The following is a 115343-nucleotide window of genomic DNA, read 5'->3' on the forward strand; positions in this document are numbered from 1 at the left end:
GTGGACTTGCCGGAGCCGGAGGGGCCCATGATGGCGGTGAACTCGCCCTGCGGGAACGTCACGCTGACGTTGTCGAGCGCGACGACGCGGGTCTCTCCGTCCCCGTAGACCTTGTTGAGGCCGGTGGCGCGGGCGGCCGCCCGGCCGGTACGGACGGCGGTTGCGGTCGACGTGGTCACGGGGGGTGCTCCTTGGGGTCGGGCTGCGGACGGCGCCGGGGGTGCGGGACGGCTCCGGAGGGCCGGTCTGCGCAGGGGTTCGGCGGTATCTCCATGCTCGGCCACGTGGTCACGGCTTCTCGTCGCTCCGCCGGACGGTTGGCCTGACCACCGCTGGGCGTACGTCCGGAGAAAGCCCTCATCCTCGGGTATGACGTCAACCCTTACCTGATCCCGCTGGCCGGATAGCACGCTCGGATTGGCCAAATCACGAACTGTTCGTCAGATGGCAAGGAAACATGACAACTTCCCTGGCTGGGAACATGCGAAAGGGGGAGGCGGGCGACTAGGCTCGGGGATGGCCCGCACGGGGACGGAGCACCACCTCCGACTGTCGGCAGGGCAGGTCCTTGAAGGCCCGGATGGTGGAACGCAGACACGGGCAGCTTAAAACTGCTTGGCCGTGAGGCCGTGCCGGTTCGAGTCCGGCTCCGGGCACCGCTCGACCCGCGGGGACGCCACCGGGCGTCCCCGCCGGGCGCCGCTCCCCGGATCCTCCTTGCGGCGTATCCCTATTCTTTTGCCAACCCATTACCCTTGTGGTGCGGGCGGTGCAGTGCCGCCACGGAGGGAATGAGCAATGAGAAGCAGCAACCCGGTCTTCTCGCGGGAGGGGTCCTTCACCCGCGAGCCCGGCTACGCGGGTTTCGGTACCACGCAGGCCCCGCCGGCCGGGAGCCCGTACGCCGCAGGCCCCCCCGGCCAGAGCGGCCCGTACGGCGACAACCCGTACGGCAACAACCCCTACGCCCAGCAGCCGCAGGGCCAGGCTCCGCTGACCGACGAGCAGCTGGTCGAGATGTACGGCGCGCCGTCCGCCGGCCCGCTGGACACCGGGCGGATGACGCTCGACGACGTCGTCGCACGCACCGCCATGACGCTGCTCACCCTGGTCGCCTTCGGCGGGCTGGCCTGGTTCGCGCTGCCGGACCGGAACTTCGGCCTGGCCATCGGCGCCTCGCTGATCGCCTTCGTGGTCGGCCTGGTGATCTCGTTCAAGCGGAGTGTCAGCCCGCCGCTGATCCTGCTCTACGCGGGCCTGGAGGGCTTCGCGCTCGGTGCCGTCACCAAGGTGTTCAACACCATCTGGCCGGGCATCGCGATCCAGGCGGTACTGGGCACGGCGGCGGTCTTCGCGGCGATGCTGATCGCCTACAAGACCGGCCGGATCCGGGTCACCCCGCGGTACACGCGGATCGGCATCGCGATCGCCATGGGCTTCGTGCTCCTGCTGCTGGTCAACGCGGTCGCGTCGATGTTCGGTGCGGAGATGGGGCTGCGCTCCGGCCCGCTGGGCATCGTGGTGGGCCTGGTCGGCATCGGCCTCGGCGCGTTCTTCCTCTCGCTGGACTTCGCGGCCATCGAGCAGGCCATCGCCCAGGGCGCCCCGCAGAAGGAGTCCTGGCGGGCCGCCTTCGGGCTCACCCTGTCGCTGGTCTGGATCTACATCGAGATGCTGCGGCTGATCGCGATCCTGCGCGGCGACGACTGATCACCGCGTCCCCCGCGCACTGCCGCCGGGCCCCGGAGCCTTCCGCTCCGGCCCGGCGGCTTTCGTCTAGGCTCGCGCCATGCCTGAAGCAGCCTCCCTCGCCGAAGCCGTCGACGCCCTGGCGGACCGTTTCCGCTCGATGCCGCAGAGCCGGCTGCTGGGAGCCGTCCCCGGCCACCCCTCCCGGGCCGCCGCCGCGCTGGCGCTGGCCGGCCGGCTGGCGACGGCGGCGCAGGCCGCCGAGGGGGCGGCGGACGGCGCCGGCGGACCGGCCGCGCCGCCGCGCGAGTTCCCGGACGCCGGTGCCTTCGCGGCCGGCGACCAGCTGGCCGTCGCCGGGCACGACCTGGCGGCCGCCCTGACGGCCCTGCCGGCCCAGGCGCTGGTGCCGCTCCCGGAGCCGCTGGGCGGCCCCGCGGCGGCCCCGGCGGTGCTCGCCCGGGCCCTGGCCGAGGTGGCCGCCACAGCCGCGCTCTGCGGCTGAGCCCTGGCCCGGCGGCAGCGGCCCGGCGGGCGGCCGGAGCGGAACGGCCCGGTACGAGGGCCCGGTGGGCGGCCGGTGCGGGCCGCCGGCGGGAAACGGCGGACGGGAACGCCGAGGGCCGACCGGATCGGTAACCCCTTGATCCGGTCGGCCCTCGGGTCAACGTCGGCCGCGGCTGTCGCGTCCGCGTCCGCGCGCGTGGTGTCAGATGCTGGCGACCACCCGGTCGGCGAGCACGTAGACGGCGTCGTCGTCGGTGGAGAAGGTCAGCGAGTACGAGCCGGAGAACCGCGAGCCGCCGAGCAGCCGGACGTCCTCGCCGGCCCGGACGGCGTCGATCAGCCGGTACGCGGTCTCCCGGTCGCCGGGGGCGACGCAGAGCGTGGTGCCGTCGGCGAAGGCGTACACGTCCAGCGTGCCGAGCGGGCCCGGGCGGACGTCCGTCAGCGCCACGCCCTCCTCGGCGAGGGTGGCCAGCCGGGTGTCGGTCCACTCGCGGGACGGCGCCTGGCTGGGCACGAAGTCCGGGTGCGAGGGGTGGCGGCGCGGGTCGGGGGCGGGCGCGGGCGCGTCCTCGACCATCGGCTCGGCGTCCAGCAGTCCGGCCTCCAGGCCGGTGGCCAGCAGGTCGGCCTCGCGGCGGGCCCGGGCGTCGCCGCCGACCTCGGCGACCGGGACCCCCGCGGGGTGCCCCGGGCGCAGCGGGGCGCCGCCGTCGGTCCCGGGCGCGTCGGGCTCGGCGCCGCCCTCGTTGATCAGGTCCTCCAGCGCCGACCGCAGCGCCTCACCGAACTCCGGGTCCATGGTGCCCGCGTTGTCGGCGGCCTCCTGCGGACCGGTCGGCCGGGGGAAGAAGAGCGGCCACTCGTCGGTGGAGCCGAGCACGCCGGCGAAGGGGGAGTCGAACAGTGGCGCGTCCTCGGCCGCGCGGGCCTCCTGCTCGGCCCAGAAGGCGCGGGCCTCGGTGATCTCCCGCTCGCGGTCGGCGGCGAGGGCCTCGGCGACGGCGCGGCGGATCGCGGCCTCGTCGACCGGTGCGGGCGTGGCGGTGGCCGCGGCCCGGGCGTCCAGCCGGCGGGAGAGCCCGCGGAGGTGGACCAGCACGGCGGTCGTCACGGCGATCAGTATCAGCAGGAGGAGGGTGTAGACGGCGCTCACGGAACGTACTCCTAGGGAGGAGTGGAACGGGGTTACCTCTCCACATTGCCCCATACGAGGCTGTTACCGCAGTGGCGAATGTCTAATTTGCCCGGGACTTTCGCTCTTGTCCCCAAATTGTTAGGTAACACCGTTCTACGCAGCGGAGTTGATCCGCTCCGCACTGTCGATTTCCGGGCCCGATTCGAAAGAAAAGAGGGCCGGATCGACCTCGCGGTGTGATCCGGCCCTCAATTACTGTGCGTCACTCCAAATGGGTGGTCTGGACCCTTCGGGGTTGACGCCGGGAGGTTCAGCTGAGCCGCTCGACGACCATCGCCATGCCCTGGCCGCCACCGACGCACATGGTCTCCAGACCGAACTGCTTGTCGTGCCACTGGAGGGAGTTGATCAGGGTGGTGGTGATGCGGGCGCCGGTCATGCCGAAGGGGTGGCCGACGGCGATGGCGCCGCCGTTGACGTTCAGGCGGTCGAGGTCGACGCCCAGGTCCCGGTAGGAGGGGATGACCTGGGCGGCGAAGGCCTCGTTGATCTCGACGAGGTCGATGTCGCCGATGGTGAGGCCGGCCCGGCGCAGCGCCTGCTTGGAGGCCTCGACGGGGCCGTAGCCCATGATCTCGGGGGAGAGGGCGCTGACGCCGGTGGAGACGACCCGGGCGAGGGGGGTGATGCCGAGTTCGCGGGCCTTGGTGTCGGACATGATGACGAGGGCGGCGGCGCCGTCGTTGAGGGGGCAGCAGTTACCGGCGGTCACGGTGCCGTCGGGGCGGAAGACGGGCTTGAGGCCGGAGACGGCTTCGAGGGTGACGCCGGCGCGGGGGCCGTCGTCGGTGGAGACGACGGTGCCGTCGGGGAGGGTGACGGGGGTGATCTCGCGCTCCCAGAAGCCGGACTTGATGGCGGCCTCGGCGAGGTTCTGGGAGCGGACGCCGAAGGCGTCTTGGTCGGCGCGGGTGATGCCCTTGAGGGCGGCGAGGTTCTCGGCGGTCTGGCCCATCGCGATGTAGGCGTCGGGGACGAGGCCGTCCTCGCGGGGGTCGTGCCACTCCCCACCGCCCTGCTCGGCGCGCTGGGCGGTACGGGCCTGGGCGTCGTCGAAGAGCGGGTTCATGGTGCCGGGCATGCCGTCGGAGGTGCCGTTGACGCTGCGGGAGACGGTCTCGACGCCGGCGGAGATGAAGACGTCGCCCTCGCCGGCCTTGATGGCGTGCAGCGCCATCCGGGTGGTCTGCAGCGAGGAGGAGCAGTACCGGGTGACGGTGGTGCCGGGGAGGTAGTCCATGCCCATCTGGACGGCGACGATCCGGGCGAGGTTGTGGCCCTGCTCGCCGCCGGGCAGGCCGCAGCCGAGCATCAGGTCGTCGATGTCGCGGGGGTCGAGCTGGGGGACCTTGGCGAGGGCGGTGGCGATGATGTGGGCGGTCAGGTCGTCGGGGCGGACGTCCTTGAGGGAGCCCTTGAAAGCCCGGCCGATCGGCGAACGGGTGGCGCTGACGATGACGGCTTCGGGCATGACGGGCTCCTCGCTGAGTGACCTTCGGGCGGTGGGGTGTCCGGGTGGCGGTCCGACGGGAACGACCGGGTGCGCGGGGGACGCCCGGGAGGAAAGTTACCGTCTGGTAGATCAGGCGTCACCCGCCCCGGCGTGTGAGCTGGCCGACGTGTTCCCGCGGTCGGGCCCGGCGGCCGGGGCCGACCGCCCGGCGGACCCCTCGGCGGCCCAGGTGCCCGGCAGGCCGACGCGCAGCCGGTGGCGCAGCAGGGCCCAGCGCCGGCCCGCGCCCTCCGCGCCGACGGCGGCCACCTCGGTGCCGGAGCGGCCCGCCGCGGCGGCCGCGGCCACCGCCACCGGCAGCACCGTCTCGCCCGGCACGGCTCCGGCCGGCCGCTCGTCCTCGGGCCAGAGGCCCAGCACCGCGCAGAGCGAGGGCAGCACGGCCATCGCGGCCGTCGCGTACCCCTGGGCCGACGGGTGGTAGCGGTCGGCGGCGAACATCTCCGGCCGGGCCGCGAACTCCGGCCCGAGCAGTGAGCCCAGCGAGACCGTCCGGCCGCCGGCCTCCACCACGGCGATGGTCTGCGCCGCCGCCAGCTGCCGGCTGACCCGCCGGGCCACCCAGCGCAGCGGCGGCCGGACCGGCTTGATGGTGCCGAGGTCCGGGCAGGTGCCGACCACCACCTCGCAGCCGTTGGCGCGCAGCGCGGCGACCGCCTCGCCGAGGTGGCGCACCGCGAGCTGGGCCGGGCTGTGCCGGGTCACGTCGTTGGCGCCCACCATGATCACGGCGATGTCGGGGCGGTGCGGCAGGGCGAGCTCCAGCTGGCCGGAGAGGTCGGCGGAGCGTCCGCCGGAGCGGGCCACGTTGACCAGCCGGACCGGCCGCTCGGCCACCGACGCCAGGCCGGCGGCCAGCAGCGCGCCCGGGGTGTCGCGGGCGCGCAGCACCCCGAGGCCGGCGGCGGTGGAGTCGCCGAGGAAGGCGAGCACCAGGGGCGGCTGGCCGGTGCTGCCGGCGTCGGCGAAGGCCTCGCCGTAGACGCCGTCGGCCCGGGGCGGGTCGCCCTCCAGGATGCCGATGGCCTGCACGGCCAGCTTGCTCTCGGTCAGCAGCACGCCGACCAGGCCGACGCCCAGCAGGCCGAGCCCGCCGCCGCCGTACGCCGCCGCGGTGGCGATGCGGCGGGCCACCCGGGCCCGCGACTCCTGTGCCCCTGGCATCCGGTGCCCCCTTCGCGTCCTCGTGCCGCCCCCAGTCGGAGCCGCCACTCGCGTTGCCTGTACACCTCCTACCCGTCCTCGGCCGTGCGCTATCGACGGGACTGGGCCATCCGTGGGCGCACCGCGCGGGCGGCGGTCGGGCGGCGGTCGGGCGGCGGTCCGGAAGGGGGCCGCGTGGGGGCGGGGCGCAGGTGTGACGCAGGGGAGGGCCGGGGCCGGTGGCACGGCCTAGGCTTTGCAGTACCGAAAGCACTCGCATGCCCACAGACCGGGAGGACCCCCGTGCGGTACCACAACTCGATCATCGACCTGGTCGGCAATACGCCCTTGGTCAAGCTCAACAAGGTCACCGACGGCATCAGCGCGACAGTGCTGGCGAAGGTCGAGTACTTCAACCCCGGCGGTTCCGTGAAGGACCGGATCGCGATGCGCATGATCGAGGCCGCCGAGGCCTCGGGCGCGTTGAAGCCCGGCGGCACGATCGTGGAGCCGACCTCCGGCAACACCGGTGTCGGCCTGGCGATCGTGGCCCAGCAGAAGGGCTACAAGTGCATCTTCGTCTGTCCGGACAAGGTGTCCACCGACAAGATCAACACGCTGCGCGCGTACGGCGCCGAGGTGGTCGTCTGTCCGACCGCCGTCGCCCCGGAGCACCCGGACTCCTACTACAACGTCTCGGACCGGCTGGTCCGTGAGACGCCGAACGCCTGGAAGCCGGACCAGTACTCCAACCCGGACAACCCGGCCTCGCACTACCACTCCACCGGTCCGGAGCTGTGGGAGCAGACCGAGGGGCGGATCACCCACTTCGTGGCCGGCGTCGGTACCGGCGGCACCATCTCCGGCACCGGCAACTACCTGAAGGAGGTCTCCGGCGGCAAGGTCAAGGTCGTCGGCGCCGACCCGGAGGGTTCGGTCTACTCGGGCGGCACCGGCCGGCCGTACCTGGTCGAGGGGGTCGGTGAGGACTTCTGGCCGACCGCCTACGACCGTGGCGTCGCGGACGAGATCGTCGCCGTGTCCGACAAGGACTCGTTCCAGATGACCCGCCGGCTGGCCAAGGAGGAGGGCCTGCTGGTCGGCGGCTCCTGCGGGATGGCCGTGGTGGCCGCGCTGGAGGTGGCCGAGCGGCTGGGCCCGGACGACGTCGTGGTGGTGCTGCTGCCGGACGGCGGCCGCGGCTACCTGTCGAAGATCTTCAACGACGACTGGATGGCCGACTACGGCTTCCTGCCCTCGGCCACCGACGAGGCGCACATCGCCGAGGTGCTGGCCCGCAAGGACGCCATCGAGCACGAGGGCATCCCGCAGTTCGTCCACATGCACCCCAACGAGACCGTCGCCGAGGCGGTCCGGGTGCTGCGCGAGTACGGCGTCTCGCAGATGCCGGTGGTCTCCCCGGGGGCCGGCCACCCCGACATCATGGCCGGTGAGGTGATCGGCTCGGTCGCCGAGAAGCTGCTCCTGGAGGGCGTCTTCGCGAACGAGATCCAGCTGGACGACACACTGGACAAGGTGATGTCCAAGCCGCTGCCCGTGGTCGGTTCGGGCGAGACCGTCACCAACCTGATGACGGTGCTGGAGAAGGCCGACGCGGCCGTGGTGCTGGTGGAGGGCAAGCCGCAGGGCATCGTCACCCGCCAGGACCTGCTGGGCTTCCTGGCCGCCCGCAGCTCGCACTGACGGCGGCTCATCGAGGCCGCCCGCCCAAGCGGCTGAGGGCTCGTCCGGGGGCGAAGTGGTACACCGGCGTCACCTGCGCGCAGCACGCGCTTAACACGCGTCGGGCATCGTTGAGGTCAACGGCAAGACGCCGAACGAGGCGACGACAACCGTCCGGGAGCGGCTCCCCGGTGGTCGTGGTCGTCTCCGGACACGTCGGACGGCCCTGACCCGGCCGGCCGTGTCCTGCCCTTCGTGCCCGGTTGCGGGCGCGGAGGGGCCCACCGCGGGGGGCGTCGTCGTCCCGCCCCTGTCCGGCTCCGGCCGGTCATCAGGGTGCGACGGCTCCCGCGGTCGTCACCGCGCCGTCTCGGCGCGTCTCCGCGGCTCCCGGGTGGGGGAGCCCCGGCGGAGACGGCAGGGCCGGTCCCTCCTCGGAGGGGCCGGCCCTTCCCGTGCGTCCGCCCGCCCCGTGGGCCGCTCGCCGGCCGTGCCCGCGGGCGCCCCGGCCGGGAACCGCCGCCCTCCGCCCCTCGGACCCGGCGTGCCTTCGGGCCGGAGCGGTTTCCCGTACGCTCGCACGCATGACCAGCACTGACACGACCGGCCAGGACGAACCGCGCTACGTCCGGCTCAGCATCGAGCTCATCGCCGAGATCACCGACGAGGGGGCCCTCAAGGCGGCGGCCCTGCAGCAGGTGGCGGACGACGAGTACCTCGACGACGAGGAGCGCGCCCAGTCCGTCGAGGCCATCGAGGTGGACCCGTCGGGTTCGCTCGCGCACTTCATCGACCCGGTCGCCCTGCTCGGCGACGTCCCGGGCGTCGAGCTCGCCTCGGCGACCTGGGAGTCCGCGCAGACCGAGTTCGACGCCGAGGGGGAGGGCTGGGACGAGTACACGGTGGACGAGCCCGCCGAGTAGTCCTCACCGACTTTTCGTCACGGCCCGCGAGTGCCCGGTCTGCTTTCGCAGACCGGGCATTTTGTCCATATTTGGCAGGAAGTTGAGTAGTCTCATACGATCGCCACTCGTCGGTGATGGAACCGTGAAAGGGCGGATTGCGTTTCTCTATCCGTAATGCCCGGGATGATCAGCAGGGAGAAGGCGACGTGACGGCACGGGACGGGCAGGGTCGGGCGGCCGGCGGGAACTGGAGCCGGCGCGGTGTGCTGGCGGGTCTGATCGGCGCGCCGGTCCTGCTGCTGGCGGCGTGCAACGACAGCAAGGGCGACGGCGGGAGCGCCGCCGGCCCGGGCAGCGGATCCTCCGGCGGCGGCGCCACGGGCAGCGGCCCCGCGAGCGCGAGCAGCGCGCCGAAGACCTCGGTGGCCGTCATCACCGTCACCCCCGCCGACGGCTCCACCGCCGCCAGCTTCAGCGAGCCGGTCCGGGTCACCGTCACGGGCGGCACCCTCGGCTCGGTCAAGGTCACCGACTCGACCGGCAAGGCGCTGGCCGGGGAGCTCTCCTCGGACGGCACCGGCTGGACGTCCGCCGCCGCGCCCGCCAGCGGGACCAAGTACACCGTCACCGCCTCGGCCACCGACAAGGACAAGCTGGAGGCGGACGCCAACGCCGTCTTCACCACGGCGACCCCGGCCAACACCTTCGTCGGCTACTTCACCCCCGAGGACGGCTCGGTCGTCGGCGTCGGCATGCCGGTCTCGATCAACTTCAGCAAGCCGGTGACCGACCGCAAGGCCGTCCAGCAGGCGATCACCGTGACAGCCGAGCCCGGCGTCGAGATCGTCGGGCACTGGTTCTCCAGCACCCGCCTGGACTTCCGGCCGCAGGAGTACTGGGCCAAGGGCACCAAGGTCACCGTGCAGCTCCGGCTCAAGGACGTCCAGGCCGCCAAGGGCGTCTACGGCACCCAGTCCAAGGACGTCCGCTTCACCATCGGCCGCGCGCAGACCAGCGTCGCCGACCTCGCCGCCAAGAAGCTCACCGTCACCACCGACGGCCAGGTCAGCGCCGTCTACCCGATCTCCGGCGGCTCGCCGGAGTACCGCACCTGGGGCGGCAAGATGGTCATCTCGGAGCAGTACCAGCAGACCCGGATGAACTCGCAGACCGTCGGCCTCGGCAGCGAGTACGACATCGCCGACGTGCCGCACGCCCAGCGCCTGACCACCTCCGGCACCTTCATCCACGGCAACTACTGGTCCCCGGCGTCGATCTTCGGCAGCCAGAACACCAGCCACGGCTGCGTCGGCCTGAAGGACGCCAAGGGCGGCCAGGACCAGGGCCTGGACGGCTACAAGTTCTACAAGAGCTCGATGATCGGCGACGTCGTCGAGGTCGTGAACTCCGGCGACAAGACCGTCGAGCCCTCCAACGGCCTGAACGGCTGGAACCTGGGCTGGGCCGCCTGGAAGGCCGGCAGCGCGGTCTGAGGCCCCGGGCGGGCCGCCGCGGGCGCCGGCGGGGCGGTCCGGGGCCGTCGAACGCGACGGCCGAAACCCGCCGGACACCGGGCGGTCCGGGCGGCAGGCTGGGCGGCATGAGCGATCCCACCGCACCCGTCCCGGCCGTCCGCCCGATCGAGCCGGCCGTCCACCGCGCCCTGCTGGAACGCGACGACGCGGGGCGCCCGCCGGTCCGGTCGGTGGACCGGACCGGCGGGGCCCCGCTGCGCTGCTGCCTCACCCGGGCGCTGCCCGGCGACCGGATCGCGCTGGTCGGCTACGCGCCGCTGCGCCGCTGGGCCGCCGAGACCGGCGCCGACCCGGGCCCGTACGACGAGGTCGGCCCGGTCTTCCTGCACGACCACGCCTGCGCCGGAGCGGGCCCGGCCTGGCCGGCCGGGTACCACCTGGGCGCGCGGGTGCTGCGGGCCTACGACCGGCACGGCCACATCCTGGGCGGGGTGCCCGTCACCCCCGACACCGCCGAGGCGGCCGCCGCGGAGCTGCTCGCCGACCCGGAGGTGGCCGTGGTGCACGTCCGCGCCGTGGAGTTCGGCTGCTTCCAGCACGAAGTCCGCCGGGCCTGAGGCCCGGCGCCGGGCGGGTCAGTCGCCGGTGCGGGCCACGCCGATCGGGCAGCTGGCGCCGGTGCCGCCGAGGCCGCAGTAGCCGTTCGGGTTCTTGGCGTCGGACAGGTACTGCTGGTGGTACGGCTCGGCCGGGTAGAACGGGCCCGCCGGGGCGATCTCGGTGGTGATCGGCCCCAGGCCGATCGCCGTCAGCGCCGGCTGGAACGCCTCGCGGCTCGCGGCCACCGTCGCGGCCTGGGCCGGGGAGTGGGTGTAGACGGCGGACCGGTACTGGGTGCCGACGTCATTGCCCTGCCGGTTGCCCTGGGTCGGGTCGTGCGCCTCCCAGAAGGTCTTCAGCAGCCGCTCGTACGAGACGACCGCCGGGTCGAAGACCACCCGGACCGCCTCGGTGTGCCCCGTCCGGCCGCTGCACACCTCCTCGTACGTGGGGTTGGGGGTGTGCCCGCCCTGGTAGCCGACCAGGGTCGTCCAGACGCCGGGCAGCCGCCAGAACGTGCGCTCGGCGCCCCAGAAGCAGCCCAGCCCGAAGTCGGCCACCTCCAGCCCGGCCGGGTACGGGCCGGTGAGCGGGGTGCCGAGCACGGTGTGCGGCTCGCGCAGGGTGAAGCCCGGCGTCTCCCGGCCGGGCAGCGCCTGGTCGGCGGGGACGAGCGAGGTCTTGTCGCGGTTGAACAGCACGGCCTGCTCCAGCTGGGTCGGGAACCGTTGTGCAGCCTTCAACGCTCACGGCCGCCGCCGGATTCCGGGCAGCCCCGGCGCTTTCCGGACGGCGGCGACCCTTCCGGGAGGCGCACCGGCATTCGCCCACTACGCTCGTTGTCATGACCGAGCACCAGCTTCCCCAGGGCTTCGAGACCCTCGCCATCCACGCGGGTCAGGAAGCAGACCCCCAGACCGGGGCCGTCGTCACGCCGATCTACCAGGTGTCCACCTACAAGCAGGACGGGGTGGGCGGCCTCCGGGGCGGCTACGAGTACAGCCGTAGCGCCAACCCGACCCGGACCGCGCTGGAGGAGTGCCTCGCGGCGCTGGAGGGCGGCTCCCGCGGCCTGGCCTTCGCCTCCGGCCTGGCCGCCGAGGACACCCTGCTGCGCACCATCCTCAAGCCGGGCGACCACATCGTGATCCCCAACGACGCCTACGGCGGCACCTTCCGGCTCTTCGCCAAGGTCCTGACCCGCTGGGGCGTCGAGTTCTCCGTCGCGAACTTCCAGGACCTGACGACCGTCCGCGAGGCGCTGCGCCCCAACACCCGCGCGGTCTGGGTGGAGACCCCGTCCAACCCGCTGCTGGGCATCACCGACCTGACCGCGCTCGCCGAGGTCGCGCACGGCGCCGGCGCGCTGCTGGTGGTCGACAACACCTTCGCCAGCCCGTACCTGCAGCAGCCGATCGCGCTCGGCGCGGACGCCGTCGTGCACTCCACCACCAAGTACATGGGCGGCCACTCGGACGTCGTGGGCGGTGCGCTGGTGCTGGCCGAGGCGGGCCTCGGCGAGGAGGTCGCCTACCACCAGAACGCGATGGGCGCCGTCTCCGGCCCGTTCGACGCCTGGCTGGTGCTGCGCGGCATCAAGACGCTCGGCGTCCGGATGGACCGGCACAGCTCGAACGCGGAGAAGGTCGCCGAGCTGCTGGCGGGCCACCCCAAGGTGAGCCAGGTGCTCTACCCGGGCCTGCCCGAGCACCCCGGCCACGACATCGCCGCCAAGCAGATGAAGGCGTTCGGCGGCATGGTCTCGTTCCGCGTCAACGGCGGCGAGGAGGCGGCGGTCGAGGTCTGCAACCGCACGCAGCTCTTCACCCTCGGCGAGTCGCTGGGCGGCGTCGAGTCGCTGATCGAGCACCCGGGCCGGATGACCCACGCCTCGGTGGCCGGTTCGGCCCTGGAGGTGCCCGCCGACCTGGTGCGCGTCTCGGTCGGCATCGAGTCGATCGACGACCTGCTGGCCGACCTCCAGCAGGCCCTCGGCTGACGGTGCCTAGCCGCCCTGCCGGCCCGCCGTGTACGACTCCATGGAGTGGTTGAAGCGGGCCAGCAGGGCGCAGAACGCGCGCTGTTCCTCGGGCGGCCAGTCGGCCACCAGCCGGCGGGCCAACTCGGCCCGCCCGGCCCGGACTTCGGCCAGCCGGCGGGCACCGATGGGGGAGAGGGCGAGCCGTACGGCCCGGCGGTCGGCCGGGTCCTGGACCCGGCCGACCAGCCCGGCCGCGACCAGCGGGGCGACCTGCCGGGTGACGGTGGAGGAGTCGACGCCCAGGGCGTCGGCCAGGGCCTTGACGTTGGCGGGTCCGTGCCGCTCCAGCCGGTCGAGCAGCAGATAGGCGGCCCGGTCCAGGACGCCCACCCCGTCGGAGCTGCGGACCTGTTCCATGCGCCGGGCGAACACCGCCAGCTGGTACTGGAGTTGGGCGTGCAGGGGGTCGGTGCGGTCGGTGGCCTGGGGCGAGGTCGTCGTCATCGCGGCTCACGATCGTCGTGCGGTGAGGGAGGCTCAGGACCAGCAGCGTACGCGGGCCGGGCGGGCCCGGGAACAGTGCCGACATCCCGGGTTGGCACTCCCGCCCGCCGTAGGCTGGCGCCATGCACAGCTGGCCGATCACCATCGACGATGTCCGCGGCGCCCAGAAGATGCTCGCCGGGGTCGCCCGGGTGACACCGATGGAGGGCAGCCGGCACCTGTCCGCACTGATCGGCGCGCCGGTCCACCTGAAGTGCGAGAACCTCCAGCGCACCGGTTCGTTCAAGCTGCGCGGGGCGTACGTGCGGATCGCGGGGCTCTCGCCGGTGCAGCGGGCCGGCGGGGTGGTCGCGGCGAGCGCCGGGAACCACGCCCAGGGCGTGGCGCTGGCGGCCGCGCTGCTCGGGGTCCGCTCGACGGTCTTCATGCCGGTGGCCGCGCCGCTGCCCAAGGTCGCGGCGACCCGCGAGTACGGCGCCGAGGTCCGGCTCTCCGGTGCCACGGTGGACGAGGCGCTGCGGGCCGCGCAGCGCTACTCGGAGGCGACCGGCGCGGTCTTCATCCACCCCTTCGACCACTGGGACGTGGTCACCGGGCAGGCCACCGTCGGCCTGGAGATCCTGGAGCAGTGCCCGGAGGTGCGCACCATCCTGGTCGGGGTGGGCGGCGGCGGGCTGCTGGCCGGGATCGCGGCGGCGGTGAAGCCGATCCGCCCGGACGTGCGGGTGATCGGGGTGCAGGCGGCCGCCGCGGCCGCGTACCCGCCCTCGCTGGCGGCGGGCCGGCCCGTGACGCTGGAGCGCTACGCCACCATGGCGGACGGGATCATGGTCGGCCGGCCCGGGGACATCCCGTTCGAGGTGATCAACGCCCTGGCGGACGGTGTGCGGACGGTCTCCGAGGACTCCCTCTCGCGGGCCCTGCTGCTCGGCCTGGAGCGGCTGAAGCTGGTGGTGGAGCCGGCCGGGGCGAGCCCGGTGGCGGCCCTGCTGGAGCAGCCGGAGTCCTTCGAGGGCCCGGTGGTGGCGGTGCTCTCGGGCGGCAACATCGACCCGCAGCTGATGCAGCGGGTGCTGCGGCACGGTCTGGCGGCGGCCGGGCGCTACCTGTCGCTGCGGGTGCGGCTGGCGGACCGGCCGGGCGCGCTGGCGGACCTGCTCGGGGTGCTCACCCGGGTGGACGCGAACGTGCTGGACGTGGCGCACGTGCGGATCGACCCGCAGCTCGGGCTGGCCGAGGTCGAGGTGGACCTCCATCTGGAGACCAAGGGGCCCGAGCACTGCGCGGTGGTGGTCGGGGAACTGCGCGAAGCCGGGTACGTCGTCTCGCACTGAGCGCGCGCGCCCGGCGCCGGATGCCTCCGGCCCCTCGGAGCGGCGGCCGAGTCGCCCGCCCGGCGAGGACCGAGTCGCCCGCCTGCCCGCATTCGGGGCAGAGTGGGACAGACCACTGGAATTCGCCCAAGCGACAGCGCCCCTGTCGTCCGAGGAGATGAGGCAGGCCATGGCGCCAGCCATCCAAGCCGAGAACCTGGTGAAGACCTTCGGTGACGTACGAGCCCTGGACGGCGTCAGCCTCGACGTCCCCGAGGGCACGGTGCTGGGGCTGCTCGGCCCGAACGGAGCCGGCAAGACCACCACCGTGCGCGTCCTCACGACCCTGCTCCGGCCCGATTCCGGCCGTGCGGTGGTCGCCGGGGTCGACGTCCTCAAACACCCCAACCAGGTGCGCAGCCTGATCGGCCTCTCCGGCCAGTACGCCGCCGTCGACGAGTACCTCACCGGGTTCGAGAACCTGCAGATGGTCGGCGAGCTGTACCAGATGACCGGCCGGGCGGCGAAGGCCCGGGCGCTGGAGCTGCTGGAGTGGTTCAACCTCTCCGAGGCCAGGGACCGCACCGCCAAGACCTACTCCGGCGGCATGCGGCGCCGGCTCGACCTGGCCGCCGCGCTGGTGGTCCGGCCGCCGGTGATGTTCCTGGACGAGCCGACCACCGGACTCGACCCGCGCAACCGGCTGGCCCTCTGGGAGGTCATCGAGACCCTGGTGGAGCAGGGCACCACCCTGCTGCTCACCACCCAGTACCTGGAGGAGGCGGACCGCCTCGCCCACGACATCGCCGTGGTCGACCACGGCCGGGTGATCGCCCGCGGCACGGCCGACCAGCTCAAGGCGCAGATCGGCGGCGAGCGGATCGAGGTCGTGGTGCACCGCGCCGACCTCGTCGCCGAGGCCGTCGAGGCGCTGTCCGAGTACGCCAAGGGCGATCCGGCGGTGGAGAGGAACACCCGTCGGATCACCGTGCCGGTCAGCGGTGGCGCGCGAGTGCTCGCCGACGCCATCCGCGAGCTGGACGCCCGCTCCATCGAGATCGACGACATCGGCCTGCGCCGCCCGACCCTGGACGACGTCTTCCTCTCGCTCACCGGCCACGTCACGGCGGCCGAGGACGAGGAGGGCGGCGCCGCCGGCAGGGGCCGGGGCAAGGGGCACGGCGGGCACGGCGGGGGACGGGCCGGCGAGGACGGCCAGGACCCGGACCAGCAGGCCGTCCCCGCCGGAAAGGAACGGTGAGATGACCACTGCCACCGAGCACGCCATCGGCGGGGCGGTACCGAAGCAGCGCCGGGGCGCGGCGGCCACCCTGCACGACTCCTGGGTGGTCGCCCGGCGCAACCTGCGCCGGATGACCCGGATCCCCGAGATCGTGGTCTTCGGACTGATGCAGCCCGTGATGTTCGTGCTGCTGTTCTCCTACGTCATGGGCGGGGCGATCCAGATCCCCGGGACGCAGGCCAGCTCCGACTCGTACATCCAGTTCCTGATGGCCGGCATCTTCGCCCAGACGGTCACCTTCGCGACGGCCGGTGCCTCCGCCGGCATCGCGGAGGACATGACCAAGGGGCTGGTCGACCGCTTCCGCTCGCTGCCGATGGCCCGCTCGGCGGTGCTGGTCGGCCGCACCCTGGCCGACCTCTGCCAGACCGCCTTCACCCTGGTGGTGCTGGCGGTGGTGGCGCTGCTGGTCGGCTGGCGGATCCACGAGGGGGTGCCGAAGGCGCTCGCCGCGTTCGGGCTGCTGCTCCTGCTCGGCTACGCGTTCTCCTGGATCGGCGCGCTGATCGGCCTCTCGGTCCGCAGTCCCGAGGCGGCCACCTCGGCCGGGCTGATCTGGCTCTTCCCGCTGACCTTCATCTCCAACGCCTTCGTGCCGATCAGCTCGATGCCGGGCTGGTTGCAGGGGATCGCCTACTGGAACCCGTTCAGCGCCACCGTGCAGGCCTGCCGCAACCTGTTCGGCAACCAGGTCGGGCCGGTGGACAGCGCCTGGCCGATGCAGCACGCGGAGCTGATGTCGGTGCTCTGGTCGGTGCTGATCACCGCCGTCTTCTCCTGGCTGTCGGTGCGCAAGTACCGCTCGGCCTCGGGCTGAGCCCGGCCGCCGGGACGCCGCGAGGGCGGCCGTGGACCTCGTCCACGGCCGCCCTCGGCGTCAGGTGCGGGGGATCAGCCGTTGTGCGGCTTGGCGTCGGTGACGGTGACCGAGGCGGCCTTGCCGTTCGGCAGCTCGTACGTCGCCTCGTCGCCGACCTTCTTGCCGTCGATGGCGCGGCCCAGCGGCGACTGCGGGGAGTACACGTCGAGGTCGTCGCTGCCGGCCATCTCGCGCGAGCCGAGCAGGAAGGTCATGGTGTCGTCCTCGTCGCCGTCGAAGGCGACCGTGACGACCATGCCGGGGGCCACCACGCCGGAGTCCGCGGGGGCCTCGCCGACCTTGGCGCGCTCCAGGAGCTGGGTGAGCTGGCGGATCCGCAGCTCGTACTTGCCCTGCTCCTCCTTGGCCGCGTGGTAACCGGCGTTCTCCTTGAGGTCACCCTCCTCGCGCGCCGCCTCGATCTTCTGGGCGATCTCGATGCGCCAGGGGCCGCTCAGATGCTCCAGCTCGGCCTTGAGCTGGTCGTAGCCGGACTGAGTGAGCCAGGTCACGTTCTCGCTGGTCTGGGTCACGGGTGCTCCTCGTAGGTGCTGGGGCTGTGCTGAGGGTGTGAGTCGTCAGCAGGGTGGCGGTGGAGATATCGGTCGTAACTACAAAGCAACGCCCGCTCCCGTACCTCTCGGTGCGGAAGGGGCGAAACCACGAGCCTAACAACTCCGGCCGACAAGCGGGAGAGTCGTCGGCGCGTCATTGACGACAGCATTGCGCCGAGATGTACAGGACCGGTGTGCGGGACATCCTGACGGATTCCCGCTCTTGCGATCGAATATGCGCCCGGGCGGGTCGCGATCGACGGCCGCTACTTCGCCGGCGTGCATCCCAGCAGCTCGGCGGTGGTGCCGCGGGCGGTGGTCCGCAGGCTGACCACGGCGTCGTAGTCGCCGCCGGCGGCCGGTACGGGGAAGTCGGCCACCCCGACCACCGCGCCGTTCTCGCCCTGCGAGCGGACGGTGCAGCTGCCCGCCGTGCCGTCGCTCTTGCGCACCGCCAGGTGCAGCTGCACCTCGGTGTCCGAGACGGCCTGGAAGGAGGGGACGCTGCCGTTGATGGTGGTCTCGCGGATCAGGTACGAGCCGCCCAGCCAGGCCACCAGGCCCAGCCCCAGCACGCCGCAGACCGCACCCGCCACCTTGAGACGGCGGTCGGACTCGCGGTCGCCGCGCCGGCCGTAGCGCCCCTCGGGCAGCTGCGGGGTGGTGGTGCCTGCGCTCATCGGGCTCAGTCCTCTCCGGGAGGTACCCCCCGCGGTGGTGCCGGGGGAATGCGACGCTCCTCCAGTCCGTCACTATAGGAGGGGCACGCCCGCGGCCGGTCCGGCGGGGGCGCTGCTCGGCCGTGTCGGCGTCGTGCCGGCGGCGTGGTGAGGTCCTGCCGCGGCGCTCCCGGCGGCGGGCCCGCGGTGACGCGGCCCGAACCGAGCGGCTCGGACGGTGGGCAGACCGGACTTCGCGGAAGGCCCAGACATTGTGGAAGGAACGCACGCGTTGACTGAGCAGTTGCGACTGATGGCGGTGCACGCCCACCCGGACGACGAGTCCAGCAAGGGCGCTGCCACCATGGCCATGTACGTCGACCAGGGGGTGGACGTGCTGGTGGCCACCTGCACCGGGGGGGAACGCGGGTCGGTCCTCAATCCGAAGTTGCAGGGCAAGCCGGAGATCGAGGAGAACATCCACGAGGTCCGGCGCAAGGAGATGGACGAGGCGCGCCGGATCCTCGGGGTCCGGCAGGCCTGGCTGGGCTTCGTCGACTCGGGCCTGCCCGAGGGCGACCCGCTGCCGCCGCTGCCCGAGGGGTGCTTCGCCCTGAAGGACGTCGCGGAGGCGGCCGAGCCGCTGGTCCGGCTGATCCGCGAGTTCAAGCCGCAGGTCATCACGACCTACGACGAGAACGGCGGCTACCCGCACCCGGACCACATCATGACCCACAAGATCACCATGCTGGCCTTCGACGCCGCCGGTGACCCGGACGCCTACCCGGAGTCCGGTGAGCCCTGGCAGCCGCTGAAGGTCTACTACAACCACGGCTTCCCGATGGGCCGGATCCGCGAGCTGCACGCGTACCTCACCGAGCACGGCCACGAGTCGCCGTACGGCGAGTGGATCGAGGGCTGGGAGAAGAGCGGCCGCAAGGAGCGCGAGATCACCACCCGGGTCCGCTGCGACGACTGGTTCGAGACCAGGGACCGCGCGCTGATCGCGCACGCCACCCAGATCGACCCGGACGGGCCGTGGTTCCGCGTCCCGCTGGACGTCCAGCGCGAGGTCTGGCCGACCGAGGACTACGAGCTGGCCCGGACCCTGATCGACGTCGACCTGCCGGAGGACGACCTGTTCGCCGGCCTGCGCACCCCCACCCTGGCCGCCGAGGCCACCGACACGCGCGACTGAACCACCCCCCGATGGCCCGGCTCCCCGTGAGCCGGGCCACCATAGAGATATGAGTGCCCCCGTGAACCTCACCCACCTCGCCGCCGAGCTCGCCCTCGACGAGACCAAGGTGACCCCCGGACTGCTGGGCTTCGTCGTCTTCGCCGCCCTCGGCGTCGCCACCTGGTTCCTGGTCAAGTCGATGAACAAGCAGTTCAAGCGCGTCGACTTCGTCGAGGAACCGGAGGCTCCGAAGGAGTGAGGGCCGCCCCCTCCACGCGCGCGACGCGCGAGGGCGGGGGCATCCGAACCGTCTCGCGGACGCGACTGCCGCCCCGCGCGCCTCACCCGGCGGCGACTCCCGGCGTCAGGCGGAGCCGCTCCGGGCGGGCCGGCGGGCGCAGCCGCGCGGGCGGCAGCAGATCGCGGCGGTCCTGCCACGCCAGCAGCCGGGTCCGGGCCTGCGCGTCGTGCTCCTCGGCCGCCGTGTCCGCGGTGGGGCCGGTCGCGGCAGGGCCGGGGGCCGCCTCGCGCAGCAGCACCCGGACCGGGCGGTCCTCGCCGCCGGGCAGGACGTCCAGGACACGGAAGCGCGAGCCGGGCGGGAAGACCACCTCCGGGTCGCCGTCGTCGGCGATCACGGACGTCCGGCGGCCGGTGGCCGACCAGACGAGGAACTCCGTCGACGTCCCCGGGGCGAGGTCGGCCTCCGGAGTCCCGACGACCGGAGCGGGCTCGGTCAGCAGCGCCCCCCGCACGTAGTGGCGCAGCACCTCCTCGCCCGCGTCCGAGCCCAGCAGCACGGCGCCCCGGTGGTTGGGCAGCCGGCGCAGCCCGGAACCCAGGCACGCCAGGTACAGCTCCAGCGGTCCCGGTCCGCCGGGCCGGCGCGCCGCGGCCACCAACTCGGTGCGGGACGCGGGGATCCCGGTGTCGGCGTGGTGCAGGTACACGGCCGCGAGGTCGTCCTTCAGGTCGTCGCGGGGCTGTGAACGCAGCGCCGGCAGCCGCAGGGCGACCTGCTCGGCCTGGCTGGCGTAGCGGTGGAAGTGCGGGCCGAGCAGGGCCCGGAAGGCGGCCCGTTCGGCGGCGGTGGACGGCCGCCCCGAGCTGAAGGCGCCGTCCGGCGCGATGAGCCGGGGCACGGCGGGGACCTCGGCCGTGTCCTCGCCGTCGCCGTCGCCCGCGCCGCCCGGTGCGGTCGTGGGCTCGGCGGCGTGGTCGGTGGTGGTGGGCAGGATGACGGTGGGTTCGGTGTCCGGCCCGGGGGAGCCGGTGGACTCCGGGCCCGTCTCCGCGGGCGCGTGCGCCGGTCCGGCCTCCGGGCCGGGGGCGTCCGTGCCGTCCGGGTCCTGCCCGGCGGGGCCGGGACCGGGTGCGGGGGAGGGGCCGGTGGACGTGGCGGTCGGCGTCGGCGGGGCCGGGAGGCCGGCATCGGTGGCAGGTTCGGTCGCGGGCGCGGTCAAGGGGGCGGGCGCGCGGGTGGGGCCGTTCAGGAGCAGTCCCGGTACCGCCGCGCCCGGGACGGTGAGGGCCGTCAGCAGGCCGTCCACGACGGCGAGCACCTCCGCCGGCACCGTCCGGTCGGCCGAGCCGACGATGAGCAGGGGGCGGTCCGGCCCGGGGTCGAGCAGCCGCGGGCCGTGGTCCCGCGGCGGGTCGTCGGGGCGCAGCCACAGGCCGGCCGGCACCGCCTCCAGGCGCCAGCCCGCCACCGGCGCGCGGTAGAGCGCGGGGCCGTCGGGCGGGGTGCCGTCGGGCAGGGGGCGCCAGGCGGAGGCGACCACGCGGCCCCGCCCGGGTGAGGCGGTCAGCTCGGTCAGCCACGGCTCCCAGCCGGGCGTGCCGTCGGCGGCCAGGACGCGGGCGGAGCAGCCGTCCGCGGTGCGCATCGGCAGGCCGACGGCGGCCCGGACGTCGCGGCCCAGCTCGGCCGCGAGGGCGGCGGTCAGCGCGACCAGCGCCGCGGTGGCCGCCCAGGGCGCGCTCACCAGCAGCTCGGCCGGAACGGGCCGGACCCGGGCCAGCCGTTCGGCGACCCCGGCGGCCGCGGGCAGGGGCGCGCCGGGGTGGCCGACGACCAGGACCAGGGTGCCCGGCGCCGCCGTGGCGAGGTCCAACGGGCCGGAACGGACATCGGGGGCGGACTCGCCGTGGAGCCAGTAGCCGCCCGGCAGCTCGGTCACCAGCGGGCCCCCGCCGAGCGGGTCGCGCTCGTCGCCCGCCACCGGCGCCGGGGCGGGCGGAGGTGCCTGAGGGGCCGTCGGGCCCGTCGCGGCCGGTACGGGTGTGCCGGGTACCGGTACGGCGGGGGCGGACGCCGCCCGAGGGGCCGGCCCGGCGCTCCCGGGCCGCGGTGTCCGAGGCTCCGCCGGGTCTGCCGCCCACACCCGGGCGGCCGTGACGTCCGCCGTCTCCGGCAGCGGCCACACCGGCCCGAGCCGGCGGGCCGGGCCGGCCGGAGTGAACAGCCACCAGGATGCCGGCGATCCCGGGCCGGCCCCGTCGGCCAGCAGGGTCCCGTCGGGCCGCAGGGTGACGACGCCGTCCGGGGCGACGATGCCGGTGGCGGCCAGTTCGGCGATCCGCTGGGCGGGCCGTCTGCCGTCCGGCTGGGCGGTGGCCAGGCCGGAGGCCGCCAGGACCAGGATCCCGGCCCGCCGGACGGCCGCGGTGCGCGCCAGCTCCGCCAGGCTCGCGAGCAGGACGGGCTGCGCGTCGGCGGCCGCCGCCAGCACCGTCACGGTCCCCACCACGGACGGCAGTGCGGCGAGCGCGGCGGCGAGTTCGGCGGGCAGCGCTGGCGCCGCCCCGGCCCCGTGCGCCGCGCCGGGTGCGATGACGAAGTGCGGACCCGCCTCGTGCAGCACCGCGGGAGCCGGGGCGTCGCGGTGACGGGTCAGCCAGCGCCGCACCGGCGCGGCGCTCACCGCTGCGCCCCTGCGTCCTCGTCGACGGCGGCGGTCTGCACCTGCACCGTGCGGCGCCGGGTGATGTGCAGGGCCCGCCCGGGCGGGAGGGCGCGGGGCTTGGTGTTGCCGAACAGGAAGCCCTCGCTCGGCGGGCAGGACAGCAGCACCACCGGGGTGTTGACCTCCTCCAGTTTGCGCAGGAGCTGGTCCGAGGAGGCCCGTCCGATGCCGTTGGCGCTGCGCGCCACGATCAGGTGCAGGCCCAGCTCGACACCCTGCGCCAGGTAGTCCAGCAGCGGTGCGAACGGGTGGGCGGACATCCCGCCGGGGGAGCCGGCGACCAGCTCGTAGTCGTCGACCAGGATGAACAGCTCCGGGCCCTCCCACCAGTCCCGCAGCCGCAGCCGTTCCGGCGGGATGTCCACGCCGGGCAGCCGGTTGGCCATCGCCCGCGCCGCGCCGTCGACGATCTGACGCAGCGCGTCCACGGCGACCGCGTGCCCGAGCCGGTACTCCTGCGGTACCGCGCCCTGCAGCACCCGGCGGTAGTCGACCAGCATGATCCGCGCCTGGTCGGGGCGGTAGGCGCTGGTGATGCCGGCCGCCACCAGTTTCAGGAGGTTCGTCTTGCCCGACTCGCTGTCACCGACCACCACCAGGTGCGGCGTCTCCTCGAAGTCGTGCCACAGCGTGTCCATCGAGACGTCCTGGAGCCCCAGCGGGACGCGCAGTCGGCCCTCGGGGGCGGGCAGCGCGGCGGCGGGCAGCTGCAGCGGCAGCATCCGGACCTCGGGCGCGCGCGCCCCCGTCCAGTGCTCCGCCACGGCGTCGACCAGGTCCGCCACCCCGTCGCCGAGGTCGTCGGTGCTGCCGGTGCCGTCCATCCGGGGCAGCGCGGTGAGGAAGTGCAGTTCCTCGGCGGTCAGACCGCGGCCGGGGAGCTTGGGGACCGTCGCGGCGACCCGCATGCCGATCGCGGAGTCGACGGGGTCACCGAGCCGCAGCTCGAACCGGGTGCCCAGCAGGTCGCGCAGCGCGCCGGTGACCTCGCCCCAGCGGGTGGTGCCCACGATCAGGTGGATGCCGTAGTTGAGGCCGCGCTGGGCGATCAGGGTCAGCGCCGGCGCGAGGTCGGGGAACTCCTGGCGCACGGTGTTCCAGCCGTCGATCACCAGGAAGACGTCGCCGTGCGCCTCCTGCGGCAGCTGACCCGCCGCCAGCATCCGGCGGAAGGCCGCCACCGAGTCGATGCCGAGCTCGGCGAAGCGCAGCTCGCGCCGCGCGAGGATCGCGTTGACCTCCGCGACCGTGCGCACCACCCGCTCGGGGTCGTGCCGACCGGTGACCCCGCCCACGTGCGGCAGACCGCGCAGCGCGGAGAGCGTGCCGCCGCCGAAGTCCAGGCAGTAGAACTGCACTTCGCGCGGGGTGTGGGTGAGGGCGAGCGCCGTCATCAGGGCCCGCAGCAGGGTGGACTTGCCGCTCTGCGGACCACCCGCGATCCCCACGTGGCCGTCGGCCCCCGAGAGGTCGGCGGTGAGCAGGTCGCGCACCTGGTGGAAGGGCCGGTCGACGACGCCGACCGGCACGCTCAGGGTGCCGCGGCCCGTACCGCCCTCGGTGGTCAGCCCGTACTCCGGGTGCGGCGCCAGCGGCGGCAGCAGCTCGTCCAGGGTGGGCGGCACCCCCAGCGGCGGCAGCCACACCTGGTGCGCCGGCGGTCCCGCGTCCAGCAGCTTGTCGGCCGCGATGGCGAGCAGGGTGCCACCGTCCTGCGCCTCCTCCACCTGCGGCTCCTCCGGCACCGCGACGGGCTGACGCGGCGCCACGTACCCGGTGCCGTAGACGGCGACCTGCCCGGCCGCGGCCTGCTGGCGCGCGGCCGCGGGGCGCGGCGCCCGGTACGGGCCGGAGACGTACGCGGCCTTGAACCGGGTCAGGGTGGCGATGTCGCTGCGCAGGAACCCGTTGCCGGGCTGGGAGGGCAGGTGGTAGGCGTCCGGCACCCCCAGCACGCCCCGGCTCTCCATCGCCGAGAACGTCCGCAGTCCGACCCGGTACGACAGGTGCGACTCCAGCGCGTGCATCCGGCCCTCGTCCAGACGCTGCGAGGCCAGCAGCAGGTGCACGCCCAGCGAGCGGCCCAGGCGGCCGATCATCACGAACAGATCCATGAAGTCGCGGTGCGCGGCCAGCAGTTCACTGAACTCGTCGACCACGACGAACAGCGTCGGCAGCGGCTCCAGATCGGCCCCGCCCGCCCGCGCGGTCTCGTAGTCCAGCAGCGAACTGTAGTTGCCCGCCGCCCGCAGCAGCTCCTGGCGGCGCACCAGCTCCCCGTGCAGCGCGTCGCGCATCCGGTCCACCAGCGCCGCCTCGTCGGCCAGGTTGGTGATCACCGCCGAGGTGTGCGGCAGCCGGTCCAGACCCAGGAACGTCGCGCCGCCCTTGAAGTCGACCAGCACGAAGTTCAGCACCTCCGAGGAGTGCGTCAGGGCCAACGCCAGCACCAGCGTGCGCAGCAGCTCCGACTTGCCCGACCCGGTGGCCCCGATCAGCATCCCGTGCGGGCCCATGCCGCCCTGCGCCGACTCCTTGATGTCCAGCTCCACCGGCGTGCCGTCCGCGGCGATGCCCAGCGGCACCCGCAACCGGTCGGCGATCCCGCGCCGCGCCCAGTTCTGCGCCACGTCGTGCCGGTGCAGGTTCCGGATGCCCAGCAGCGACGCCAGGTCGAAGTCACCCGCCAACGGCTCCCCGGCCTCCAGCTGGTCCCCGAGCCGGTAGGGCGCCATCAGCGCGGCCAGCCGCCGCGCGGCCGGCAACGACAACGCGTCGGGCCGGCCCAGCTCGGTCACCTCGTCACGGTGGTTGCGGTCCGCGCCGACCATCGCCAGCCGCCCCTCCTCGATCCGCAGCCGCAGCCGGTGCCGCAGTGGCTTCCACTCCAGCGCCTCACCCAGGTCCAGCAGGACCGCGTTGCGCCACCCCGCCAGCGCCGCCCGGCTGCCGGGACCGGCCGGCACACCGTCCAGCACGATCACCGTGAACGGCTCGTCCCGGCCCGGCTGCGCCTCCGGCTCCCACGGCCCGCGCGCCGCGAACTCCTCGCCCATGACCTGCTCCAGCTCCGCGACCGACCCCGCCACCAGCCGCACCGGCCCCAGCGCGTCGGTGTCCACCGGGTGCAGCGCGTGCGGCAGCCACTTCGCCCACTCCCACTGCTCCCGGTGCTCCGCGTCCGCCACCACCGCGATCCGCAGCTCGTCCGGCGCGTGGAACAGTGCCAGCTGCGCCAGCATCGCCCGCGCCAGTGCCCGCGCCGCCGCCCGGTCGTCACCGCGCAGCAGCACCTGGGCGTACCCGCGCACGTACACCGCGATCGGCTGGTCCGCGACCGTGCCGTAGGCGTGGATGAACCGCCGCAGCGCGTGCGCGCACAACGGCTCCAGGTCCTCCACCGGCTTGGTCGACAGCGGCGCCAGCCGCACCGCCAGCCGCTGGTGCCCCACCCCGACCCGCACGTCACCGAAGTCCGGGTGCGTGCCGCGCCGCTCCCACAGCCGCGAGGTGCGGATCAGCGACGCCACCGCCCCCGGCGCCGGGTGCCGCCAGGCCGCCGCCTCCTGCTGACGCACGGTGTGCCCGCGCACCTGCCTGCGCATCTGTGACAGGTACCGCAGGTAGTCCCGCCGCTCGGCCCGCAGCTCCCGCTTGCGGTCGCTGGAACCGCGGATCAGCTGCGTCACCAGCATGCCCACCGCCGACAGGCCCATCATGCCCATCGCCACGTAGCCGAGCACCCCGCCGCCCTCACCCGGGCGCAGGAACACGAACACCATCGACAGCGAACTCAGCGCCATCGGCGCCATCGAGATCACGCTCGACATGCCGCTCTGCGACTCCGGCAGGACCGGCGGCTCCTGCAACTGGATCTCGCCGTCGGGCATCGCCGGACCGGGACGCCGCGGCGGACGGTCGACCAGCACCACACTCAACGAAAGCGCTCCTCGCACCAGGGGACGGCCCGCACCGCGCGCCGTCGCCCGGGACGCACACCGTCCACCCGGACCACGGCCACCACCCCGCCCCCGGTTCACCCCGCCCGGCCCGCTCGCGCCCGGCCCGCTGCCGCCCGCGGTGAACCAACCACCCCCCGCCATCCGTGCCACCGGGCGGGGAGTGGCCGCCCGACCCGCCACCCCCGGACAGCCCCAGGCGGCCGCGCCCTCTTCCGAGGACCAGCCACCGCCGAGCCGGCCCCGCTCCCAGGCCCCCCGGCCCGGCCGGGGCCGCGGACCACGAGGGAGAACCGTGAACGGGAGCGCCAACGGGGCCGCCGTCGCCGCACTGTGCCGACTGAGGTTCCACGCCCCCCGGGCGGTGTTCGAACTCGCCGTCCCCGCCGACATCCCCCTGGCCGACCTGCTGCCCGCCGTCCTCGCCCACGCCGACCTCGACCCCGCCGAACCGGGTCTCGACGAACAGGGCCTCGAACACGACGGCTGGGTCCTCCAACGCCTCGGCCACCCGCCCCTGGACGAGGAACTCGGCGCCGACGCCCTCGACCTGCGCGACGGCGAGGACCTCTACCTGCGCCCACGCCGCGACGCCCTGCCCGAGGTCCACTACGACGACCTCGCCGACGGCGTCGCCACCGGCATGCGCGAACGCCCCGACACCTGGCGCCCGGCGCTCACCCACCACACCGCCCTCGTCCTGGCCGTCACCGCCCTGGCCGGCGGCATCGCCCTCCTCCTCCTACCCGGCCCGCCGCAGCTGCGCGCCGGCGCGGCCGCCATCACCGGCCTGTTCCTGCTCCTGGGCGCCCTCAGCGCCTCCCGGGCCGTCGGCGACGCCGCCGCCGGCACCGCCCTCGGCGCCACCGCCGTGCCCTACCTCGCCCTGGCCGGCGCCCTCCTCACCACCGACACCGGGCCCTCCGCCACCGGAGCCCGCCTGCTCGCCGGCGGCTGCGCCGGCGCCGGAGCAGCCGTCCTCGCCATGGCCGCCGTCGGCTGCTCCGCCCCGCTCTTCCTCGGCCTGGTCCTGTTCGCCCTGCACGTCACCGCCACCGGCGCCCTGCTGCTCACCGGGCTGACCGCACCCGCCACCGCCGCCGTCCTCGCCGTCCTCCCGGTCGCCACCGCCGGCTTCCTGCCCGGCCTCTGCTTCCGCCTGTCCGGGCTGCGCCTGCCCGCCCTGCCCCGCAACGCCGAGGAACTCCAGGAAGGCATCGAGGCCGTCCCCGCCGCCTCCGTCCGCTCCCGCAGCGTCGTCGCCGACGGCTTCCTGACGGCCTTCCACCTCGCCCTCGCCCCCGTCCTGGCCGGGTGCCTGACCGCCCTCGCCGGTCAGGACGGCTGGGCCCCCACCGCCCTGACCTGCGCGCTGTCCCTGCTGCTCCTGCTGCACGCCCGCGGCATCGGCGCCATCCCCCAGCGCCTGGCCGTCCTCGTCCCCGGCGCCCTGGGCCCCGCCGTGCTCATCGCCCACCTCGCCGTCGGCCAGTCCCCGTCCGCCCGTCTGGTCCTGCTCGCCGCCCTGCTCGCCACCGGCGCCGTCCTGGCCGCCGTCTCGTGGACCGTCCCGGGCCGACGCCTGCTGCCCTACTGGGGCCGCGCCGCCGACCTGCTGCACACCCTCGCCGCCATCACCGTGCTCCCGCTCGCCCTCTCCGCCGCCGGCGCCTACCAGGCACTACGCGCCATCGCCGGCTGAAACCCGCACCAGCGGCACACCCCACGCCCGGCCCCCGCCCACGCGAGCAACCCGCGCCCCGCCACCGAGGAGAACCACGCCATGCAGTCGAAGCGCGACCAGGTGCAGGCCCACCTGTTCGTGATGGGCCGCCTCGCCACCGGCATGCTCCGCGGCGAACCCGACGCCCCCGACGCCCCCACCGGGCGCACCTCCCGCGGCATCGTCACCGGCATCGTCATCGCCGTCCTCGCCTGCCTGATCGCCGCCGTCTACGGCGTCCTCGTCCCCGGTGGCGCCACCGGCTGGAAGAAACCCGGCACCCTCGTCCTGGTCAAGGAGAGCGGCGCCCGCTACCTCTACCTCGACGGCACCCTCCACCCCCTGCTCAACGAGACGACCGCCCGTCTGATCGCCGGCGAGCAGCTCACCGTCGACCAGGTCAGCGTCCGTTCCCTGGCCGGCACCCCCCGCGGCACCCCGCTCGGCATCCTCGGCGCCCCCGACGGCCTGCCCGCACCCGACCGCCTCGCCACCGCCCCCTGGCTCGCCTGCGCCGCCCTGCGCCCCGGCCCCTCCGGCGCCCGCCGGCCCCAACTGGCCGTCGCCATCGACCCCACCACCCGCGGCACCGCCCTCACCGACAACCAGGCCCTCCTGGTCACCGCCCCCGACGGCACCACCCACCTGCTGTGGCACGGCCGCCGCCTGCGCCTGGACACCCACAACGGCGCCCGCCTGGCCCTCGGCCAGAGCACCGCCACCGCCCAGCCCGTCCCCCAGGCCTTCCTCAACGCCCTGCCCGCCGGCCCCGACCTCGCCGCCCCCGACATCGACCAGCGCGGCACCCCCGGCCCCGACCTCGCCACCCGCCCCACCCGCATCGGACAACTCTTCACCGGCCCCGGTGGCGACCCCTACCTGCTCACCTCCGCCGGACTCACCCCGCTCACCACGATGGCCTTCGAACTGCTGCGCAACGACTCCCGCACCCAGCAGATCGCCTACCAGGGCGCCGCCGTCACCCCCGCCGCCCTGCGCCCCGCCGACCTCGCCGCCCACAGCGCGCCCCCCGCGACGGCCGCCACCCCCACCACCGCCCTGCCCACCACCCCGCCCGAGCTCCTGACCGCCCCCCAGGGCCGCGACGTCTGCGCCGAGCTGCGCCCGGGCGACCCCGCGCCCACCACCGCCGTCACCCTCCTCGACGACACCGCCCTCCAGGGCCCCGCCCCCGCCGCCCAGCCCGGCGTCGAGGCGGCCTGCGCCACCGCCGACACCATCGCGGTGCGCCCCGGCGGCGGCGCCCTGGTGCGCGCGCTGTCCACCGCCGGCACCGGCACCACCCTCTACCTGGTCACCGACACCGGGGTGAAGTACCCGCTGCCCTCGCCCGAGGTCGCCAAACAGCTCGGCTACGGCGAGGTCGCCCCCCCGGGCCTGCCCGAGGCGCTGCTGACCCTGCTGCCCACCGGCCCCAGCCTCGACCCGGCCGCGCTCACCGGCGCCGCCGCCGCACCGAGCCCGGCCGGCCCCACCTGCCTGCGGTGAACCGCCGCCCCCCGCAGTTCCGTTGAGTCGAGTGAGCCCGGCAGCCGAAGCCGGGCCCGAAGGAAGGAACCCCCGATGGTGGCACCCAACCTGCAGACGGACGACGCGGTTGTCCGGAGCGTCCTGGCGACCCTGGAGACCCACATCGACACGATGATGCGCGCCGCCTCGCAGGTCGAGGCCGTCAACCGCGAGGTCCAGGACCACTTCAAGGCGGCCTGCAGCACCGCCTACCAGCAGAAGATCGACGACTGGCAGAGCCGCTACCAGCAGCTCAAGAACGCCTACCAGACCTTCCACGCCAACTTCTCCAGCGGCCACGGGCAGGTCAACACCGCCCACGACGAGGCCCTGGAGACCGGGAGCGGCTGGGGCGGCGGCGCCTCCGACGAGGTCCGCAACGGCCTCAACCCCCGCTGACCCAAGCCGCCTCAGACCGCCCCGACGACCCGACCCGACCGAGAGGACCCCCCATGGCCGCCATCCTGCTCAACCACGCCAACATCGACGAGGCCGCCGATGCCCTGACCCAGGCCGGCCAGGGCATGCACAGCGCGATGGACGACTGCGAGGCCGCCATCAAGACCGCCGAGGCCCAGCTCAGCGGTGACCTCGCCACCGCCGCCCACACCTTCTACCAGGCGCTCGCCACCCAGAACGGCGCCATGAACAACGACATCATCCAGGGCGCCGACGTCCTGCGCACCATGCACGGCCTGCTGCGCGACGCCGACAAGCGCGCCGCGGGAGGCATCGGCTGATGGCGACGCCGCCGGAGCCCGACTACGGGCACACGCTCAGCGTCCAGAGCGACGACCTCAAGTACTTCGCCGACACTCAGCTCGGCAACTACCTGAAGGTGCTCAAGGACGACCCCGGCTTCAAGACGATGCTGTCCTTCGGCGGTGACGGCGGCGGGGAGTTCGCCTCCCTGCTGGTGGGCCACGGCTCGGACCAGGTGATGCCCGTCGCAGGCAAGATCAGGACCGACTTCAAGAACCTGGCGACGGGCGTGGCCACCGACCTCAAGACCCTCGGCGTCCAGATGACCGAAGCTCAGCTGAGGATCCGGCTGGCGCTGACGCTCATGGACGCCGCCCACGAGGAGGCCATGACGGCCGCCGAGATGATGGAGGTCCTCACCAAGGTGTCGACCGCCACCGCTCCCAAGGCCGGCGGGCCGAACCCGGGCTGAGCGCCCCGCACATACACGGAGAGATGGACACCCCATGCCGGATCCGAAGTGGGAGGACGTGCTGGGCTTCTTCGCGTCAGAGGCCCAGCGCTCCGCCAAGATCGTCACCAGGGAGCAGGTCGCCGGCCCCTCGAAGGACAAGCCCTGGCTCAGCCCGATCGACAAGATGGCCTTTGACAACAGCAAGTTCTACAACGGCTCGACGACTCAGGGCGGGGTCTCGGGGATGGGCTCCCCCGACGTCTGGTGGGCGTGGAACTACACGCACAGCAACGTCAACCACCACTTCCGGATCACGCTGAGCGTCAACTACAAGGACTGGGGCAACGAGCGCGACAAGCCGCTGTCCCAGTTCATCCACCAGCACGAGGAAATCTTCGCCCCGCTGGGCCCCGGTGGCGCCGGCAACGACACGGTCAACCCCGCCAGCCTGCGGTACGCCGCGCAGGGCATCGCGAATGTGCGCACGTGGCTGAGCACCTGGTACCCGCGGGTGCAGGGCTGGGCGGAGAAGATCAACGGGTCGGACAGCGACTGGCAGGGCGACGCGGCCGGTGAGTTCAAGCTCCTGCTCAAGCGGTACGCGCTGGAGATGGAGACCATCCGCCTCCAACTCGACAAGACCCCGTACGAGGCCGACCTCTACGCGGCGGCCGACCAGATCGGGCGCACCATCGGCGGGCTCCGGGACGCCCACTACCAGTGGTACGCCAGCGGGAACGTGTGGCCCTCCCACGCCATCTACCAGGCCCTGTCGCAGGCCCTGACGGGCGTCGTGCCGGAACTCAACCCTGACATGCACTCCATAAAGTCGATCAGCACCCCCCTCGGCGACCCCCGGGAGCAGGGCTTCTACGACCAGCTGGAGATCAGCGCGAAGAACATCTGGCTGGCCAACGTCGAGAGGCAGCTCGACAAGAGGCGCGTCATCCACGTCGTCGACGAACGGCAGGTCGTGGAGGCCGATCCGATGCGAGCGCTGGAGACGGCCTACTCCAAGCTGGACGCCAACTTCCCCTTCGCGTACAGCAACGTGCACCTGGACCTGCCCACCGCGGCGCCGCCCGGCCCGGGGACGGGTGACGGCGGCGGAGGAGCGGGTGGCGGAGCGGGCGGAGGGGCGGGCGGCGGAGCGGGCGGCGGTGCCGGTGACGAGTCCGACCTGGGCGGTGGTGCCGGCGGAGGTGGCGGCGGCGACGGCAAGGGCGGCGGCAACAACACCCACCTTCCGCCGCCGCCCCCGGTCATCAGCCCCGGCGGCGGCGGTGGCGGCGGTGGCGGCGGTGGCGCCGGCCTCGGGGGCGACGGCGCCGGCACGCCGATCCTCGACAAGGACCACAAGCCCGTCCTGGGCGCCGACAAGAAGCCGGTGATGCTGCCCCCGGGCGGCTACATCGGCAAGGACGGCCAGGTGTACGACGCCAACGGCCAGAAGGTGACCGGCAAGGACGGCAAGCCCGTCGTCGTCCCCCCGGGTTCGGACGTTCCGCCGGGCACCGGCGGTGGCATCTACGGGCAGAACGCCAAGGTGCCCAAGGGCTCGAAGGTCCGCGACGACGGGACGGTCATCGGGCCCGACGACAAGGAGGTGCTGGACCGCGACGGCAACCCGGTGGTGCTGCCCAAGGGCGGATCCATCGCCGGCGACGGCACGCTGCTCGACTCGACCGGTCGTCCGATCTCCGACATCTCCCAGCGCTACACCGACCGGCAGCACGCCATCGACGCGATGGTCGGCAGCGGCAGCGGCAGCAGCGGGGGTGGGACCGGTGGTGGTGGCGGCATCCGTCCGCCGTCCACCGGGTCCGACTGGAATCTGGACCTCGGCTCCTCCTTCGGCGACTACGGCTCCGGCGGGAGCTCGGCCTCCGCCTCCGGTGGCCTCGGATCCTACGCCGGCCTCTTCGGCGGCGCCGGGGGAACCGGTCTCTCGTCGGGCGGCCTCTCGTCCGGCGGCGGCTCGTTGCCCCGGCTGGTCAGCTCCGGCGGCGGGCTGAGTCCGCAGGCCATCGAGAACAGCGGCGGGCTGGCTCCGGGCGGCAAGTCGGCAGCCGTGGCGGCCGCCGAGGCCGCGGCCGCGGAGAAGGCCGCGACACAGAAGGCCGCCGCGATGGCCGCCGAGGAGCAGGCCGCGATGCGCGGCCGGTCGGTGTCCACCAGCGGCGGCGGAATGCCGATGATGCCGCCGATGGGCGGCATGGGCGGCGGCATGGGGGCGGGCCAGGGCGAGAAGGACCGTCAGCGCACCACCTGGCTGGCCGAGGACGAGGAGGTCTGGGGCACCGAGACCGGCGCGGTCGACGGTGTGATCGGCCGCTGAGCGCACGGCGCACCAGTAGGAAGGGGCGGCGTCCCGGGAGGGGCGCCGCCCCCGGACAAGGAAACGGAGAAGGCATGTCGCACTCGTTCGAGGACCAACTGAACCAGGCCATGGCCTCGTTGGAGGAGCAGAAGGAGAGGCTGGCCGAGTCGACGCGCAAGATGCAGGCGATGACCGCCTCGGCGACCAGCAAGGACCGGATGGTCACCGCGAAGGTCGGCCCCCAGGGCGAGCTGCTCGCGTTGAGCTTCCACACCACCGCCTACCAGTCCATGGCCCCGGCCCAGCTGAGCACCGTGCTGAAGGACGTGCTCAACGAGGCCAAGGCCCGGATGGGTGACCAGATCACCGCCGAGATGCGCAGCTTCGAGGGTGTCGGCGAGACGCTGCGGATGGACTTCACCGGTGAGCGCGGCGACGAGGAGGGCCTGTTCGGGATCGGCGGCGGACTGGACCTGGACGCGCTGCTGGCCCCGCTCACCGCGATGCGCCCCGGCGCCGACCGGACGGTCAAGTCCTCCCGCAACCAGGAGGAGTTCAATGGCTAAGACGCTGCGCAAGGAAGAGGGACTCAAAGCGGCGTTCGCCAACTTCGACGTCGTGGCGGCCCTGGTCGAGAAGATCAACACGGAGATGGAGGACATCAACCAGAAGAACGTCAAGGCCGGCGGCGGCGACGAGATCGGCAAGCAGTACCACGAGAAGATCGACAAGCCCACGGCCGACCTGTACAGCCTGACGTCGCAGATCCGCAACAAGCTGAAGGCGATGTCCGCGCACGGCCAGGGCACCGCCGATCTCTTCGACGCCACCGACGAACACGGCGCCGGCATGGTGTGAACGGCCGCCGCTAGGGCCTGAGTCAATCCGCCCCCCCCGCACCCTCGTACCGCCAGTCCCGCCCCCGGAGGCCCTGCGCCATGTCCCACTCGTCCATCCACGTCTCCCCGGGTGTGGCGAAGTTCTTCCACATCATCACCGGCATGCCCTGGCCGGAGAGCGACGAGGGGCTGCTGCGGGACGTCCGGGACGACTACCTCGCGCTGGCCCAGGACCTGCCGAAGCTGAGCGAGTACATCCTCGCCGCGGTCCAGACCTGCAACACGAGGATGGAGGGCGAGGCCGCCGAGGCCTTCAAGAAGGAGTGGGGGCGGTTCACCAGCTCGGACCCCGCCGCCGACCCCCTGCGCAACGCCGCCGGTCTCTGCACCCAGCTGGCCGAACTGGCCGGCAAGGTCGCCAACACCGTCGAGTACACCAAGTGGATGGCGATCGGCCAGCTCGTCCAGCTGATCATCGAGATCGCCTTCGCCATCGCCTGGTCCATCTTCACCGGCGGCGCCTCCCTCGTGGCGCTGGAGTGGAAGAAGATCCTGACGAGGCAGTTCCTGATCCAGCTGCTGAAGAAGCTCGTGCAGCTGATCGCCCTGCACGCCTTCGGCGGCATCGTCGGCGGCCTGATCCTGGACTCGATCATCCAGGGCATCCAGTTCAAGCGCGGTGACCGGCACGAGTGGGACACGGAGCTCACCAAGCAGGCGGCGATCTTCGGCGCTCTCAGCGGGGCGATCGGCGGGCCGCTGAACCTGCTGGGCCTGGGCCTGGGCAAGCTGCTCGGCCCCCGCCTGGCCAAGCTGTTCGTGCAGAGCGCCCTCAACGACGTGATCAAGGGGCTGGCCGGGGGTGCCCTCAAGGGAGCGGGCAAGGAACTCGGCGAGGGAGCGGCGGCCGGTGCCCTCAAGGGGATCGGCAAGGGACTCGGCGAGGGCGCGGCGGCCGGAGCTCTCAAGGGGGTCGGCAAGGAGCTCGGCGAGGGCGCGGCGGCCGGAGCCCTCAAGGGCGCGGGCAAGGAGGCCGGTCAGGGCCTGGGCCACCTGCTCGGGAACGAGGCGGCCGAGCGGTTCGCCAGGGGCATCAGCACGCTGCTGAAGGAGAACGCCCAGTACCTGTCCAAGGGCTTCAAGGCCGGGCGCAAGGTGGGCGCAGCGACCGGCGAGAAGTTCGTGCGCCAGCTCGGGGAGCTCTTCGAGAAGGAACTCGGGCAGGAAGTGGGCCACAAGCTCGCCCGGGAGATGGGCGAGCACATCGGCAAGCAGTTCGTCCAGCACTCGCTCAAGACGGTGATGAAGGAGGGCAGTCAGGAGGCGCTGAAGGAGACCCTGGAGAACCTCGCCAAGGACGCCGGCAAGGTCGCCCTCACGCCCGAACTCAAGCTGCTGGTCGAGAAGATTCCCGAACTCGCCGGCGGCGTCAACAAGATGAACAAGATGTTCTACCTCGGGCACGTGCTGGGCAGCCAGATCGAGTCGGGCATCAACCAGTACCTCACCGAGGGCATCTACAACACGATCTACAACGGCGAGTGGCAAGCCAGCGGGATGAGCTTCGTCGGCGGCTTCATGATGGGCGGCATGCGGCACATGATCATGGGGCTGGCCTCGCCGCTGACCCTGCGGTACGCCGACTTCGTCCGCGGCCTGGAGAGCTCGCGCATCACCCCGGAGAGCGGCGACAACTACGGATACCTCCACCCGCTGACCTTCCTCTCGGTGATCAGCAACATGGGTGGGTACTCGGCGCCGCTCCCGGTGCCCCGGCCCGGGCACATCGACCAGATCGCCGGGACGCGGCTGTCGGGCGGCGACGGTGCCTCGCTCAAGTCGGGCGCCGGCTCGCTGCCGTCCGTCCTCGGGTCCGGCAGCCACCACCCCGCGGAGAACGGCGAGGGTGTCCTCGCCGACCCCAAGGGCAAGACCAGCCACACCTCCTCGGTCGACGGCGGGTGGGACCCGAAGGCCCCCGCGCGACCGGTCGAGACCCAGTCCCGGGGCGACGATCGGACGGCCGCCGCCGGTCCGCCGAAGTCCACGACGGCGTCCGGCAACCGGGACACCGCCGCCCCCTCACCCGCACCCAGGACCCGTACGGGTGGCGGGCCCGAGAGCCCCGAGAACCCGAGGCCCGAGAGTCCCAGGTCCGACAGCCCCAGGTCCGACAGCTCCAAGTCCGACAGCCCCAAGTCCGAGAACGCCGGCGCCGGGGAGCGCGGCAGGACCGCGACGGCGTCCGCGGACGCCAACGGCCAGGGCAGCGCGAAGCCGCAGGCGCCCGCGCCCGACTCGGCGCGCCGCACCACGGTCGTCGACGAGCACGCCGAACCGCCCCTGAGCGAGCCCAGGAACACGGCGGGCGGGCCCGGGGGAGCGGGCGGGCGAGCGGGGACGGACAGCGGCCCGCAGCCGCAACCGCAGGCGCCCGCGAACGGTGACCGGAGCACGGCCCCGGTGCCGCCGCCCCTGCGCACCAGCACCGACGGCCCCGGCGACGCCACCGCGCCGACCCCGCCCGGCCGCCTCGACCCGAACCGGCCGGACGTACCGGCCGAGGGTTCGAAGACCCCGGACCCCAGGACGACGGACCCCAAGGGCCCGGAGCCCAGGACCCCGGACGTGCCGGTCGCGGACCCGAACCGCCCCGCCCCGAACGGGCCGGTGCCGCCCGCCACCCCGCCCCGCGACCCCAAGCCCGGCGGCCCCAGGCCCGACGGTCCCACCGACCCGCACGGCCCCGACGGCCCGCCCGTCCCCATCACCACCCACACGCCCTCCGGTCACGCCTACCACCGGGTCGACGCACCCGAGCACGCCAAGGTGCCGGCCGGCGACGAGCGGCGCACGGCCTGGCAGGACAAGCAGCAGGAGCTCGCCGAGCGGCACGACACCGTGCTCGCCGAGGCCGAGGCGAAGGAAGCCCTGCACAGCGAGGTCGAGGAACACCTCATCGAGGGCCACGCCGAGCTGCCCCGGGAACTGCGCGCCCTGACCGGCCCGGGCACCGAGGCGTGGCGACGCACCGCCGCCGACGTGCAGAGCGACATCGAGGCCCGCCCGCACGAGCGGGAGGAGATCCTCGCCGGCGCCGCCGACCGCCTGGAGCTGGCCGGCGCCCGCGAACTCGCCCTGCGGGTCGCCGTCACCCGCTTCGACCACCTGCTCACCGAACGCGGCCTCGACCCGGCGGCCACCGGCGGCGACCACCCGAGTGCGGAGATCCGCCGGGAGGCCTCCGAGCGCTTCCGCTCCGACGCCGAACGCGACATCTCCCAGCTGTACGCCACCCGCGCCGATCTCACCCCCGAACGCAACGCCCTGGCCAGCCGGGCTCTGGAACACCGGCTGCGCCGGGCCGCCGGGGACCTGGAGGTCCGTCAGGCCCGCGCCACGCAGACCGAGCGGATCGAGCGGGCGGTGGAGGACGCCCACGCCGACTGGAAGCGGGAGAACCTCTCCGAGTCGGACCGCGCGCTGCTGGACGCGGTCGGCGTGCCGAAGGACGCCCGGGTGTCGGAGGAGGCCCGCGACCAGGTCGCCGAGGCCATGCGCGAGCGGCTCGCCGAGGTCCACGGCCGCCACCAGGAGCGGACGGCCCTGGACGCCGACGAGAACGGGCCGGGCACCGGCCGCCGGGACGAGGACACGTTCCTGGTGATCGAGGACGAGAACGGCGACGACCTCGCCCCCTCCGACCCCGCCCGCAGGGGAAGGGACCGGCTCGAAGCCGACTTCCGGGACGTCTTCGAGAGCCACCGCGGCGGCCTGTCCCACGACTTCACCGTCCAGGCGGTCCGCGAGACCGTGCTGAAACGCTCCATCGACGCGGTGGAGGACGCGGTCGGGGCGTGGAAGACCAGTGCCCCCGAGCAGTTCGGCGTCGAGGCGCTGCGCGAACTGGGCCTGGCCGACGGCCCGTCCGCGGGCGCGGTGGCCGCCGCCCGCGCCCAGCTCGCCCGCCTCACCGACCGCGCGGTCACCGAGCACACCGCCGCCGACCGTGACCCGGCCCGGCTCAAGGAGGAACTCGACCGGCTGACCGACCCGGCCGAGATCAACCGTCTGCTGGCCCTGCACGGTGCCCGCGAGGAGGCGCTGCGCGTCGCCGAGGACACCGCCCGCACCAAGGTCCCGCACGACCTGGGCGGCCTCGACACCGCCGACGGCAGCGGCCACGGGACGGCGACGGCCGCCTCCGTCGAGACGGCCCTGGGACGGCCGGCGCGCGGCAGCCGTACCGACCGCTCCGAACCGCCGGCCTCCGCCGCGGCCCGGCGCGTGCGCGAGGGCTACACCGAGCGGGTCCGCGCCGCGTTCGAGGAGAACTTCCGCTCCCTGCTGCGCGACGCGGACGCCGACCACAAGGCCGGCCTGCCCGAGCGGCTGGAGCAGTGGCGCCTCGAACGCGAGCGGCTGACCGAGGGCCTGGACCGGCACGTCGCCTTCGAACGCGCCGTGCTGCCCGCCCGCGAGCACGCCGCCGCCGGCTACGACCGCCTCGCCGAGAGCCGCAAGGTGTCGGACGAGACGGTCCAGGAACTGAAGACCCGCTACGGCGGCGAGTTCTTCGACGCCTACAAGGACCACTGGGGTCCGGAGGACCTGAACGGCGAGCACTGGCGCGGCCACGAAGCGGCCAACGAGAACGTCTTCGGCCGCCGCCCCTCCGAGGAACGGCCCGAGGTCAAGCCCGAGGCCAAGCCCGAGGTCAAGCCCGAGACGAAGCCCGAGGCCAAGCCCGAGGTCAAGCCCGAGGCCGAGACGAAGCCCGAGACCAAGCCCGAGACCAAGCCCGAGCCGACCCCCGTACCCGGGCCGCTCACCCCGTCCGGCCCCCTCGTCCGGCCCCGGGACAGCGTCCGTGAGCCGTCCTCGGGCACGAAGCGGGACGGGGTCCGCCCCGAGGGTCACGAGCTCGCCGAGCAGGGCGACCGCCGCCCTCACACCCCCGCACCCGAGGACGGGGGCGCCGCGACCACCGGGCCGTTGCAGGAGCGGGCACGCCCGACGCTCCTGACGACCGGGCAGGACCACGAGGGCACCGGGTCCCGCCGTGAGGTGCAGGAGCCGGCACACCAGGTGCCGGCCGGGAAGGAGCGTCAGGCCACCGAGGACGCCGTCTACCCGGTGGCGCAGCGCACGCCCGCGCAGGCCCCGCCGCCTCCGCCGCCCCCGCCGCCGGGCGGTCCGTTGGCACCCCCGCCGCCGGGTGGTCCGCCGCCCCCGCCGCCGCCGGGTGGCCCGTTGGCACCCCCGCCGCCGGGTGGTCCGCCGCCGCCCCCGCCGCCGGGTGGCCCGTTGGCGCCTCCCGTGCCGGGTGGTGCGGGACAGCCCGTCGCCGCGCCGTTCGTGCCGGTGCCCTCGCACGGGCCGGTCCAGGAGGTCCGGGAGCAGCACCGCGCCGAGGACGAGCAGCACCTCGCCGCACTGCCGCCGCACACCGGCGGGACGCCGACCGTGTCCCCGGCCGACGCCGCTCTCGGGCATCAACTGAGCGAGCGCTACCCGCGGATCAGCCTGGTCGACCCGGGCTCACCCGGCAGCGGCCACCAGGTCGCCTTCCTGCGAGTGCTGGAAGGCCTGGCCAGGATGGGCTATTCCGGCGAGGTCCACCTGACGTTCGCGCGCGGCAAGGCGCCGTTCTACGCCGAACGGCTCGGCCGTTCCGTCGACCTGGAGCACCCGCGGCGCTCCTACGAGCTGTTCCACAGTCCGTGGACGGGCGTCCACCAGGGGATGCGGGTGACCGCACACCCGGCGGGAGCGCCGCTGGACGTCGCGTACAACCCGGTCGAGCGGCGGATCGCCGCCGACGTGGAGACGTACTGGAAGTACTTCGCCTGGACCGGGGCGACGCCCGAGGGGGCCTGGCTGGACTCCAGCAGGCCGAGCGCACCCGTGCGCAGCCGGTACCTGGGCGACAGTCCGCAGATCCAGCAGGACTTCCGGAAATCCGTCACGAGAGAGGACAACCGCGACCGGCCGATCAGCCCCGACCAGCACCTGACCCCCGACCTCCTGACGGCCGGCGCCCAGTCCTCCGGGCAGGGCCGGACGCTGACCGTCTTCGCCGCCCTGGACGCTCCGCACGGCGGGGACACGGCCGGCTACTTCGAGCAGAACCTGACCTCGTCCCTGCGGGAGATGACCGGGGAGCAGGACCCGGACGTCCTGGTCCTGCAGCCCTTCCTGTGGGACAGCCACCCCCGGCAGATCCGCCGCGGGGACGACGTCCTGGCGGAGCTCTGGCACGACCAGGGCGCCACCGTCACCTACCCCTTCCGCCCGCAGCCCGTCCCGGAGGACCTCCCGGGCCACGTCCGCGACCACTGGCCGGCGGCCACCGGCGCCGACGACCCGGTTCCGGACCTGGTCGCCGACCTCCTGCGGCGCGCCCAGAACAGCGAGATCCGGCTGGCCACCGCCTACTACGGAGACTCCATCGACGGCACGGTCCGCCACCGGGACATGGCCACCCGGATGGAAGCCGCGCTGCGGGAGGTCCCGGGGCCGCCCCGTCCGTCGGTCGTGGTCCTGCTGGGAGCCGGGCCGAACGAGCGACAGAACCCCGCGGAGCTGCTGGCCGGCCTCCGGGGCCTCTCCGACGCGCCGTCCGGCGACGGCGGCGCCCACCAGCTGCGGCTGGGACGCGTGGAGCCGGCGGTGATGGAACTGTTCGAGCGGTACTCGACCCTGGTCGTCACCGAGGGCGCCAACACGTGGCAGGAGATCCTCACCCTCGCCACCCCCGGCATCTCGGCCCGCCCGGGCGGCGAGACCCGCCCCTGGACGCTGGCACCGAACGGCACCCAGTCACAGGGCGGCCACCGGATCGGTGAGGCCTCCGCGGCGCTCGCCACCGGGAACACCACGGAGCTGGCCACGTTCCTGCACGACCTGGACGACCCGACCGGCGAAGTGCGCGAGTACCTGGACGCCTGGCGCGAGTCCCTGAGCGCCGACGCCAACGACCAGTTCCGCAGCGCGGTCGAACAGCTCCTCGGCCAGCCGGAGCCCCCGGCCGGCGGGAACACCGGGGCGGCGACGGCGGTCCACCAGCCCGCCCAGGCGCCGGCCGGGCCCGCCGCCGTACCCCCGCCGGTGCGGGAGCCGGGGCCGGTCGCGCCGTCCGAGGGGCCGGGTGCGGTGCTGCCCGCCTCGTCCTGGGCCGACATCCGCACGTCGGCGCCGCCCGCGCGGATGGAGACGGTGCGTTTCGACCCCCTGGTGCGCGGTCAGGGGGGGCCGGGCGCCATCGCCGGGCCCGGGGTGCGCGAGCAGTACGAGGCCCGGCAGTTGAGCCTGGGCGGGCTGCACGGCGCCGACACCACGATCAGCTACGACGCGCGGCGCTTCGAGGTCCGCCCCGGGCACTGGGTCACCGAGTTCACGCTGAACCTGCACCTGCAGGGGCCGGACGGCCGCCCGCTGCCCGCGCACGAGGCCACCCGGATGCTCGACCGGGTCCGGTCGGTGGTCGACGAACGCTTCAACGAGCGATTCCGCCTGCCCGGCGGGGACCAGGTGCACCTGCGGGTGGACGGCACGCCGGACGCGGCCGGCGCGCACCAGACGGTCACCGTGGTTCCCGGTCGCGAACGCAGCGACCAGTTCACCTGGTCCGACGAGAGCCCGCCCGGCGTGCTGCTGCACGAGGCGCTGCACTACCTCGGCCTGCCGGACGAGTACGTCGAACCGGCGGCGAAGCCGGGCGACGCGTTCGCGCTGCGCCGCCGCGACCGATGGGCCGGCGAGAACGGTGTGATGGGCACCTCGGCCCACCGGGACGACTTCACGGTGCTGCCCCGGCACCTGGAGCGGATCGAGGACGTCCTGCGCTCGGGCCCGGTCCTGCGTGACCTGCCGCTCGGGCAGGAGCGCCCCCGCCCGGAGACGGTGGACGCGCCACCGACGCAGCGGCACCCGGAGACGGTCGAAGCGCCGCTGACGCAGCGGCACCCGGAGGCCGAGGGCCCCGGTGCGCTGACCCCGACCGACAGCGCCCCCCGCGCCGGCGAGGTCGCCACCAGCAGGGCACCGAACGCTCCGGCGCCGGTGCACGAATCACGCGTGAACGTGCTGGACGACGGCCGGCTGTACCACGTCGTCGACGTGCCGGGCGACGGTGACTGCCTGCTCCACGCCGTCCTCGCCGGCGCCCGCGGGCTGGACGGCTGGGCACACGGCGACCTCACCGTCAACGGGCTGCGCGAGCTGGCGTCGCAGTGGTTCCGCAGTGACGCCGGCGCCGTGCTGCGCCACAACGCCGACAACACCGGGCAGCGGCCCCAGGACCGTCTGGAACCGAACGAGCGCACCCGGACCTGGCAGGTGTACCGCAACCCCGGGGACGAGCAGCCGTCGACGCTCTCCGCCGACGACCTCGGGAACCTGCGCATGAGCGACCTGTACGACATGGGGCTGCGCAACCGGTCCCTGTGGAACACCTCCTTCTACGACCAGGCGCCGGCCGTCATCGCCCACGCCCTCGACATCCACCTCGTGATCCACCAGGGGAACGCCCGCACCGCGTTCAACTCCGGTGCGCAGGGCCGCGAGGTGCACGTCTACCGCGATCCCGGCGAGGGCCTGGCCGCGCACTACTCGGCGCTGCGCCCCGACACCCGGGCGCCGGTGGCGGTGGAGACCACCCGTCCCGTCGACCCGCAGGTGGCGAAGGAGCTGGCCGGCCGCGTCAAGCCGGACATGGTCGTCGTCACCATGGAGCCCGGGCAGCCGGTCTTCCGGGTGACCGATGCCGTGACGCTGCGGGGTTACCTCATCCAGGGCAAGATCGGCGCGGTCAAGAACAAGGAGGGGTGGTCCCAGCTGGGGCCCGGGCTCTACACCGGCCACGACTTCGGTCACGCCGCCGCCTACAGCGACACCCTCTCCAACCTGCCGGTGGTCATGGAGTTCGCCCTCTCCCGCGGGGCCACGGGCCTGAAGGTGGAGAACATCACCCAGAACTGGACGGACAAGGAAGTCCCGCAGACGCTGGCGAAGTACGACTTCCTCACCGACGGGACGCAGTTCAAGTTCCACCCCCGCTTCTACGACGGCCTCCTCCGGGAAGGGACGCAGTCCGCGGACAAGCAGAGCGGCCTGCGGATCGCCGGCCTGAAGGTGAAGGAGGGCGAAGCGCTCTGGAACCACTACCGGACCGAGGACTTCGTCCCGGAGTTCGACGGCTACCTGATCAAGGCGCACCAGGACAAGGCGGCCCAGCACCCGCGGAGCCAGGACGCGCCCGGCCCCCTCCGCGAGCCGGATCCGGTCCCGATGAACGCCGTCCTGGAAGCCGCCCCGCCCGCCTCGCCCGGGGACCTCAGGCGCATCGCCTACCGCGAGCACGCCGAGGCCTTCGAGCGGCGGCTGGCCACTCACCTGCTCCAGCGCGAGGACGTCCAGCGCGAGGTCAAGAAGGTCGTGGACCTGGCCTGGGCCATGACCACCGGCGACAAGGACAAGGTCAAGTTCGGCTCCAGGAGCACGGGCACGACCGGCATGGTCGGAACCGACCGGCACCTGCTGCAGGAGGTCGTCGACCGCGGCAACCTCCGGGAGCGCATGGCCCTGCTCTACAACGGCTACACCTCCAACCACTTCGCCAAGCTCGTCCGACAGCGGCAGCTGCCGCGACCGGAGCAGCTGACGCGGGAACGGGCGGACCGCCACGACATCGGCGCCGAGGTCGTCAACCCGTTGACCGCGGAGATCAAGAAGGTCTACGGGGAACTGCTGAAGGGGCCCGCCGGCGAGCCCCAGCAGCCGGCGGTCTTCGGACCGTTCCGCACCGACGAACCGTACGGCCCCGTCATCGACGGCATCCGGGACGACTACGCCCGGCGCCGGAGCCAGCCGATCGGGGACTGGGAGCGCAAGCAGGTGGTCGAGGCCGCGCAGAAGGCGGCGGAGCGCCGGGCCAGGAGCATCCTCGAAACCGACCGCAACCCGCTCGACGTCAACCCGCCGCTGGGCCGGGGCGAGTGGTACAGCGCCGTGGACAAGGACGGCCGGCTCGGCTGGCAGCCGGGTGCCAAGAGCTTCCACTACAAGCTCGGTTCCAAGTTCCAGCAGGACGCCCACGAGAGCGGGGGACTGGTCGTCAGCGGCACCTCCGGCACGGCCTTCGGGATGCTCCAGGCCGTCAAGGAGCTCGCCAGGACGAAGGAGGGCAGAGCGGCCCTCGCCGACATGAAGGCCGAGCCCGTCGACTTCGAGCTGTTGAGGCTGGGGCTGCTCGGCTGGATGGTGGAGTCGGACGACCACACCTTCCACGAGATCATGACCGGTTCCCGGTTGTTCTCGGAGAGCCTCACCCCGGAGGAACGCGCGGACCCGAACCTCGCCAGGACGGACCTGACCTACAACGACACCTACCACCGCTACCGCTTCCTCGCCCCGCTGACCGAGCACGAGCTGCGGACGGACGTGGCGCCGGAAGGGCGCTTCCCGGACGAGCACCTGGTGGGGGACTGGTCACTCGACGACCTGGCCGACCCCCATCCCGACCCGGACCCCGACCCGGACCGCGTCCCCGACCCCGGCGGCGACCTCCACCGGCCGGCCGGCGCGCCGCCGGTCCCTGTCGATCCGGTCGCGGTGGACCTGGCCCGGCGTCACCTCACCGCCGCGGCCGAGAACCCGGCACTCCGCGAGTTCATGGGGCGGATCAGGAACGGCGCGTTCACGAGCAAGCGCGACGACGAGGGCATGCTCAGGGTCCGTGAAGGAGAGCGGTACGAGTCCCTGCTCGGAGACGTGCAGGCGTTCCTCGACCACGCGCAGGCGATCCAACCGGCCGGGGCGCAGGCGACGGAGGGATCGCTGAACCTGTACCGGGCGGTACGGATGGACCCCCAGGGCCGCGAACGGGACGTCTTCACCGAACTGCTGCCGTCGTCCACCTCCTTCGACCGGCAGTTCGTCCAGGACTGGATGGCGAACGGGGGCGGAGCCGACAACTACGCGCTGTTCGAGATCCATGTGCCGCTGTCCCATCCCATGCTGGCGCTGTCGTTCCCGCCGGGCCACGCCAGGGCGGAGAACGACCCGGCGCCGGTGAACGAGAACCAGTCCGAGGTGACGCTCGGCCCCAGCCACCTGAGGGTGATCGCGCGGGAGGAGGACGGCCGCTTCCACGTCATCCGGGTGGACACCGACCCCATGTCGGTCGACGACATCCGGGCCGAGGTCGCGAACTCGTCCAGCAGCATGTCGATGCCGGACGCTTTTCAGGCCTTCAGCCGGTTCTTCAGCGAGGGCTCGCTGCGGACCGCCTACCCCCACGACCTCGCGCCCTACCACCGCATCACGGAGTCGTGGTCGCCGGACGGCCTCCAGAAGACCGTCAGGATCGAGCACCCCCACGAGAAGTTGAGCGGACAGTTCCTGGAGGTGACGATCAGCCACCAGGGCGAATCGGTCTCGGTCCTCTGGCGCTCCAGCGACGACACGCCGTCCGATGGAGGCGAACCCTACGTGCGGGATCCGCTGGTCTACGACGCCACGAAGATCGGCGACGTGAGCGGGAGCCTTCGCGCGCAGAAGCTGGCCGAGCACGTCAGCTTCGAGTCGATCGAACTCCCGCTCGACTGGTACGACCCCGACGTGGTGCCCGAGGCGCCGGACGCACCGAGCGTCCTCGACAACGGCTCTGACCGCCACCAGCCCTTCACCGACGGCGAGTTGGTGACCCACGCGATCGTCGGCGAGGACGGCGTCAACGTCGGGCGTTCCTTCCACACCGAGGCGGACTTCGGCCTGCGCCGGGAGACGCACCTGAACTTCCCCTCGGAGCGGACGGCCGCCGAGAACCAGGTCGCCAACCCGGACTTCGCACCGGAGCAGAACGTCCGCCCCGACGGCGGCTTCGACTGGGCGGCCGTCCATCGGGGCGAGAACAAGCCCGGCGAGCGCGACGGCGACGACGCGGACGTCCAGGTGCCGTGGGATCCGAAGAGCAAGCCGTACTTCGCCAACCTGCACGGCGCCGAGAACTGGTTGAAGGTCGCGGTGCGCACGCCGGACGGCAAGGAGGGCTACAAGTCCGTCTCGTACGGGGACTTCGGCGGCAGGCTGAACCGCCGGGCGAGCCTGTCCGCCCGGCCGGAGGAGTCGCCGGTCGTGCTGCTGGCCTGCGAGGCGGGCCTGTCCCGCGTGAACCTGGGGCTGATCGCCGACGCCACCGGGCGCACCGTGCACGCGACGACCGGCAAGACCTACGTCGCCAAGGAGGCCGACGGCAGCACCAGGCTGGTCCAGCTGCGCCGGCCCGGCCAGGACCGCCCCGAGTTCGTCACCGTCCACCCCACCGGCAAGGACACCGGCGGCGACCCGGGCACGGCCGCTCACCGCACCGTCACCGAGACCACCGCCGCGCACGGGACCGACGAGAACACCCCCACCGTCCCCACCGTCATCGACGCCCACGACGAGATCACCGTCCTGGCGGAACACGGCGAGAGCACCGTGCCGGCCGCCCAGGACGGGAACGCCCGGCCGCCGCTCGACGGCGGGCCGATGCGCCTGACGGACCACCCGTCCGACGTCCCGATGCGCATGCCCGGCCCGGACGCGCTCGACCCGTTCCGGGCCGAGCGCGCGGGGGACCAGCTGGGCGACCTGCGCCGGCGGCTCGCCGACCTGCCCGAGGGCAGCCCCGAACACCGGCAGCTGCAACGGGAGATCGACCGGGCGCAGGAGAGGCGCCGGTCCGCCTTCACGACCTTCCTCGACCACGACGGGAGCGACCTCGCCGCCGCCGCGCGGGGACGCGAGGAGGAGATCGCAGGGCTGCGGACGCAGACGCCGACCCCGGGGACCTGGCAGGAGGACCACCGGCGCCGGCAGCTGGACACGCTGGAGCTGGAGGTCCGCGAACTCCAGGCCGAACTCGACCGCCACGTCCTGGACGCCGAGTCCAAGCAGCGGATGGTCCCCAGCGCGCAGGACCTCGCACTGGTGGCGCACCTGCGGGAGCCGCTGAAGCACCCGCTGGAGGAAGGGGCACACCCGCCGGCGCTCCTGGACCGCCTCACCCGCGCCCGAGTCGACTGGACCTCCCTGCACCCGGTCCAGGCGGCCGCCCTGGTCATGGTCGAACGCAAGGCGATGGCCTTCGAGCAGCGCGACCGCGCCCTGCTCACCGAGCGGCTGACCGCGCCCACCGGCGAGTGGGCGTGGGCGGCGAAGTACCCCCGGGACACACCCGAGGCGGTCGACCGGCTGATCACCGACGTCGAGAACCACATGCGCGACACGATGTACATCGCCACCAACTTCCACTTCGACCAACCGCTCAACGCCAACCGCCAGACCACCTTCGGCACGTCCGGCCGCGGCTTGGGCGGGTGGGGATCGAAGTCGAAGACCCTGCTGGACAAGCTGATGGCCGACAAGCAGGGGCTGTTCCGCAACGCCTGGGAGACCGGCGCCTCGCAGGCCGCGGTCGTCCCCTCGCGCCGCGGCGGCGTCGAGGAGCACTTCGGCTACGCGCCCGCTCTGCGCCGCAGCCACGACACCCGCCACCTCTACCAGGACACCGGCAGCGACGACAGCCGGTTCAAGCCCGCGAAGGACGACCGCGGCCTGCTGCCCAAGTACGGGGCGCTGGTCTCCGACCTGCAGCCGTTCGGCGTGGCACGCCGCTACGGCGCGTTCGCGCTGCACTGGTCCGACGACATCCGGGGCCGCGTCACCCACACCCCCAACGACTCCTGGACGGCGCGCGAGAAGGGCGCCCTGTCGGTGACCTCCGACTCCCACCTGCTGCCGCTGCTGCTGTGGGGCGAACCGGCGATGGTCGAACGGGTCTTCGGCGAGGCGACCGGCTTCCGGCACGACCCGGACTTCGGGGCGCGGATGCTCACCGAAGGCATGGACACCAACAGCTACTTCGAGACGCAGATCCACGGCCCGCTGTCCTGGCGCGACCTGCGCCACGTCGTCATCAGCCACCAGCGGCCGAGCGACACCCCCGTCCCCCGGCGCGACCAGCAGCTGCCGACCAGGGAGCGGGCCGAGGAGATCGCCGACAAGCTCCGCGCGTTCGCGGCCAAGAAGGGCCACACCTTCACGGTGGAACTGCGCCCGGCCGGCACCATGCCGGAGCGCAACCGCCCGCAGGACGTCCTGGTCCCCACCGCCGCGCCCGCCCCGGCCCCGCAGCCGCACCCGGGTGCCGGCGCCGGCCTGACCAGCAGCAGCAACGACCAGGTCCACAGCACGACCGAGCAGCTCGTCGGCCAGCCCGAACCCCCGGCCGGGGGGAACACCGGCGCGACGACGGCGGTGCGCCGGCCCGCCCAGGCTCCGCCGGTTCCCGAGCAGGCTCCGCAGGTTCCCGAGCAGGCTCCGCCGCAGAGCGCCCCGGTGCCGCCCGCCGTCCAGCCACCTGCCGTCCTGCCGCCCGCCGTCCTGCCCCCCGCCGCGAACCGGGACGTCCCCGCCACCCGGACGGGCCTGCGGATGGCCTCCGGCGCGTTCGTCGGGGACGAAGGACGGAACAACAACCGCCCGGCCGACGTCCTGGCACTGAACCGCCGACTGGAGGACCTGGGCGCCGTGGCACCGGACCGGGCCGAACAGGTCCGGCAGGACACGGAGCCGTTGCAGCGCCGTATCGAGGCCCGGGCCAGGAACCGCAACGCCCCACCGCTCAGGCTGCCGGTGCCCCCGGCGACCGTCGAGCCGCTCGTCCGGGCCACGGCCGAACACCTCGCCTCGCCGCTGGTACCCGAGCACGCCGGCGCGCTCGGCCTGACGCTCTCCGCCAGTGTCGGCCCCGGTGGTGCCAACCACCGCGCGGACGTGACCGCAGTGGGCCGCAGGCTGCACGACCTGGACCTGCTCGCCGACAGCGACCGCGGCGCCCTCGACCACCCGGCCGACGGCGGCGCACTGCCACCGCCCGTCCTGGACGCCCTCCTGACGCTGCGCGCCGACCACCTGGCCGGCTGCTTCGACCTGCCCGCCGCGGAGGGCGGCCGGCAGCTGGCGCAGGCCATGCACGGCCTGTCCGAGCGCGGGGTCGTCCTGGACTGGCGTGCCTCGGGCGCCCTCGACCTGGAGCGCACCGCCTTCGCGGACTGGGCGCTGGAAGGCCCGGCGGACCAGCCGCCGCCGTTCGCGCAGGACACCACGCTCAACTGCTGGGAGTCCGTCCTGCTCACCGCGCACACGGCCGGGCTGATCAACTGGGACCGGATCCACGACCTCTACGCGGCCGACCTGACGGGCCCCCAGTGGACGGCCAACCTGATCGCCGGCCTGCTGCCGCACACCAGGACCACCTACGACGCGAACGATCCGCACACGCCGCTCCCGCGTGCGGGCGACATCGTCGTCTTCGGTCGGGGCGACCACGTCGCCGTCGCCACCGGCCGCACGGACGAGCACGGCGCGCCGCGCCTGCTGAGCTTCGGCGTCAGCCCCACGGACGACCCGGCCGAGGTCAACCGGGTGATCGAGCTCAGCGCGCCGGACCTCTACACAGGCCCCGCCGAGTTCGGACCCGGCCCCTGGAGCGAGCGCCCGGCACCCGACCAGGTGGCGTCGCAGGAGTCCGCGCACCCGGAGGCCGCGCTGACGACGGTGCCCGACGCCGGGCACTTCGGTCCGGGTCCCGAGCACACGCCGGCCGCGGACCCGCCGGTCACCGGCCGTCGCGGCGAGCTGCGCGAGGCGCTGGTCCACCACGAGGCCTCGGGCGCCTACCGGCTGGACGACCCGGCGGTCGGCGAGCAGGCCCGGCAGCGGATGGCCGGGACACTGGACCGCTTCCCCACCGACGAACGCTTCCTCACCGTGGCGATGCACACCGGCCCCGACGGCGTGCCGCGCTGGCAGAACACCCGGGTCACCGAGGGCGAAGTCGCCGACCTGCTCGCCTCGTTGTACGAACAGCGGGCCTGGGACGGGAACAAGCCGGTGCAGCTGGTGGCCTGCTCGTCGGCCCGCGAGGGCGAGATGTCGTTCGCCGCCGGCGTGCTGCGGGAGCTGCGCCTGCGTCTGCCCGGCCTGGACCTGGAGGTCTACGCCCCCAGCGGCCTGGCCTGGTTCGCGCCCCCGGTCTCGGGGCCGTTCCGCAGCGACCCGCACGGCCCCGGGGCGCTGGTGGTCGCCCGGCAGGTCGCCTTCGACAGTGCCGGCCGTCCCGTCCTAGTGGAGGGTGGCGGCTGGGTGAGCCTGACGGCCCCGCGCGGCGCGTCCCCCGACGCCCCGCCCGTGGTGCGCACCGTCGGCGCCCACCTGCCGGTGAACGGAACCCTCCCGCCGCGTTCGGAGTCGGCGCCCGAGGGCTACACCGTGATTCCGGACCGGTCCGCGCCGAACGGCGACCGGTTGGCGTCGCACAGCGACGCGGTGGCGTTCTCCGGACGCCGGCGCAAGGGCGGGATCGCGGACTCGGACTCGAGTTCGGACTCGGGCTCGGACCCGGGCGAGGGCCCGAGCTCGGGCAAGCGCATCCGGCCGAACGATCCCTCCGATTCGGACGAGGAGATGGTGTCGGACGACGACACCGGCAGTGAGCTCGCCGATTCGGCGGAGGACTACCGCGACCTCCTGCGGGTCGTGGACAGGCGTTCCGACCAGCTCGCGGCCCTGTGGGGGAGGGCCGACGCGGGCAATGCCTCGGAAGCGGTCTTCACCCGGATCAGGGCCGAACGCGATGTGCTGACGGCCATCCAGAACGTCGGCCTGGTGCACTCGGTGCGGGCGGCCGACGCGCTGCTGGGGCTGCTGAACCACGAAACGGAGAACCGGCGCCAAGACCTGACCGACCGCCGCGACGCCCTGGCCGAGCACGCCGTCCCACCGCCCTCCGCCGACCGGTTCCAGGCGCTCCACACCGAGGTGATGGGCCGCTACGACCCCGAGGGCGGCAACCTCGCCCAGAACTGCGAGTTCCGGGCCCACGCCCTGTCCGAGCTCATCGCCGCGGCAGACCCGGGGATCGGCCGCCAGCACCTCGCCAAGGTCTGGGCCTATCCCGCTACCGAGCACGGGCGGCTCCACCCGGACCACGAGTGGAACCACCACGTCGCGGTGCTGGTCGAGACAGCGGGAGAGAGCCGGGTGATCGATCCGCTGCTCTTCCCCGACCGTGCGGTCCGGTTGGCGGACTGGCAGGCGGTGCTCGCCATGCCCGGGCAGGGCGCGCCGCTGACGCACCGGGCGCCGTGGGAGTTCTTCGGCGCCCCGGACCGCGAAGGCCGGCTGGACACCGAGTCCGCTGCTCTGATCGACGGGGCGACCAGGCAGCAGATCGACGGCTGGAAGCGCCAGGGCCCGACCTCGGTGGACGGCGCGCACGTCTTCGGGGACGCCGAAGCCAAGAGCACCGACGCCAAGAGCACCGACGCCAAGAGCACCGAGTCCAAGAGCAGCGAATCCAGGAGCACCGACGCCCTCACGTCCGACCTGGTCGAAATGGCGCTGTCGGGCAAGCGGACGGCGACCGACTCGGAGGGGGAGGGGAAACCGGAGGAGGCGACGGAGGGGAAGGGCAAGGACAAGGCGGAGGACACCGCCGAGGACACCGTCGTGAAGCCGGACCCCGACACCGTGGAGGCGGCGAGGGCGGTGCTGGACGACTCCCTCCTCGCCCCGCTCTTCGCCGGCACCGACGTGACCAAGACCTACGCCGTCATCGGCCTGGAGTTGAAGGGCGACAAGAGCTGGCAGACCACGGAGGCCGTCACCAACGGCAGGGACGAGTCCGTCAACGGCAGCCGGTCGCTCCAGGCCGCCGACCGCTGGGCGCAGGAGAACGGCCTGCGGACGCAGCGCTACGACGCCGAGGTGAAGGGGCTGGCGAAGGCCTTCCAGCAGATGGCGGGCTGGGGTTTCACGCCGGTGCCCCATCCCTCGGAGAACCGCGGCAAGCCTCCGGAGAAGGCGGCCCGGCAGCCCGGCGCCGCAGCGCTTTCCCAGCCCGAGGGCGTGCTCACCGTGCTCTCCTCCCGAGGCACGTGCGCGAGCTGCAAGGAGGTCGTCAAGGACTTCCGGGAGGCGTTCCCGAAGGTCAGCACCTACGTGGGGTACACGATCGCCGCCAAGCAGAAGTCGACGTCCTCGGACCAGGAGCGCACGTACACGAGGGACGGTAAGGAGGTACCGGGCACCATCGAGTACGGCTGGAAGCAGACGTCCAGGCTCAACTCCACCAGCGCGTACCTGCCCAAGGGGAAGGACATCGCCTTCAAGTACTTCCCCTCGAAGGACGGCGAGGCCGCCTGGAACGAGAGGCTCGCGGACAGGGCGGCCGAGGAGGCGGCCGCGGCACGGCGGGCGGCGGAGGCCGAGGCCCTGAACGTGATCGACGGAGCGGTCAGGCCGAAATCGGCGGAGAGGGTGATGAAGTTCGTCGAGGACTACACCGGTACGGAGGACGACTTCGTCACGCAACTCGACAAGCACATGAAGAGCGGCTTTCTGGCGTGGAAGCTCACCCCCGAACTGCGAGCCGCCCTCCCGCTCTGGTTCAAGCGCAACCCGCGGCCGGCCATCAAGGGCAGCAGCTGACCGGCTCCGCGCCCCACCCGGTGAACACCGCCCGCTCCGGGCGCCGTTGCCCCGGGTGGGGGCACCCGGAGGGCGGGGCCGACAAGCGAGGGAGCAGGACATTGGATCAGCAGCAGGAGCACGAGGACGTCGGGGAGTTCCGGCTGGCGGCGGTGTTCGACATGGTCGACCCGGTGACCGGGCCGGGGTTCTCGGACCGCGCGGTGGTCGAGGACGCGACGGAGCGGGCCGCGCTGGCCGGGTACCTGCGGGCCGGCGCGGAGGTGCTGATGACGCCGATGCTCATGGACGACATCTTCGACACCTCCCGGCAGGGCGCCGTCCCGCTGAACTACCGCACCGACGGCGAGTGGATCTGGACCGACACCGTCACCTACTACCTGGAGGAGTACGACATCGCTCCCGAACCCGGGCTGCTGGCGCACCTGCGCGAGCGGGGCGACGCACGGCCCCAGCCGGACGCGGCGACCCTGGAGCGGGCGGCCGACTTCGTCCTCCACCCGCCGCAGCCGGCCGAGCCGGCCTGGCGCCCGGACACCGACTGAACCCCGCGTGCCCCGCCGTCCGTGAGTTCCTAGGGGACGGCTGTGTCGGGCGGCCACTGAGGCCGGGACGGGCCGTCCCTGTCGGGTGTCGTTGTCGAGAGCCAGGAGGCCCGGGTGGGCAAGGTGCGCAACGGACGTGAGAGTCAGCCGTCGGGCGGGGGCGTCCAACTGCCCGCCGTGGCATGGGCGGTGCCCGAGCCGGCCGAGGAGGCCGGGCAGCCGGCGGAGGCCGCGGCCGGGCCCGCGCGGCGGGCGCCCGCCGCCGTGGGCGCCGCTGGGGCGGTGCCCCCGGTCGGGGAGAGCGGCGCCGCGGCGCCCGGGCAGTCCCGCGCCGGGGTGAGTGCCGTGCCCGCACCGGCGGGAGCGGCCGAGGAGGAGGGCGGCCAACGCCGCCTCCCCAAGTCGATGGTGGCCGCCGCGGTGATCGCCGGCCTCGTGCTGGTCGGGGTGCCGCTGGCCCTCTCCGGGTTCGGCGGGGACGGCCCCCACACCCCCGGCGCCGACGGCCCGCCGCCCGCCGGGTACTCCCAGCCGGACGGCGGCGGCGACGGCTACGTGCCGGGCCCCGACGCGCCCGGAAACCCGCCCGGCAACCCGCCCGGCGACCAGCCCCCGCAGCCCGGCCCGCCGGCCGACGGCCCGGCACCCGGAGACGGCGTGGTCCCCGCCGCCGCCGGGGCCGCCGCCCTGCCCGACGCCGTCCAGGCACCCGACCCGGGCCCGAGCGCACGACCCACCGGTCGTCCCGCCACCGGCACCGCGGCGAGCGCGCCCGCACCCGCCCAGGGCGCCGGACAGAGCACCGCCCAGACCACCGGACAGGCCGCCGGCACGCCGCAACCCCAGCCGCCCGCCGCCGAGCAGCCCGCCGTGCCCCCGGCCAAGCCCACCCAGCAGGCGGCCCCGCCGCCCCCGCCCCCACCGCCGACCTACTACGCCGTCGCGGGCCCCGGCTGCGGCGGGTCCACCTCCATGCAGCTGAACGGCTGGTACGACAAGGGCCAGGAAGGCTGGCGTCGCAACTCCGGCGGCTACACCGGCGACGGCTGCGGCGGTGGCTTCAGCTCGGTGCCGATGTCCGGCGACGCGAACGACGACAAGAGCAACTCGGTGGTGTGGACCTTCACCACCGGCCCGGTCACCACCGGCACCTGCAACCTGTCGGTCTTCGTGCCCGACGGGGACATCAAGGCGGTCGGCGGCGCCCCGACCTACTACACCGTGCAGGACAGGTCCTTCGAGGTGAACCAGGTCGCCCACCGGGGCCAGTGGGTCTCCGCGGGCACGTTTCCGCTCAGCGGCGGAAGGATCGCCGTGGTGCTGCACAGCCGCGGCAACGACTGGAAGGGCGGCACCCAGACCTACGCCCACCACGCCGCCTCCGCCGTCCGGGCCAACTGCACCGGCTGACCCGCGGCCCGCACCACCGGCGGCCCATCGACCGCCGCCCGCACCACCGCCCGACCAGCGTCACCGCCCCACGAACGACGGAGGAGAACGCCCGATGAGCCGCCATGTGCTGACGGTCTGCGCGGAGCCGAGCGGCGGCGGTTACCGCACGATCGGCGCCGCCCTGGAGGCGGCCCGCAGCGGAGCGGTCATCAGCGTCCGCCCGGGCCGTTACGAGGAGAACCTGGTGATCACCAAGATGGTGACCATCACCGCCGAGGAGGCCCGCGGCAGCGTGCGCATCTCACCCCGGCGCGGCGCGGTGGTGCAGGTGGTGGCGGAGGCCGTCCAGCTCACCGGCCTGGTCCTCCAGGGCCAGGACGAGGAACTGCCCACCGTCGACGTCCCGCGCGGCCAGGCCGCCCTCCAGGACTGCGAGGTGGCGGGCAACTCCTGGACGGCCGTGCTGGCCCGCCAGCAGGGCTCGCTGGCGATGCGCGGCTGCCGCGTCGTCAACCCCGCCGGGGCCGGCATCGTCGAGACCTCGACCGGCACCAGCGTCATCGAGGACTGCGTGATCGAACACCTCGGCAGCTCCGCCGTGGTGATCGGCGAACGCGCCAACCCCGTCGTCCGCGGCTGCGTCATGCGCGACGCCCGCGGCAACGGCGTGTGCGTCAACGGCGAGGGCCGCGGCTCGATCGAGGACTGCGAGATCTCCGCCACCGACAAGCCCGGCATAGCCCTGGAGGAGAACAGCTCCACCCGGGTGCTGCGCACCACCGTCCTGGACACCTCGATCGGCGTCTACGTCAGCTCCGCCGCCCAGGTGGTGCTGGAGGACTGCACCGTCAGCTCCACCCGCGGTCACGGCGTGGTGCTGGCCGGCGGCACCGACCCGCTGCTGCGGCGCTGCCGCACGGTGCGCACCAAGGGCCACGGCATCCACGTCACCGGCCGCTCCCGCGGCCGCTTCGAGGAGTGCGAGGTGGCCGGCTCGGAGCTGGCCGGGATCCTGGTGGACGAGTCCTCCAGCCCCGCGCTGACCCGCACCGCGGTCGCCGACAGCGCCGGGGCGGGAGTGGAGCTGACCGGCGAGAGCGCCGCCGAGTTCGACCGGCTGGAGGTGCGCGGCGCGGCCGGGGCCGGGGTGAGCGTCCGCGACGGCGCCAACCCGCTGCTGCGCCGCCTGGACATCGCGGAGGTGCGCGGCCACGGCGTCGAGGTGTGCCGGGAAGGACGCGGACGGCTGGAGTCGTGCGTGCTGTCCGCCACCGGGCGGGCCGCACTGCGGGTCGCCGACGGCGGCAACACCCAGGTCGGCGGCTCCACGGTGCGCGGCGGCGCCCCGGCCGCCGGCCCCGGCAGGGCCGCCGCGGTGGCCGGGGTCGAGGTCGGCCCCGGCGGCGTCGCCTCCCTGCGCGACTGCGACATCGCCGAATGGACCGGCGACGGCGTGCTGGTCGAGGACGGCGGCGAACTCACCATGGTCCGCGCCCGGGTGCACGGCAACCGCGGCCACGGCGTGCTGATGGCGGCGGGCAGCCGGGCCGCGCTGAACGGCTGCGAACTGACCGACAACGCCGGCGACGGCCTGCGGGTGGACTCCGAGGAACCGGTCCGGGTCACCGGGTGCACCGTCGCCGGCAACCGCGGCTCGGGGCTGCGCCAGACCAGGGCCGGCAGCCGGCTGGCGGTACAGGACCTCACCAGCCGGGACAACGGCCGCGCCGACAGCCACGGCAGCGCGAGCGCCGGCGCCGAGGACGGCCCCGCGGCGGTCCGGTCGGCCGGCGCGCAGGACGGCACCGGCGCCGGGGACCGCGACGACGCCACCGACCCGGCGCGGCACTCGGCCGCCGCCCCGCCGCCGCCCGAGCCGGAGGGACCGCAGGCCGCGCTGCAGGCGCTGGTCGGCCTGGAGGGCGTCAAGGACCAGGTGGCCACCCTGGTCAACCTCAACAAGCTGGCCCGGCGCCGGGAACAGGCCGGCATGCCGGCCCTGCCGATGGGCCGCCACCTGGTCTTCGCCGGGCCGCCCGGCACCGGCAAGACCACCGTCGCCCGTCTCTACGGCGCCATCCTCGCCGAGCTCGGCGTGCTGCCCAGCGGCCACCTGGTCGAGGTGGCCCGCGCCGACCTGGTCGCCTCGATCATCGGCGGTACGGCGATCAAGACCACCGAGGTCTTCCAGTCCGCGCTCGGCGGCGTGCTGTTCGTCGACGAGGCGTACACGCTGTCCGCCGGCTCCGGCGGCACCGGACCGGACTTCGGCCGGGAGGCGATCGACACCCTGGTCAAGCTGATGGAGGACCACCGCGACGACGTGGTGGTGATCGTCGCCGGGTACTCGGACGAGATGCGCGACTTCCTCGCCTCCAACCCGGGCCTGGCTTCCCGTTTCAGCCGGACCGTGGACTTCCGCAACTACTCGCCCGAGGAACTGGTCACCATCGTCGAGCGGTCCGCCACCGCGCACGGCTACGAACTCGACCCCGTCACCGTGGACGCGCTCGGGACGCACTTCACGCGGATGCCCAAGGGCGCCGACTTCGGCAACGGCCGCGCCGCCCGCAAGGTGTTCGAGGAGATGGTGGACCGTCAGGCGTCCCGGCTGGCCGAGCTCGCCGAAGTCACCGACGCGGACCTGCCGCTGCTGCTGCCCGAGGACCTCGGCGCGGAGGCCGCCGCCGCGGCCCGGGCGGAGGCCGGCGCGGCGGGCGCCGACGGCGGCAAGGGCACCGAACTGCTGGAACAGCTGCGCTCGATGGTCGGCCTGGCCGCCGCCAAGGAGCAGGTCGAGAACCTGGTCAACCTCATCACCCAGGTGCGCCGCCGGGAGGAGGCCGGCCTGCCCACCGCGAAGATCAGCCACCACCTGGTCTTCGCCGGGCCGCCCGGTACCGGCAAGACCACCGTCGCCCGCCTGTACGGCGAGCTCCTCGCCGAACTCGGCGTGCTGCCCGGCGGTCAGCTGATCGAGACCGCCCGCGCCGACCTCGTCGGCCGCTACATCGGCCACACCGCCCAGCTCACCCGCGACGCCTTCGAACGCGCGCGCGGCGGCGTGCTGTTCATCGACGAGGCCTACACCCTGACGCCCCGCAACGGGGCCGGCGGGGACTTCGGCCAGGAGGCGGTGGACACCCTGATGAAGCTGATGGAGGACCACCGCGACGAGGTCGTGGTGATCGTGGCCGGCTACCAGGAGGAGATGGAGGGCTTCCTCGCCTCCAACCCCGGCCTGGCCTCCCGCTTCTCCCAGCAGATCGCCTTCGACCACTACAGCGCGGACGAACTCGTCACCATCGTCCGGCTGCAGGCCGAGCAGGCCGGCTACGTCTGCGCGCCCGAGACCCTCGCCGCCCTGGCGCAGCTGTGCGAGACCGTCCCGCGCGACCGCAACTTCGGCAACGGCCGCTTCGCCCGGCAGACGCTGGAGGCGATGGTGACCCGGCAGGCCGGGCGCCTGGCCCGGCTCGACATCGGCGACGTCTCGGAGCTGAGCCTGCTGCTGCCGCAGGACATCCCCGTACCGGCGCGGGCGAGGGCTGTATGACCGGCGCTCGCTCCCGTGCGCGCCGCGCCGCGCGGATCCGACCGGCTGCGGGGGTGCGGCGGACGGGGGCCGGTCCGGCGGTGTGCGCCGTGGTGTGCCTCGGCATCCTGCTGGCGCAGGCCGGCCCGGCCGGCGCCGCACCCGGCGCCCCGCTCCCCGGCGCCCCGGTCCCCGGGACGCCCGCCGCGGCGGGTACGGCCCGTCCGGGACAGCCCTCCTCCGGCGGCGCCGAGCCGGGGTCGCTGCCCGTGATCGGGCAGAGCCGGAGCGCGGGCCGCGCGGACGGCTGCGTGAAGCCCTCCGACAAGGACACCGACCGGATGCCGTGGGCGCAGGCCTTCCTGCGTCCCGAGACCGCCTGGCAGCTCGGCCGCGGCGCCGGGGTGACCGTCGCCGTCGTCGGCTCCGGAGTGGACCCGGCCTCCGGCGTCCTGGGCGGGCGCCTGGTGCCGGGGCCGCGCGAGTACGGCGACGGCGCCTCCACCCGCGACTGCGTCGGCCACGGCACGTTCCTCGCCGGACTGATCGCGGCCGGCCGGCGCGACGGCGTCGGCTTCGCGGGCATCGCCCCCGAGGCGCGCGTCCTGGCCGTGGCCGTGACCGATGACGCCGGGAACACCACCGCCGCCCTGCTGGCCAAGGGGATCCGCGACGCGGCCGACGGCGGCGCCCGGGTGATCGCGCTGGCCCTGCCCGTCGCGGCGGGCGACGAGGACCTCGCCGGCGCGGTCCGCTACGCAGGTGGCAAGGGGGCTCTGGTGGTCGCCCCGGCCGGGCCCGACCAGGGCAGCGGGTCCGGGTCCGGATCCGCCCCGGCCCCCGCGGAGGTCCTGACGGTGTCCGACCTGGCCCCGAACGGCGCCCCGAACGGCGGCGGTACGGACTCCGGCGGGTCGGGCGGCGTCGGCTCGGGCACCTCCGGCGGTTCCGGCGCCCCGGGCGGCGGGGCCGGGCGGATCGACCTGGTGGCTCCGGGGGACGCCATGATGAGCGTCGGGCCCGGCGGCAAGGGCTACTTCACCGGCTCGGGGCCCAGCTTCGCCGCCGCCGTGGTGGCCGGCACCGCCGCTCTGGTCCTCGGCTACCGGCCCGACCTCGGGCCGGCCGGGCTGAAGGACCGTCTGACGTCCACCGCCTACCACCCGGGCACCGCCCTGCCGGACCCCCGCGTGGGCTACGGCACGGTCGACCCGGCGGCCGCCGTCGGCGCCCCGGCGCCGGCCGCCGTCCCGCCGTCGCCCCGCCCGGCCCCGACCGTAGCCGCACTCCGGCCGCCGCCGCCGGACACCGCCGGGCACCAGGCGGTGGTGACGGCGGGTGCCGTCCTCGCCGGCGTCGCCCTGGTCACCGGCACCGCACTGGTCTGCGCGGCCGGCCGCCGCCGCGCCTGGCGCCCCGGGCGCTGGCAGGCCTGACGGGCCCTCCCAGGCCCTAGCCGGCGGGAACGGCGGCGCCTGGGTGGCTCATCCCCTCGGCGACCGCGGCGGCGAGTTCGAGGTGGGCGCGGCGGGTCCGGTGGCGGAGCTTCGCGGGCTCGAACGTCCCGCCGAGGGCCAGGTGCTCGTCGAAGGGCAGGACGACGGCGGCCCGGCAGAGGCTCTCGAAATGCGCCACCAGGTTCTCCGCCTTCACCACCCGGCCCGTGCCGCGGACGCCGGAGACCACGGTCACGCTGCGCCGCGCCAGCGGCCCGTAACCGTTCGCGTGCAGCCACTCCAGGGTGGCGTCGGCGCCGCTCGCGCCGTCGAGGCTGGCGGTGGCGGCGATGACCAACTGGTCGGCGAGGTCGAGCACGGCGCGCGTGGCGCCGTGCAGCAAGCCGGTACCGCAGTCACTGAGGACGATCGGGTACTGGCGGGCGAGCAGGTCGACCAGCCGCTGGTAGTCCTCGCCGCCGAAGGCGGTGGCGACCGCCGGGTCCGGGTCGTTGCCCAGCACCTCCAGACCGCTGGGGGTCAGCGAGGTGAAGCGGCGGATGTCCATGTAGCCGGTGATCGAGGGAGCGGCGACCAGCAGGTCCTGGACGGTGGCCGTGGTCTCCCGGCGGACCCGCCCGCTCAGGGTGCCGGTATCCGGATTGGCGTCGACGGCGATCACCTTGTCGGACCGCGTCTCGGCGAGCACGGAGCCGAGCGCCAGCGTCACGGAGGTCTTGCCCACACCGCCCTTGAGGCCGACGACCGCGATCCGGTAGGAGCGGTGCAGCGGCGTGCGGACGACAGCCTCCAGCCGTTCCCGATCGACCCGGCCCAGGCCGAGTCCGGTACCGAGGCCGATCCCGCGCAGGCCCCGCCGGGCGACGGGCGCGGCGACCGCCGACACGGCTTCTGGGAGCTGTGCCGCCGGCCCGGGCGGGGCGGCCGGGGGAGCGCCCTGCGGGAGCACAGCCGCCGTGCCGGTGGTGTCCGGCGGCCGGTGCCGGGGCCGCTCGGGCTCCTGTGGCGGCGAGACGGGCCCGTACACCGGGGCGAGGTCCCAGTCCGCCTCCCGTTCCAGCCGCCGCACCCGCTCGATGACCGTGTGGTCGCCCGTCACGCCATTGCCTCCTGTCACCCGCATCGCCCCCGCCGTCCGCCTCGACTCAACGGCCCGGGGCGGCGAGCCGGTTCAACGCCGCCTCCCGCCCCGGATCGACGGGGCGACCCCCGACGGTTCCACGCCGGATCAGCTGCGGCAGCGAACCGGACCTCGAGCAGCCGTCCCCGGGCTGCCCCCGTTTCCCGGGCCCTCGCGACCAGGACGGCGACCACCGCCGGACCGCACCGCCCGCACTCGGGCGCACCGGGCCGCCGTTTCGACAGCTGTCCCGTTGCCTGCCATGAGTAGGGTGGCGGCGTGAATCGTCTCGCCGGCGCGACCTCGCCCTATCTGCTGCAGCACGCTGACAACCCGGTCGACTGGTGGCCCTGGGGCCCCGAGGCGTTCGCGGAGGCGGAGCGGCGCGGCGTGCCGGTGCTGCTGTCGGTCGGGTACGCGGCCTGCCACTGGTGCCACGTGATGGCCCACGAATCCTTCGAGGACGAGGCGCTGGCCGCGTACGCCAACGAGCGGTTCGTCGCGGTGAAGGTCGACCGCGAGGAGCGGCCGGACGTCGACGCGGTCTACATGGAGGCGGTGCAGGCGGCCACCGGGCAGGGCGGCTGGCCGATGACGGTCTTCCTCACGCCCGACAAGGACCCGTTCTACTTCGGGACGTACTTCCCGCCGGAGCCTCGGCACGGGATGCCGTCCTTCCGGCAGGTCCTGGAGGGCGTCGACGCGGCCTGGCGGGACCGGCGCGAGGAGGTCGGCGAGGTCGCCGCCCGGATCCGGGCCGACCTGGCCGAGCGGGCCTCGGTGTACGGGGTCGGCAGCGGGGTCCACCGGCCGCCGGGGGAGGCCGAGCTGCACGAGGCGCTGGTCGCGCTCGGCCGGGACTTCGACGCCCGGCGCGGCGGCTTCGGCGGGGCGCCCAAGTTCCCGCCGGCCATGGTGATCGAGTTCCTGCTGCGCCACCACGCCCGGACCGGCTCGGCGGCCGCGCTGGAGATGGCCGTCCGGACCGCCGCGGCGATGGCCCGCGGCGGCATCCACGACCAGCTCGGCGGCGGCTTCGCCCGGTACGCGGTGGACGCCGACTGGGTCGTCCCGCACTTCGAGAAGATGCTGTACGACAACGCGCTGCTGCTCCGCGCGTACCTGCACCTGTGGCGGGCCACCGGCTCCCCGCTCGCCCGCCGGGTGGCGCTCTCCACGGCCGACTTCCTGCTGCGTGAACTGCGCACCCCCGAAGGGGCGTTCGCCTCGGCGCTGGACGCCGACAGCCTGGACGGGAGCGGCGCCTCGGTCGAGGGCGCGTACTACGCCTGGACGCCGGGGCAGCTCGCCGAGGTGCTGGGGGAGGCGGACGCGGCCCTCGCGGCGGAGCTCTACGAGGTGACCGCGACGGGGACGTTCGAGCACGGCTCCTCGGTGCTGCAGCTGCCGGCCGACCCGCCGGACGCCGAGGCGGCCGAGCGGATCCGGGCGAGGCTCTTCGCGGCGCGGGCCGAGCGGCCGGCGCCCGCCCGGGACGACAAGGTGGTCGCCGCCTGGAACGGGCTGGCCGTCGCCGCGCTCGCCGAGACCGGCGCGCTGCTGGAGCGGCCCGACCTGGTCGAGGCCGCCGAACGCGCCGCCGACCTGCTGCTGGCGGTCCACCTCACGCCGGACGGCCGGCTGCTGCGCACCTCCCGGGACGGCCGGGCCGGTGCCCACGCGGGCGTCCTGGAGGACTACGCGGACACCGCCGAGGGCTTCCTCGCGCTGTACGCCGTCACCGGTGAGGCCGAGTGGCTGGAGCTGGCCGGCGGGCTGCTGGACACCGTGCTCAAGCACTTCGCCGACGAGGCGTCCGGCGCGCTGTACGACACCGCCGACGACGCCGAGGAGCTGATCCGGCGGCCCCAGGACCCGACGGACAACGCCACCCCGTCCGGCTGGACGGCCGCGGCCGGCGCGCTGCTGACCTACGCCGCCTACACCGGGTCGGCGCGCCACCGCACGGCCGCCGAGCGGGCGCTCGGCATCGTCGGGGCACTGGCCGGCCGGGCGCCCCGGTTCATCGGCTGGGGCCTGGCGGTGGCCGAGGCGCTGGTGGACGGCCCGCGCGAGGTGGCCGTGGTCGGCCCGGCCGGGGATCCGGCGACGGCCGCGCTGCACCGGGCGGCGCTGCTGGGCACCGCGCCCGGCGCGGTGGTCGCGGTCGGCGCGCCGGACGCCGACGAGGTGCCGCTGCTGGCGGACCGGCCGCTGGTGGGCGGCGCACCCGCCGCGTACATCTGCCGGCACTTCGCCTGCGACGCCCCGACCACCGACCCGGCGGTGCTGGCCGAACGACTCGGCGTCCGGGCGTGACCGGCGGGCGGCCCGTCCACGGCGCGGGGGCGGGCTACTCCCAGTCCCACCGGACGCCGAGCAGGCAGGGCTGGAGAGCCGTCGCCACCAGGTGCACGCAGTGGTGGCCGTCGAGGGTCAACTCCTCCGTCTCGTAGGGCTTCTCGCCGGGGGAGCGGAGGGCGAAGCGGTGGCAGCGGACGGGCAGGGCGGCGGGGTGGAAGGTGACCTGGAGGACGTACTGGCCGGCGCCGGAGTTGAAGCCGCGGACGTACTCGCAGCCGGGCGTGGGTGACGGGCTGGCGTCGAAGCCGTAGCCCAGCAGGTGGGTGTCGCCGGCCCGGAGGCGGCGGTCGAGGAGGAGCTCGGCGACCAGCAGGTGATGGGCCTGGTCGCGGCGGATCCGGCCGGGGCGGCAGTTCTCCTCGGCGCGCACGCCGACCCGGGCGATGTCGCAGCCCGGGTCCCCCTGGTAGATGGCCAGGTAGCGGTCGATGCCTTCGCGGTGGGCGCGCAGCGCGTGCTGGGAGTCGCGGCGCAGCAGTTGGCGGTCGGCGCCGATCCGGATCCGCTCGATGTGGGTGATGGTGTGCAGCCCGGTGTCGCGCGGGCCGGAGAGCTCGGCGAGCAGGTCGTCGACGGCGGCGGCCGGGGAGATGAGGTCCCGGTAGGGGCGCACGGGCGGGCCGGCCTGCTCGGCGGGGGTGGCCCGGCGGGGGCCGAGCAGCCGGGTGAGGGAGTGCTCGGGGAGTTCCAGCACCTCCTCCAGCGCCCGGACCGCGCGCAGCGATTCGGGCCGGTCGGGCCGGCGGCGGCCCTGCTGCCAGTAGCTGAGGCTGGTGACCCCGATGTCGATGCCGCGCAGGGCGAGGTGCCGGCGGATCCGGTGCAGGGCGAGGCCCCGGGCGGCGATGGCGGTGCGCAGGGCCACGTGGAACGGGCCGGTGCGCAGCGCGGTGGCGAGGTCGGCCTGGTCGCTCCGCGGCATGGCGGCCTCCTCGGTGGGCGGGCAGGGCGGACACCGGCTGGTCGTGAATATTCACATGTGGAAGGCCGTTTGTCACCGGTCCGGGCCTGCCGCGCGGGCGTTTCCGGGGCGGCGTTCACACCTGGGCCGGGCCGTTCACACCGCGTTCCGCGTGCTGTGAAGGCCGTTGACCTGCTTCTGTCAACGGGGCGATGCTCGGTGGCGCGATCCGGACCGCACCCAGACGGAACCCCCACTCCTCTGTCGTGCAAGGAGAAACTCCCCCATGCCAGTTCCACGGATACGTCCGCGCCGCGCCGTCGCGGCGCTCGCGCTGGGCGTGCTCGGCCCGGCGCTCAGCGTCGCGGCGACCAGCCCCGCCTCGGCCGCGCCGGCCCCCACCGGCGCGTCCGCCCAGGTTCGTCCGGCCGCGGCGCCGGGCAGTACGGCCGATCTGGCCGGCACGTTCAAGAAGCTCAACATCACCATGCAGCAGCAACAGCAGACCAACTGGTGCTGGGCGGCGAGCGGCAACACCATCGCCACCTGGTTCGGGTACGACTACAGCCAGAACCAGTTCTGCAACGCCGCGTTCGGCCGCTCGTCCAACTCCAGCTGCCCCAACAGCCAGGCCACGCTGGGCGACGTGCAGAACGGTCTCAGCCGGGTCGGCATCAACCCCGGCTCGTACGTCACCGGGTACCTGCGCTACAGCACGGTGCAGACCGAGGTGAACGCCAACCGGCCGATCGAGACCCGGATCCAGTGGAGCTCCGGCGGTGGCCACATGCACGTGGTCTACGGCTACGACACCGGCAGCAACTGGGTGTACTGGGGCGACCCGTGGCCCTCCAACACCCGCTACAACTGGGCGGACTTCACCTACTACGTGTCCAACGGCACGTTCTCCTGGACCCACTCCCTGTACCGGATCGGCGCGTGAGGGCGGCCATGACCAGCATCCGTAACGCGGCCGTCGCCGTCCTGCTCGCCGCCGGTCTCGGTCTGGCCGTCACCCCGGCCGCCCAGGCGGACACCGCCGCGGACAGCCCCTCGGGCGCCCCCGCCCCGGTCACCGCCGCCGACCTCGCGCAGGCCCGGGGCGCGGTCCAGGACCCGGCCGTCCTGGACCGGTTGGGCCACTTCTTCGCCCGCAAGGGCGTCCCGCCGACCCAGCAGCTCACCATCGGCGCGGCCGAGGAGGCGCGGGCGGCGAGCGCGGCCGCGCCGAGCCTCTCGGGCGACACCGTGCCGGTCTACACCCTGGACGCCGGCTTCGTGGCCGGCGCCGCGGGCGCACCGGTCGCGACGGCCGAGTACACCGCCAGCAAGGCCGTCTCGGCGGACGGCCAGGTGGCCTCGGTCTGGACGGTCAAACAGGGCGACGGCTGGCGGGTGGTCAACATCGCCTCGGGCGGCGACGAGACCGACTACGCGGCGCGGGCGGCGGCCGGCGGTGGCGGGACGGCGTTCCGCGAACCGCAGCTCAACGCCTGGTACGTGCTGCGGGACGGCCGGGTGCTGCCGCTGGACGACGAGGCGCGGCGTTCGGTGGGCGGGTCCGGGGTGAGCCTGGCGGCCTACCAGCGGCTGGTCCACCAGCGGTACGGGGACAAGCTGCCCGGCTCGGCGTACGACCGGGCCGGCAAGGGCGGCGGCTACCAGCCGGACGCCACCGGGCAGGGGGCGGCCGCGGCGGACGGCGGCACGCTGCCGGCCGTCACGGCGGCGGCGGCCCTGGGCGCCACGGCGCTGGTGGGCGCGGGCCTCGCCCTGCGGCGACGGGCGGGCGCCCGGCGCGGCTAGCGCGTCCATCGGGTAGCGGGTCCACCGGATGGCGGGTCCGTCGGATGGCGGGTCCGCCGGACGACGAGTCCGTCGGACAGCGCGTCCAGCGGGTGAGCGGCGGGGTCCGGCTCGGCGGCCGGGCCCCGCCGCGGCTACGCCGGTGCGGCCCTAGAGATCGGTGAAGCCGCGCTCCAGCACGGCGAAGGTGTGGTCGACCAGGTCGGCGATGTCCAGCTCGCCGTTGCTCTCGGCCCACCGCAGGACGGTCTCGCCGGTCGCCGCCCCCAGGGCGGCCGCGGTGACCCGCATCTCGAAGGTCGGCTCCTCGACGCCCCGGCGCCGGGTCAGGACGGCGAGGTAGAGGCGCTGCGGGTCGTTGGCGTTCTCGCGCATCCTGGCGCGCAGCGCGGGGACGTCGTGGATCAGCCGCAGGCGGGTGAGCAGCTCGTCGCGTTCGTCCTGGACCAGTGCGCGGATCAGGCCGACGATGGCCTCGCGGCAGGAGCGGAGAAACGGTTCGTCAGCGGGGCGGGCGAGCAGCGCGCTGACGATCGCCGGGTCGTACTCGTCGGTGAGGACGAGGTCCTCCTTGGTGGCGAAGTACCGGAAGAAGGTGGACTGCGAGACCTCGGCCGCCGCCGCGATCTGCTCCACGGTGGTGTTCTCGTAGCCCTGCGCGGCCATCAGCCGGTACGCCTCGCGGCGGATCGTCCGGCGGGTCCTCAGCTTCTTCCGTTCGCGCAGCGGCAGCGGCGCCTCCAGCATCGCCCGGACCGAGCGGGCCGGGTCTGCCGGGGGCGCCGTGGTCGGCTGCGTTGCGCTCATACCTTCGATTATCCGTGATCGGCGGCGGGCACGGCGGTGGTCTCCGGGGCGGGACCGGCGCCGGTGCCCGGGCGCCGTTCGGCGGTCGGCATCCGCAGGGCGACCAGCACCGCCGAGAGCAGGGCGATCACCCCGGAGACGAGCAGGACGAGCGTCATCCCGTGCACGTAGGCGGCGTGGGCGGAGACGGTCAGGGCGCCGTCCCCGGAGGCCGCGGCCACCGCGTCGGCGGCGACCACCGACTGCCCGGCCCGGTGCGCGGCCTCGGCCGGGAGCGCGGCGGTGTCCAGCGCACCGCGGTAGGAGCCGGCCAGCATGCTGCCGAAGACGGCGACCCCGATCGCGCCGCCGACCTGGCGCAGCGTCTGCATCAGACCGGAGCCGACCCCGGCCCGGGCCGGCGGCAGGGTAAGCAGGGCGGAGGCCTGGGCGGTGATCAGCGAGAGGCCCATGCCCAGGCCGAGCAGGGTGAGCCAGACGGCCGCCAGGCCGTAGCCGTCCACGACGGAGGTGCGGCTGCCGAGCAGCAGGGCGGCGGCCAGCGAGGTGAGCCCGAGGGCGATCACCGCCCGGGGGCCGATCCGGGCGACCAGCCCCTCGCTGAGCTTGGCGGCCACCATCAGCCCGACCATCATCGGCATCAGCCGCAGACCGGTGCCGAAGGCGTCCGCGCCCAGCACGCTCTGGAAGTACAGCGGCAGGACGAAGAAGGCGCCGAAGAGCACCAGGGAGACCAGCGTCGCGGCCCCCGCGGCCCAGCGGAAGGTCGGGTCCGCGAGCAGGGTGAGGTCGAGCATCGGGGCGTGCTGGTGGCGGCTGCGCAGCACCAGGACGGTGAGGGCGACCAGTGAGCCGCCGATCATGCCGATCACCAGCGGGTCGGCCCAGCCGCGTTCGGGGCCCTCGATGATGCCGTAGGTCAGTGCGGCCAGACCGCCCGCGCCGAGGACGGTGGCGAGCACGTCGATCCGGGGTGCGGCGGGGTTGCGGGTCTCCGGCAGCAGCAGGACGCAGGCGACGATGCCGGTCACCGTCAGCGGGACGTTGATCACGAAGATCGCGCCCCACCAGAAGTGCTGCAGCAGGAAGCCGCCGATCAGCGGGCCGAGCGGGGTCCCGGCGGCGAGCGCGGCGGAGAGGATCGCGGTGGCGCGGCGCTGCTCGCCGGCCGGGAACAGACCGGGGATCACCGCCAGGGACATCGGCATCACCAGGGCGCCGGCCAGACCCATCGCCGCACGGGCGGCGACCAGGGTGCCGGGGCTGTCGGCGAGCATGCCGACCGCGGAGGCGAGGCCGAACAGGGCGAGGCCGGTGGTGAGGGTGCGGCGGCGGCCGAAGCGGTCCCCGAGCAGGCCGGCCGGGAGCATCGCGGCGGCGAAGACCACCGTGTAGGAGTCGACGATCCACTGCTGCTGTCCGGTGGTGGCCCGCAGCTGGGAGGCCAGGGTCGGCAGGGCCACGTTGAGGATCGTCATGTCGAAGCTGATGACCAGGACGCTCAGCGCGACGGCGACCAGCGCCAGCCAGCGCCGCGGATCGGGGCCGGGCGGAGCGGGCGGGGCGGGTACGGCGGGAGGGGTCACGGCGGCCTCCGGAGCCTTCGGGGAAGTGACTGTCAAATGACAGTAACTTCCAAAAGGGGGCGGCCGTCAATGTCGCGCGCCACCGCGCGTAGTCGTGACCCACCGTGACGTGTCCTGGAAGTGTGCTTTCCGCACAAGGAATTGACGCAACGTTGATCTGGCGTTCGCCGCCCCGGGGCGGCATCGGGTGACTGACGGTAGATAGGATGTGGCAATCGGTCAGTGCTGGCCGAAGCGTGCCGAGAGCGAGAAGGGGTGGGGCGGCAGGAGCCGACCACGTGCCCGGCGCAGGAAGGGGAGTCGAATGGCCGGCAGGGAGTCGAGCGCCCAGATCTGGGGTGCGGCGGTGGTGGTGGTGGCCGCGCTGGCCGTGGTCGCGGCCTACCTGATCAACGGTGCCGTCCTGGTGCTGGGGGTCGCCGGGGTCGAGGTGCTGCTGCTGATGGTGTACGTCGGCCGGCGCTGGCAGCAGCTGCACCAGCAGGCCGGGCCGCGCGAGCGCCGTCCGGCGCGCCGGCACCGCCCGGGGCACGGCCGGCCGGACCCGGCGCACTGCGAGCGCTGCCGCCGGGCGCGCGAGGCGCTGGACGCGCGGCAGGCCGGCTCCCGTCCGTACGGGGCGCGTGAGCAGCTGATCCGCGAGCACCCCGGCCGCGAGTACCCGGTGCGCGGGTTCCCGGCGCCGGAACGACGGGCCCCCGGGCTCGCGGGCCACGACCACTCGGTCCCCGGGCTTCCGGGTCACGGCCACTCCGCCCCCGGGCTCGCGGGCCACGACCACTCGGCCGCCGAGCTTCCGGGTCACGACCGCGCGGCCCGCGAGCGCGCCGCGCGGGAGCGCCCGGCGTACGAGCGCCCGGCGTACGAGCGCCCGGGGCACGACGGCGCGGCGCACGAGCGCGGGGACCGCCGGCCGGGCCGGCCGGGCCCGGAGTGGACAGCGGAACGGGCGGCCGCCCGGTCACTGGACCGGCCGACCGCCCGTCGTGGGGCGCCGGGCTCAGCGGGTCGCGCTGTACGCCACCAGTGAGACCCCGACGTACTGCACGATGAAGGCTCCGAGGGTGAAGGCGTGGAACACCTCGTGGAAGCCGAACCAGCGCGGTGAGGGGTTGGGCCGCTTGAGCCCGTACACCACGCCGCCGACGCTGTAGAGCACCCCGCCGACGATCATCAGCACCAGCACCGCGACCCCGCCGGTGCGCAGGAAGTCCGGCAGGAAGAAGGCGGCGGCCCAGCCCAGCGCGATGTACACCGGCGTGTACAGCCAGCGCGGCGCGCCCACCCAGAACACCCGGAACGCTATCCCCGCCAGCGCACCGCCCCAGACCGCCCAGAGCAGCACCTGCTGCGCGGCGCCGTCCAGCAGCAGGATGGTGAACGGGGTGTAGGTGCCCGCGATGATCAAGAAGATGTTCGCGTGGTCGAGGCGGCGCAGCACGGCGTCGCCGCGCGGCCCCCAGGTGAAGCGGTGGTAGACCGCGCTGACCCCGAACAGCAGCCAGGCGCTGACCGAGTAGATCGCGCAGGCGATCTTGGCGGGCGTGGAGTCGGCCAGGCAGATCAGCACGATCCCGGCGGCCACCGTGGCGGGGAACATCCCGGCGTGCAGCCAGCCGCGCCAACTCGGCTTGATCTCCACGCGCTCCGTGCTCTCCAGGAGCTCAGCAGTCATGGGCAGCATGCTACCTGCTACCTACGCCTCCGTAGGTTACTGACGCGTAGGAAGTGGCCCTCATCACTACTTGGACGTTTTGGAGTGTTCGGGGGTCGGTCGGGTCGGGCTCGGGTCGGCCGAAGGAGCCGGATTACCAACAAGTAACCAGACTGAATGTAGTAAAAGATGAGTCAATTTCACCGTTGCGCCGTGTTCTGGGCTTGAGGCCGGAGCTACGCTGCAAGCACCCTCAAACCCCCGCTACGCCGTCTCCGTGCCGAGATGGCGTGAAACGGAGCGATCGTGTCGTACGAGAACCTCGCTCTCAGCGCATCCGCGCCCACCCGTCACAAGCGCCTGCTGGCCTGGGTGAGCGAGATCGCCGAGCTCACCCAGCCGGCCCGCATCGAGTGGTGTGACGGGTCCGAGGAGGAGTACCAGCGCCTCGCGGACCTGCTGGTCGCTCAGGGCACCTTCAGGAAGCTCGACGAGAAGAAGCGCCCCAACTCCTACTACGCCGCCTCGGACCCCACGGACGTGGCGCGCGTCGAGGACCGCACCTACATCTGCTCCGAGCAGGAGAAGGACGCCGGTCCGACCAACAACTGGAAGGCCCCCGCCGAGATGCGGGAGGTCTTCCAGGGCGAGAACGGTCTCTTCCGCGGCTCGATGAAGGGGCGCACGATGTACGTCGTGCCCTTCTCGATGGGCCCGGTCGGCTCCCCGCTGGCCGCGTACGGCGTCGAGATCACCGACTCCGCCTACGTCGCCGTGTCGATGCGCGTGATGACCCGCATGGGCCGGGCCGTGATCGACCAGCTGGGCGAGGACGGCGAGTTCGTCAAGGCCGTGCACACCGTCGGCGCGCCGCTCGCCGAGGGCGAGGCGGACGTCGCCTGGCCGTGCAACAGCACCAAGTACATCTCGCACTTCCCGGAGACCCGCGAGATCTGGTCCTTCGGCTCCGGCTACGGCGGCAACGCCCTGCTCGGCAAGAAGTGCTACGCGCTGCGGATCGCCTCCACGATGGCGCGTGACGAGGGCTGGCTGGCCGAGCACATGCTCGTCCTCAAGCTCACCCCGCCGACCGGCGAAGCCACGTACGTCGCGGCGGCCTTCCCCTCCGCCTGCGGCAAGACCAACCTCGCCATGCTCCAGCCCACCATCCCGGGCTGGAAGGTCGAGACGATCGGCGACGACATCGCCTGGATGCGCTTCGGCGCCGACGGCCGGCTCTACGCCATCAACCCCGAGGCCGGCTTCTTCGGCGTCGCGCCCGGCACCGGCGTCGACACCAACGCCAACGCCATCGAGACCCTCTGGGGCAACACCGTCTACACCAACGTCGCGCTGACCGACGACGGTGACGTCTGGTGGGAGGGCCTGACCGAGGAGCCCCCGGCGCACCTCACCGACTGGCGCGGCAACGACTGGACGCCGGAGTCCGGCACCCCGGCCGCCCACCCCAACGCCCGGTTCGCCGTCCCGGCCGCGCAGTGCCCGACCATCGCCCCCGAGTGGGAGGACCCGGCGGGCGTGCCGATCTCGGCGATCCTGTTCGGCGGCCGCCGCGCCACCGCCGTCCCGCTGGTGACGGAGTCCTTCGACTGGCAGCACGGCGTCTTCCTGGGCGCGAACATCGCCTCCGAGAAGACCGCCGCCGCCGAGGGCACCGTCGGCGAGCTGCGCCGCGACCCGTTCGCGATGCTGCCGTTCTGCGGCTACAACATGGGCGACTACTTCGCCCACTGGCTGAAGGTCGGCGCCCAGGCGGACGCCGCCAAGCTGCCGAAGATCTACTACGTGAACTGGTTCCGCAAGAACAGCGAGGGCTCGTTCGTCTGGCCCGGCTACGGCGAGAACAGCCGCGTGCTGAAGTGGATCGTCGAGCGCCTGCAGGGCACCGGCGAGGGCGTCGAAACCCCGATCGGCGTGCTGCCGACCGTCGAGGGCTTCGACCTGGACGGCCTGGACCTCTCCGAGGCCGACCGGGAGCTGCTGTTCACCGTGGACGCCGACATCTGGCGTCAGGAGGCCGCGCTCGTCCCGGCCCACCTGGAGCTCTTCGGCTCCCACACGCCCACCGAGCTGTGGGACGAGTACCGAGACCTGGTCGCCCGCCTCGGCTGAGCCTGAGCCTCAGCCCGGCGAGTAGTGGTGGGTGCGTGGCACGAATCGCGCACCCACCGAGCGACAGGACGGCCGGAGTTCCGCGGACGATCTTTCCCCGACCAAGGAGATCGTCCGGACCGGAACTCCGGCCGTAGCTTTTCCCGGACGGGACCGGACCGGACCGGACCGGACCGGACCGCGACGGCCAGCCGGACCGGCCTGACCGCGACGGCCTGACCGTCCGGGCCCGCTACGGCTGGGTGTAGCCGCCGAGGAAGTCGCCGATCCGGGTGACGGCGTCGGTGATCTCCTCGGCCCGGGGCAGCGTGACCAGGCGGAAGTGGTCCGGCTCGGGCCAGTTGAAGCCGGTGCCCTGGACCAGCAGGATGCGTTCGGCGCGCAGCAGGTCCAGCACCATCTGGGCGTCGTCCTTGATCTTGTAGACCTTCGGGTCCAGCCGGGGGAACGCGTAGAGGGCGCCCTTCGGCTTGACGCAGCTGACCCCCGGGATCTCGTTGAGCAGCCGGTACGCGGCGTCCCGGGACTCCAGCAGCCGGCCGCCGGGCAGCACCAGGTCCTTGATCGACTGTCGGCCGCCGAGCGCCGCGGCCACCGCGTGCTGGGCCGGCATGTTGGCGCACAGGCGCATCGAGGCGAGCACGGTCAGGCCCTCGATGTAGCTGCGGGCGCGTTGCCGGTCGCCGGAGAGCACCATCCAGCCGGAGCGGAAGCCCGCCACCCGGTACGCCTTGGAGAGCCCGTTGAAGGTGACGCAGAACAGGTCGGGGGCCAGCGTGGCCAGCGGGACGTGCTCGGCGTCGTCGTAGAGGATCTTGTCGTAGATCTCGTCCGCGTAGACCACCAGCTTGTGCCGGCGGGCGATCTCGACCAGGCCCTCCAGGACCTCGCGCGGGTAGACCGCGCCGGTCGGGTTGTTCGGGTTGATCACCACGATCGCCCTGGTCCGGTCGGTGACCTTGGCCTCGATGTCGGCGAGGTCCGGGTACCACTCGGACTGCTCGTCGCAGCGGTAGTGCACGGCGGTGCCGCCGGCCAGCGAGACGGAGGCCGTCCAGAGCGGGTAGTCCGGCGCCGGGACGAGCACCTCGTCGCCGTCGTCGAGCAGGGCGGTCATCGCCAGCTGGATCAGCTCGGAGACGCCGTTGCCGAGGAAGACGTCCTCGACGGTGAGTCCGTGCAGCCCGCGCTCCTCGTAGTGCATCACCACGGCCCGGCGGGCGGCGAGCAGGCCCTTGGAGTCGCCGTACCCGTGCGCGGAGGAGAGGTTGCGCAGGATGTCCTGGAGGATCTCCGGGGGCGCGTCGAAGCCGAAGACGGCGGGGTTGCCGGTGTTGAGCTTCAGGATGCGGTGGCCCTGCTCCTCCAGCCGCATCGCCTCGTCGAGCACCGGGCCGCGGATGTCGTAGCAGACGTTGGCGAGCTTGCTGGACTGGATGACCTGCATGCCTGCCTACTTTAGGGGTATCCCGGGCCGGTCCGGCGCGTGTGCGGGGACACGCGCCGGACCGCCCTCAAGGGCCCCCTTCGAACGGCAGGCGGAGCTGTCAGCCGGCCTTCCAGATCAGGGGCTCGGTGTCCAGAACGCTGCCGAAGACGAGGAACTTCGGCGGGGTGTTGGTCGGAACGAGATAGACCGCACACTGCTGCTGGGTCTGGCCGTCCGCCAGGGTGCCGGGCTTCTTGCCGGAGTCGCACTGCGGGATCGACTTCAGGACGGTCGGCGCGGGCAGCACCCCGCCGGTGGCGGCGGTGTCCGACTTCACCTTGAACCGCATCATGAAGTACTCGTCGGTGAGCGGGCCACCGGTGCGGTTGGTGAACGAGACGGTCACGTAGTACGGCGTCTTGCCTTCGAGCTCGGCCGGCTTGAAGTTGTACGGCGCGACCTCGGCCGCGGTGCCCTTGACCACCGAGACCGGGGTGACGTCGGCCTTGGTCTTGCCCAGGTAGCTGCCGGTGGCGGTGGTCGCCAGCGGGTTGTCGTAGCCGATCTTCCCGCTGCCGGCGCCGCCGCCGGCGCCGCCGATCGGGTTCCCGCTGGTGGCGGCGGACGGGACGGCGTTCGGCGTGTTGCCGCCGGCGCCCGCCGTGCCGGCCGAGCCGGCCGTACCGCCGGTGCCGGCGGAGCCGCCGGTGGCCGACGGGGCCCCGGTGGCGCCCGGCGCGGTGGTGGCGGCGGCGCTCGCGCCCGCGGCGCCCGCCGCGCCCGCGGCCGGGTCCTCGTTCTCCGGCCCGCAGGCGGTCAGCAGCAGCGCCAGCGCGGCGAGCGGGACGGCGGCGCGCAGCGCGTTCTGAGTGTTGGTCACAGTGGTTCCCCGTGGATGATGTGGTCGGTGCGGCGCCGGAATGCGGATGTGGCGCCGCGAGGTCGGACGCCGGCGAGTGCCGGGCGGTTCCCGGGGAACCGTACCGGTGCCCGGGGACAGTGACCGACGGTGGACGAGAGGGGGCGCCGTGATCGCGGCCGTGCTCGGGGCGGTGCTGGGCGGCCTGCTGGTGGCGCCCGCGCTGCGGGGTCTGGTGGTGCGTTACGCCGTGCCGGAGGGCGGGCCGTGGTGCACCCGGTGCCCGGCGTGCGAGCGGCGGTTGCGCGGTCTGCCGCCCGGCGGGCGATGCCCGGGCTGCCGGGAGCGGCTGGGGCCGGGGGCCTGGCAGGTGGAGGCGGTGACCGTCGCGGTGGCGGCGGCCGCGCTGTCGGCGGCGCACCCGGCCGACGCGGTGCTGCTGCTCTGGGCGGCCGGCCCGGGCGTGGTGCTCGGCTTCACCGACGCCCGGGTGCGGCGGCTGCCGTACCCGCTGAGCTGGGCGCTGGCGGCCGGCCTGGCCGCGCTGCTGGTGGTGGTGGAGCTGGCGGCCGGCAGTCCGGGTGTGCTGCTGCGCTGTCTGCTGGTGGCGCTCGCGGCCGCCGCGCTGTTCGAACTGCCCGGCTGGATCGGTCTGATGGGCCCGGGGGACACCGTGCTGGCGCTCGGCCTGGGCGCGCTGCTCGGCCGGTACGGCTGGTCGGCCGCGTTCACCGGGCTCTTCGCGGCCTCGGTGCTGGCCGGGTTCTGGGCGGTGGTCCGGGCGGTGGCGGCCCTGGCGCGGCGGCGGCCGGTGCGCGGGCTGGAGCTGCCGATGGGCCCGTTCCTGCTGCTCGGCACCCTGGCCGCGGTCCTGCTGCAGTAGGAGGAGGGGGGACGAGCGGGGACGAGCGGGGCCCGCCGTACCGGTCCGGTACGACGGGCCCCGCCGTCGGCGCGCGAGCCCCACCCTCAAGGAGCGGCGCGCCGGGGGGAGTTACGGCATCTGGTGGACGAACGGGCCGACCGCGTTGGAGAAGGCGTTCCCGTTGTTGGCGTCCCAGTTGGTGGACCAGGTCATCGCGCCGCGGATGGTGGGCCACTTGGCCGGCGGGACGAAGCTGCCGCAGTTCTTGCCGGTGGCCAGGCAGTCCAGCGCGTTGTTCACCACGGTCGGCGAGACGTAGCCGCCGCCGGCCGCCTTGCTGGAGGCCGGGACGCCGATGCCGACCTGGTCGGGCCGCAGGCCGCCCTGGATCTGGGTGCAGACCTGCGCGGTGATGAAGTCGATGGTGCCCTGGTTGTAGACCTTGCCGTCGCAGCCGTTCATGCCGCCCGAGTTGTAGAACTGGGTGTTGACGACGGTCAGGATGTCCTTGGTGTTCAGCGCCAGCTGGAAGTAGGCACCGGCGGTGCTGTACATCCCGATGGTCTCCGGGGCCATCGTCAGGATGAAGTTCGAGCCGACCTTGGCCTGCAGGCTGTGCAGCGCGTTCCCGAGGTAGGTCGGGTTGACGCCGTTCTCCAGGTCGACGTCGATGCCGTCGAAGCCGTAGTCCTTGATGATCGCGTAGGCGCTGTCGGTGAACGCGGCCGCCGCGGCGGCGTCACCCACGCTGATCGCGCCGTTCTGGCCGCCGATCGAGAGGACGACCTTCTTGCCGGCCGCCTGCTTGGCCTTCAGGTCGGCGCGGAACTGCGCGTCGGTGTAGCCGCCGAGGGCCTTGGCGAGCCCCGGGTCGAGGGTGAAGCTGATCGCCCCGCCCCTGGTCGGCACGGCGTCGGCGAAGGAGACCGCGATGATGTCGTAGGCGCTCTGGACGTCGCTCAGCTTCTGGACGGTCGCGCCGTTGTCGAAGTTGTGCCAGTAGCCGGTGACCACGTGCTTCGGCAGGCCGGTGACCGGCGGGGCGGTGGTGGTCGCGGTCGCCGTGGGGGTCGGCGTGGCGGTCTGGGTCGGGGTGGCGGTCGCCGTGGGGGTGGCGGTCGCGGTCGGCGTCGCGGTGGCCGTGGGCGACGCGGTGGCGGTCGGCGTGGCGGTGGGCGTCGCGGTCGGGCTCGGCGTGGAGGTGCCGCCGGGGCCGCTCAGCGTGATGTCGTCCGCGAGGTAGGCGCTCTGGCCGTACCAGCCGTGCACGAACAGCGTGACGTTCTTGACGTTCGCGCCGGTGGTGAAGGTGGAGGAGAGCTGGTTCCAGCTGTTCTGGTTGGACCAGCTGCTCGGGTCGGTGCCGCCGGTGCCGCGCGCGCCGAGGTAGACGTACGGGCCCTGGACCCAGGCGCTCAGGGTGTAGCTGGTGTTGGGCAGCACGCTGATGGTCTGGGTGCACTCGGCGGTGTCCCCGGCGCCCGGCGTGGCCTGCAGCGCGCCGGTGCCGGAGTGGACCGGCGTGGAGACGGTGCCCGCGGCGCCGGTGCAGACCCACCCGGCGGTCGAACCGGAGTCGAAGCCGCCGTTGGAGACCAGGTTGCCGGCGGCCGCGCTGGCGCCGCCGGCGAAGAGGGCGAGGCCGCTGCCGGCGAGGGCGAGGGCGGTGGCACCGGCGGCGAGGGCCGGAAGGGTGCTGCGCCGGCGCTTGTGCGCGGGCTGGTTCAGCGTACGGGCCATGGAGGTGCGCTCCTGGGGGAGGAGCGGCCGCCGCGGTGGGGGGCGCGGCGGCCGCGTGTGGGGGAGGGCTCCCGCCGGGCCGACGAGCGTGCCCGGGCCGAGGACGACGGACGGTCGGCGGTGTGGGAGCACCGGAGCGAGGAGCGTCGTGTTCGGTTCGGGAGCGCCCGGGGGCGAGGAGGGAATTGCGTCCGCAGTACTGCCTCGGATGGGGCGGCGGTGGTGCGTGTTCCGCCCTGGGTCACAAGCTGGACTAGACCATTGGTGGTCGTCAAGCATGGAACCGTCGGCTTACGGATTCTTTAAGGAACCGGATACCGTTCCGTATCCGGAGCCCCGGGAGCCACCGGGCGTTCGCGCGGGTGTGTTCCGGCCACTCCCGCCCCGCGGCCCCCGACGCGCTCCGCACAGGACTGTGACCGGACTGCTACCTGCGGCTTTACCCACTGCCTCCGGGCGGGAGTAGGCTGCGCCGGGGGTTGTGACGTCCCCCGGTGAATGAGTACGGAGGGGCCGAAAACCATGGGTCTGCGCGATGTCGTCGAACGCACGCCGGGTCTGCGCACCCTGCTGGACGGTATGTACGGCCTCTACGGTCGCCGGGTCGAGGTGCACCTCGCCCGGACCCCCCATCACATCGGCGTGATCCTCGACGGCAACCGCCGCTGGGCCAAGGCGACCGGCGGCTCCACCGCCTACGGCCACCAGCGCGGCGCCGACAAGATCAGCGAGTTCCTCGGCTGGTGCGACGAGACCCACGTCAAGGTCGTCACGCTCTGGATGCTCTCCACCGACAACCTCTCCCGGCCGGCCGACGAGCTCGTCCCGCTGCTCGGGATCATCGAGGACGCCGTCACCGGCCTGGCCGCCGCCCGCCGCTGGCGGGTCAACCCGGTCGGCGCGCTGGACCTGCTCCCGCAGCACACCGCCGACGTGCTCAAGCGGGCCGCCGACGAGACCGCCGGGATCGACGGGATCACCGTGAACGTCGCCGTCGGGTACGGCGGCCGGCACGAGATCGCCGACGCCGTCCGCTCGCTGCTCCAGGAGCACGCCGGGCGCGGCACCTCGATCGAGGAACTGGCCGAAATCCTCGACGTCGAGCACATCGCCGAGCACCTCTACACCAAGGGCCAGCCCGACCCGGACCTGGTCATCCGCACCTCGGGCGAGCAGCGGCTCTCCGGCTTCCTGCTCTGGCAGAGCGCGCACAGCGAGTTCTACTTCTGCGAGGCCTACTGGCCCGCCTTCCGGAAGGTCGACTTCCTCCGGGCACTGCGCGCGTACGAGGAGCGCCACCGGCGGATGGGGCTCTGACGCCCACCGGCCCCCACCCGCCCCCGCCGACCCCCCAGTAGGGCTGGAGTACCCGGCGGCGGCGCGAGGCCAAACGTTCACCGGCAATGATCCGTCAGTTCGCCGAGTGCGTGAATGCACCGCCCCTCGCCTGGGAATACTCCGAGCAGACCGGCCCCGAGGCCACCGGGGCAGCGGGGGCCGGCTTGCCGCGGATGACGCAGGGTCATCCGCTCTGGAGGCCTAGTGGTCAGTTCCAAGAGCCGCCGGACACCAGACCGGCGGACCTACGTTCTCGACACCAGCGTGCTTCTGGCGGACCCGCTCGCCATGACCCGCTTCGAGGAGCACGAGGTCGTCCTGCCGGTGGTCGTGGTCACCGAGCTGGAAGCCAAGCGGCACCATCCGGAGCTGGGCTACTTCGCCCGCCAGGCGCTGCGGCTGCTCGACGACTACCGCATCCGTTTCGGCCGGCTCGACGAGCCGATCCCGGTCGGGGAGCTCGGCGGCACCATCCGGGTCGAGCTGAACCACTCCGACCTGTCGATACTGCCGGTCGGCTACCGGTCCGCGGGCGGCGAGGCGGACAGCCGGATCCTGGCGGTGGCCCGCAACCTGCAGGCCGAGGGGTACGACGTCACCGTCGTCTCCAAGGACCTGCCGCTGCGGATCAAGGCCAGTTCGGTCGGCCTGCTCGCCGAGGAGTACCGGGCCGAGCTGGCGATCACCTCCGGGTGGACCGGCATGGCCGAGCTGCACGTCCCCGCCGACCAGGTGGACGCGCTGTTCGCGGCCGGCCACGACGCCGCGGTGGACGTCGAGGGCGCGGCCGAGCTGCCCGTCCACACCGGACTGGTGCTCGGCTCCGAGCGCGGCCGGGCGCTGGGCAGGGTCACCGGCGACGGCCGGGTGCGGCTGGTGCGCGGCGAGCGCGAGGCCTTCGGGCTGCGCGGGCGCAGTGCCGAGCAGCGGGTGGCGCTGGACCTGCTGCTCGACCCGGAGGTGGGCATCGTCTCGATGGGCGGGCGGGCCGGTACCGGCAAGTCGGCGCTGGCGCTGTGCGCGGGGCTGGAGGCGGTGCTGGAGCGGGGGCAGCACCGCAAGGTGATGGTGTTCCGGCCGCTGTACGCGGTCGGCGGCCAGGAGCTCGGCTACCTGCCCGGGTCCGAGACGGAGAAGATGAGCCCCTGGGCGCAGGCGGTCTTCGACACCCTCTCGGCCGTGACCACCCCGGACGTCATCGAGGAGGTGATCTCCCGGGGCATGCTGGAGGTCCTGCCGCTGACCCACATCCGGGGGCGTTCGCTGCACGACGCCTTCGTGATCGTGGACGAGGCGCAGTCGCTGGAGCGCAACGTCCTGCTGACGGTGCTCTCCCGGATCGGCCAGGGCTCCCGGGTGGTGCTGACCCACGACGTGGCCCAGCGCGACAACCTGCGGGTCGGCCGCTACGACGGCGTCGTCGCGGTGGTCGAGAAGCTGAAGGGCCATCCGCTGTTCGCCCACATCACCCTCACCCGCTCCGAGCGCTCCCCGATCGCGGCGCTGGTCACGGAGATGCTGGAGGACATCAACCCGTGATTCGCCCGCACTAGGGCATAGTCGGACAATACGGTCAACTCCGGGCGTGGGGCCCGCTCCTGACGGGAGCGGGCCCCGTCCCTTTCATCACATCGAGTGCTTTCTGTCCGGAGAACTCCAGGGCGGTGAATGTGAGATGCGCCACGCAACAGGGAATTGCGTCGACAGTGCCCGGTGCGGCATGGTGAGGGTTCTGTCAGGCCCCGCGTACGGCATGACAGGGCCCCCGGGAGACCGTGGGCCCGGTCCGGACGGTCCGCCAACTCCGGTAGGTGGACGCACAATTGAACACCGATGAGCCGTACGCCGCCCGATCGCAACGCCCGGTCGCCCACCGCTTCCGGACGCCGGGTCAGTACCTCCCGTGACCAGCACCGTACGGAGGGCAGCGCAAAGGGGCATCTTGCGCCCGTACGGTCACGCGTGGGCGATGCTGGAAGGAAACCATGTGACTCGGATCTCGGTCCGGGGAGTCGCTGTGGCCTCCGCCACCGCCGTCACCGCAGTCGGTGCCGTCGTGGGTATGGCCTCGGGCAGCGAGGGCAAGACGACGCAGACGGTCGATGTCGCCGGCGCGACCCTGCTTGCCGAAGTCCCCTCTGGCGCCCAGGCGCAGACCATCAGTGACAACATCGGCACGCAGGCCTCCGCCCAGCAGGCCGCCGCCGATGCGGCCGCGAAGGCTGCCGCGGAGCAGAAGGCCGCCGAGGAGGCAGCGCGCCAGCAGGCCGCCGCCGACGCGCAGGCCAAGGCTGACGCGCAGGCCAAGGCCGACGCGGAGAAGGCCGCCAAGGCGGCCGAGGAGAAGCGGAAGGCCGACGAGGCCGCCGCCAACCGCTCCAAGGCGCGCTCGGCGATGGCTGCCACCGACACGTCGGCCCCCCCGGTTTCGGTCAGCCCCGGTTCGGTCCAGGAGATCGCCCAGCAGATCGTCGGCAACGACGCTCAGTTCCAGTGCTTCAGTCAGATCGTGAAGCGCGAGAGCGGCTGGGACTACACCGCGACCAACAAGAGCTCCGGTGCGTACGGCCTGGTCCAGGCGCTGCCCGGCACCAAGATGGCCTCGGCCGGTGCCGACTGGCGCACCAACCCGGCCACCCAGATCAAGTGGGGCCTCAGCTACATGAACAGCCGCTACGGCAGCCCCTGTGGCGCCTGGTCCTTCTGGCAGTCGCACCACTGGTACTAGGAACCACCGGTACCCGCAGCACGCCGTACCACCCCGGCCCCCGACCGCTCTCCTGCGGTCGGGGGCCGAGGTGTGTGGTGGGCCGCCCCGCCGCCGTGGCCGTGCGCCGGGCGGGGCTGCCGCGCTGGACGGGCCGCCCCGCCCGGGCCGCGCTGACCAGTGCGCTCGCGGGCGGTGCGGGCCCGGGTGCGGACGCGGGGCGCGGGGAGGGGTCCTGGTTGCTCCCCGCACCGGCCGGTCCGCCGACAGATGGCTCCTGTACTCGTTCGGAGTCCTCCCCGTTGCCCGGTGCCTGAAACCACCCGGTCACCACCGGTTTGTCCGGATACGGACCGGCCGTCCGACCGGCCCGCGGGCTGCCGCGCGGCCGCCCGGCGCCCGTCGGTCTCCGCCGGCCGACCGGTCAACCGCCCCGCCCGGCGGACTCGTGCCGGGCCGGGCGGGTAGTTTCATCCCTGACGGCCGTGGCGCGACCCACGGCGTACCGCCGGCACGGCGGCCCAACGGGGGAGCGGTGGTAGCGAGGATGGCGCGGGGCGGGAAGGCCTTCAAGGCCGTGGCCAAGGGCATGGCCGTGGTGGCGAGCGCGGCCGCCGTGATCGAGCGGCGCCGGCGGGCCGCGATCGCGGCCGAGTACCACGAACCCCCGGACCCGCTGCCGGTGCCGGAGCAGGTGCCGGCCCCGGCGCCCGCCGCCGTGGCCGCGGCACCGGCCCCGCTGCCGGCGCCGCGCGGGGAGCACGCCGAGGCGGGCCGGGGCCAGGCCCCGGCCGCGCCGGCGCCCACCCACGGCGCCTTCGGACGCGAACTCCACCCCGGTCGGCCCGCCACCCCGGCCGAGGCGGTGCCCTGGGGCCTGCGGGTGGCGGCCGAGTCGACCTGGCGGCTGCTGCTGCTCGGCGCCGCGCTCTACGTCGTCTTCATGGTCGTCGACATGCTGCGGCTGGTGGCCTTCGCGGTGCTGGCCTCGCTGCTGATCTCCGCGCTGCTGGAGCCCACCGTCTCCTGGCTGCGCCGGCACGGCGTACCGCGGTCGCTGGCGGCCGGCGGGGTGTTCATGAGCGGTCTGGCCGGGATCGGCCTGGTCGGCTGGTTCGTGGTCTGGCAGGTGACCACCAACCTGTCCACCGTGACCACCAAGGTCCAGGACGGTGTGGCCACCCTCCGGGACTGGCTGATCACCGGGCCGCTGCACCTGACCCAGCAGCAGATCACCGACTTCGCGAACCAGATCACCAAGGCGATCAGCACCAACACCGAGCAGCTCACCTCGGTCGGCCTCACCGGTGCGCAGATCGCCGTCGAGGTGCTGACCGCCGTCCTGCTCGCCTTCTTCACCACCTTCTTCTTCCTCTACGACGGCGAGCGGATCTGGAACTGGGCGCTGCGCGGCCTGCCCCGGCACTCCCGCTACGCGATGGCCGGGGCCGGTCCGAAGGCCTGGGCCACGCTCACCGCGTACGTGCGCGGGACGGTCTGCGTGGCCTTCATCGACGCGGTCTGCATCGGCGTCGGCATCCAGATGCTCGGGGTGCCGATGGCGCTGCCGCTGGCGGTGATCATCTTCCTGGGGGCCTTCGTCCCGCTGGTCGGGGCGCTCGTCACCGGGACCGTCGCGGTGCTGATCGCGCTGGTCACCGAGGGGCCGTTCACCGCGCTGATGGTGCTGGTGGTGCTGATCGCCGTCCAGCAGATCGAGGGTCACGTGCTGCAGCCGCTGATCCTCGGCCGGGCCGTCCGGGTGCATCCGCTGGGCGTGGTGCTCGGGGTGGCCGCCGGCTCGATCATCGGCGGCATCGGCGGCGCCATCGTCGCGGTGCCGCTGATCGCGGTCACCAACACGGTGGTCGCCCACCTGCGCCGCCGCAACGAGGCCGGGCAGGCCGTCTTCACCGCGATGGAGGCCGCCCGTGAGGCGGCCGTCGCCCGGACGGCTGCCGCCACGTCCGCGGCTGCCGCGGGCGCCGCGGCGCCCGGTGGGACGGGTGCGCCGGTGAGTGCCGAGTAGGCCCCGGCCCACCCGAACGCGCGAGGGCCCGCCGGACGGAAGTCCGGCGGGCCCTCGTGGTGTGGCGTGGGATCAGGCGTCGACGCCGGCCAGGGCGGCCTCGGAGTCGAGGACGCCGGCCACGGCCTGCAGCACGGCGGCGATCTTCACGGAGGCCTGGATGACCTCGCGCGCGACACCGGCCTTGCTCAGCACGCCCTCGTGGGAGTCGAGGCACTGGCCGCAGCCGTTGATGGCCGAGACCGCGAAGCACCAGAGCTCGAAGTCGATCTTCTCGACGCCCGGAGTGCCGATGATGTTCATCCGCAGGCCGGCCCGCATGCCGCTGTACTCCTTGTCGGAGAGCAGGTGCGTGGTCCGGTAGTAGACGTTGTTCATCCCCATGATCGCGGCCGCGCCCTTGGCGGCGTTGTACGCCTCCGGGGAGAGGTTGGCCTTGGCCTCGGGCTCCAGCGCACGCAGCACGGCGGGGCTGCGGGTGGCCATCGCGCAGGAGAGCACGGTGCCCCAGAGCTGCTGGGCGGGGAGGTCGGAGTTGCCGATGACCGCGCTCAGGTTGAGCTTGAGGTCCTTGGCGTAGTCCGGGAGGGCGGACTTCAGGTCGTCGAGAGCCATGTCGGTCAGCCCGCCAGCAGGGCCTGGGCGTCGAGGGTGTCCTCGCCCTTGGTCCAGTTGCACGGGCACAGCTCGTCGGTCTGCAGGGCGTCCAGCACCCGCAGGACCTCCTTGGGGTTACGGCCGACGGAGCCGGCGGTCACCATGACGAACTGGATCTCGTTGTTCGGGTCGACGATGAAGACCGCGCGCTGGGCGGTGCCGTCCGCGCCCTCGACGCCGCAGGCGCGCATCAGCTCGTGCTTGACGTCGGCCAGCATCGGGAAGGGCAGGTCGCGCAGGTCCTTGTGGTCCTTGCGCCAGGCGTGGTGCACGAACTCGGAGTCGCCGGAGACGCCGAGGATCTGGGCGTCGCGGTCCGCGAACTCCTCGTTCAGCTTGCCGAACGCGGCGATCTCGGTCGGGCAGACGAACGTGAAGTCCATCGGCCAGAAGAAAACGATCTTCCACTTGCCCTCGTAGGACTTGTGGTTGATCTCGGCGAAGGCGTTCGCGGCGTCCAGGTCGACGCAGGCGTTGAGTTCGAACTCGGGGAACTTGTCACCGATCGTGAGCACGTTCGCTTCTCCTGAAGTGATGAGGGGAGTTTGTCCGGATTGCGGAACGACTTCCACGATTCCACATCGTGGACTGATCAGGGAAATAGCTACACTCGATGTGTCTGATCGGAGAGAGTTATCAATACCCCCACGCCCCCCTCCCGCCCCAGGCCCCGCAGGGGCACCACGCGCAAACCCGAGGCCGCTGTGGGGAGTGCCACACCCCGCGGCCCCCGCGCGCCCACCGTGGCCCAGCTCAAGGCCTTCGTGGCGGTGGCCGAGCACCGGCACTTCCGCGACGCGGCGGCCGCCACCGGGACCAGTCAGCCCGCCCTGTCGGGAGCGGTCGCGGCGCTGGAGGAGTCGCTGGGCGCGCAGCTCGTCGAGCGTACGACACGCAAAGTGATCGTCACTCCGCTGGGGGAGCGCGTGCTCGAACACTCGCGCCGGGTGCTCGCCTCCTTGCAGGCCCTGACCGAGGAGGTGGAGGCCGCCCGCCGGCCGTTCACCGGTCCGCTGCACCTCGGCGTCATCCCGACCGTCGCCCCCTACCTGCTGCCCACCGTGCTGCGGCTGGTCCGCGACCGCTATCCGGAGCTGGAACTGCACGTCCACGAGGAGCGCACGCCCTCGCTGCTGGAGGGGCTGGCCGCCGGCCGGCTGGACGTGCTGCTGCTCGCGCTCCCGGCCGGCGGGGCCTCGCCCACCCGGGACATCCCGCTGTTCGACGAGGACTTCGTGCTGGTCACCCCGCCCGGGCATCCGCTCGCCGGGCGGATCGACGTCCCGCGCGACGTGCTGCTCGACCTGGAGGTGCTGCTGCTGGAGGAGGGCCACTGCCTGCGTGACCAGGCCCTCGACATCTGCCGCGAGGTCGGCGCCGACCCCGGTGGCTCCACCACCCGGGCGGCCGGGCTCTCCACCCTGGTCCAGCTGGTGGCCGGCGGCCTCGGTGTCACCCTGCTGCCCACCACGGCCCTGGACGTCGAGGCGGGCCGGACCGACCGGCTGGCCGCCGTCCGCTTCGCGGCCCCCGCGCCCGGGCGCCGGATCGGGCTCGCCACCCGGCCGGGCTCGGCCCGCAGTGCGGAGTACGACCGGTTCGCGGCCTCGCTGCGCGAGGTGCTGGCGGAGCTGCCGGTCCGGATCGTCGAGTAGTCGGGCCGGGTCGCCGGGCCGGGTCGCCGGGCCGGGCTGCCGGTCCGGGCTGCCGGTCCGGGCTGCCGGTCCGGCCCCGGGCGGCGCCCGCCCCGGGTCAGCCGGTCCGGGCCGCCGAGCCCAGGCAGAGCCCGACCGTGGTGGCGACCAGCAGGTCCAGCGCCCGCAGCGCCTCGGCGTCCGGCTGCTCGCCGGTGCTGCGCAGCACCAGGTAGCGGTCGGTCAGCCCGTCGAAGCCGGTCAGGAAGTGCGTGGCGATGTCGCGCGCGGGCAGGGGCAGCTCCAGGCCGTGGGCGGCCGCGAGGGCGTCGAGCATCTGCGAGGCGGTGTCCTCGATCTCGTGCTGCAGCCCGCGCATGATCTCCTGGAGGTCGGGGTCGCGCAGCGCCAGCGCCGCGAACTCGTCCAGCAGGACGCAGCGCCCCTCCTCGCCGGTGGCACCCGCCCAGAGCGCGTGCACCATGGCCCGGATCTGCTCGCCGAAGGGGCCGTCGCCCGGTGCGGCGTCGCGCACCTGGCCCACGAACTCGGCCGTCAGCTGTTCGACCACGGCGCGGTAGAGGTCCTTCTTGGTGCCGAAGGTGTAGTGCACCGTCGCCTGTGCCACCCCCAGCTCGGCCGCGATCGCCCGGGTACTGCCGGCGGCGACGCCCTCGCGGGTCATCAGGTCGATGGCGGCCCGGACCAGTTGCGGGCGCCTTTCGGAGGCGGGGACATGTGCCATTGGGCCAGGGTAGCGCCACGGTCAAATAACTCGGTCGAGTGAATCTGTCGGTCGATTATGTCGACCAACTTTGTCAGGTGACAAAGTTGGCCGTACGGTGGAGTCCGACCTGTTCGGGCACCCGCTCGCCGACCGACGTGATCGAGGGTTCACTCATGGCCACGTACCTGTACCGCCTGGGCCGCTACTGCTTCCGTCGCAGGCGCGCCGTGCTCGCCGTCTGGCTCGCCGTGCTGATCGCGGTCGGCGGGGCCGCCGGGGCCTTCGCCGGCAAGACCAGCGACGAGTTCAAGGTGCCCGGCACCGAGGCGCAGAGCACCCTGGACCGCATCAAGGGCACCTTCCCGGAGCAGGGCCACGGCGCGGCCCAGGTGGTCTTCGGCGCCCCGGCGGCCGGCGGCATCACCACCGCGGAGTCGGCCGGGGCCGTCAGCGCGGCGGTCGGCCGGATCGCCGCCGTCCCCGGGGTCGCGGCGGTCCCCGACCCCTACGCCACCGGCGCGCTCTCCCCGGACGGCAGGGTCGCGCTGGCCCTGGTCTCCTTCGACCGCCCGCTCGCGGACGTCACCGACCAGCAGCGCGACGCGGTCCGGGCGGCCGCCGGCCCGGCCGGCGACGCCGGGCTGACGGTCGCCTTCGGCGGCGACGCCTACAACCGGATGGCGCAGGTCGACGGCGGTGAGGCGGTCGGCCTGATGGTGGCCGGCGTGGTCCTGGTGATCACCCTGGGCTCGCTGGTCGCCGCCGGGCTGCCGCTGCTGACCGCCCTGCTCGGGGTCGGGGTGGCGATGGCCGCGCTGCTGGCCCTCTCCGGCTCGTTCGAGATCATCACCACCGCGCCGGTGCTGGCCCTGATGGTCGGCCTCGCGGTCGGCATCGACTACGCCCTGTTCATCCTCTCCCGGCACCGCCGGCACCTCGCCGAGGGCCTGGAGCCGGAGGAGGCGGCGGCCCGCGCCAACGCCACGGCCGGCAGCGCGGTGGTCTTCGCCGGTCTGACCGTGGTGGTCGCGCTCGCCGGGCTCGCCGTCGCCGGGGTGCCGTTCCTGACCGTGATGGGCCTGTCCGCCTCCGGCGCCGTGGTGGTGGCGGTGCTCGTCGCGATCACCCTGCTGCCCGCGCTGCTCGGTTTCGCCGGCCGGGCCATCGACCGGCTGCCGGTCTGGCGGCGGGCGCTGAAGGCCCCCGGCCGGACGACCCTGGGCGAGCGGTGGGCGACCTTCGTGGTGCGCCGCCCGCTGGTCGTGCTGTTCACCGGGCTGGCCGCGCTGGGCGTCCTCGCGGTGCCGGCCGCGAGCCTCAGCCTCGGCCTGCCCGGCGGCGGCTCACAGGCCGCCGGCACCGACGCCCGTACCGCGTACGACCGGATCGGCGAGAGCTTCGGCCCCGGGTTCAACGCACCACTGGTGGTCGTCGTCGACGCCGGGAGCGCGGCGCGGCCGGAGCAGGCCGTCCAAGGCGTGGCCGCGAGGCTGGGCACCCTGGAGGGGGTGCGGACGCTGCTGCCGCCGACCGTCGACGGGCCGAGCGGCACGGCCCTGCTCACCGTCATCCCGACCACCGGCCCGGACCACGCCGACACCAGGAAGCTGGTCGGGGAGATCCGCGACCAGCGCGACGACCTGCGGGCCTCGACCGGCGCGCGGATCGACGTCACCGGCACCACGGCCGCCAACATCGACGTCTCCGCCAAGCTCGGCGACGCCCTGCCGCCCTTCGTGGCGGTGATCGGCGGCATCGCGCTGGTGCTGCTGGCGCTGGCCTTCCGTTCGGTCCTGGTGCCGCTGAAGGCGGTGGCCGGCTTCCTGCTCAGCATCTCGGCCTCGCTCGGCGCGGTGGTCGCCGTCTACCAGTGGGGCTGGCTGGACGGGCTGATCGACGTGCCGAAGGTGGGCCCGGTGGTGAGCTTCGTGCCGATCCTGCTGATCGCGGTGCTGTTCGGGCTGGCGATGGACTACGAGCTGTTCCTGGTCTCCGGGATGAAGGAGCACCACGTGCACGGCATGGCGCCCCGGGAGGCCGTGGTCGCCGGGGTGAAGAACGGCGCGCGGGTGGTCACGGCGGCGGCCCTGATCATGGTCGCGGTATTCGGCAGCTTCGTCTTCGGCCACGACCCGATCGTCCAGCCGATCGGCTTCGCGCTGGCGGTGGGCGTGCTGGTGGACGCCTTCGTGGTGCGGATGGCCCTGGTGCCGGCCGCGATGACGCTGTTCGGCAGGGCGGCCTGGTGGTTCCCGAAGAGCCTGGAGAAGGTGGTGCCGCGGGTGGACATGGAGGGCGAGCAGCTGATGGCCCGGCTGGAGTCGGAGCGGGCCGCGCCCGAGGGCACGACCGGGGCCGGGGGCGCCGAGGAGAGCGGCGCGGCGAAGGAGCCGCAGCGGGTCTGACGGGCCCGTCCCGGAGGGCGTCCGGCCACTACGGCCGGGCGCCCTCCGGCGTACCCGGCGGGCCTACGGCAGCCGCTGTTCGAACCAGACGACCTTGCCGGTGCCCAGGCGGGTGGCGCCCCAGCGCTCGGCGCACCTGGCCACTATCTGCAGCCCGCGCCCGCGTTCGTCCTCCGGTCCGGTGCGCCGCGGTCGGGGCAGCAGCGGGCTGTCGTCGCCGACCTCGCAGCGCAGCCGGGAGGTGCGGACCAGGCTCAGGGTGACCGGGCGGGTGGCGTGCTGGACGGCGTTGGTGACCAGCTCGCTGACCATCAACTCGGTTGCCTCGCTGAGCTCTTCGAGCCCCCAGCGGCGCAGTGTGTGGGCGGCCAGCCGGCGGGCCCGGCCGGGCGTCTCGTTGCGCGGCTGGAGGTACCAGTGCGCGACGTCCCCGGCCGGGATGCCGTCGAAGCAGGCGGCCAGCAGCGCGATGTCGTCACCGCGGTCGCCCGGCGGCAGGATCCGCAGCGCCTCCTGGCAGAGCTGCTCGGGGGTGTGCCGCTGGGTGGCGGCCAGCCGGGCCCGGAGCAGCTCCAGTCCGTCGCTGAGCGGGCGGGTGCGGGTCTCCACCAGGCCGTCGGTGAAGAGCAGCAGGGAGGAGCCGGGCGGGGCGGGCAGCTCGACGGAGTTGAAGTCGACCCCGCCGACGCCGATCGGCGCGCCCGAGTCCAGCTCCAGCAGCTCGGCCGTGCCGTCCGGCCCGACGAGCACCGGCGGGACGTGCCCCGCGTTGGCGAGCACCACGCGGTTGGCGATCGGGTCGTAGACCGCGTACACGCAGGTGGCCAGGTGCTGTTCGCGGCCGAGCCGCTGGGCCTGTTCGTCCAGGTGGTAGAGCACCTCGTGCGGGGGCAGGTCGAGCGCGGCCAGGGTCTGGGCGCTGGTGCGGAGCTGGCCCATGATGGCGGCCGAGGTCAGCGAGTGGCCCATCACGTCGCCGACGATCAGCGCCACCCGGTTCCCGGGCAGCGGGACGGCGTCGTACCAGTCCCCGCCGACCTGCGCGCCGCGCTCGCCGGGCAGGTAGCGCTGGGCGAGCCGGACGCCGTGCGGCTGGGGCAGGCGCAGCGGCAGCATGCTGCGCTGGAGCTCGTTGGCTATCTCCCACTCGCGGGCGTACCGCAGGGCGGTGTCCACGGCGAGCCCGGCCTGGGTGGCGAGGTGGGCGGCGGTGGCGGTGTCGGTGGCGTCGAAACTGGGGCGGCCGGTCTTCTCGGGCGGCCGGCGGATCAGCACCAGCAGGCCGAGGACGGCCTTGCGCCCGCGCAGCGGCAGGGCGAGCACCGAGGAGCCCGGGCCGAGCCGGGCCAGCCCGCGCGGGCCGTACAGCTCGCGCAGCAGCTCGGTGGTCCGGTCGGGGCCGGCGGCCGGGGAGCCGGCCGCCCCGAGGACGGCGGCCTCGGCGGGGCGGCGGCTCAGCAGGGTGTGCGCGAGCGCCCCGCCCCGGGTGACCGGGGTGGCGGGCCCGGTGTCGGCGGTCGAGCGCGAGCCGTACCGGGTGCCGTAGCGGGAGCCGCGGTGGTCGGAGCCGGTGGTCGGCCGGCCGCGGCGGCCGAGCCGGGTGCCGAGGCTGTGGTGGATCCGCAGGTCGTCGGGGAAACCGGGTTCGCGCTCGACGTTGGGCAGCGGGTCGCGCAGGTGCACGACGGCGGCGTCGGCGAGGGTCGGTACGAGGACGCGGCAGATGTTGCGCAGCGTCGCGGCCAGGTCCAGGGCGCTGTTGATCCGCCGGGTCGCGGAGTCCAGGTAGGCGAGCCGCTCGGCGACCTGTCCGGTGGCGCTCGGCCCGCTCCCCTCCGGGGCCGGTGGCGTGCGGCGCGGGCCCGGGAGGGCAGGCGGCTGTCCGGCCTCGGGTTTGAGCTGGTCGCGCACGGCTGCCTGTCCTGGGATTGATGGGGAGTGGTGGCTCTGCTGGTCCGGCGGTCGGTCGGTGGGGCGGTGTGGCGAACGGTCAGCCGACGCGTCGGCAGCAGAGGAACAGCTGCTCCTCCGGCGGCAGCGAGGTGCTGGCCGGCGCGTACGGATGCCCCGACTGCTCCTCGACCGCGAACCCGGCCTCCACCAGGACCCGTTCCAGATCCTCCCGCAGATACCCGCTGATCCGCAGCTCCCGTCCGAGGAACGGCAGTGGAACGTGATCCAGGTCCGCCTCGACCATACCGAGCGCCAGCAGACCGCCGGGCCGCAGGAGCGCGCGCAGCCGGGTCAGCACGGTGGGGATCTCCTCCTGGGGGAGGAGGATGAGGGAGAAGAAGGCGGTGACGGCGTCGAAGGTGCCGCGGCCCCGCGGGCCCAGGGCCGGGAGGTTCCAGGCCCGGTCGGCGCGCCGGGTGGCCAGGTCGTACATGTCGATGCGGTGGAAGGCGGGGGCGAACGGCCCGTTCGGCGCCGCCGCGCGGGCCAGGGTGAGCATGACGTCCGAAAGGTCTATACCGGTGACGCGCATCCCGGCGGCGGTCAGCTGTCGGACGGTCGGGTCGCCGGTGCCGCAGCCGATGTCCAGCACGGCGGCGCCCGGTTCGAGCCGGGCCAGCAGCCGGCGGCCGCAGGCGAGCTGGCCGCGCTTGGCGGGGAAGGCCTCTCCGTAGCCGGCGCCGATGGTGTCGAAGGCGACGGCCTGCAGGGCCCGCTCGGCACGGCGGCGCAGGACGTCGGGACCGTCGTCGCCGTCCGCGTCCTCGTCGAGGGGGGACGGGTCGGATATCTGTCCGGTCGTCACGATTGAGAGGCACCTTTCCACCCGGGCCTCCGGTCGGCCGGACGAGGCCGGCCCGCCGTCCTGCCGGCGCCCGCGTTGCCCCGCCGGCCCGCTGCCGGTGGCGGTACGTCACGCTCCCCGCGTCACACTGACTGCACGCTGACACTTTGCACAGGGACACTCTGCACCGCGGGAGCGCCGCCGCGCTGCCGTTTCCGGACGATCCGCCGGACGGGTGCCGTCATGTCTGTACTGGCAACTGAGAATATGCGTGATCACTGCGCCGTGGGGTCCCTTTCCGGCCAACTCGTGACGGTTGGGGTGCTGTGGCCCGGCTTGCGGAAGCACGGGGGGTGCGGGCCGGGGTGGTGCGGTCGGCCGCCGCACGCCGCGGGGGACGTGGGAGCACGCCCCCGACCTGCGGATCCGTCCGCGTCCGGGGCCGGCAGGGCGACGTTTATCGAACGTCAATCGGCCCGGTGCACAGTGGAGTCCAGCGCCGGGGAAGCGTTGAGGGTGCTCCCGCAGCCGGGGGGCTGCGGGAGCACCGAACGCACGGGGGTCGGCCCCCACGGGGGAAGCACGGGGGTGTTCGGGGCCTACGGCGCGGGGGGAGAGAGGGGCTCGGTGTGCTGCTGGGAGATGAGGTCCGCCACGGGGGAGGCCTCGGGCACACCGAGCCGTGTGAAGATCGCGTGCGCCTCGCGCAGACAGGCCAGCCCGCGGGCCGGCTGGGCCAGGCCGAGCAGCGCCTCGCCGAGCGCGGCGTTGGCGAGGCCCTGGCAGTAGGCGGAGTCCATCTCCTGCCCGATCGCCAGCGACTCCTCGGCCGCCTCGGCCGCGTCCGCGTGCTGGCCGGCGGCGAGCAGGCTCACCCCGAGGCGGGCCAGCGTGTAGCCCTCGCGGAGGCGGTTCTGCTGGGAGCGGTAGAGCCGGTGCGCTTCATGGAGGTGGGCGACGGCGGTGCCGGGCGCGCCGCCGGAGGAGAGCACGACGCCCAGCTGGTACAGCGTGTCGGCCAAGCAGGGGCCGTTCTTCGAGGCCCGGGCGCTGGCCACCGCGTCGGTGGCGGAGCGGACGGCGGACCGCGCGTCCCCGACGTCGAGCTGCGCCCGGGCGATGTTGCCCAGCAGCCGGGCCTCGCCGATGGGGGCGCCCACCACCCGGCTGATGGCGAGGGACTGCTCGAAGAAGGGCAGCGCCTCGGCGGAGCGGTCGGCGACGCTGAGGATGATGCCCAGGGTGTTGGTGGCCATCGACCGCAGGATGGTCAGGTCGTCGCTGTCCTGGAGGCTCAGGCTCTTCAGCAGCGAACGCTCGGCGCTCTGGAAGTCGTTGGTGACCGACTGCAGGGTGCCGCGGGCGAAGTGCACCCGGGCCAGCACGGCGGAGTCCTGGTACGACTCGGCGTTGAGGTCGGCGACCTCCAGCATCCGCCGAACGCGCGGACCGTGGGTCGGGTCCTCCACCAGGCTGTCCAGGACGATCAGCAGGTCGACGGCGGGCCGCAGCAGTTCGCCGGGTCCGCTCACGGCGGCCTCGACCAGGCTGAGCAGCACCGCGATCTCGCTGCGCAGCCAGGCCCGGGCCGATTCGCCGTCCGACAGGCTGAGACCGGGGGAGTTCAGGCCGTTGAGCGGCTCCGGCAGCTGGTCGTCCGGCTCGATCGCCTGGGCGGCGTTGCGGACGGTCGGCAGCATCAGGTCGAGCAGCCGCCGCACCGCGGCGTGCTGCTCCTCGACGTCACCGATCCGCTCGTTCTTGCGCTGCGCGTAGAGCCGCAGGAGGTCGTGGTACCGGTAGCGGCCCGGAGCGAAGCACTCCAGCATGTTCGCCTCGACGAGCGCCTCGGCGAGGTCCTCGGCGGTGTGCTCGTCGACGCCCAGCAGGGCGGTTACGGACGAGAGCGGGAGGTCCGGGGAGTCGATCAGGGAGAGCAGTCGAAAGGCCCGCGCCTCGGGGGCGGAGAGCTGCGCGTACCCCAGTCCGATGGTGGTCTCCACCGCCAGGTTGCCGAGCTGGAGCTCGTCCAGCCTGCGCCGTTGATCGGCTAACCGCCGGGCGAGGTCGGAGACGCTCCAGCGCGGCCGGCTGGCCAGCCGGGCAGCGGCGATCCGGACGGCGAGCGGCAGGAAGCCGCAGGCGGTGACCACGGCCATGGAGGCCTCGGGCTCGGCCGCCACGCGCTGCTCGCCGACGATGGCCGAGAAGAGCGTGAGCGCCTCCTCGGGCGTCAGCTCCTCGACGTCCACCAGGTGGGCGCCGGGGATTCCGGCGAGCCGGGACCTGCTGGTGGCCAGCACCGAGCAGCCGGACACCCCGGGGATGAGCGGCTGGATCTGCTGGGCGTCCTGCGCGTTGTCCAGCAGGATCAGCATCCGCCGGCTGGCGAGCAGCGAGCGGTAGAGGGCCGCGCGCTGGTCGAGCGAGTCGGGGGTCTCGGTGACGCCGAGCGCGTGCAGGAAGTCACCGAGCACCACGGCCGGGTCGGCGGGCGAGGCGCCCGCGCCCCGGAGGTCGACGTACAGCTGTCCGTCGGGGAACTCGGCGCGCACCCGGTGCGCCACGTGGACGGCGAGGGTGGTCTTCCCGACGCCGCCGATGCCGGCCAGCGAGGTGACGACCACGGCCTGGCCGGTGGCGTTCAGCAGGACGGCGGAGAGGTCGGTGACCAGCTCGGTGCGTCCGCTGAAGTCCGAGACGTCGGCGGGCAGCTGGGCCGGCGGGGTCACCGGGAGCGGCGCGTCCTCCCGGGCGGCGGCGCCGGCCGGGGTGACGGCGGGGAGGGTCAGGGCCGGGTCGGCGGCCAGGATGCGGGAGTGCATGGTGGAGAGCCCGGCGCCGGGTTCGACGCCGAGCTCGTCGATCAGCAGCTTCCGGGTGTCCGTGTAGACGCCGAGCGCCTCCGCCTGGCGGCCGCACCGGTAGAGCGCGAGCATCAGCAGCTCGCGCAGCCGCTCCCGGAGCGGGTGTTCGGCGGTCAGGGAGCTCAACTCGCCGACCATGTCGGCGTGCAGGCCGATGTCGAGGGCCACCGCACACCGCTCCTCGGAGACGGTGACGTGTCGTTCGGCCAGGCGCAGCCGCTGGGACTCCGCGTACGGGCCGGGAACACCGGTCAGCGCGCGGCCGGTCCAGAGGCCGAGCGCGCCCACCAGGAGGCGGTGCGCCTCGTGCAGGTCCCCGGCCACCCGGGCGGCGGTGGCCTCGGACGCCCGGCTCTCGAAGACCGTGACGTCCAGAGCCTCGGGCGGAATACGCAGTGCGTACCCGTCACTGACCGATACGAGGAGTTCGGCGGGGCGGCGAATTTCGCGCTTCGGCTCGATGACGGCGCGAAGGCGCGAGATATATGTCCGCAATGCGGCAATGGCCTGCGTCGGGGGCCGATCTCCCCACAGCCCGTCGACGAGATCCTGGGTGGTGACGGGCCGGCCGCCGTGCAGAAGCAGTGCGGTGAGGATGGCCTGTTGCTGCGGCGAGCCGAGGGGCACCGGGGCGCCGTCGAGCCAGGCCTGTACGGGACCGAGTACCTGGAAGCGCAGCGCCGACGCGGGCGGCGTCTCCCGAAACTCCATGAAATCCCCCGATGGCCTGTGCTGTCGATTCCGTGAAGGGCGCTCGGCGGTCCGCCGTGTGGTGGCTTCAGCTTAGGCGGAGGGCCGACTCTGCCGGACGCACCGGCAAGCCGCACGATGTTTATCGGACATTTAATCAGCCCTACGATACTGACGGCGTGCCCGCACCAAACCGGTGGGGCTGAAGACATTTGATGACCGAAAGGCGGCCGCCCATGGCCAACGACCAGCGCGACACCCCCGCGTCGACCACGGAGGCCGCTGCGGAGGCGGGCGCGGCCGTCGAGGGCGCGGTGGCCGCGTCCCCGGATCAGGTCGAGTACACCGAGCCGACCGCCGACCGGAAGGCGGACCTGGAGGACGACCTCTTCGGGGGCGAGGCCGACCGGATCGTCGAGCCGGCCGCGCCGAGGACCGAGAAGGACGGGCCGTACGAGCCCCAGGGCGTCATCGCCAGCCGCCCGTAGTCGTTCGGAAGCCAGTGCCCCGTACCCCGCACTCGGTGGGGCGCGGGGCACTCGTCGTTGTGCCCGGCCCCGCGGCCCCTCCGCCGCGGCCACCGCCGGTTCCGGTGGCCGGCCCCGTCAGGCGACCCGGCTCTCGTCGAGGCGCGAGTCCTGGTCGCGGGCGGCGAGCCGGGCGCTCGGCCGGGTCCGGCTCTCCGGCGCGGTCCGAGGGCGGGGCGGCCCGGGGGCCGGGCCGGGGTCGTCGGGGGGCGGCTCGGGTGCCGGGCCGACGCGGTCGGGTGGGGCGGTCCACTCGCGGCCGCCGCCCGAGGGCCGCAGGTAGTGCTCTCCGCCGAGGGTGTCCATGTAGATGCCGGTGCGTCCGGTCCTGGTGTCGAGGACGAGTTCACCCACACGCGGTCGGTAGGCCGCGGCGTTGCGCTTACGGGTGCTCACCGCAGTGCTCCTTGCTCTGGTGCGGACGCGGCGGTGGATGCGCCGGTCCTGGTCGCTGTCGGTGCCTGTGTTCTGCTCGGCGACTACCCAGCATCTCTAGAGAAGCTAATATCTCTAGAGATGTCAACGGGCCCGACCGGTCATACCGACGTACCGGCGGTCGGCGGTGGGCCTACGATTTCCGCGAGGACGAGGGAGCAGGCGATGGTCGGCAGCAGCGGCGGGAAACAGCCCAAGTACCAGCGGATCGCCGACACGCTCAAGGCGGCCATCGACACCGGGGAGTACCGCGCCGGCGACCGGCTGCCCGGCGAGAACGACCTCATGGAGACCTACGGCGTGGCCCGGATGACGGCCCGCCAGGCGCTCGGCGTCCTGCAGAGCGAGGGCATCGCCGAGGCGCGCAAGGGCGCCGGGGTCTTCGTCCGGGACTTCCGGCCGCTGCGGCGGCGCGGCATCCAGCGGCTCGCGCAGGGGCAGTGGGGGTCGGGACGGTCCATATGGTCGGCGGACATCGACAACCGGACGCTGGTGGTGGACCAGGTGTCGGTCACCGAGCAGGGCGCGCCGGAGCACGTGGCGCGGGTGCTCGGGGTCGATCCGGGGGCGCCGATGTGCGTGCGGCACCGACGGTTCGTGCTGGACGGCAAGCCGGTGCTGCTCTCCACGTCCTACCTGCCGGCGGAGCTGGTCGCCGGGACGGCGATCACCCGGGAGGACACCGGGCCGGGCGGTACCTACGCGCGGCTGGCCGAGATCGGCGCAAAGCCGGTGCACTTCCGCGAGGAGGTCCGGTCGCGGATGCCCAGCGCGGAGGAGGGCGTCCGGCTGGAGCTGTCGGCGGGCACGCCGGTCATCCTGATCTGCCGCACCGCCTTCGCCGACGAGGGCCAGGTCGTCGAACTCAACGAGATGACGCTCGACGCGGCGTCCTACGTGCTGGAGTACGACTTCGACGCCTGAGCGCCCGCGCGCCTGACTGCGTGCGCGCCCCGGTCGCGGAGTTCGCGGCCGGGGCGGGCGGAGTGGTCGGGCGGGCGGAGTGGCCGGGACGGGCGGCGGAGCGCCCGGCCGCTACTCCTTGGAGCGCACCCGCAGGCTGGTGATCAGCGGGCCCTCGGTGGTCTCGCGGAAGAAGTCGTTGCCCTTGTCGTCCACCACGATGAAGGCCGGGAAGTCCACGACCTCGATGCGCCAGACGGCCTCCATGCCTAGCTCCGCGTACTCCAGCACCTCGACCTTCTTGATGCAGTCCTGGGCCAGCCGGGCCGCCGGGCCGCCGATGGAGCCGAGGTAGAAGCCGCCGTGCGCGGCGCAGGCGTCGGTGACCTGCTTGCTGCGGTTGCCCTTGGCGAGCATCACCATCGAGCCGCCGGCCGCCTGGAACTGGTCGACGTAGGAGTCCATCCGGCCGGCCGTGGTGGGGCCGAAGGAGCCGGAGGCGAAGCCCTCGGGGGTCTTGGCCGGGCCGGCGTAGTAGACCGGGTGGTCCTGGAGGTACTTGGGCATGCCCTCGCCGGCGTCCAGCCGCTCCTTGATCTTGGCGTGCGCGATGTCGCGCGCGACCACGAGCGTGCCGGTGAGCGAGAGCCGGGTCTTGACCGGGTACTTGGACAGCTCGCTCCGGATCGCGGCCATCGGCTGGTCGAGGTCGATGCGCACCACGTCGTCGTCGAGGTGCTCGTCGGTGGTGTCCGGCAGGTACTTCGCCGGGTCGGTCTCCAGCTGCTCCAGGAAGACGCCCTCGGCGGTGATCTTGCCCAGCGCCTGGCGGTCGGCCGAGCAGGAGACGGCCATCGCGACCGGCAGCGAGGCGCCGTGCCTCGGCAGCCGGACGACGCGCACGTCGTGGCAGAAGTACTTGCCGCCGAACTGCGCGCCGATGCCGATCCGCTGGGTGAGCTCGGTGACCTTGGCCTCCAGGTCCAGGTCCCGGAACCCGTGCCCGGTACGGGCGTTGCCCTCGGTCGGCAGGTTGTCCAGGTAGTGCGCGGAGGCGTACTTGGCGGTCTTCAGCGCGAACTCCGCGCTGGTGCCGCCGATCACGATGGCCAGGTGGTACGGCGGGCAGGCGGCGGTGCCGAGCGAGCGGATCTTCTGCTCCAGGAACGAGAGCATGCTGGCCTCGTTCAGGATCGCCTTGGTCTCCTGGTACAGGTACGACTTGTTGGCCGAGCCGCCGCCCTTGGCCATGAACAGGAACTTGTAGGCGTCGCCGTCGGTCGCGTACAGCTCGATCTGGGCCGGCAGGTTGTTGCCGGTGTTCTTCTCGTCCCACATGGTCACCGGGGCCATCTGCGAGTACCGCAGGTTGAGCTTGGTGTACGCGTCGTAGACGCCGTGCGCGATCGCGCTCTCGTCGCCGCCCCGGGTCAGCACGGACTGGCCGCGCTTGCCCATGACGATCGCGGTACCGGTGTCCTGGCACATCGGCAGGATGCCGCCGGCCGAGATGTTGACGTTCTTCAGCAGGTCCAGCGCGACGAAGCGGTCGTTCGGGCTGGCCTCCGGGTCGTCCAGGATGCGCCGCAGCTGGGCGAGGTGGGCGGGGCGCAGGTAGTGCGAGATGTCGTGCATCGCCTCGGCGGTGAGCAGCCGCAGGGCCTCGGGCTCGACCTGGAGGAAGGTGCGACCGCCGGCCTCGAAGGTGGAGACACCCTCGGAGGTCAGCTTGCGGTACGGGGTCGGGTCAGCGCCCAGGGGGAGCAGGTCGCTGTACTCGAAATCCGGCGTGGGAGCCATGGGGGCGGTCCTTAGTGTTCCAGTGATGCGGCTGCGTCGGCGAAGCACCTTCAAGGGTAGGACCCGCCGGAACGTCGCACGCGGACAGGTCGGCCTGCGTGACCGGGGTCACTCGTACACGCGTACGGGACTTGCCCGGTTGACTAGGCTTGGGCCGTGGACAACTCGCCGTCGCAGGACGACCAGGGGCAGTCGCCCGTAGCCATCACCAAGCCGGGGGGCGAGCCGCCCGCCCGGGTCGACCGGACCCCGGTCGCCGAGGCCGAGATGCGGGCCTCGGACGCCGACCGCGAGCGGGTCGCGGAGCTGTTGCGCGACGCCTATGCCGAGGGCCGCCTGAACGTGGACGAGCACGCCGAGCGGATCGAGGCCGCCTACGGGGCCAAGACGCTGGGCGACCTCGTGCCGCTCACCCGGGACCTCCCCGCGCACCGGTCGATCTCCTTCGAGAAGGCCCCGCTGGGCGCGCCGGAGGCCCGGCCGTCCGGCCCGGTGCGGCTGCCGGCGCGGCACGAGGCGCCGACCATGGTGGCGATCTTCGGCGGGGCCTCCCGCCGGGGCCGCTGGCGGGTCGGCTCGCACCTGCGGGCGGTCGCGGCGTTCGGCGGGGTCGAGATCGACCTGACGGATGCCGTCTTCGAGTCGCCCGAGGTGGAGATCGAGGTGATCGCCATCTTCGGCGGCGTCGAGATCAAGGTGCCGGAGAACGTCAGCCTGCACGGCAGCGGGGTCGGCATCTTCGGTGGCTTCGACGTCAAGGAGCAGACCGCGGCCGACCCGTACGCGCCGGTCGTCCGGGTCAAGGGCGCCGCGGTGTTCGGGGGTTGCGAGGCGAAGCCGCGCAAGGGCAAGAAGCTCAAGGAGTGGGTGCGCAAGCAGCTCGGCACCGACTAGGGGCCCGCTGCGGGCCGCTGACCTGCGCAGGGCCGGACCGAGTGCCCGGGTGGGAACAACTCCCGCCCGGGCACTCGGTGTTGCGGCGAGTGCAGACTGTAGTCGATTGCGTGCAGTGTGCATGAATCGCGGTGCGGCAGGGTAGTTCCTCTCGCACATCGCTTCTTGTACGGCTGCGCACCGGAGGCGGCCTGAGGCCGGCTCGGGGGGTGAAGAGCGGGGGCTCGCAGCCGGACAGGGGAGCGAGCTTCCCCGTGTCCGAGAGCCTCGTCAGGAGTACGGCCGTGCTGCATCCGATCGAGTCCCGCACCACTTCGCCCGTCGCCGCCGCCCGGGTGCTGGAGCGCCCGCCGGTTGCCCAGTCGCAGGGCGACGACAATCCCTGGCACACCGGCGCGGCCTGCCGGCGGGACGAGGTGGGCCTGTTCTTCGCCCCTTCCAAGGAGCCGACGGCGGCCCGGCTCTCGCGCGAGGAGCAGGCGAAGCAGGTCTGCGCGCGCTGCCCGGTGCTGCTGGAGTGCCGCGAGCACGCGCTGGCGCAGCCGGAGCCGTACGGGGTGTGGGGCGGGCTGACGGCTGCCGAGCGCCGGGTGGTGCTGGCCCGCCGGCGGCGCCGGGAGACGGACCTGCACGAGGCCGCCCGGATCCCGGCCGCCCGCAGCCGCATCGCGGGCTGACCGGGCTGACCGGGCTGACCGGGCTGGCCGGCGACGGGCGGTACGCGAGACGCCCGCTGGTACGCGAGCGGCGCGGCACGCGAACGCCCCGCGGTACGCGAACGCCCCGCGGCTTCGGCGAAGGGGGATTTCGCCGAAGCCGCGGGGCGGTGGAACGCGGCCGGGAGCCGGTTCAGTTGGCGCGGTCGAAGTCGATCGCGCTGTACGCCCGCAGCTTGGACAGCTTGTGGGTCGAGTGGATCTCCCGGATCGTGCCGCTCTTGGAGCGCATCACCAGCGAGCTGGTGGTGGCGGTCTCCTGGCGGTAGTGCACGCCGCGCAGCAGCTCGCCGTCGGTGATGCCGGTGGCGACGAAGAACACGTTCTCGCCGCTGACCAGGTCGTCGGTGGTGAGCACCCGGTCCAGGTCGTGGCCGGCGTCGAGGGCCTTCTGGCGCTCGGCCTCGTCCTTGGGCCAGAGCCGGCCCTGGATGACGCCGCCCATGCACTTCATCGCGCAGGCCGCGATGATGCCCTCGGGGGTGCCGCCGATGCCCATCAGGAGGTCGACGCCGGTGCCCTCGCGGGCCGCCATGATGGCGCCGGCCACGTCGCCGTCGGAGATGAACTTGATCCGGGCACCCGCCTCGCGGATCTCCTGGACCAGGCCCTCGTGGCGCGGCCGGTCGAGGATGACCACGGTGACGTCCTCGACGGCGCTGCCCTTGGCCTTGGCGACCCGGCGGATGTTGACGGCCGCCGGCGCGGTGATGTCGACGAACTCGGCGGCCTCCGGGCCGGCCACGAGCTTGTCCATGTAGAACACGGCGCTCGGGTCGAACATGGTGCCGCGGTCGGCCACGGCCAGCACGGCCACGGCGTTGTTCATGCCCTTGGCGGTCAGGGTGGTCCCGTCGACCGGGTCCACCGCGACGTCGCACTCGGCGCCGGTGCCGTCGCCGACCCGCTCGCCGTTGTAGAGCATCGGCGCTTCGTCCTTCTCGCCCTCGCCGATGACGACGACACCGTTCATCGAGACGGTGGAGACGAGGGTGCGCATGGCCTTGACGGCGGCGCCGTCGGCGCCGTTCTTGTCGCCACGGCCGACCCAGCGGCCGGCGGCCATCGCGGCCGCCTCGGTGACCCGGACGAGCTCGAGCGCGAGGTTCCGGTCCGGAGCCTCGGGAGCGACCTCAAGGGCGCTGGGGAGATTGTGCGGGTACTGCGTGGTCATCGTCGTTACCTCTCTGTACGCGACGGCCAGTAAGCGCCCGACTACTGCCAGGTCGAACGCCGTGGTGAGGGTCCTGCGATCGTATCTGCCCAAGAGATGACTGTCTGTGGCGCGGGTCGCCACCCCCGGTCGGAATCGGCCCGTTCGTCCCGGATCACCCGTACGTGGGCACCCCCGGGTGCCGGTGTCCCGTAAGGGATGAGTCACCATGTGGGGGTGGCTGGAGAGAGCAAGGGCATGAGGAGCCGGCAGTCGGTACGGGACATGGTCCTGTCGATGCTGGCCGTCGGTTTGGTGGTCTGGGTCGGGTACCTGTTCCTGCCGCACGACGCCGGCGGCGACGGGGTGCGCACGGTCGAGTACAAGGTGGCCGCGGCCTCGGCTAAGCGCGCCGCACCGTACCCGCTGCTCGCCCCGGAGGGCCTCTCCGACAAGTGGCGGGCCACCTCGGTCAAGTACGACCCGGCGTCGCTGGGCGGCGGCCGGGGAAATTGCTGGCACCTGGGCTTCGTCACCCCCGCCGGTCAGTACGCGGCGGTCGAGCAGAGCGACATCGCCCCGGGCTCGCTGGTCGGCTCGCTGGTGGCCGACGGCAAGCCGGACGGCAGCTCCGAGGTGGCCGGGCGGGTCTGGGAGCGGATCCAGGGCGGCAAGTCCCGGGCGCTCACCTTCCAGAGCGGCGGCGGCACCACCGTGCTCACCGGCACCGCCTCGTACGAGGAGCTGGCCGAGCTGGCGCAGGCGCTCAAGTAGCCGGCGGAGCCGGCCGCCCGGCGGCGGCGGAACACGCGGAAGGGCCCGCACCGGTCGAACGGTGCGGGCCCTTCCTGCGTGCCACCGGTCAGACGGTGGTGACGACCTCGTCGTAGGCCAGGCGCGGCGAACGCGGGAACCAGGCGTCCTCGCCCGGCTTGCCGATGTTCACCACGGCCAGCACCGAGTGCTCGCCGTCGGCGAAGAACTCCTTGTTGATGCCCTCGGCGTTGAAGCCGGTCATCGGGCCGGCGGCCAGGCCCGCGGCGCGCACGCCGATGATGAAGTAGCCGGCCTGCAGGGCGCCGTTCAGCACCGCGGAGGACTCGCGCACCGGACGCTCGGTGAAGAAGAGGTCCTTGGCCTGCGGGAAGTGCGGCAGCTGGGTCGGCAGCTCCTCGTGGAACTCGTTGTCCACGGCCAGGATGGCGACCAGCGGCGCGGCGGCGGTCTTCGCCTTGTTGCCGTCCGCCAGGTGCTGGACGAGGCGCTCGCGGCCCTCCGCCGAGCGGACCAGGACGACGCGCAGCGGCTGCTGGTTGAACGCGGTCGGGCCGAACTTCACCAGCTCGTAGATGGCCTGGATCTGCTCCTCGGAGACCGGCTCGTCGGTGAAGGTGTTCGCCGTGCGGGCGTCACGGAACAGCAGGTCCTGAGCGGCGGCGTCGAGTACCAGGGCGTCGGTGGTCATGCTTGTCTGCACCTCATGCGGGACGGGGTTCGTCGGTCGACCGGCGGCGCCGATCACTGGATCCCAACATGAGTGAAGATTCAACTGTTCCCCGGGGGCGTGTGACACGTGTCACTCCGGGGCGGCCCCGCCCTCCTCGGCGGCCAGCGCGGCGTCCAGCCGGGCCCGGGCGCCGTCCAGCCAGCGCTGGCAGACCTTCGCCAGCTGCTCGCCGCGCTCCCAGAGGGCCAGCGACTCCTCCAGCGACGTGCCGCCGTTCTCCAGCTGCCGGACGACCTCCAGCAGCGCGTCCCGGGCGTGCTCGTACCCCAGCGCGTCGTCGGGGGTCCGCGGCGCCGCCTCCACCTGCTCCTGCTCAGCCATGGAGCCAGCGTAGGGCGTGCCGCCGACAGCGCCGTCCCACCGCCGCCCGCGCGGCTGGGGCTAGGGCTAGGGCTAGGCCTTGGGGCCGGCCGTCACGTCGAAGCCGCCGCCCGCCACCCGGGCGTGCAGCGCGTCGCCCGCCTCGACCTGGGCCGGATCGGTCACCACCGTGCCGTCCGCGCGCTGCAGCACCGCGTAGCCGCGCTCCAGGGTGGCCGCGGGGGAGAGGGCGACCACCCGGGCCAGGGTGTGCCCGAGGTCGCTCTGCGCGTGGTCCAGCCGGTGCCCGAGGGTGCGCCTGGCCCGCTCCAGCAAGGCCTCCACCTCCTGGCCGCGGCCGTCCAGCATCCGGCGCGGCGCGGCCAGCGCCGGGCGGCTCCGGACGCCGTCCAGCCCGTGCTGCTCCCGTTCGACCCGGCCGAGCACCTGCCGCCGGGCCCGGTCGCGCAGGGTCAGGACCTTCGTCAGCTCCTCGCCGACGTCCGGCACCACCCGTTTGGCCGCATCGGTCGGGGTGGAGGCGCGCAGGTCGGCGACGAAGTCCAGCAGCGGCTGGTCCGGCTCGTGCCCGATCGCGCTGACCACCGGCGTCCGGGCGGCCGCGACCAGGCGCACCAGGGCCTCGTCCGAGAACGGCAGCAGGTCCTCCACGCTGCCGCCGCCCCGGGCCACGATGATCACGTCCACCTCGGGGTGGTCGTCCAGCTCGCGCACCGCCGCGCCGACCCGCTCCACCGCGCTGACGCCCTGCACCGGCACGTTGCGCACCTCGAAGCGGACGGCCGGCCAGCGCCGCCGGGCGACCTCCAGGACGTCCCGCTCGGCGGCCGAGCCGCGCCCGGTGACCAGGCCGACGCACTGCGGCAGGAACGGCAGGGGCCGCTTGCGCTCGGCCGCGAACAGGCCCTCCCCGGCGAGGCGCCGCTTCAGCTGCTCCAGCCGGGCCAGCAGCTCGCCGAGCCCCACCAGCCGGATCTCGGCGGCCCGCAGCGACAGCTGGCCGCGCGCCCCGTACCACTCCGGCTTGGCGTGCACGATGACCCGCGAGCCCTCCTGCACCGCGTCGGCGACCTCGTCGAAGACGGAGCGGAAGCACGTCACCGTCAGGGAGACGTCCGCCTGCGGGTCGCGCAGGGTCAGGAACACCACCCCCGCGCCCGGCCGCCGGCTGAGCTGGGTGATCTGGCCCTCCACCCAGACCGCGCCGAGCCGGTCGATCCAGCCGCCGATCAGCGCGGAGACCTTGCCGACCGGGAGCGGGGCTTCGGGGGAGCTGGTGTTGGCCATGCGTATGAGGCTAGCGGCGGATGCCGACAGGGAGGTCAGCGGCGGACACCGGCGGCCGCGGCCCCCTGGACCAGCAGCACGACGAGCCCGACCGCCAGCCAGACGGCCCCGGTGAGCTGCGCGGTGGACGAGGCCTCGTAGACCACCGCGCCGATCACCGCGATGCCCAGCAGCGGCGCCACCAGGTGCCGCGCCCAGTCCCGCGAGCCGTGCTTCACCACGTACCAGCCGATCACCGAGGCGTGCAGCAGTGCGAAGGCCGTCAGCGCGCCGACGTTGACCACCGAGGTCAGCTGGTCCAGCCCGTCGTCCCGGTTCGCCGCCCAGACGGCCGCACCCATCGTGATCACCGCGGCCACCAGCAGCGCCCGGCGCGGCACCGCCGAGTCGGGGTCCACCGCGGCGAGGAAGCGCGGCAGCCGCCCCTCCCGTCCCATCGCGAAGACCAGCCGCCCGGCGGCCGCCTGCCCGGCCAGCGCCGCGAAGGCCGCGCCGATCGCCTTGCTCGCCGCCACCAGCACGTGCAGCCAGTGCCCGACCCCGCGCTCCACGGTGTCGTAGAAGGCCGAGCCCTGGGCGGCCGGATCCGCCGCCAGCTGCTGCGGGGTCAGCGGCTCCAGCAGCGCCGCCAGGTACGTCTGCAGCACGAACAGCACCCCGGCCAGGGCCAGGCACCAGAGCACCGCCCGCGCCACCGCGGCGGAGGCGCCGACCGCCTCCTCCACGAAGGTGGCGATCGCGTCGAAGCCCAGGTACGACAGGACGGCCACCGACACGGCCGAGATCACGGCCGTCGGCGAGAAGCCGCCGACGGCCGTGAACGGCGTGTCCCAGCCGCGCTGCGCCCCGTCCCGGGCCAGCACCACCACGGCCGCCACCACGAAGACCGCCAGCACCGCGATCTCCAGCGCCAGCACCGCCAGGCCGACCACCGCCGCCGTCCGCACCCCGGCCAGGTTGAGCGCGGTGGTGACCACCACCGCCAGCGCCGTCCACACCCAGCGCGAGACGTCCGGGACCAGCGAGTTCAGGGCGATGCCGGAGAAGAGGTACGCCACCGCCGGGATCAGCAGGTAGTCCAGCATCGCCATCCAGCCGGCGATGAACCCCGGACCCTCGCCCAGCCCGGCCCGCGCGTAGGCGAACACCGAGCCGGTCCGCGGCACCGCCCGCACCATCTGGGCGTACGAGAGCGCGGTGAACCCCATCGCGACCGTGGCGGCCAGGTAGACGGCCGCCACCGCGCCGTGGCTCTTGGCGTCCAGCACGCCGAACACGCCGACCGGGGCCATCGGGGCGATGAACAGGAGCCCGTAGACCATCAGATCGCGCACGCCCAGGCTGCGCCGCAGGCCGCCGTCGTCGACTCGATCGCTCATCACGTCCACATTTGAGCACCGGTGACCGGATCCGGCTCGAAGGCGCCTTCCGTCGGCGCGGCTCGCCGCCGCCCGTACGATGGAGCCATGTCCAACACCGCGCAGCGCCGTGTCCTGCTCGCCGCCCCCCGGGGCTACTGCGCGGGCGTCGACCGCGCCGTGATCGCCGTGGAGAAGGCCCTGGAGCAGTACGGGGCGCCGATCTACGTCCGCAAGCAGATCGTCCACAACAAGTACGTGGTGCAGACCCTGGAGAAGCGGGGCGCGATCTTCGTCGACGAGACGGAGGAGGTGCCCGAGGGTTCGATCGTGGTGTTCTCCGCGCACGGCGTCGCGCCGTCCGTCCACGACGAGGCCAAGGAGGGCCGGCTCGCCACCATCGACGCCACCTGCCCCCTGGTCACCAAGGTGCACAAGGAGGCCGTCCGCTTCGCCGACGAGGGCTTCGACATCCTGCTGGTGGGCCACGAGGGCCACGAGGAGGTCGTCGGCACCATGGGCGAGGCCCCGGACCGGATCCACCTGGTGGACGGTGCCGAGGACGTCGCCAACGTCGAGGTCCGCGACGAGTCCAAGGTCGTCTGGCTCTCCCAGACCACGCTCTCGGTGGACGAGACCATGGCCACCGTCGGCGAGCTGAAGAAGCGCTTCCCGCTGCTGGTCAGCCCGCCCAGCGACGACATCTGCTACGCCACCCAGAACCGCCAGGTCGCCGTCAAGCAGATGGCGTCCGAGACGGACCTGCTGATCGTGGTCGGCTCCAGGAACTCCTCCAACTCGGTCCGCCTGGTCGAGGTCGGCCTGGAGTACGGCGCCAAGGCCGCCCACCTGGTGGACTTCGCCGACGAGATCCAGGAGTCCTGGCTGGACGGCGTCACCACGGTCGGCCTGACCAGCGGTGCCTCGGTGCCGGAGATCCTGGTCGACGGCGTCCTGGAGTGGCTGGCCGCGCGCGGCTACGGCGACGTGTCGACCGTCAAGACCGCCGAGGAGCACCTGACCTTCTCGCTGCCCAAGGAACTCCGCCGCGACCTGCGCGCCGAGGCCGCCGGCAAGCTGTAACGGACCTCCCGGGAACCCGGTGCCCCGCGCGGGCGCCGGGTTCTCCGCTGCGCGCGGCCGTGCGCGCCCGGCCGCGCTCTCGTAGTTTTGTACACAGCTGTGCACAGGCCTGTGGACAACGGTTACGCGGAGGGCGGTCGTCATGACGGCGGTATTCGGTGTGGACATCGGCGGTTCGGGCATCAAGGGTGCTCCCGTCGACCTCGCCCGGGGCGTGCTCGCCCAGGAGCGGCACAAGGTCCTCACCCCGCAGCCCTCGGCCCCGGAGGCCGTGGTCGCCGCCGTCCGCGAGGTGGTCCGGCACTTCGACCACCAGGGACCGGTCGGGCTGACCTTCCCCGGGGTGGTGGTGAACGGCCAGACCAGAACGGCGGCCAATGTCGACAAGGGCTGGATCGGCCTGGACGCGGCGGGCCTGTTCCGCGAGGCGCTCGACCTGCCGGCCGTGGTGCTCAACGACGCCGACGCGGCGGGTCTCGCCGAGACCGTCCACGGGGCCGGCCGCGACCAGCAGGGCGTCGTCCTCGTGCTGACCTTCGGCACCGGCATCGGCAGCGCGCTCTTCGTGGACGGCGCACTGGTGCCCAACACCGAGCTGGGCCACCTGGAGCTGCGCGGCAAGGACGCCGAGCGGCGGGCCTCCTCGGCCGCCAAGGAGCGGCACGACCTGAGCTGGGAGCAGTGGGCGGGGCGGGTCGACGAGTACCTCGACCTGGTGGAGATGCTCTTCTCGCCGCAGCTGATCGTGATCGGTGGCGGGGTGAGCCGCAAGCACGAGAAGTTCCTGCCGGTGCTGCGCGAGCGCGAGGCGCGGGTGGTCCCGGCCGAGCTGCGCAACGACGCGGGGATCGTCGGCGCGGCCATGGCGGCGGCCCGGTCCTCCACCGGCTGACCGGTCCGGCCTTCGCGGCCGCGTACGGTGCCGGGTCGGGGAGTGGGCCGGGGGCGGGTCGGGCCGGGGCGGGGGCGGGAAGTCGGCCGGTCCGACGTCCCGTCTCCTCAGCGGTCGCGGTGGATCCGCCGCTGGGCCACGAAGCGGGCGAGCACGATGGCCGCGGCTAGGCCGGTGCCGGTGAAGAGCCAGCCGGCCCGCGTCGCCAGACCGGTCGCCAGCGCCACCACCTGGGCCGTCAGGCCCGAGGAGGTGACCGGGCCGAGCAGCAGCAGGGCGACGGCGAAGGCGATCGGGCCGCTGATCGGGGCGGCCAGCAGGTCGGCGAAGCGCACCCGGACGGCCAGCTGGAAGCAGATGACCAGGTAGCCGATGCCGAACAGCACCCCGAGACCGCCGAAGAGCATCCGGTCCACGCCCGCCAGGGCGACGGTCGCGACCGTCGCGGCCACGCCGGTGCCGATCGCGGTCAGCCGGGTCGGCCGCCCGGTGCGCCGGCGCCCGTAGAGCCGGCTGTCCGGGTGGCCGCCGCGGCGGGCGCCGCCCCGTTCGCCGCCGCGGGCGTCGTCCCGGGCGTCCTCGCGCTCGCCGGTGCGCGGTCCGAACGGCAGGCGCAGCCCGGTCCGGCCCGCGCCCGGGCGGCCGCGCTCGGCTCCGCCGGCCACGGCGCGTAGCCGGGAGGCGGGTGCCGCGGAGCCCTCGTCGGTCTCGGGGGCCCGCCCGGGCCCGGGGACGGCGGCCCCGGCCGCGCCGTTAGGCGGTCGGCGTCTGGGCCCTGGCGGTTGGGTTCGGATGCGCTGCTCCACCCACCCAACGTACGGTCCGATCATCGCCACACTGTGTAATGGGCCACAGGACCTTGCTCCGTGTCTCCGGACGGAGTACTGGTGTGATCGTCGCTCAACTCGACCATGGGGGGCTCATGACCGGCGGATTCGCCTTCGAACGCCTGCACCACGTGCAGCTCGACATCCCGGCCGGCGCCGAGGACGAGTGCCGCGCCTTCTGGCACGGCGTCCTGGGCATGGCCGAGCTGACCAAGCCCCCGGTCCTGGCCGCTCGCGGCGGCTGCTGGTTCCGGGGCGGTGGGGTGGAGGTGCACCTGGGCGTCGTTCCGGAGTTCCGCCCGGCCCGCAAGGGCCACCCGGGGATCCAGGTGCGCGCCCTGGACGCGCTCGCCGAGCGGCTGGCCGCGCACGGCCACGAGGTCGTCTGGGACGACGCCCTGCCGGGTCACCGCCGGTTCCACTCCAGCGACCGGTTGGGCAACCGCCTGGAGTTCCTGGAGCCGCTGCCGGTGGACGCGGGCGCCTGACCCGCTGCCCGTAGACTGGGCGATCGGCCCGCACGGTGCCGACCCAACTCCTCCAAGCCCACGGGACTGCGCTTCATGTCGCTCACGATCGGAATCGTCGGCCTGCCGAACGTCGGCAAGTCGACCCTGTTCAACGCCCTGACCAAGAACGACGTGCTGGCGGCCAACTACCCGTTCGCCACCATCGAGCCGAACGTCGGCGTCGTCGGTGTCCCGGACGCCCGGCTGAAGAAGCTCGCCGAGATCTTCGGCTCGCAGCGGATCCTCCCGGCCACCGTGGACTTCGTGGACATCGCGGGCATCGTGCGCGGCGCCTCGGTCGGCGAGGGCCTGGGCAACAAGTTCCTGGCGAACATCCGTGAGTCCGACGCGATCTGCCAGGTCATCCGGGCCTTCGTCGACCCGGACGTGGTGCACGTCGACGGCAAGGTCTCGCCGAAGGACGACATCGAGACCATCAACACCGAGCTGATCCTCGCCGACCTCCAGTCGATCGAGAAGGTGCTGCCGCGGCTCCAGAAGGAGGCCCGGCTCAAGAAGGAGTCGGCCGCCACGCTGGCCGCCGCCGAGGCCGCCCAGAAGATCCTGGAGACCGGCAAGACCCTCTTCGAGGTGGGCTTCGACGCCTCCTCGGTGCGGGAGCTGCACCTGCTCACCACCAAGCCCTTCCTCTACGTCTTCAACGTCGACGAGGACGAGCTGGTCGACGAGGAGTTCAAGGAGGCCCAGCGCGCCCTGGTCGCCCCCGCCGAGGCCATCTTCCTGAACGCCAAGATCGAGTCCGAGCTGATCGGCATGGACGAGGACGAGGCGCTGGAGCTCCTCCAGTCCATGGGCCAGGAGGAGACCGGCATGGCCACCCTCGGCCGGGTCGGCTACGAGACCCTCGGCCTGCAGAGCTACCTCACCGCGGGCCCCAAGGAGACCAGGGCCTGGACCATCAAGAAGGGCGCCACCGCCCCCGAGGCCGCCGGTGTGATCCACACCGACTTCCAGAAGGGCTTCATCAAGGCGGAGATCATCTCCTTCGACGACCTGGTCGCCTGCGGCTCCATCGCCGAGGCCCGCAGCAAGGGCAAGGCCCGCATCGAGGGCAAGGAATACCTCATGCAGGACGGCGACGTCGTGGAGTTCCGCTTCAACGTGTGAGATCCTGATTACTTTGAGCTAGATTGATCTGTCAAATGCGCAGGTCGGACGGGGCCCGCCTCTCTGAGGCGGGCCCCGATCTCTTTTCCGTGCTGACTCGGTGCTGACTTCTTCGACCCGTCGCGCCTGCTTGACTGGTACGTTATGTGGTACCAGCCATGGAGGGAGTTCAGTCGATGTCGATCACTGCCAGCGAGGCGCGCAAGGCTCTCTTCCCGTTGATCAAGAAGGTCAACGACGATCACGAGGCCATTGAGATCGTCTCCAAGCACGGAAATGCCGTACTCGTCTCGGCCGAGGACTATGCCGCCCTGCGTGAAGGCTCCTACCTGTTGCGCTCGCCGGTGAACGCCCGCCGCCTGCTCAAGGCGTATGAGAACGCCCTTGGCGGCGTAGGGCTTTCCCGGCGGGAGCTCATCGACCCTGATGCGGCGGATGGCGAGAAGGGTGCCGCGTGAGGCTCGTCTTCGAGGAGACCGGCTGGGAGGACTACACCTCCTGGCTCAAGAACGACCGCAAGATGCTCGCCCGCATCAACAAGCTCATCGAGGACGTGTCGCGCGACCCGTTCACCGGCATCGGCAAGCCCGAGCCGCTGGAGTACCACTTGCCCGGGGCCTGGTCGCGGCGGATCGACGATGAGCACCGCCTCGTCTACTTGGTGACGGACCGGGAGATCATTGTTCTGGTCGCCCGCTACCACTACTGATGGCTGGCTGCGACTTCGATTCACTGTGCTGATTCCGTGCTGACTTGGGCCGTCAGGGTCAGCGTTTCCGCAGGTCACGGCGTTGTGGTGGAGGTTCCGCTTCACCGTGTAGCCGTTTGCTCGCTGGGCGCCAGTTGACCGGTCGAGCGCGCAGCTCGGAAGGGGCCGGACTCTGTCGAGTCCGACCCCTTTCACCGGGAACGGCAAGCCCGAGCCGCTGAAGGACCACCTGCCGGGGGCCCGGTCGCGGCGGACCGATGACGAGCACCGCCTCGTCCATCTGGTCACCGACCGGGAAGGCGTCATCCTGGCGGCCCGCTCTCACTACTGGTCCCCGGTCGCGGCGTCAGGCGATGTGGACGGTGAGGGTGCCGTCGGGGGCGGGGGTGACGGTGACCTGCTCCAGGGTGGGGGCGTGGGCGGCGGTGCGGTGGGCCGTGGCGCGGGGGCCGATGCCGAGGACCGGGATGCCCGCGGCCACGGCGGCGGCGATTCCGGCCGAGGAGTCCTCCAGGGCGAGGCAGTCGGCGGGGGCGAAGCCGAGGGCGGCGGCGCCCTTGAGGAAGCCCTCGGGGTCCGGCTTGCTGGCGCCGACCGACTCGGCGGTGACGAGGACCGGCGGCAGCGGGAGGCCGGCGGCGGCCATCCGGACGCGGGTGAGCGGTTCGTCGGCGGAGGTGACCAGGGCGTGCGGCAGGCCGGCCAGTGAGGCGAGGGAGGCGGCCGCGCCGGGGATCGGGACGACGCCCTCGACGTCGGCCTTCTCCTCGGCGAGCATCCGGTCGTTGTCGGCGCGGTTGAGCGCGACCGGGCGGTCGGGCAGCAGGGCGGCCATGGTGGCGTGGGCCTGGCGGCCGTGCGCGAGCCGGAGCACCTCGGCGGGGTCGAGGCCGTTCGTCTCGGCCCAGCGGCGCCAGCAGCGCTCGACCACGGCGTCGGAGTTGACCAGGGTGCCGTCCATGTCCAGCAGGAGGGCGCGGGTGGTCAGGGTGAGGGAGGTGGGCATGCGGGGGCTCCTCGCGGGCGGCGGGCGGGCTTCCGAGTCTATTGTTCAGCAAGGATACAAAAGATCAACCCACCAGGTGCGCGTTGACCGCGCGGGCCTCCTCGGCCAGCTCCGGCAGCTCCACCACCTCGACCCCGGCCGCCTCCAGGAGTGCCGTCCCCTGGCAGTCGGTGACGAACAGGTCCGGCTCGCGCCAGGCGACGACCACCCGGGGCACGCCGGCCGCGATCAGCAGCCGGGCGCACGGCAGCGGCCGGGAGGCCCGCCGCCCGCAGGGCTCCAGCGAGCTGTAGACGGTCGCGCCGCGCAGCCGGGGATCGCCCGCCGGGAGCTTGGCGAGGGCGGCCTCCTCGGCGTGGTCCAGCGCGTCCGCCTCCCGGCTCCAGCCCTCGGCGAGCACCTCGCCGTCCGCGCCGACGATCACCGCGCCGACCGAGAAGGCGGTGCTGGAGGGCGGGCAGCGGCGCGAGAGCTCGACGGCCCGCCGCAGGTGTGCGAGGTCGGACGGTGCGCTGGTCACGGGGCGGACTCCTTCGGGGCGTACCTGAGCAGGACGACATCGTCCACGGTACGTGCCTCCAGCAGGCGCATCCGGCGGGCCGGTCCGCCGGGGAAGGCCGCCGGCCGGACGAAGCGCGGCGCGTCCGCCTGTCCGACCAGCAGCGGGGCGACCGCCAGCTGGAGCTCGTCGGCCAGGCCCTGGGCCAGGAACTGGGTGTGCACGCCGCTCCCGCCCTCGACCATCAGCCGCCGCACTCCCCGGGCCCCGAGGTCGTCCAGGACCGCCCCCAGCTCCACCGTGCCGCCGAGTGCCACCACCTCGGCCAGCCCGTCCAGCGCCGGGCGGAGCACGGCGGCGCCGGCGTCCGAGGTGTAGGCGACCTTGTCGCCGCCGGTGTGCCAGAACCTGAGCGAACGGTCGAGGGCCCCGCTCGCGGTGAGGGTGACCTTCAGCGGGTACTCCGGCCGGCCGGCCGCGAGCCGGGCCGCCCGTCGGCCGGGGTCGTTGACCAGCAGCCGGGGGTTGTCCGCGCGCAGGGTGTTGCCGCCCACCAGGATCGCGTCGCTGGCGGCGCGCTCCGCGTCCACCCGGTCGAAGTCGGCGGGGCCGGAGAGCAGCAGGCGGTCGGGGGAGGCGTCGTCGAGGTGCCCGTCGAGGGACATCGCGGCGCTCAGCAGGACGAAGGGGCGGCGGCCGGGCATGGTGAACCGTTCTGTCGGGAGCCCGTCCACGGTACGGGCCCCGGTGCGGGCGCCGAGCCGCGCGGGGGCAGGAGTTCGCCTGTGGCCCGCCGCCGGAGGGGCGGCGTTCGCCGAGGGGGCCCGCCCCGGTCCGGACCTCGCACCGCCCGTCAACCCGTAGTCCCCGCAGGGCGAAGCCCCCGCGGGGCCTCGGGCGGGGGCGTTCGCGTGAATCGGTCGTTCGTCATGTGAGACGAATCTTCTCGCCATACGGGACAGGGAGTAGCGTCGGAGGCGTCGGAGGAACCGACCGCAGGGAACGCGACCGAACCCCAGGGGGACCGCCATGACCGGACCGCAGCCCACCGTCTACACGCACGGGCACCAGGAGCCCGTGCTGCGCTCGCACCGCTCCCGCACGGTGGCCAACTCGGCCGCCTATCTGCGGCCCGAACTGCGGCCGGGGCAGGCCGTGCTGGACGTCGGCTGCGGCCCCGGCACGATCACCGCCGAGCTGGCCGAACTGGTCGGCCCCACCGGGCGGGTGGTGGCCGTGGATACCTCGGCCGAGGTGCTGGAGTCGGCCGCCCGGTACGCGGCGGACCGGGGCCTGGCCAACGTGGTCTTCGAGATCGCCGATGTGCACGGACTGCCTTACGCGGACGGGGAGTTCGACGTGGTGCACGCCCACCAGGTGCTGCAGCACGTGGCCGACCCGGTGGGGGCGCTGCGGGAGATGCGCCGGGTCACGGCGGTGGGCGGCGTGGTCGCGGCCCGGGACGTCGACTACGCGACCATGACCTGGTACCCGCAGGTACCGGAGCTGGACCGGTGGCTGGCGCTGTACGGGCGGATCGCCCGGGCCAACGGCGGCGAGCCGGACGCCGGCCGACGGCTGCTGTCCTGGGCCCGGGAGGCCGGCTTCACCGACGTCACGGCGACGTCCAGCAGCTGGACCTACGCGTCGCCCGAGCAGCGTGCCTGGTGGGGCGGGCTGTGGGCGGACCGGATCGTGGCGTCCGACATCGCCGACGCGGCGGTGGCCGAGGGGTACGCGGACCGGGCGGAGCTGGAGCGGATCTCGGCCGGGTGGCGGGCCTGGGTGGCCGCCGAGGACGGGTGGTTCGCGATGCTGCACGGCGAGGTGCTGGCACGCCGCGGGTGAGCGGCGGGCGGCCGGAAATGGGCGGGAGGGTGTGCTCCAAGATCGGGTAAAGTCGCGCGTCCGTTCCCATCGCCCCGGCCGGTCCTCCGCTGGTCCGCCCGGTGGTCCGTCTGCGGAACGTTCGAGTCGAAACTGCCGAGCTGATGCCCGTGACCGGGCCGGGGGAGTCCACGTGTCCAAGCCCGAGTCCGACGCGGCCGTTCCCGGGCCGGAGGCCGCCGCACCGGAGGCCACCGTGCCGGACACCGCCGTGCCGGACACCGCCGCACCGGACACCGCCGCACCGGACACCGCCGCACCGGCGGACCGGGTGGAGCTGACCAAGCCCGCGGCCCCCGCCGAGCCCCCGGCACCGGCCACCGCTCCCGCCGCCGACCCGTGGGCCGCGCCCGGCGCGACCGCCCCCGCTCCCGCCGCCCCCGGGGCCGCGCCCGCCGCCGACCCGTGGGCCGGCGCCGGGGGGCCGGTCCCGCCCGGGGCGCCGCCGGCCTCCGGCTGGGCCGCCGTCACGCCCGGCGCGATCTCCGGCTTCCAGCCCGGCTACGCCTACCCGGCGACCCCCGAGGTCACCAACGGCTTCTCCGTTGCCGCGCTGGTCACCGGCCTGCTCTGCATGTGGCCGCTCTCGCTCGCCTTCGGCATCGTCGCGCTGGTGCAGATACCCAAGCGCAACGAGCGTGGCCGGGGCATGGCGGTGACCGGTGTGGTGTTCGGTGTCCTCGGGGCGCTGGTCTCGCTGATCGCCTTCATCGGTCTGCTCGCCGCCGGGGTCGAGGAGAGCACCCGCGCCGACCGTCCCGCCCGGGCGCCGAAGGCGCCGGCGGGCTCGGTGCTCTGGTCCTCGCTCAAGTCCGGCGACTGCTACAACCCGGCCGGTGGGGCCGACGGACGCGAGGACGGCGACCAGACGGTCCTCTGGGTGTTCACGGCCCCCTGTGCGCTGCCGCACCACGGCGAGGTGGCCGGCACCGCCCGGATCCCGGAGAGCGGCGGGCTCGCCTACCCGGGCGAGAGCCGCGTCCGCGAGAGCGCCGCGGCGCTCTGCGGCCCGGTGCTCGCCGACTACGCCCTCGACTACTGGGCCGTGCCGGACGGCGTGGACGAGGTCTACCTGTTCCCGGGCCGCGCCAACTGGAAGTCCGGCGAGCGTTACGCCACCTGTGCCTTCGAGGACCGCGACGCCGAGCACCTGGGCAGCGTCCGCACCGACCGGGGCAAGCTGTCCCAGGCCCAGCTGGCCTACCTGGAGGCGGCGCTGGTCTACAACAAGGTCTCCTGGAGCGAGCCGGACGCCGAGGTCGCCGACGCCCGGCCCGAGTTCACCACCTGGGCGGGCCGGATGGCCGACGCCTCCCGCAAGGAGGCCGAGCAGCTGTCCGGGAGCACGGTGGCCTGGCCGGAGGGCGCCAAGCCGAAGGTGGCCGAGCTGGTGGCCGCCCAGCGCGCCGCCGCGACGGCCTGGGACGCCGCGGCCAAGGCCGTGGACGCGACCGCGCTCGAACGCGAGATCCGGCGGGCGAAGTCGCTGGTGGCCAAGGAGGCGAACTCGACCGTGGAGATCCGCCGGGAGCTCGGCCTCTCGACCGGCGAGCAGGTCGGCGAGATCCGGGTCTGACGGCGGCGGCGGGCGGGCCGGGCCGGTGTCTTACCGGGCGTTAACCGGGCCCGTACACACCGGAAGCGCGCCGGGCGTAGCGTCCCGTGCGCGTGGTCCCGGCCCGACCCCCACGCGGGCCGGGACCGCGCGCCCCGGCGGTCGGATGCCCGTGCGGGCACCGGCCGTTCCGGTCCCGGGGCGGGGCGCCTAGGCTCACCGGTATGGACACCTGCCGGGTGATGCGACAGGACGACAACG

General features: G+C 73.7%; 84 protein-coding genes, 1 tRNA gene and 2 pseudogenes (1 of these 87 running past the window's edge). 53 read left to right on the plus strand and 34 right to left on the minus strand.

The annotated features are described in order from the left end of the window. Window positions 1-179, minus strand: a 179-nt coding sequence (locus tag ABT263_RS10765) for an ATP-binding cassette domain-containing protein (RefSeq protein ID WP_352290031.1), incomplete at its 3' end; no start/stop codon positions are given. Between the two features lie 395 nt (window positions 180-574). On the opposite strand from ABT263_RS10765, the gene ABT263_RS10770 reads away from it, so the two are divergent. From ABT263_RS10770 to ABT263_RS10780, 3 genes are all read left to right on the plus strand, one after another. After that, window positions 575-656: transfer RNA gene (locus ABT263_RS10770), tRNA-Leu, on the plus strand. Between the two features lie 142 nt (window positions 657-798). Beyond that, on the plus strand, window positions 799-1710 hold the full coding sequence (locus tag ABT263_RS10775) for a Bax inhibitor-1/YccA family protein (protein ID WP_352289857.1): 912 nt from the start codon (window positions 799-801) through the stop codon (window positions 1708-1710). A gap of 79 nt (window positions 1711-1789) precedes the next feature. After that, the gene (locus ABT263_RS10780; protein ID WP_352289860.1) at window positions 1790-2194 is read left to right on the plus strand and encodes a hypothetical protein; all 405 of its coding nucleotides are present in this window, start codon (window positions 1790-1792) and stop codon (window positions 2192-2194) included. Between the two features lie 204 nt (window positions 2195-2398). On the opposite strand, the gene ABT263_RS10785 is transcribed toward ABT263_RS10780, so the two are convergent. The 3 genes from ABT263_RS10785 to ABT263_RS10795 all read right to left on the minus strand — a co-directional run bounded on the left by ABT263_RS10785 (window position 2399) and on the right by ABT263_RS10795 (window position 6071). Further along, entirely contained in the window at window positions 2399-3352 is a 954-nt protein-coding gene (locus ABT263_RS10785; protein ID WP_352289863.1) for a hypothetical protein, read from the minus strand. Between the two features lie 292 nt (window positions 3353-3644). Continuing rightward, window positions 3645-4865: an acetyl-CoA C-acetyltransferase gene (locus ABT263_RS10790; protein ID WP_352289866.1), complete on the minus strand. Its 1221-nt coding sequence runs from the start codon at window positions 4863-4865 to the stop codon at window positions 3645-3647. 111 nt (window positions 4866-4976) lie between these two features. After that, on the minus strand, window positions 4977-6071 hold the full coding sequence (locus ABT263_RS10795) for an SGNH/GDSL hydrolase family protein (protein ID WP_352289869.1): 1095 nt from the start codon (window positions 6069-6071) through the stop codon (window positions 4977-4979). A 282-nt stretch (window positions 6072-6353) separates the two neighbouring features. Here ABT263_RS10795 and ABT263_RS10800 point away from each other — a divergent pair, with 282 nt between their 5' ends. The 4 genes from ABT263_RS10800 (at window position 6354) to ABT263_RS10815 (ending at window position 10730) form a co-directional block, all read left to right on the plus strand. Continuing rightward, the gene (locus ABT263_RS10800) at window positions 6354-7754 is read left to right on the plus strand and encodes a cystathionine beta-synthase (protein WP_329489355.1); all 1401 of its coding nucleotides are present in this window, start codon (window positions 6354-6356) and stop codon (window positions 7752-7754) included. Between the two features lie 563 nt (window positions 7755-8317). Then, window positions 8318-8656 carry a hypothetical protein gene (locus ABT263_RS10805; RefSeq protein WP_329489356.1) on the plus strand — a complete coding sequence of 113 codons (339 nt, stop codon included), beginning with the start codon at window positions 8318-8320 and terminating at the stop codon, window positions 8654-8656. Window positions 8657-8844: 188 nt separating this feature from the next. After that, window positions 8845-10131: a L,D-transpeptidase gene (locus tag ABT263_RS10810; protein WP_329489357.1), complete on the plus strand. Its 1287-nt coding sequence runs from the start codon at window positions 8845-8847 to the stop codon at window positions 10129-10131. Window positions 10132-10238: 107 nt separating this feature from the next. Continuing rightward, window positions 10239-10730: a DUF1203 domain-containing protein gene (locus ABT263_RS10815; protein WP_352289872.1), complete on the plus strand. Its 492-nt coding sequence runs from the start codon at window positions 10239-10241 to the stop codon at window positions 10728-10730. An 18-nt stretch (window positions 10731-10748) separates the two neighbouring features. Here ABT263_RS10815 and msrA read toward each other — a convergent pair whose 3' ends face one another. Next, a complete protein-coding gene (msrA, locus tag ABT263_RS10820; protein WP_352290033.1) occupies window positions 10749-11414 on the minus strand; it encodes a peptide-methionine (S)-S-oxide reductase MsrA in 666 nt (221 codons plus the stop codon). A gap of 143 nt (window positions 11415-11557) precedes the next feature. Here msrA and ABT263_RS10825 point away from each other — a divergent pair, with 143 nt between their 5' ends. Beyond that, window positions 11558-12712, plus strand: coding sequence for a cystathionine gamma-synthase (locus tag ABT263_RS10825; RefSeq protein WP_352289875.1), 1155 nt, complete (start codon window positions 11558-11560; stop codon window positions 12710-12712). Between the two features lie 6 nt (window positions 12713-12718). On the opposite strand, the gene ABT263_RS10830 is transcribed toward ABT263_RS10825, so the two are convergent. Continuing rightward, on the minus strand, window positions 12719-13198 hold the full coding sequence (locus ABT263_RS10830; RefSeq protein WP_329489360.1) for a MarR family winged helix-turn-helix transcriptional regulator: 480 nt from the start codon (window positions 13196-13198) through the stop codon (window positions 12719-12721). Window positions 13199-13320: 122 nt separating this feature from the next. Here ABT263_RS10830 and ilvA point away from each other — a divergent pair, with 122 nt between their 5' ends. The 3 genes from ilvA to ABT263_RS10845 all read left to right on the plus strand — a co-directional run bounded on the left by ilvA (window position 13321) and on the right by ABT263_RS10845 (window position 16631). After that, complete coding sequence (gene ilvA / locus ABT263_RS10835; RefSeq protein ID WP_352289878.1) at window positions 13321-14532, plus strand: threonine ammonia-lyase; 1212 nt, start codon at window positions 13321-13323, stop codon at window positions 14530-14532. Between the two features lie 169 nt (window positions 14533-14701). Then, on the plus strand, window positions 14702-15772 hold the full coding sequence (locus ABT263_RS10840; protein ID WP_352289881.1) for an ATP-binding cassette domain-containing protein: 1071 nt from the start codon (window positions 14702-14704) through the stop codon (window positions 15770-15772). Between the two features lies 1 nt (window position 15773). Beyond that, entirely contained in the window at window positions 15774-16631 is an 858-nt protein-coding gene (locus ABT263_RS10845) for an ABC transporter permease (RefSeq protein ID WP_329489363.1), read from the plus strand. A 74-nt stretch (window positions 16632-16705) separates the two neighbouring features. On the opposite strand, the gene greA is transcribed toward ABT263_RS10845, so the two are convergent. Further along, on the minus strand, window positions 16706-17206 hold the full coding sequence (gene greA / locus ABT263_RS10850; protein ID WP_329489364.1) for a transcription elongation factor GreA: 501 nt from the start codon (window positions 17204-17206) through the stop codon (window positions 16706-16708). 287 nt (window positions 17207-17493) lie between these two features. Next, on the minus strand, window positions 17494-17907 hold the full coding sequence (locus tag ABT263_RS10855) for a DUF4307 domain-containing protein (RefSeq protein ID WP_352289884.1): 414 nt from the start codon (window positions 17905-17907) through the stop codon (window positions 17494-17496). Between the two features lie 271 nt (window positions 17908-18178). On the opposite strand from ABT263_RS10855, the gene mca reads away from it, so the two are divergent. Both mca and ABT263_RS10865 read left to right on the plus strand, forming a co-directional pair. Beyond that, window positions 18179-19084, plus strand: a complete 906-nt coding sequence (gene mca / locus ABT263_RS10860; RefSeq protein WP_352289887.1) for a mycothiol conjugate amidase Mca — start codon at window positions 18179-18181, stop codon at window positions 19082-19084. A 49-nt stretch (window positions 19085-19133) separates the two neighbouring features. Continuing rightward, entirely contained in the window at window positions 19134-19325 is a 192-nt protein-coding gene (locus ABT263_RS10865) for a hypothetical protein (protein WP_329489368.1), read from the plus strand. Between the two features lie 82 nt (window positions 19326-19407). Here the strand turns inward: ABT263_RS10865 and ABT263_RS10870 are convergent, their stop codons facing one another. Beyond that, the gene (locus ABT263_RS10870) at window positions 19408-21993 is read right to left on the minus strand and encodes a hypothetical protein (RefSeq protein ID WP_352289890.1); all 2586 of its coding nucleotides are present in this window, start codon (window positions 21991-21993) and stop codon (window positions 19408-19410) included. Then, window positions 21990-25925 (minus strand): type VII secretion protein EccCa, encoded by a 3936-nt coding sequence (gene eccCa, locus ABT263_RS10875; protein ID WP_352290035.1) that lies wholly within the window; start codon window positions 25923-25925, stop codon window positions 21990-21992. Before eccCa ends, ABT263_RS10870 begins: the two co-directional genes overlap by 4 nt. A 364-nt stretch (window positions 25926-26289) precedes the next feature. On the opposite strand from eccCa, the gene eccD reads away from it, so the two are divergent. From eccD to ABT263_RS10940, 13 genes are all read left to right on the plus strand, one after another. After that, window positions 26290-27696: a type VII secretion integral membrane protein EccD gene (gene eccD, locus ABT263_RS10880; protein ID WP_352289893.1), complete on the plus strand. Its 1407-nt coding sequence runs from the start codon at window positions 26290-26292 to the stop codon at window positions 27694-27696. Between the two features lie 81 nt (window positions 27697-27777). Beyond that, the gene (gene eccB, locus ABT263_RS10885) at window positions 27778-29226 is read left to right on the plus strand and encodes a type VII secretion protein EccB (RefSeq protein WP_352289896.1); all 1449 of its coding nucleotides are present in this window, start codon (window positions 27778-27780) and stop codon (window positions 29224-29226) included. A gap of 75 nt (window positions 29227-29301) precedes the next feature. After that, window positions 29302-29646, plus strand: a complete 345-nt coding sequence (locus tag ABT263_RS10890; protein WP_352289899.1) for a hypothetical protein — start codon at window positions 29302-29304, stop codon at window positions 29644-29646. A 53-nt stretch (window positions 29647-29699) separates the two neighbouring features. Next, on the plus strand, window positions 29700-29987 hold the full coding sequence (locus tag ABT263_RS10895) for a hypothetical protein (RefSeq protein WP_352289902.1): 288 nt from the start codon (window positions 29700-29702) through the stop codon (window positions 29985-29987). Beyond that, the gene (locus ABT263_RS10900; RefSeq protein ID WP_352289905.1) at window positions 29987-30421 is read left to right on the plus strand and encodes a hypothetical protein; all 435 of its coding nucleotides are present in this window, start codon (window positions 29987-29989) and stop codon (window positions 30419-30421) included. The genes ABT263_RS10895 and ABT263_RS10900 overlap by 1 nt, the downstream gene beginning before the upstream one ends. 34 nt (window positions 30422-30455) lie before the next feature. After that, window positions 30456-32741: a hypothetical protein gene (locus tag ABT263_RS10905; RefSeq protein ID WP_352289908.1), complete on the plus strand. Its 2286-nt coding sequence runs from the start codon at window positions 30456-30458 to the stop codon at window positions 32739-32741. Between the two features lie 74 nt (window positions 32742-32815). Further along, window positions 32816-33289 carry a YbaB/EbfC family nucleoid-associated protein gene (locus ABT263_RS10910; protein ID WP_352289911.1) on the plus strand — a complete coding sequence of 158 codons (474 nt, stop codon included), beginning with the start codon at window positions 32816-32818 and terminating at the stop codon, window positions 33287-33289. Next, window positions 33282-33581 carry a hypothetical protein gene (locus ABT263_RS10915; protein ID WP_329489377.1) on the plus strand — a complete coding sequence of 100 codons (300 nt, stop codon included), beginning with the start codon at window positions 33282-33284 and terminating at the stop codon, window positions 33579-33581. Before ABT263_RS10910 ends, ABT263_RS10915 begins: the two co-directional genes overlap by 8 nt. Window positions 33582-33661: 80 nt before the next feature. After that, entirely contained in the window at window positions 33662-52102 is an 18441-nt protein-coding gene (locus ABT263_RS10920) for a WXG100-like domain-containing protein (protein WP_352289914.1), read from the plus strand. 101 nt (window positions 52103-52203) lie between these two features. Then, a complete protein-coding gene (locus ABT263_RS10925) occupies window positions 52204-52647 on the plus strand; it encodes a hypothetical protein (RefSeq protein WP_329489379.1) in 444 nt (147 codons plus the stop codon). 114 nt (window positions 52648-52761) lie between these two features. Further along, window positions 52762-54057, plus strand: a complete 1296-nt coding sequence (locus tag ABT263_RS10930) for a hypothetical protein (RefSeq protein ID WP_352289917.1) — start codon at window positions 52762-52764, stop codon at window positions 54055-54057. Between the two features lie 94 nt (window positions 54058-54151). Next, window positions 54152-57595: a right-handed parallel beta-helix repeat-containing protein gene (locus tag ABT263_RS10935; protein ID WP_352289920.1), complete on the plus strand. Its 3444-nt coding sequence runs from the start codon at window positions 54152-54154 to the stop codon at window positions 57593-57595. Between the two features lie 80 nt (window positions 57596-57675). Next, a complete protein-coding gene (locus ABT263_RS10940) occupies window positions 57676-59010 on the plus strand; it encodes a S8 family serine peptidase (RefSeq protein WP_352289923.1) in 1335 nt (444 codons plus the stop codon). 16 nt (window positions 59011-59026) lie between these two features. Here ABT263_RS10940 and ABT263_RS10945 read toward each other — a convergent pair whose 3' ends face one another. After that, window positions 59027-60130, minus strand: coding sequence for a MinD/ParA family ATP-binding protein (locus ABT263_RS10945; RefSeq protein ID WP_352289926.1), 1104 nt, complete (start codon window positions 60128-60130; stop codon window positions 59027-59029). Window positions 60131-60430: 300 nt separating this feature from the next. On the opposite strand from ABT263_RS10945, the gene ABT263_RS10950 reads away from it, so the two are divergent. Further along, window positions 60431-62470 carry a thioredoxin domain-containing protein gene (locus ABT263_RS10950; RefSeq protein WP_352289929.1) on the plus strand — a complete coding sequence of 680 codons (2040 nt, stop codon included), beginning with the start codon at window positions 60431-60433 and terminating at the stop codon, window positions 62468-62470. Window positions 62471-62504: 34 nt separating this feature from the next. Here ABT263_RS10950 and ABT263_RS10955 read toward each other — a convergent pair whose 3' ends face one another. After that, entirely contained in the window at window positions 62505-63437 is a 933-nt protein-coding gene (locus ABT263_RS10955) for a hypothetical protein (protein ID WP_352289932.1), read from the minus strand. A gap of 265 nt (window positions 63438-63702) precedes the next feature. Between ABT263_RS10955 and ABT263_RS10960 the strand changes: the two genes are divergently transcribed. Together ABT263_RS10960 and ABT263_RS10965 are read left to right on the plus strand one after the other, a co-directional pair. Beyond that, entirely contained in the window at window positions 63703-64359 is a 657-nt protein-coding gene (locus tag ABT263_RS10960; RefSeq protein ID WP_352289935.1) for a papain-like cysteine protease family protein, read from the plus strand. An 8-nt stretch (window positions 64360-64367) separates the two neighbouring features. Beyond that, complete coding sequence (locus ABT263_RS10965; protein ID WP_352289938.1) at window positions 64368-65222, plus strand: hypothetical protein; 855 nt, start codon at window positions 64368-64370, stop codon at window positions 65220-65222. Between the two features lie 150 nt (window positions 65223-65372). On the opposite strand, the gene ABT263_RS10970 is transcribed toward ABT263_RS10965, so the two are convergent. Then, window positions 65373-66029, minus strand: coding sequence for a TetR family transcriptional regulator (locus ABT263_RS10970; protein ID WP_352289941.1), 657 nt, complete (start codon window positions 66027-66029; stop codon window positions 65373-65375). Window positions 66030-66037: 8 nt separating this feature from the next. After that, the gene (locus ABT263_RS10975; protein ID WP_352289943.1) at window positions 66038-67615 is read right to left on the minus strand and encodes an MFS transporter; all 1578 of its coding nucleotides are present in this window, start codon (window positions 67613-67615) and stop codon (window positions 66038-66040) included. Between the two features lie 304 nt (window positions 67616-67919). Between ABT263_RS10975 and ABT263_RS10980 the strand changes: the two genes are divergently transcribed. Continuing rightward, complete coding sequence (locus ABT263_RS10980; protein ID WP_352289946.1) at window positions 67920-68645, plus strand: hypothetical protein; 726 nt, start codon at window positions 67920-67922, stop codon at window positions 68643-68645. Here the strand turns inward: ABT263_RS10980 and trhA are convergent. Next, entirely contained in the window at window positions 68616-69299 is a 684-nt protein-coding gene (gene trhA / locus ABT263_RS10985; protein WP_352289949.1) for a PAQR family membrane homeostasis protein TrhA, read from the minus strand. The two genes, ABT263_RS10980 and trhA, sit on opposite strands and share 30 nt — an antisense overlap. A gap of 276 nt (window positions 69300-69575) precedes the next feature. Between trhA and ABT263_RS10990 the strand changes: the two genes are divergently transcribed. Then, entirely contained in the window at window positions 69576-71402 is a 1827-nt protein-coding gene (locus ABT263_RS10990) for a phosphoenolpyruvate carboxykinase (GTP) (RefSeq protein WP_352289952.1), read from the plus strand. Between the two features lie 232 nt (window positions 71403-71634). Here the strand turns inward: ABT263_RS10990 and ABT263_RS10995 are convergent, their stop codons facing one another. Next, complete coding sequence (locus ABT263_RS10995) at window positions 71635-72849, minus strand: pyridoxal phosphate-dependent aminotransferase (RefSeq protein WP_329489394.1); 1215 nt, start codon at window positions 72847-72849, stop codon at window positions 71635-71637. 100 nt (window positions 72850-72949) lie between these two features. Continuing rightward, on the minus strand, window positions 72950-73711 hold the full coding sequence (locus ABT263_RS11000; protein WP_352289955.1) for a hypothetical protein: 762 nt from the start codon (window positions 73709-73711) through the stop codon (window positions 72950-72952). A 148-nt stretch (window positions 73712-73859) separates the two neighbouring features. Between ABT263_RS11000 and ABT263_RS11005 the strand changes: the two genes are divergently transcribed. Continuing rightward, window positions 73860-74573: a prepilin peptidase gene (locus ABT263_RS11005; protein WP_352289958.1), complete on the plus strand. Its 714-nt coding sequence runs from the start codon at window positions 73860-73862 to the stop codon at window positions 74571-74573. Between the two features lie 111 nt (window positions 74574-74684). Here ABT263_RS11005 and ABT263_RS11010 read toward each other — a convergent pair whose 3' ends face one another. Further along, entirely contained in the window at window positions 74685-76295 is a 1611-nt protein-coding gene (locus ABT263_RS11010) for a chitinase (protein WP_352289961.1), read from the minus strand. A gap of 522 nt (window positions 76296-76817) precedes the next feature. Here ABT263_RS11010 and ABT263_RS11015 point away from each other — a divergent pair. From ABT263_RS11015 to ABT263_RS11030, 4 genes are all read left to right on the plus strand, one after another. Next, window positions 76818-77612, plus strand: coding sequence for an isoprenyl transferase (locus tag ABT263_RS11015; RefSeq protein ID WP_329489398.1), 795 nt, complete (start codon window positions 76818-76820; stop codon window positions 77610-77612). Between the two features lie 225 nt (window positions 77613-77837). Further along, window positions 77838-79172: an RNA 5'-3' helicase PhoH2 gene (phoH2, locus tag ABT263_RS11020; RefSeq protein ID WP_329489399.1), complete on the plus strand. Its 1335-nt coding sequence runs from the start codon at window positions 77838-77840 to the stop codon at window positions 79170-79172. A 448-nt stretch (window positions 79173-79620) separates the two neighbouring features. Continuing rightward, a complete protein-coding gene (locus ABT263_RS11025) occupies window positions 79621-80361 on the plus strand; it encodes an aggregation-promoting factor C-terminal-like domain-containing protein (RefSeq protein WP_502885784.1) in 741 nt (246 codons plus the stop codon). Between the two features lie 526 nt (window positions 80362-80887). Then, entirely contained in the window at window positions 80888-82369 is a 1482-nt protein-coding gene (locus ABT263_RS11030) for an AI-2E family transporter (protein ID WP_352289965.1), read from the plus strand. 72 nt (window positions 82370-82441) lie between these two features. Here ABT263_RS11030 and ABT263_RS11035 read toward each other — a convergent pair whose 3' ends face one another. Both ABT263_RS11035 and ABT263_RS11040 read right to left on the minus strand, forming a co-directional pair. Next, window positions 82442-82984 (minus strand): alkyl hydroperoxide reductase, encoded by a 543-nt coding sequence (locus ABT263_RS11035; RefSeq protein ID WP_329489402.1) that lies wholly within the window; start codon window positions 82982-82984, stop codon window positions 82442-82444. Window positions 82985-82989: 5 nt separating this feature from the next. Beyond that, entirely contained in the window at window positions 82990-83541 is a 552-nt protein-coding gene (locus tag ABT263_RS11040) for a peroxiredoxin (protein WP_329489403.1), read from the minus strand. A 228-nt stretch (window positions 83542-83769) separates the two neighbouring features. On the opposite strand from ABT263_RS11040, the gene ABT263_RS11045 reads away from it, so the two are divergent. Beyond that, window positions 83770-84681 (plus strand): LysR substrate-binding domain-containing protein, encoded by a 912-nt coding sequence (locus ABT263_RS11045; protein WP_352289967.1) that lies wholly within the window; start codon window positions 83770-83772, stop codon window positions 84679-84681. A 97-nt stretch (window positions 84682-84778) separates the two neighbouring features. On the opposite strand, the gene ABT263_RS11050 is transcribed toward ABT263_RS11045, so the two are convergent. Continuing rightward, on the minus strand, window positions 84779-85405 hold the full coding sequence (locus tag ABT263_RS11050) for a TetR/AcrR family transcriptional regulator (protein ID WP_329489405.1): 627 nt from the start codon (window positions 85403-85405) through the stop codon (window positions 84779-84781). 155 nt (window positions 85406-85560) lie between these two features. Here ABT263_RS11050 and ABT263_RS11055 point away from each other — a divergent pair, with 155 nt between their 5' ends. Further along, entirely contained in the window at window positions 85561-87792 is a 2232-nt protein-coding gene (locus tag ABT263_RS11055) for an MMPL family transporter (protein ID WP_352289968.1), read from the plus strand. Between the two features lie 63 nt (window positions 87793-87855). On the opposite strand, the gene ABT263_RS11060 is transcribed toward ABT263_RS11055, so the two are convergent. From ABT263_RS11060 to ABT263_RS11070, 3 genes are all read right to left on the minus strand, one after another. Beyond that, window positions 87856-89703, minus strand: a complete 1848-nt coding sequence (locus ABT263_RS11060; protein WP_352289970.1) for a SpoIIE family protein phosphatase — start codon at window positions 89701-89703, stop codon at window positions 87856-87858. 79 nt (window positions 89704-89782) lie between these two features. Then, window positions 89783-90550, minus strand: a complete 768-nt coding sequence (locus ABT263_RS11065) for a class I SAM-dependent methyltransferase (protein ID WP_502885785.1) — start codon at window positions 90548-90550, stop codon at window positions 89783-89785. A gap of 578 nt (window positions 90551-91128) precedes the next feature. Then, window positions 91129-94107: an AfsR/SARP family transcriptional regulator gene (locus ABT263_RS11070; protein ID WP_352289972.1), complete on the minus strand. Its 2979-nt coding sequence runs from the start codon at window positions 94105-94107 to the stop codon at window positions 91129-91131. 215 nt (window positions 94108-94322) lie between these two features. Here ABT263_RS11070 and ABT263_RS11075 point away from each other — a divergent pair, with 215 nt between their 5' ends. After that, window positions 94323-94574: a hypothetical protein gene (locus ABT263_RS11075; RefSeq protein WP_352289974.1), complete on the plus strand. Its 252-nt coding sequence runs from the start codon at window positions 94323-94325 to the stop codon at window positions 94572-94574. A gap of 117 nt (window positions 94575-94691) precedes the next feature. Here the strand turns inward: ABT263_RS11075 and ABT263_RS11080 are convergent, their stop codons facing one another. Next, window positions 94692-95009, minus strand: a complete 318-nt coding sequence (locus ABT263_RS11080; RefSeq protein WP_352289975.1) for a hypothetical protein — start codon at window positions 95007-95009, stop codon at window positions 94692-94694. Window positions 95010-95213: 204 nt separating this feature from the next. On the opposite strand from ABT263_RS11080, the gene ABT263_RS11085 reads away from it, so the two are divergent. Then, on the plus strand, window positions 95214-95972 hold the full coding sequence (locus tag ABT263_RS11085) for a GntR family transcriptional regulator (protein ID WP_352289977.1): 759 nt from the start codon (window positions 95214-95216) through the stop codon (window positions 95970-95972). Between the two features lie 111 nt (window positions 95973-96083). Here the strand turns inward: ABT263_RS11085 and ABT263_RS11090 are convergent, their stop codons facing one another. Next, window positions 96084-97751: a fumarate hydratase gene (locus ABT263_RS11090; protein WP_329489413.1), complete on the minus strand. Its 1668-nt coding sequence runs from the start codon at window positions 97749-97751 to the stop codon at window positions 96084-96086. A 156-nt stretch (window positions 97752-97907) separates the two neighbouring features. Here ABT263_RS11090 and ABT263_RS11095 point away from each other — a divergent pair, with 156 nt between their 5' ends. Together ABT263_RS11095 and ABT263_RS11100 are read left to right on the plus strand one after the other, a co-directional pair. Continuing rightward, window positions 97908-98645, plus strand: coding sequence for a DUF1707 SHOCT-like domain-containing protein (locus tag ABT263_RS11095; protein ID WP_329489414.1), 738 nt, complete (start codon window positions 97908-97910; stop codon window positions 98643-98645). Window positions 98646-98929: 284 nt separating this feature from the next. Beyond that, entirely contained in the window at window positions 98930-99322 is a 393-nt protein-coding gene (locus ABT263_RS11100) for a WhiB family transcriptional regulator (protein WP_352289979.1), read from the plus strand. Between the two features lie 172 nt (window positions 99323-99494). Here the strand turns inward: ABT263_RS11100 and glpX are convergent, their stop codons facing one another. Next, window positions 99495-100535, minus strand: a complete 1041-nt coding sequence (gene glpX / locus ABT263_RS11105; RefSeq protein ID WP_352289981.1) for a class II fructose-bisphosphatase — start codon at window positions 100533-100535, stop codon at window positions 99495-99497. A 216-nt stretch (window positions 100536-100751) separates the two neighbouring features. On the opposite strand from glpX, the gene ABT263_RS11110 reads away from it, so the two are divergent. Next, complete coding sequence (locus tag ABT263_RS11110) at window positions 100752-101288, plus strand: DUF4245 domain-containing protein (RefSeq protein ID WP_352289983.1); 537 nt, start codon at window positions 100752-100754, stop codon at window positions 101286-101288. Between the two features lie 88 nt (window positions 101289-101376). Here the strand turns inward: ABT263_RS11110 and ABT263_RS11115 are convergent, their stop codons facing one another. The 4 genes from ABT263_RS11115 to ABT263_RS11130 all read right to left on the minus strand — a co-directional run bounded on the left by ABT263_RS11115 (window position 101377) and on the right by ABT263_RS11130 (window position 105008). Continuing rightward, window positions 101377-101979, minus strand: a complete 603-nt coding sequence (locus ABT263_RS11115) for a malonic semialdehyde reductase (protein ID WP_329489419.1) — start codon at window positions 101977-101979, stop codon at window positions 101377-101379. 111 nt (window positions 101980-102090) lie between these two features. Continuing rightward, window positions 102091-102342 (minus strand): exodeoxyribonuclease VII small subunit, encoded by a 252-nt coding sequence (locus ABT263_RS11120; RefSeq protein ID WP_329489420.1) that lies wholly within the window; start codon window positions 102340-102342, stop codon window positions 102091-102093. A gap of 72 nt (window positions 102343-102414) precedes the next feature. Then, the gene (gene xseA, locus ABT263_RS11125) at window positions 102415-103629 is read right to left on the minus strand and encodes an exodeoxyribonuclease VII large subunit (protein ID WP_352289985.1); all 1215 of its coding nucleotides are present in this window, start codon (window positions 103627-103629) and stop codon (window positions 102415-102417) included. Window positions 103630-103664: 35 nt separating this feature from the next. Next, window positions 103665-105008 carry an APC family permease gene (locus tag ABT263_RS11130; protein WP_329489422.1) on the minus strand — a complete coding sequence of 448 codons (1344 nt, stop codon included), beginning with the start codon at window positions 105006-105008 and terminating at the stop codon, window positions 103665-103667. An 87-nt stretch (window positions 105009-105095) separates the two neighbouring features. Between ABT263_RS11130 and ABT263_RS11135 the strand changes: the two genes are divergently transcribed. Then, window positions 105096-106070 (plus strand): 4-hydroxy-3-methylbut-2-enyl diphosphate reductase, encoded by a 975-nt coding sequence (locus tag ABT263_RS11135; RefSeq protein ID WP_329489423.1) that lies wholly within the window; start codon window positions 105096-105098, stop codon window positions 106068-106070. Between the two features lie 142 nt (window positions 106071-106212). Then, on the plus strand, window positions 106213-106962 hold the full coding sequence (gene ppgK / locus ABT263_RS11140) for a polyphosphate--glucose phosphotransferase (protein WP_352289987.1): 750 nt from the start codon (window positions 106213-106215) through the stop codon (window positions 106960-106962). A gap of 107 nt (window positions 106963-107069) precedes the next feature. Here ppgK and ABT263_RS11145 read toward each other — a convergent pair whose 3' ends face one another. Next, the gene (locus tag ABT263_RS11145) at window positions 107070-107627 is read right to left on the minus strand and encodes a DUF6542 domain-containing protein (RefSeq protein ID WP_329489425.1); all 558 of its coding nucleotides are present in this window, start codon (window positions 107625-107627) and stop codon (window positions 107070-107072) included. Window positions 107628-107884: 257 nt separating this feature from the next. Between ABT263_RS11145 and ABT263_RS11150 the strand changes: the two genes are divergently transcribed. From ABT263_RS11150 to ABT263_RS11170, 5 genes and pseudogenes are all read left to right on the plus strand, one after another. Then, on the plus strand, window positions 107885-108277 hold the full coding sequence (locus tag ABT263_RS11150) for a VOC family protein (protein ID WP_352289989.1): 393 nt from the start codon (window positions 107885-107887) through the stop codon (window positions 108275-108277). Between the two features lie 75 nt (window positions 108278-108352). Then, on the plus strand, window positions 108353-109426 hold the full coding sequence (ychF, locus tag ABT263_RS11155) for a redox-regulated ATPase YchF (protein WP_329489426.1): 1074 nt from the start codon (window positions 108353-108355) through the stop codon (window positions 109424-109426). 176 nt (window positions 109427-109602) lie between these two features. Further along, window positions 109603-109884, plus strand: coding sequence for a type II toxin-antitoxin system Phd/YefM family antitoxin (locus ABT263_RS11160; protein ID WP_352289991.1), 282 nt, complete (start codon window positions 109603-109605; stop codon window positions 109882-109884). Continuing rightward, window positions 109881-110135, plus strand: a complete 255-nt coding sequence (locus tag ABT263_RS11165) for a Txe/YoeB family addiction module toxin (RefSeq protein WP_352289993.1) — start codon at window positions 109881-109883, stop codon at window positions 110133-110135. Before ABT263_RS11160 ends, ABT263_RS11165 begins: the two co-directional genes overlap by 4 nt. 187 nt (window positions 110136-110322) lie before the next feature. Next, window positions 110323-110463, plus strand: a pseudogene (locus ABT263_RS11170) (Txe/YoeB family addiction module toxin); the annotation flags it as partial. An 18-nt stretch (window positions 110464-110481) separates the two neighbouring features. On the opposite strand, the gene ABT263_RS11175 reads toward ABT263_RS11170, so the two are convergent. Further along, a complete protein-coding gene (locus ABT263_RS11175) occupies window positions 110482-111141 on the minus strand; it encodes an HAD-IA family hydrolase (protein WP_352289995.1) in 660 nt (219 codons plus the stop codon). Window positions 111142-111205: 64 nt separating this feature from the next. Then, window positions 111206-112344: pseudogene (locus ABT263_RS11180) on the minus strand (dihydrofolate reductase family protein). 325 nt (window positions 112345-112669) lie between these two features. Here ABT263_RS11180 and ABT263_RS11185 point away from each other — a divergent pair. The 3 genes from ABT263_RS11185 to ABT263_RS11195 all read left to right on the plus strand — a co-directional run. Further along, window positions 112670-113488: a methyltransferase domain-containing protein gene (locus tag ABT263_RS11185; RefSeq protein WP_352289997.1), complete on the plus strand. Its 819-nt coding sequence runs from the start codon at window positions 112670-112672 to the stop codon at window positions 113486-113488. Between the two features lie 172 nt (window positions 113489-113660). Then, window positions 113661-115103 (plus strand): DUF4190 domain-containing protein, encoded by a 1443-nt coding sequence (locus tag ABT263_RS11190; protein ID WP_352289999.1) that lies wholly within the window; start codon window positions 113661-113663, stop codon window positions 115101-115103. A 203-nt stretch (window positions 115104-115306) separates the two neighbouring features. Then, a protein-coding gene (locus ABT263_RS11195; protein WP_329489432.1) for an SPOR domain-containing protein crosses the window boundary here: on the plus strand, window positions 115307-115343 show its beginning. Its footprint extends 116 nt past the window's final position; 37 of the gene's 153 nt are visible here — the first part of the coding sequence; it begins with the start codon at window positions 115307-115309; the stop codon falls past the right edge of the window.

Source organism: Kitasatospora sp. NPDC001603 (assembly GCF_040298365.1).
Lineage (GTDB): Bacteria > Actinomycetota > Actinomycetes > Streptomycetales > Streptomycetaceae > Kitasatospora.

What these genes read in the sequence shown, in the direction of transcription:
- ABT263_RS10775 (WP_352289857.1), top strand. Translation starts at nt 799, where the DNA reads ATGAGAAGCAGCAACCCGGTCTTCTCGCGGGAGGGGTCCTTCACCCGC.
- ABT263_RS10780 (WP_352289860.1), top strand. Translation starts at nt 1,790, where the DNA reads ATGCCTGAAGCAGCCTCCCTCGCCGAAGCCGTCGACGCCCTGGCGGAC.
- ABT263_RS10790 (WP_352289866.1), bottom strand. Translation starts at nt 4,865, where the DNA reads ATGCCCGAAGCCGTCATCGTCAGCGCCACCCGTTCGCCGATCGGCCGG.
- ABT263_RS10795 (WP_352289869.1), bottom strand. Translation starts at nt 6,071, where the DNA reads ATGCCAGGGGCACAGGAGTCGCGGGCCCGGGTGGCCCGCCGCATCGCC.
- ABT263_RS10805 (WP_329489356.1), top strand. Translation starts at nt 8,318, where the DNA reads ATGACCAGCACTGACACGACCGGCCAGGACGAACCGCGCTACGTCCGG.
- ABT263_RS10815 (WP_352289872.1), top strand. Translation starts at nt 10,239, where the DNA reads ATGAGCGATCCCACCGCACCCGTCCCGGCCGTCCGCCCGATCGAGCCG.
- ABT263_RS10825 (WP_352289875.1), top strand. Translation starts at nt 11,558, where the DNA reads ATGACCGAGCACCAGCTTCCCCAGGGCTTCGAGACCCTCGCCATCCAC.
- ABT263_RS10830 (WP_329489360.1), bottom strand. Translation starts at nt 13,198, where the DNA reads ATGACGACGACCTCGCCCCAGGCCACCGACCGCACCGACCCCCTGCAC.
- ilvA (WP_352289878.1), top strand. Translation starts at nt 13,321, where the DNA reads ATGCACAGCTGGCCGATCACCATCGACGATGTCCGCGGCGCCCAGAAG.
- ABT263_RS10840 (WP_352289881.1), top strand. Translation starts at nt 14,702, where the DNA reads ATGGCGCCAGCCATCCAAGCCGAGAACCTGGTGAAGACCTTCGGTGAC.
- ABT263_RS10845 (WP_329489363.1), top strand. Translation starts at nt 15,774, where the DNA reads ATGACCACTGCCACCGAGCACGCCATCGGCGGGGCGGTACCGAAGCAG.
- ABT263_RS10855 (WP_352289884.1), bottom strand. Translation starts at nt 17,907, where the DNA reads ATGAGCGCAGGCACCACCACCCCGCAGCTGCCCGAGGGGCGCTACGGC.
- ABT263_RS10865 (WP_329489368.1), top strand. Translation starts at nt 19,134, where the DNA reads ATGAGTGCCCCCGTGAACCTCACCCACCTCGCCGCCGAGCTCGCCCTC.
- eccCa (WP_352290035.1), bottom strand. Translation starts at nt 25,925, where the DNA reads ATGCCCGACGGCGAGATCCAGTTGCAGGAGCCGCCGGTCCTGCCGGAG.
- eccB (WP_352289896.1), top strand. Translation starts at nt 27,778, where the DNA reads ATGCAGTCGAAGCGCGACCAGGTGCAGGCCCACCTGTTCGTGATGGGC.
- ABT263_RS10890 (WP_352289899.1), top strand. Translation starts at nt 29,302, where the DNA reads ATGGTGGCACCCAACCTGCAGACGGACGACGCGGTTGTCCGGAGCGTC.
- ABT263_RS10895 (WP_352289902.1), top strand. Translation starts at nt 29,700, where the DNA reads ATGGCCGCCATCCTGCTCAACCACGCCAACATCGACGAGGCCGCCGAT.
- ABT263_RS10900 (WP_352289905.1), top strand. Translation starts at nt 29,987, where the DNA reads ATGGCGACGCCGCCGGAGCCCGACTACGGGCACACGCTCAGCGTCCAG.
- ABT263_RS10905 (WP_352289908.1), top strand. Translation starts at nt 30,456, where the DNA reads ATGCCGGATCCGAAGTGGGAGGACGTGCTGGGCTTCTTCGCGTCAGAG.
- ABT263_RS10910 (WP_352289911.1), top strand. Translation starts at nt 32,816, where the DNA reads ATGTCGCACTCGTTCGAGGACCAACTGAACCAGGCCATGGCCTCGTTG.
- ABT263_RS10915 (WP_329489377.1), top strand. Translation starts at nt 33,282, where the DNA reads ATGGCTAAGACGCTGCGCAAGGAAGAGGGACTCAAAGCGGCGTTCGCC.
- ABT263_RS10920 (WP_352289914.1), top strand. Translation starts at nt 33,662, where the DNA reads ATGTCCCACTCGTCCATCCACGTCTCCCCGGGTGTGGCGAAGTTCTTC.
- ABT263_RS10935 (WP_352289920.1), top strand. Translation starts at nt 54,152, where the DNA reads ATGAGCCGCCATGTGCTGACGGTCTGCGCGGAGCCGAGCGGCGGCGGT.
- ABT263_RS10955 (WP_352289932.1), bottom strand. Translation starts at nt 63,437, where the DNA reads ATGCCGCGGAGCGACCAGGCCGACCTCGCCACCGCGCTGCGCACCGGC.
- ABT263_RS10960 (WP_352289935.1), top strand. Translation starts at nt 63,703, where the DNA reads ATGCCAGTTCCACGGATACGTCCGCGCCGCGCCGTCGCGGCGCTCGCG.
- ABT263_RS10965 (WP_352289938.1), top strand. Translation starts at nt 64,368, where the DNA reads ATGACCAGCATCCGTAACGCGGCCGTCGCCGTCCTGCTCGCCGCCGGT.
- ABT263_RS10970 (WP_352289941.1), bottom strand. Translation starts at nt 66,029, where the DNA reads ATGAGCGCAACGCAGCCGACCACGGCGCCCCCGGCAGACCCGGCCCGC.
- ABT263_RS10980 (WP_352289946.1), top strand. Translation starts at nt 67,920, where the DNA reads ATGGCCGGCAGGGAGTCGAGCGCCCAGATCTGGGGTGCGGCGGTGGTG.
- trhA (WP_352289949.1), bottom strand. Translation starts at nt 69,299, where the DNA reads ATGCTGCCCATGACTGCTGAGCTCCTGGAGAGCACGGAGCGCGTGGAG.
- ABT263_RS10995 (WP_329489394.1), bottom strand. Translation starts at nt 72,849, where the DNA reads ATGCAGGTCATCCAGTCCAGCAAGCTCGCCAACGTCTGCTACGACATC.
- ABT263_RS11010 (WP_352289961.1), bottom strand. Translation starts at nt 76,295, where the DNA reads ATGGCCCGTACGCTGAACCAGCCCGCGCACAAGCGCCGGCGCAGCACC.
- ABT263_RS11015 (WP_329489398.1), top strand. Translation starts at nt 76,818, where the DNA reads ATGGGTCTGCGCGATGTCGTCGAACGCACGCCGGGTCTGCGCACCCTG.
- ABT263_RS11030 (WP_352289965.1), top strand. Translation starts at nt 80,888, where the DNA reads ATGGCGCGGGGCGGGAAGGCCTTCAAGGCCGTGGCCAAGGGCATGGCC.
- ABT263_RS11035 (WP_329489402.1), bottom strand. Translation starts at nt 82,984, where the DNA reads ATGGCTCTCGACGACCTGAAGTCCGCCCTCCCGGACTACGCCAAGGAC.
- ABT263_RS11050 (WP_329489405.1), bottom strand. Translation starts at nt 85,405, where the DNA reads ATGGCACATGTCCCCGCCTCCGAAAGGCGCCCGCAACTGGTCCGGGCC.
- ABT263_RS11055 (WP_352289968.1), top strand. Translation starts at nt 85,561, where the DNA reads ATGGCCACGTACCTGTACCGCCTGGGCCGCTACTGCTTCCGTCGCAGG.
- ABT263_RS11070 (WP_352289972.1), bottom strand. Translation starts at nt 94,107, where the DNA reads ATGGAGTTTCGGGAGACGCCGCCCGCGTCGGCGCTGCGCTTCCAGGTA.
- ABT263_RS11075 (WP_352289974.1), top strand. Translation starts at nt 94,323, where the DNA reads ATGGCCAACGACCAGCGCGACACCCCCGCGTCGACCACGGAGGCCGCT.
- ABT263_RS11085 (WP_352289977.1), top strand. Translation starts at nt 95,214, where the DNA reads ATGGTCGGCAGCAGCGGCGGGAAACAGCCCAAGTACCAGCGGATCGCC.
- ABT263_RS11090 (WP_329489413.1), bottom strand. Translation starts at nt 97,751, where the DNA reads ATGGCTCCCACGCCGGATTTCGAGTACAGCGACCTGCTCCCCCTGGGC.
- glpX (WP_352289981.1), bottom strand. Translation starts at nt 100,535, where the DNA reads ATGACCACGCAGTACCCGCACAATCTCCCCAGCGCCCTTGAGGTCGCT.
- ABT263_RS11115 (WP_329489419.1), bottom strand. Translation starts at nt 101,979, where the DNA reads ATGACCACCGACGCCCTGGTACTCGACGCCGCCGCTCAGGACCTGCTG.
- ABT263_RS11120 (WP_329489420.1), bottom strand. Translation starts at nt 102,342, where the DNA reads ATGGCTGAGCAGGAGCAGGTGGAGGCGGCGCCGCGGACCCCCGACGAC.
- xseA (WP_352289985.1), bottom strand. Translation starts at nt 103,629, where the DNA reads ATGGCCAACACCAGCTCCCCCGAAGCCCCGCTCCCGGTCGGCAAGGTC.
- ABT263_RS11130 (WP_329489422.1), bottom strand. Translation starts at nt 105,008, where the DNA reads ATGAGCGATCGAGTCGACGACGGCGGCCTGCGGCGCAGCCTGGGCGTG.
- ABT263_RS11135 (WP_329489423.1), top strand. Translation starts at nt 105,096, where the DNA reads ATGTCCAACACCGCGCAGCGCCGTGTCCTGCTCGCCGCCCCCCGGGGC.
- ppgK (WP_352289987.1), top strand. Translation starts at nt 106,213, where the DNA reads ATGACGGCGGTATTCGGTGTGGACATCGGCGGTTCGGGCATCAAGGGT.
- ABT263_RS11150 (WP_352289989.1), top strand. Translation starts at nt 107,885, where the DNA reads ATGACCGGCGGATTCGCCTTCGAACGCCTGCACCACGTGCAGCTCGAC.
- ychF (WP_329489426.1), top strand. Translation starts at nt 108,353, where the DNA reads ATGTCGCTCACGATCGGAATCGTCGGCCTGCCGAACGTCGGCAAGTCG.
- ABT263_RS11160 (WP_352289991.1), top strand. Translation starts at nt 109,603, where the DNA reads ATGTCGATCACTGCCAGCGAGGCGCGCAAGGCTCTCTTCCCGTTGATC.
- ABT263_RS11175 (WP_352289995.1), bottom strand. Translation starts at nt 111,141, where the DNA reads ATGCCCACCTCCCTCACCCTGACCACCCGCGCCCTCCTGCTGGACATG.
- ABT263_RS11185 (WP_352289997.1), top strand. Translation starts at nt 112,670, where the DNA reads ATGACCGGACCGCAGCCCACCGTCTACACGCACGGGCACCAGGAGCCC.